The organism is Luteipulveratus flavus, from assembly GCF_029439465.1.
In the GTDB taxonomy this organism is placed as follows: domain Bacteria; phylum Actinomycetota; class Actinomycetes; order Actinomycetales; family Dermatophilaceae; genus Luteipulveratus; species Luteipulveratus flavus.
The window spans coordinates 1-112,164 of sequence record NZ_JAROAV010000023.1; the positions used below are offsets into that span (position 1 = coordinate 1).

The following is a 112,164-nucleotide window of genomic DNA, read 5'->3' on the forward strand; positions in this document are numbered from 1 at the left end:
TGGTTGAGCCGGGCGAGCGCCCCAGCGCGAGCCCGAGTCGAAACCACCGCAGCCGCGCCCGCTCGAGTCTCCCTGCGTCTCACCGGGTTTCGACACGTCCCTGCGCTAGCGCTCCGGGCCGGCTCAACCAGCGGAAGGGCGCTCCGGGCCGGCTCAACCAGCGGGGAGGCGCTCCCGGCCGGCTCGACCAGCGGGGAGGCGCTCCGCCGGATCAACGAGGGGTGAGGCGTTCGCGGAGGCCGGCGGCAAGTCCGAGAATCGTCAGCAGGTCGACCAGCTCCCCGAGCGTGCGGGCCAGCAGCACCCGGCGGACCGGGGCCATCCGCAGGCGCAGCAGCACCCGGGTCCGCGGGTCCGGCCCGTCGACCGGGCGCAGCGTGATCGACCACGTGATCTCGGTGCGGCTGCGTCGCGAGACGTACACCAGGTGTCGGGGCGTGAGCAGGTCGGCGACGGTGAACGTCTCGTCGCGTCCGCCGTAGTCGGGAATCACGTCCCCGACCTCCAGCGACTGCCACCGCGGGTCGAGCACCCGCGCCGCGCGCCGACGACGCGGGATCAGCAGCTCCACGCCCGTCGGCAGGTACCAACCGGCCCGCCGCTTGCCCAGCTGCACCAGCCATGGCCAGACCGCCGTCGGCGCACCGGGCACCGTGAACGCCCGGTCCATGACGACGTCCGGCGCAGCGACGATCTCGTCTCCGGCCCGCGCCTCCTCCCTCTCCTGCAGCGTCGCGCCGACCGCTTTCACTGCTCGGCCGCCGAGGTCAGCGCGTGGGCAGACGACTGATCGAGTACGTCGCGGTGTCCGAGCTCGGGACGCCGAACCGCGCGTTGACCGCCCAGAGCGCCCCGACGGCGTACGTCGCGGTCGAGGGGACGTCCAGCGTGGGCGCCGTGACGGCACTGACCCAGGTCGCCCGCCAGCCGTCGGCGCCGCAGGCGAGCCGCATCACGGCGACCTGGTTCGGCCCGGAGCCGCGGACGTTCCACAGCGTCGCGCCGCGTCGTTCGAGGCCGTCCCCGGAGACGATGCCGGGACCACCGGACACCGGGATCCGCCGGGCGACACCGGTCGTCGGATCGACCTCCCAGAGCCCGCCGACCCGGGAGTTGTTGAGCACGAGCGAGCCGCCCGGCAGGTCGCGAATGCCGTTGGCGTTGATGTTCACCCCGTCGCCCGCCGGCCAGACGCCGCCGAGCGGGACGAAGGCCGCTGCCGCCCCGAGCGGACGTCCTCCGCGGCCGAGCGGGACGACCGTGAGCCGGTCCACCTGCGAGTCGGTGACGTACACCGCGCGCCGCGTGACCACCAGGTCGTTGAGGAACACCGCGCCCGGGATCACCGTGTCGGACACGACGGCGCCGGTGCGGTCGTCGACCGCCCAGACGTGGCCGACCGTCCCAACGTTGCCGACGGCCCAGACCAGACCGGTGCGCGGGTCGTGGAACAGGCCACGGATCGAGCGGCCGGTCGCGCCGGGCAGGAGCGTGCGTACGGATCCCGTGCGCAGGCTGCCGGTGACGATCCGGCCGTCGGAGAGTGAGCCGACGTAGAAGGTGGCGCCCGGACCGGAGGTGATGCCCTCGGGACGGATGCCGTTCGGCAGGGCGATGGTGGCGGGGAGGCGACTCGCCTGAGCGGTCGTCGAAGACGCACCGGCGAGGAGGGCGCCGGTCGCCGCAGAGGTCAGCAGGGTTCTTCGGGTGAGGGACGGCAGCTGGAGACTCATGGTCCAGTCTGCGCACGCGGTCCGCCCGGTGTCGACCGTCACCGGTGGACTCGGAGCGGGCTCAGGTGATGCCGGCGACCCGGTCCAGCTCCTGCAGCAGGTCGTGCGCCGCGACCTCGACCTTCTTGTGCCGCCACTCGCTGGCCCGGTAGACGCAGGCGATCAGCCCGGTGCGGTGGATGCGCCGGAAGTCGCCGACGACGAACGCGTACCGCGCCTTCGTCTCGTCGCTCGCCCCCACGGTCAGGCCGAGGTGCCAGCGGGCGTACTCGTCCCACGAGTGATTCTTCAGGTAGGTGTTCTGCGCCTCGGCGTTCGGCTGCGAGTCGCCCCAGTCGCTGTCCAGGGCGTACTGCTTCTTCCGGATCTGCTCGCGGATCCAGGCCGCGGCGTCCTTGTTGAGCTCGTACTCAGCCATACGCCATCTTGGCGCTACGGCGCGCTGGTGCGCACGGCGTCGCGGTGCATCCACCAGAAGCCGCGCGGCACGTCCTCCCTCATCCGCGCGAAGCCGCCCACGCGGCCGCGGTCGACGAGCTCCTCCACCGCGGCGTCCCTGTCGGTGCCGGGACCTAGGTTCGCTCCCATGGAGACCCTGCGCTACTGGGTCGTGGTCGTCTCGCGCGAGCACGCGCTGGGTGGGGTCCGCGGCGGGTTCGTGATGGCCAACCACGGCAAGCGCGCATCCGTCGCGCGAATGTCGCCCGGCGACCGGGTGATCATCTACTCGCCGAGGATGACCTATCCGGACGGGGAGCCGTTGCGCGCCGTCACCGTGGTGGGTGAGGTGACCGGCGAGCAGCCGGAGCCCAGTGACATGGCCCCGGGCGCCTTCAAACGCGCGGCGCGGCTGCGAGAGGTGATTCCGGTGCCGCTGGCCGAGATCCGCGACCACCTGCCGCTGGGCCGACTCCGGTTCGGCTTCTTCGAGCTCGATCAGGAGGACGCCGAGGCGATCTGGTCACTTGCGTCCCCTGACGGCTGACGCACGAACGCTCGCCGTCCGTGTCGTGTCGCGTCCGTGCAAGACAGCGACATGCGCGCGGTCCTAGATTCGGGCTACACCGCAACGGCACGGAGGAGCAGTCATGAAGGGTCACGTCGCCAGGAGCACCGTCCAGATCGATGCGCCGCCGGAGCGGGTCTGGCAGGCGCTGACCGACCCGGACCTGGTGGAGACGTACATGATGGGCGCCCGGGTCGAGAGCGACTGGCAGCCGGGCAGCCCGATCACCTGGACCGGGGAGTTCCAGGGCAAGAAGTACACCGACAAGGGCGAGATCCTCGCCGTCGAGCCGAACCGGCGGCTGGAGCTGACGCACTTCAGCCCGCTCAGCGGCCAGGAGGACGTCCCGGACAACTACCACACGCTCGTCTACACGCTGTCCGAGCAGGGCGGCGGCACGCAGCTGGACCTGGACCAGGACAACAACGCCAGCGCCGAGGCCGCCGCGGAGTCCCAGCAGAACTGGGACCAGATGATGCAGGGGCTCAAGCAGGCCGCCGAGGGCAGCTGACCCTCAGGCTCGGCCACCCTGCTGCGCGAGCACGGTCGTCATCTGCCGCACCGTCTTCTTCGCGAGGTACTGCAGCAATAGCCGGGTCCCGAGGTCGCCGACCGCGCCGCCCTTGGTCAGGGTGATCGTCGCCCGGTAGGTGATCTCGGCGCGGTCACCGGCCGCGGGTCGCGCGGTCAGGTCGTCCTGCGTGGTCGACCCGTCGTTGCGCCCCTCGAGGACGACGCGCTCACCCTCCACCGTGGTCAGCGTGTACTCGAGCTCGGTCGTGCGCCCGAGCACCTTGCTGGTGTTGTGCCAGCGCGACCCCACCCGTACGGGCGGCTCGGTCAGCGGCTCGCACGCGACCGTGCCGGGGTCCCACTCGGTGGCGTTCGCGAAGTCGGCGAGGTACGCCAGGGCTCGCGGGGCCGGACAGTCGACCAGGAACGTGCGGCTCACCTGGGCCATGGGCCACCCTCTCGTCGCGTACGTCGAAGCAGGAACACTAACCCGACGAGCGCGGCCCCAAACCCGGCGAGGATCACCAGCTCGCCGACCCAGGTGCGGTCGACGTCGACGTAGCGGACCTCGTGGACCTCCGCGTCGGACGGCGCCTGCCGCAGGACGTAGTCGGCGTGGATCGAGCTCGGTTCGAGGGACTGCACCATCTTGGTGAGGTAGAGGTGCTGGCCTTCCGTCCCGCCGACGACCGACCCGTCGACCCGACCCGCGAACCGCACCCGGGTGGCGGTACCTGTCGGCGCCGTCGAGGGTTCCAGCTCCATCCGGTGCAGCGCCGCGACGTACAGCACGACGGACTGCCGGCTGCGGGCGCTGCGGGACAGCCGGATCGGGTAGACGGGCTCCTCGGTGGCGAACGTCAGCCGGAGCGGTGACAGCTCCCCGCGGAGCGCGGCGCCCCGGGGCGTGAGTCGTACGGCGTAGAGGCGCCAGCCGCGGTCGAGGTAGGACTGCATGGTCGGCGCCAGATCGGTGCGCGCCGGGTAGCCGTGGGTGGTCAGCCATCGCGTCACCGCGCCGCCGTCGGTACCGCCGATCGTCGTCACCTCGAACGGACCGACCGTCGTCCGCCCCTCGACGACCACGGCCGGCGAACCGCCCGCCGCTCCACCCGGAGCGCCCGCACCGTCGGAGCCACCCGACCAGTCAGGCCAGTAGTCGTACCGCTTCTCCACCCGAGGACGGGTCGCCTTCGCCAGGCGGTCGAACAGGCCCTCCTCGCCGAGGGTGACGCCGGCGCCGGCGGGAGCGGGCATGATCCACGCCGCCGAGCTCGTCTCGCCGCGCACCACCATGGACAGGGTGAGGGTCTCGGTGCTGCCGTACCAACGGACCAGCCCGATCTCACCGGCGGAGCGCGCTGTCGCGTCGGACGGGATCATCGCCCCGCACGCACACGCGTACGACGCCGCCGGTCCGACCACCTGCGCCCCCAGACTCAGGGCCAGCGCCATCAGCAGGACCACGACCCGTCGCAGCGTCACCATGTCCGCACTCCTCCTCGTCATGCCGACGCTCGCCGGCTCACGCCGCCTGGGACGCACCGCGCGGCCGCGGCGATCCGGTGGCGGTCCGGTGGCGGTCCGCCGGGCGCCCCCGACCCGGCAGGCGACCGGCGGACCGAGGAGGGTGGTCCGCCGGCCGTCGAGGCAGCTCAGCTCAGGCTGGTGACCCAGATGCCCGAAGGATAGGACGTGCCGCGTTCGTAGGTGTTCGCCGGACCGATCGCCCGCAGGCTCGAGCAGTCGACGATGTCGAAGTGCAGGTGCGGCCCGGTGGTGTCGCCGGTGTTGCCCGACCGCGCGATCACCTCACCCCGGGCGACCCGCTCGCCGTCGTACACCTCGTACGCGCTCAGGTGGGCGTACACCTGGCAGCGGCCCGAGTCGTCCCGGATCATGATCTGCTTCCCGGCGCCGTACGAGGTCCATCCGACGCGCTGGACCGTGCCGGCGCGGGCGGCGGTGACCGTCGAGCCCGAGGGCATGCCGATGTCGATCGCGGTGCGGTTGTAGACGGTGTTGTGGCTCGTCGACCCGCCCGGGCCCTGCGTGATCTGGTGCCTGACCCCGTCGGGGTACGGCATCCGGTACGGCGCGTCCGGCGATCCGATCGGTGCGTCCCCGGGCTCGCCGGAGGTGCCGCACGGGTACCCACCGAGCGCTGCCCACGTCTGCGGCCCCACCACGCCGTCCGCGGCCAGGCCGTGGCTGCCCTGGAACACCTTGACCGCGGCCAGCGTGGCCGGACCGAACACGCCGTCGACCTTCAGCTCGAGCGAGCGCTGCAGGGCCGACACCGCGGTGCCCTCCCAGCCGTACCGCAGCACCGTCACCGGTTCGCAGCGTGGCTTCGGCGTCGGCGGTGCTGGGTCGGAGCCCGGGAAGCCGCCGAGCGCCTGCCAGGTGGCGGTGCCCACGTACCCGTCCGGGGTCAGGCCCTTGCTGCGCTGGTACGCCTTCACGCGCGCCAGCGTGAGCGGGCCGAAGCTGCCGTCCACCGACAGCCCGCCGACCCGGTTCTGCAGCACCCTGACCAGGTCGCCGCTGGAGCCGTAGCGCAGCACGACCACCGTTGGCTGGGTCGGCACCGCCGTCGGGGCCGCAGCAGGTGGACGGGCCGCGGCGATGGGCGCACCGCCGAGCTCCGGGGTGGCCGCCGCCGCGGGCGACGCGGCCGCCACCGCCCCGAGACCGGCCGGCACGGTGATCGCCGCACCGGTCGCCACGACGGCACCGCCTCTGCCGAGCACCACCGGCCTCACGTTCGCCAGCCGGGACGGCTGCGGTCGCAGGTGGCGGGGGGTCGGCTGTGCAGTCCGCATCGTGCTCCTCTCGGGCGCGCCGTCCGGCGCACGGTGGTCGTGGCGTCGGCGGGTCTCAGAGCAGGCGGATCGCCTTCACCGGTTCGGTGTACATGCGGTGGATCGAGATGTTCGTCCCCGGCCTCGATGCGTCGATGATCGTGCCGTCGCCGGCGTAGATCCCGACGTGGTGGACCGGACTGTAGAAGAAGACGAGGTCGCCGATGTGCAGGTCGTCCAGGTCGACGCCGGGCCGGAACCGCGACTGCTCCAGCGACGTGCGCGGGATGTAGATGCCGACCTGCCGGTACACGTACTGGGTGAGGCCCGAGCAGTCGAAGCTGGTCTCCGGCGTCTCGCCGCCCCAGCTGTACGGGTAGCCGATGTAGCGCTTGGCGATGTCGAGGACGTCCTGGCCGGTGGCGCCGCTGGGACGGCTGGGCGGCTCCTCGCTGCACGGGTAGCCGCCGAGGGCCCGCCAGGTGTTCGGCCCGACGATGCCGTCGACCGTCAGGTCGTGGCTGCGCTGGTACGCCTTGACCGCGTCGAGCGTCCACGGCCCGAAGTCGCCGTCCACCTGGATGCCGAGCCGCCGCTGCAGCACCTCGACCACGTCGCCCTTGGCGCCGTACCGCACGACGTAGGACGTGCACGAGGGCGCCGGGTCTTCGCCGCCGCCGGAGGGAAGACCGCCGAGCGCCGCCCAGGTGTACGGGCCCACGACGCCGTCCACCTGGAGGTCCTTCGTCCGCTGGAAGGCCTTGACCGCGGTCAGCGTCTGGGGGCCGAAGCTGCCGTCGACGGAGATGCGCAGGCGCTGCTGCACGACCTCCACGAGGTCTCCGCGCGAGCCGTAGCGCAGCACCGTGACCGGCGCGGTCGGGGCCGCCGGGAGTGCCGCACGCCCGACCGACGGAGCGGCACCGGGGAGTGCGGCGGTCGGCGCAGCGGTCTGGAGGGGCGCGGCCTGGGCGGGGGCGGCGGAGAGCACGCTGCCGAGCGAGGTCGGCACCGCCAGCGCGGTGCCGGTGGCGAGCAGGGTGCCGCGGCGAACCTGCAGTGCGGGCCGGACCGCCGAACGGGGAGGACGCGGACGCAGGTGCTGCGGTTCGTGCGAGGCCATCCGGTGCCCTTTCGATCAGCGACGACACCCCTGTGCGCTCACCGGTGGAAAGCCCGACCACCGTCGTCGAGGGCGGCAGAAAGCACTATGCCTCCCGCGGGGCCGATGTGGAAGGTGGGGGCCGTGTGACTGACGGGGCTGGAGACGCCGTCGCCGCCGCGGCTGGACGAACTACGCCGGTGTGGTTCCGAGCACCGGCGCGGGCGGAGCCATGCGTCGCGGTCGGCATCCCGTTCCGGGTGGGGAAGCGTCCCCGGACCTGCGGTTTCTCACATGATGAGACAGATGCAACCTGCGGGGCCGGGGCCGGTCTGCACGCGACGACGCGCCCCCGGGAAAACCCGGGGGCGCGTCGTGTGATGCCAGTCGTCGCTCAGACGCGACCGTAGCTGGACACCTCGGGCTGGTAGACCGCGCGCTGGTTGACGCGCATGCCCGGCTTCGGGGCGTCGATCATCTGGCCGTTGCCGACGTAGATGCCGACGTGGTGCGCCGGGTAGCCGTAGAACACCAGGTCGCCGACGCGCGGGCTGGACACCCGGGTCACCGCGGCCTGCTGGGCGCGGGCCGAGCGCGGCAGCTCCTTGCCGATCTGGCGGAACACGTAGCTGGTCAGACCGGAGCAGTCGAAGCCGCTCGGGGTCGAGCCACCGTAGACGTACGGGACGCCCAGGTAGCGCTGCGCGATGCGCACGACGCTGGAGTTGCTGCTCGTGGAGATGGAGGCCGACCGGCTGGCGCGAGCGGTGGTGGCCGTGGCGGTGCCGCCGGGGTAGCCGCCGAGGGCGCGCCAGGTCTTCGGGCCGACGTAGCCGTCGGCCGCCAGGCCCTTGCGCGCCTGGAAGCCCTTGACCGCACGACGGGTCTGCGGGCCGAACGAGCCGTCACGGCTGATGTGCAGGCGACCCTGCACGACCTTGACGAGCGAGCCGCGGTCGCCGTAGCTGAGGACGGTGACGCCCCCGGCCCGGTACGCGGTCGGCAGAGCGGCGGCGGCGGAGGTGGCCGACACTGCGGCGGGCGTGGACACGGCGGCAGTCGCGGCGACCTGCTGCGCGGCGGCCTGCGGGGTGCCGACGACCGGCGCGGCCTGGGCGGCGTCGGCCATGCCGATACCGCCGATGGCGGTGGGGATGGCGAGGGCGACACCGGTGAGAGCCTTGCTGTGCCGACCGGCCATGGACGACACGACGGCGGACGCGAGCGTGGGCTCGGCCTTGCGGTGGCGAGGGGCGTAAGTCATCAGGGACCTTCCAAGTGGTACTCGAACATCAGCATGCGCCCGCATTCACGAGCGCATGATGCCGCCGAGGTCCCCCGACGAAGCGGCACGGTCAACGACTATGGCCGACGCCCAACCCATCTCCAACTCGAGTCGGAAAAGTGGTCGACCGGATTTGTCGGAGCCCCTCGGCGCGCCTGCCCTGCGGTCGGGCGTGTCACCCCGGCGATTACCCCGCCATGACGCGGAATTTACGGTTTCGTGACCTGTCGCAACACGCCGGACGGCCTCCGGTGTGATTAAGCACCCTCATGTGTCTCGCATCGTGAGACCGATGCAACCTGTGACTACCGTGACCGTCATGTATCGCACGTCGGCGCAGCGGGAGATCTTGCGACTGGCGGTTCCCGCCTTCCTCGCGCTGGTCGCCGAACCGCTCTTCCTGCTCGCCGACTCCGCCATCGTCGGCCACCTCGGCACCGCTCCCCTGGCCGGACTGGGCGTCGCCAGCGCCGCTCTGCTGACCGCCGCCAACATCTACGTCTTCCTCGCGTACGGCACGACCTCGCTGGTGGCGCGGCGGCTGGGCGCCGGCGACGAGCGCTCCGCGGTGTCCGCCGGCTTGGACGGGGTCTGGCTCTCGATCGCGCTCGGCGCCGTGACCGCGCTGGCCACGGCGATCTGGGCCGGCCCGCTGTGCGAGCTGTTCGGGGCGTCCGCGGACGCGCTGGCCCAGGCGACGACGTACCTGCGGATCAGCGCGCTCGGCGTCCCCGCGATGCTGGTCGTCCTCGCCGCCACCGGGGTGCTGCGCGGGTTCCAGGACACCCGGACGCCGCTGGTCGCGGCCGTGACCGGGTTCGGCGCCAACATCGTGCTCAACCTGAGCCTGGTGTACGGCCTGGACCTGGGCATCGCCGGCTCCGCCTGGGGCACGGTGCTCGCCCAGACCGGCATGGCGGCGGGGCTGCTGCTGGTCGTCACCCGGCGGGCCCGGGCGCTGCACGCGCGGCTGCGACCCCACCCCACCGGCGTGCTGCGAGCGGCGCTCGGGGGCGTACCCCTCCTCATCCGTACTCTCGCGCTGCGCGGGGCCATGCTCCTGACCACCTGGGTGGCCGCGGGTCTGGGCGACGTGCCGCTGGCCGCGCACCAGGTGGCGATGACGGTCTTCGGGTTCCTCGCGTTCGCGCTGGACGCCCTCGCGATCGCGGCGCAGGCGCTGACCGGTAAGGCGCTCGGGGCCGGCGACGTCGAGGGCACGCGCGCCGCGACCCGGCTGATGCTGTGGTGGGGACTCGGCGCGGGCGTCCTGCTCGGGGCCGTCGTGCTGGCCGTGCACCAGGTGCTGCCGCTGCTGTTCACCTCCGACCAGGCCGTACGCGACGCGCTCGCCGCCGCTCTGCTGGTCGTGGCCCTGGTCCAACCGGTGTCGGGGCTGGTCTTCGTGCTGGACGGCGTCCTGATCGGAGCCGGCGACGGGGTGGCGCTGGCGGTCGTCCAGGTGGCCGTGCTGGCGGCGTACGTCCCCGTCCTGCTGCTGGTGCGGGCGCACGTGTCCGGGGCGGCCGTCCACACCCTCACCGTGCTGTGGTGGTCGTTCGCGGCGTTCATGGCGTTCCGGCTGCTGGCACTCGCCGTACGGGCGCGGTCCGACCGCTGGCTGGTGACCGGCGCCGTCCGCTGACGTCGCGGCCCCAGGGCCGACCTCGGCTGCTCATACTGCGTTCGGTGCTCCTGACGCGGTTCGAGCTGAGTCAGGAGCACCGAACGCAGTATGAGCACGGGATGCCGGGCGGCGCCGGGGACGACGAACGCCCGGTCCCGCGGGTGCGGGACCGGGCGTCGGTGTCGTACGAGGCAGCCTTACTTGGCGGCGACGACGTCCAGCTTCAGCGTGGCGGCGACCTCGGGGTGCAGGCGGACCTGCACCGTGTGGGAACCGGTGCTGCGGATCGGCTGGGCGATCTCGACCTTGCGGCGGTCGATCGTGCCGACACCGGCAGCCTTGACCGCGTCGGCGATCTCGGCGGTGGTGACGGCGCCGAACAGGCGACCGGACTGGCCGGCGCGGGCCTGCACCTTCACCGTGGTGTGCTCGAGGTTGCCCTTGATCGACTGGGCCTCCTCCAGCGACTGCACGGCGCGGATCTCGCGACCCTTGGTGATCGCGTCGACCTGCTTCTGGCCGCCCTTCGTCCACGGGGTGGCGAGGTGGCGGGGCAGCAGGTAGTTGCGGGCGTAGCCGTCCTTGACGTCGACGACGTCGCCGGCGGTGCCGAGCGTGGAGACCTCGTGGGTCAGAATCACCTTCATGACTCGCTCCTAACGGTCAGGGCTCAGCGAGCCGAGCTGGAGTACGGCAGCAGCGCCATCTCGCGGGCGTTCTTGACCGCGGTGGCGATGAGCCGCTGCTCCTGGACGGACACACCGGTCACCCGACGCGCGCGGATCTTGCCGCGGTCGGAGATGAACTTGCGCAGCAGCGCGGTGTCCTTGTAATCGATGCTCTCGACCTTCGCCGCCTTCAGCGGGTTGGCCTTCTTCTTGGGCTTGCGCACAACGGGCTTGGCCATCGTGGTGCTCTCCTTCCGAGAGCCCGAGCGGTGCTCGGGATGGGGTGTTTCTGGGAGTGCAGTCCTTCACGGACCTGACGCCGTTCGGCGACGATGCCGGCTGGGCGAGCCTGCGAGCTCAGCCGGCAGGAGGAGCCGAACGAAAAGTTAGAAGGGGGGCTCGTCGTAGGACGGGCCGGTGCTCCAGCCGCCCTGACCGCCCTGCGGGCTGCCGGACTGCTGACCGCCGCCGGAACCACCACTGGGCTGGGTCGCCCACGGGTCGTCCTGCTGGCCGCCGGACTGGTTGCCGCCGCCCTGACCGCCACCCTGGTTGCCTCCGCCGAAGCCACCCTGGCTGCCGCCCTGGTTGCCTCCGCCGAAGCCACCCTGGCCGCCGCCCCGCTGGGTCTTGTTGACCTTGGCAGTGGCGTAGCGCAGCGACGGGCCGACCTCGTCGACCTGCATCTCCATCACCGTGCGCTTCTCACCTTCCTTGGTCTCGAATGAGCGCGAGACCAGGCGGCCGGTGACGACGACACGCGCACCGCGACCGAGCGACTCGGCGACGTTCTCCGCCGCTTCGCGCCAGACCGAGCAGCGCATGAACAGCGTCTCGCCGTCCTTCCACTCGTTGGTCTGGCGGTCGAACTGACGCGGCGTCGACGCAACGGTGAAGTTGGCCACCGCGGCCCCGGACGGCGTGAACCGCAGCTCCGGGTCCTGGGTGAGGTTTCCGACGAGGGTGATGACGGTGTCGCCTGCAGCCATGGGGCTCCCCTTCTGAGGGTCGTGGAGTTGCGAGGACTACGCGTCGGCGCGCAGCAGCTTGGTCCGCAGGATGGACTCGTTGAGCCCCAGCTGACGGTCCAGCTCCTTGGCGGTGGCCGACTCGGCCGTCATGGTGACGACCGCGTAGATGCCCTCGGACTTCTTCTTGATGTCGTAGGCCAGGCGGCGACGACCCCAGATGTCGAGGTTGTCGACCGTGCCGCCGTCCTTGGTGACGACGGTGAGGAACTTGTCCAGCGACGGCTGGACAGTGCGCTCGTCGAGCTCGGGGTCGAGGATGATCATGAGTTCGTACTGACGCATGCGTGAACCCACCTCCTTTGGTCTAGGCGGTCACGGTCTCTCCGTGACAGGAGGGTTGCAGCGTGCTCCCTGGCGCACCGCCCGTCGCAGCGACGAGCAGGAGCCACCGGCGTGGACCTACGCCGCTCACGATGCCAGGCGGCACCGACGTGCGGGCGTCATCCACAGGAAGAGGCTCCCGAGTACACCGGGAACCGCACGAGGATATCGGCGCAGCGCGGCGCGCGCCTAATCGGCGACGCCCGCGAACCGCGTACGAGCAGCACCGGGCGATGCGGCCGGGCCCTCCGCTCGCGCGTCGTCGAGCTCGCGCTGCCCCGCCAGGCAGCGCCACGCCAGACCCACGTACGCGAGCAGCCGGACCGAGGTCAGCAGCGCGTACGCCGGGGCGGGCAGCGCACGGTCGGCGTTGAAGGAGGTGCCGGCGTACATCCACACCCCGGCGAAGTAGGTGACCTCGACCGCCGCCCAGATCAGGTGGTCCCGCCAGCGCAGACCGCACAGCGCGATCAGCGGCAGCACCCACAGCGCCGCCTGGACGGGGATCGTCTTCCCGGTGACCATCACGATCACGAGCATCACCAGGGACAGCTGCGGGATGCCGAACGCCCGCTCCCGGTCGGTGGCGAGGTAGACGCCGACGACGAGAGCGAGCAGCCAGCCGATGACGGCCAGCGCGGTGAGGGCAGCGGCCGGGATGCTGACGTGGGCGATCTGCGCGACGAGCCACGGCGAGCCGTAGCCGGCGCCCTGATCGGTCCACAGCTGGTACGACGCCAGCGGGTCGCCACCCATCGACCAGGCGAGGACGAGCGAGAGCACGACGGCGAGCGCGGCACCGGCGAGCACGTGCCGCAGCTCGCGCCGCCGGTCGTCGCGCCAGGCCACGAGCGCGACCGCGACCAGCACCACCGCAGGGAACGTGCGGGCCATCGTCGCCGCGCCCAGCAGCACCCCCGCCGAGGTCGAGTGCCGGCGGGACCACGCGAGCAGACCGAGCGCCATCAGGGCGACGCCGAACATGTCGAACGACACGAGAGCCGCGGTCACCAGCACGGGGCTGAGAGCGACGTGCGCCGCGAGCCACGGGGTCGACCGCGCGACACCGGCCGTGGCGACGACGGTCACCGCGACCAGCAGGGCGATCACCACGGCGCCGAGGGCGAAGTACCACCGCTGCTCGGCGAGGCCCGAGCCCGACGGCGTGAGCCAGCGCAGCACCCAGGTGAGGAACGCGGTCAGGACCGGCTGGCTGTGGCCGGGGCCACCACCCGACCACGGTGTCGCGCCGTGCTCGGGCGTCACCGCCGCGGGCAGGTCGGAGTAGCAGGCACGCCACAGCGAGCCCGGCGTGCTCCAGCCCGACCGCACGCAGTGGTTCTTCTGCAGCACACCCAGCGCGACGACCACGCTCGCGAGTGCCGACAGCAGCGCGCCGGCGTACGTCCACGGACGGCGGCCGATCGCGGCGTACCGGCCGACGGGGCCGCCGACGACCTCACTGGCCTGGGCGACGACGTCGTCACCGCGGCTGGGCGCGGCGAGACGAGCGGGCGGACGAGGCATGGCCGCGAGTCTAAGGACGCTCGTCTACGGCTGGGCGGGGAACGTGGGGATCGTCGGTCTGCCGCCGCCGGGCTTGTCCGTGGTGGTCGTCGTCGTGGGCTCGGGCGACTTCGTCCGGGTCCGGGTCGGCGACGGCTCCTTCGTCCGCGTGCGGGTCGGGCTCGGCTCCTGCGTGCGCGTCCGCGTCGGCTCGGAGGTCCGCGTCGGCTCCGGCGTGCTGGTCGGCGTCTCCGGCCCCGGCGTCGCAGTCGGCTCCTCGGTCGGAGCCGTGCTGGTGGGCTCGTCGGTCGGTGGCGCCGTCATGCCGTCCGGCAGCGGGAACGCCGTCGGCGGCTGGCCCTGCAGCGCCGCCTCCATGAACGCCCGCCAGATCGCGGTGGGGTACTTGCCACCGGTCGCCGGGTCACCCTCCGGCCCCGTCATCTGTACGGGAGCAGACTTGCCGGGCGCTGTCTGGAACATCCCGACCGACGTCGTCAGCTGGGGGGTGAAACCGCTGAACCAGACCGACTTGTTCTCGTTGGCCGTGCCGGTCTTGCCGGCCGCAGCTCGATCGAAGCCCTTGAGCGCGTTCTTGGCGCTTCCGTTCTTGACCACGCCCTCCATCGCGTTGACAGCCGTCAGGGCCACGTTCTTGTCGAACGCTCGCGCGGTCTTCGGCTTCGCGGTGTAGGAGTATCCGCCCGTCGTGCTGCTGACGCTCTTGATGAAGTGGGCATCCGCGCGCACGCCCTGGTTGTTGATCGTGTTGTAGGCGGTCGCCATGTCGATCACGTGGACGGAGGGCGTGCCGAGGATGTTGGACAACGAGGTCTCACCGTTGTTGGCGCGTACCAGGGTGTCCGGGATTCCGGCAGCCTCCGCCACCGCAGCGGTCTTCTTCGGACCGATGTCCTGGTTGAGCTGCAGGAAGACGGTGTTGACGGAGTTCGCAGTGGCCTTGCGCAGAGTGATCTTGCCCCACGGCTTGCCGGCGAAGTTGGTCACCTCGCCCTTGGGGTTGGCCTCGGTGACGTACTGCTTGAACTTCATGGGCGAGTCGCCGTCGTAGGTCTTGTCGAGGGTCATGCCGTCCTGCAGCCCGCCGATCAGGCCGAACACCTTGAAGTTGGAGGCGCCCTGCATCACCTGGTACGTCGCGTTGTCCGCCTCGTTGAGCGGATCGCGTCCGCCGTACATGGCCACGACCTCGCCGGTGCCGGGGCGCTGGGCGACGAGACCGACGTGCAGGCTCGTCGACTGGGAGGGCATGTGCTGCTCGACCGCCTTGACCGCGGCCTCCTGCGACGCCTTGTTGATGGTGGTCGTGATCTTCAGGCCGCCCTTGTCGACATCGACGTCGGACAGGCCGATCTTGGCGGTGAGCTCCTCGCGGACCTGGTCCCGGACGTACCCGAGCGGGCCGGGGATCGTCTGCTTCTTGCGCGGCTGGACCACCGGGAAGCGGGCCTGGGCGTACTGCTCCTGGCTCAGCCAGCCCTTGTCGACCATGCCGCCCAGCACGTAGACCATGCGGGCGTTGACCCTCGCCTCGGAGTTCTTGCCGTTGGAGGGGTCGAGGCGGTTGGGCGAGTTGACGATCGAGGCCAGGAACGCGCCCTCGCTGGGGTTCAGCTGGCTGACGTCCTTGCCGAAGTACGCCTTCGACGCGGCCTGGACCCCGTACGCGCCGCGGCCGAAGTAGATGGTGTTGAGGTAGTCGCCCAGGATCTGGTCCTTGGACATCCGCTGGTCGATCTTCAGCGAGATCATGACCTCTTTGAACTTACGGCTGACCGTGCGGTCCTGGGTCAGGAAGTAGTTCTTGACGTACTGCTGGGTGATCGTCGAGCCACCGGCCTTGGACCCGCCGCGCAGGTTGGTCCAGAACGCGCGGACGATACCGGTCGGCGAGATGCCGCGGTTGCTGTAGAAGTCCCGGTCCTCGGCGGACAGGAACGCGTTGCGCACGTGCGCGGGGACCTGCTCGATCGGCACGCTCTCGCGGTTGGTGCTGTTGAAGCGCGCGAGCTCGGTCTTGCCGTCGTCGTAGTAGAGGATCGACTGCTGCTTGGTCGCGTCGGCGTTCGGCTTCGGGATGTCGGTGCGCTGGTAGATCACGAAGAGCGCGATCACGCCCAGGACGAGCAGACCGAACAGGGCCAGCAGCGTGCGGGTGACGATCTTGTACGCGAGCCCGCGGCTGCGACGACCGCCGCCGGCGCCACCGGGGCGCCCGGCCGGCCGAGAGCCGCCCGAACCGTTGCCGCCGGAGCCGCTCCCGCGGCCAGGTCCACTGCCGCTGCCACGGCCGTTGCCGTTGCCGTTGCCGGCGAAGCCGTCCGGGCGAGGGCGGTCGTCGTCCATCCGCTCGACGCGCCGACGCGCGCGCGGACCGGGGGTGTCCGTCACTGAGATTCCTCTTCGTACGTCATGGTCAACGAATGGCCCGTCAGGGCAGGGCTCGTGGTGCCCTCGAAGGGGCGACCCTGGGCCAGTGGAACAACGGCGTACGACGGCCCGACCGCACAGGGTAACCCCGACTACTGGACGCCTGTCTCAGATTCGGCGTTGTCACACCCGCCCGACGATCGTTCCGCCGTCTCGCGGACGAGCACGCCCGTGACGACAGGTCGATCGACCTGGAGCGATCGAAGCGAGATGTCGCAAAGATGTATCGCGCCGATATATCCATGCTACGGTTCGACTGACAAACGCGAAGTTTGTCATCCCGTACGGCCGTCCGCCCGCTGTGGCGCGAATCACCCGGCCGGCCCGCCGCGAGAGGAGCCGTCATGGCAGGGACGTCCCGCCGCGCCGCCGTGCTCGAGCTCGCCGTGCTGGGCCTGCTGCACGAGTCGCCGCTGCACGGGTACGAGCTGCGCAAGCAGCTGTCCGGGGTCCTGGGTGCGTTCCGTGCGGTGTCGTACGGCTCGCTCTACCCCTGCCTGCGCTCGCTGGTGGAGCGGGGCTGGATCACCGAGGTCCACTCCGCCGGCACCGGCTCGCTGAGCAGTCGCCGCGCGCGGATCACCTACGAGCTGACCGCCGAGGGCAAGGAGCAGTTCCAGACCCTCCTCGGTCACGCCGGTCCGGCCGCGTGGGAGGACGACACCTTCGACGTCCACTTCGCCTTCTTCGGCCGCGCGTCCTCCGACGTACGGCTGCGCATCCTCGAGGGCCGGCGGTCCCGCCTCGAGGAGCGCCTGGACGCCGCCCGTGAGGCCAGCCGCGAGCGCCGCGAGCGTCTGGACGCCTACACCGCCGAGCTGCACCGCCACGGCCTGGAGTCGACCGAGCGGGAGGTGCGCTGGCTCAACGAGCTGATCGAGACCGAGCGCACCGCGTACGGATCGCCCCGGACGTCACCCGCACCCGACGCGGGATCGGCCGGCAGCGCCACTGACATCTCTACGAGAACCACTGACCAGCAAGGAAACTGAGGAGAAACCCATGGGAAACGTGCGCGTCGCCATCGTCGGCGTCGGCAACTGCGCGAGCTCGCTCGTTCAGGGTGTTGAGTACTACAAGGACGCCGACGCGTCCGGCACCGTGCCGGGCCTGATGCACGTCCAGTTCGGTGACTACCACGTCAACGACGTGGAGTTCGTCGCGGCGTTCGACGTCGACGACAAGAAGGTCGGCAAGGACCTCGCCGAGGCGATCAACTCCTCGGAGAACAACACCATCAAGATCTGCGACGTCCCCACCACGGGCGTCGAGGTGCAGCGCGGCCACACCCTGGACGGCCTCGGCAAGTACTACCGCCTCACCATCGAGGAGTCGGGCGCCGCGCCGGTCGACGTCGTGCAGGCGCTGAAGGACGCGAAGGTCGACGTCCTCGTCTCCTACCTGCCCGTGGGCTCGGAGGAGGCCGACAAGTTCTACGCGCAGTGCGCGATCGACGCGGGTGTCGCCTTCGTCAACGCGCTGCCCGTCTTCATCGCCTCCGACCCGGAGTGGGCCAAGAAGTTCGAGGACGCCGGCGTCCCGATCATCGGTGACGACATCAAGTCCCAGGTCGGCGCGACCATCACCCACCGCGTGATGGCCAAGCTGTTCGAGGACCGCGGCGTCGTGCTCGACCGCACATACCAGCTGAACGTCGGCGGCAACATGGACTTCAAGAACATGCTCGAGCGCGAGCGCCTGGAGTCCAAGAAGGTCTCCAAGACCCAGGCCGTCACGTCCAACCTGACCGGCCCGCTGGCCGGCGTCGGCGCCGACGACCGCAACGTCCACATCGGCCCGTCGGACTACGTCGCGTGGCTGGACGACCGCAAGTGGGCGTACGTCCGCCTCGAGGGTCGCGCGTTCGGTGACGTGCCGCTGAACCTGGAGTACAAGCTCGAGGTCTGGGACTCCCCCAACTCGGCCGGCATCATCATCGACGCGATCCGTGCGGCGAAGATCGCCAAGGACCGCGGCATCGGCGGCGCGCTGCTGTCCGCGTCCTCGTACCTGATGAAGTCCCCGCCGGAGCAGCGCGAGGACACCCTCGGCCGCGCCAAGCTCGAGGCGTTCATCAAGGGCGACGAGCCCCGCTGATCGAGCTCGGCTGACGTCGAGTCGTACGACGAGGCCCGGCTCTCCCTTCGTGGGAGGCCGGGCCTCGTCATGCCGAGTGCGCGTGTCCTGCGCCGATCCGCCGGGTCGAGTGCGCGTGTCCTGCGCCGTTCACGGCGGAACACTCGCAGGACTCGCGCACTCGGCCCGGCGGCGGGCGGGGCCGTACGCGTAGGGGCGGGCGGGGGTCAGCTGCCACCGGTCACGTGCACGTAGTCGACGACCAGCTGCTGCGGGAGCTGGGTGCTGCCGTCGGGGTCGCCGGGCCAGTAGCCGCCCACCGCGAGGTTGAGGATCAGGTAGAAGGGGTGCTCGAACACCCACGGGTTGCCGCCGGGGTCCGCGTCTCGTAGACGTTGCCGTCGACCGACCAGGTGATCTGGTTCGGCGACCAGTCGACCGCGAAGGTGTGGAAGTCGTCGGAGAACGTGCCGCCGGCCAGGGTGTACGCCGCGCCGAGGCCGCCCGAGCCGGAGTAGCCCGGGCCGTGGATGGTGCCGTGCACGGCGCTGGGCTCGAAGCCGACGTTCTCCATGACGTCGATCTCGCCGGACTGTGGCCAGCCGACACTGCCGATGTCCTCCCCCAGCATCCAGAACGCGGGCCACATGCCCTGCCCGCGCGGCAGCTTCATCCGGGCTTCCACGTGGCCGTGCGTCGTCGTGAACTTCTGCGCGGTGTTCAGCCGGGCCGACGTGTACTCGCAGGAGCCGTACCAGCAGGAGTAGCCGGCGGGGTTCTCCTTCTTTGCGGTGATGACCAGGTTGCCGTTGCCGTCGAGCGCGGCGTTGTCCGTGCCGCCCGTGTAGTACTGCCGCTCGTGGTTGTCGACGTTGTCGCCGGTCTGGGACGTCCACCGGGAGCCGTCGACGCCGCTGCCGGCCGGGCCGTCGAAGTCCTCGGTGAAGGTCTGCGCCAACGCAGCGGAGCGCGCGGTGGTGCTGTCGCGCATGGTCGTTGCGGATGCCGGGAGCCAGGTCGCGCCGGCCAGCAGAGCAGCCGCCGTACCGCCAACGAGGGTGGTGCGTGTGGTCTTTCGCATCGGATCGCCGTCCTGGTAGGTGTTCGGTCGGATATCTCTCCACCGTGGCCACCCGGGCGGCGCATCGGGCTCCCGACGTCCGGCGAGCGAGGCCAATTTGTGTCGAGGGCGTACGAACGGTCCGGCGACTCGCGGGCGCCGGCGTGCCCGCGGTGGGCCCCGCGGCGGCCTCGAGGTGCGTTCACTCCGGCCGAGTGCGCGCGTCCTGCCACTTTCGGACGCCGGAACCCGCACGACGCGCGCGCTCGGCGGCCTGGACGGGGCAGAACGTGGGGCGTCGGTCAGAAATGCGTCAAGAAGGGCCCGAGATGCGTTGCGGCCTGCCAGTATTCGCGCGGAAGGCGAGTCGGGGTCCGGCAGCCCGGGCGATGTACAGGAGACAGATGAAGACCGTTCGTACGGTGGGCGCAGCGCTGGCGCTCACTGCTCCGTTGGCCGTGCTGGGGATGTCCACGGCGAGCGCCCAGGCGCCGGCGTCCGGGTCGAGCACGGCCTCGCAGACCGCCACGACGGCGGTCACGGTCCCGATGTCCACCGCCGGCCGGGCGACCGGCGGTGGCACTCGGCCGGTCGAGGCGGCGTCGGGTCCGCCCGTGCAGACCGACCGGCTCGGCACGGCCCCGTCGACCACCGTGCCCCTGACCGCGGCCGGGACGCTCACCGTCATCGGCGTGGCCGGCATCGTGATCGCCCGTCGCCGCGCGGACCTCTGAGCCCGACCGCGGTCGGGATGACGGTCGCGTACGCGGCCTCCGGGCCGTTGCGTCAGGCGAAGACGCACTCCATCTCGACCTCGGCCCGCCCGTCGGGCAAGGTGTCTCGAGTGCCGTTCAGCACGAATCCGACTCGCTCGTACAGCGCCCGCGCTCGGTGGTTGTCGTCGATGACGCGCAGCCGTACGCCGCGCTCACCCTCCGCCCGGGCCCAGCTCAGGACGCGGCCGACGAGGTCGGCGGCCGTCGAGGTGCCGCGCGCCTGTGGTGCCACCCACATCGAGATGAGCTCGGGAAGGTCGTGCGCGTCCTGGGAGCCGACGCGAACCATCCCGACCGGCTCCTCGCCCTCGAAGGCGAACCACGACGGCTGGGCGCACCAGTCGCGCCAGGTCTGTTCGGGGTAGGCGGCGGCGTTGGCGTACGTCCCCCCGAACGCGGCGGGCGCGTCCGCCAGCGCGGCCAGCCGTATCGCCCGGTAGGTCTGCCACTCCCGCCGCTCCAACCGACGGATCCGCGGGCTCATCGGCCGTCGGCCCAGGCCGCGTGCGTGATGACTGCGAGCATCAGCAGCCCCGCGGCGACGGCCACCGCTGCCGCCGCGACCGCTCCGCCGGCCCATCCCCACAGCAGACCGACCACGCCCAGCGTGGCGACGCCACAGCCCAGCCACCTGAACACCGGGGCGTGGAACGCGGCCGCGAACGGCAGGAAGTGGAGTCCGACGGCCAGGACCACGACAGCCGGCATGAGCTCGGTGCGGTCGAGGGCTGCGAGCAGCGCGTGGCCCACGACGGTGCCGACCAGCATGCCGGCCACGCAGGCGAGATAGACCAGTCCCGCGAACCGGCTCGGCGGCTCGGGATCGGCGAGCACGCGCGGCCGGAGCAGGACCGTCCACACCGCGGCCGCGACCAGCACGATCCAGAGCAGGAGGGCGACCGCCGGCCACGCCCCCGGCAGCGAAGAGCGGTTGACGAGGACGAACACCGTCGCGCCGGCGCCGCCGATGATGCTGCCCAGAACGCTGGGGTGCATCGGGTCGGCCAGTCCTGCGCGACGCCGGGTCGTCGTCGGTGGGGCGGTGGTGTCCAACTCCGCTACCTCCTCGTGGCGGGCCGGTCCTGCCACGCCTGCTGTGATGACGTCCAGCGGTCGGTGCCGAGGGGCGCCCGGCGGGATGGTCGAGGTCATCATGCCCCAGGCCAGGGTCACCACAGCCCGCTGACGACTCTGCACTGACGTCGACTCGTACGAGGCCCGGTTCTCCCGTCATGGGAGTGCCGGGCCTCGTCGCGTTCTCGGACTGGACGTCGTGCCAGGAGTGAGAGCGTGATGAGGCCGGAGTTAGACCCGCCCGGCACCGTTCCCTCTGCGACGTCCGGGACCGCCTGGTCCCGCGCACATGTTGGAGGTATCACCAGATGAACGTTGTCCAGCGCTTTGCGGGGGTCGGCGCGGCCGCTCTCATGCTCACCGGTGTCGGCGCCGTGGCGGCGCCCGGCGCGCACGCGTCGACGGCACCGTCGGCGGTCGTGGCGGGGCCGTGGAACGACGACAACTGCCGGTTCGACTACTCGAACCCGACGATCTGGATCAACCACGGCTACCCGGCGAGTGCCGTCAAGCAGGCGCAGTGCCTGCTCAACTACGCCGGCTACAACCTCGCCATCGACGGATCGTTCGGCACGCGCACCCGGGATGCAGTCATCTCATTCCAGGGTCGACAGCGCATCGACAACAACGGTGTCGTTGGCCCGATCACGTGGGGTCGCCTCTACAGCTACCAGTGACCTGGTCCGATCGTGCCGGGGTGGTGCTGCAGGGGGCACCATCCCGGCGCGGCTGTTGAAGTGACCTGAGTCACGCCGACAACGAGCGCGCATCGAATCGGCAAAGAGATCGTCTGCGGGGCTGACTCGGTCGGCCGACCCTCGGTACACAGGCAGACGTGCACCTGCAGATCTTGGGGGAAGTCTCAGTCGTCACCGGCGCTGGCACGACGCGTGTCACCAGCGCACGCCATCAGCTCGTGCTGGCCCGGCTCGTGCTGGCGGACGGTCGGGTCGTGCCAGCCGACGCGTTGGTCGACGCGCTGTGGGACGACCCGCCGCCCACCGCTCGCCAGCAGCTCTACAACGCGGTGGCACAGCTGCGCCGGGCGCTCGCCGACGCGTCCGACGCGCTGGTCCGGCGCGGTCCGGGCTACGCACTGTCGCTCCACGGCCACCGCGTCGACCTGCACGACTTCCGCTCGGCCGTCGCGACAGCGCGCGCGGGTGGCCGCGGCGCCGAGCGGCACCTGCGCGACGGTCTGGCGCTCTGGCGGGGCCGCCCACTCGAGGGCGTGCCCGACCACCTCGCGGAACCGATCCGTCGCCCTTTGGAGCAGGAGCAGACCGACGCGCGCGAGCTCCTGTGCCGGCTGACGCTGGAGTCGGGCAACCCCGAGGACGCCCTCGCCCAGGCGGGCGAGCTGGTGGGGGCGTGCCCGTTCCAGGAGTCTGCGCACGAGCTGCGGCTGCGGGCGCTCGCCGCGACCGGGCGGCGTACCCAGGCCCTCCAGGAGTACCTCGCATTCCGCAACCGGCTGGTCGACGAGCTCGGCGTCGACCCGGGAGCGGCGCTCCAGGCGTTGCACGCCGACCTGCTCGACGGGACGACCGGCGACGTCGGACGGAGCACCAGCCTGGTGCCCGTCCCGCAGCAGCTACCGCCGGCCACGGCCGCACTCGTGGGTCGAGACAAGCTGATCGCGGGCATCGCGGACCGCATCGACGAGGCGGCGGGGTCGCCCGCAGCGGCGACACCGCTCGTGCTGTTCACCGGTCCGGGCGGAGTCGGGAAGACCTCGGTGGCGATCGCTGCGGCGCGTCGCGTCGGTAGCGGCTTCGCCGACGGCGTGCTCTTCGCCGAGCTGCGAGCCGGCTCCGGACGCCCGACCGACCCGTACGACGTGCACGGGCGGTTCCTGCGCGCGCTCGGCCACGCCGTCGAGGACGTCCCGGACGACCGCGACGAACGACTCGCGTCGTACCGGTCGGCGCTGGCCGACCGGTCGGTGCTCGTGGTGCTCGACGACGCAGGAACCGAGGCCCAGGTCCGCGCCCTGCTCCCACCGTCGCCCGCCAGCGCGGTCATCGTCACCTCCAGGGCAAGGCTCGCCGGGCTGGAGGTCACGGCACGCGTCCGCGTCCCCACGCTCGAGCCGGACGCGTCCGAGGAGCTGCTCGGACTTCTCAGCCCGCACCGCAGCCCAGCCCTCGTCCGGCTGGCCGAGCTGTGCGGACACCTCCCGCTCGCGCTCCGGGTGGCCGGCTCGCGGTTGGCGGTCGACGAGCACCTCAGCGTCGACGACCTGATCTCACGGTTGACCCGCGAACGAGCGCGGCTGGAGGAGCTCACGGCCGGCGACCTCGACGTCCGCGCGACCATCGCCATCAGCCACGAGGCCGTGCGCCCGCAGGTGCAGCATCTGTTCCGCTGCCTGGGCGCCGTCGACTACGAGAGCTGGCCCGACTGGGTCGCCGACCTCGTCGTCACGAACGGTGCGTCGCTCGGTGAGCTCGTCGACGTCCATCTCGTGGAGGATCTCGGCCTGGACGCCGCGGGCCAGCGGCGCTTCCGGATGCACGACCTGGTGCGAGACTTCGCGCGCTCACTGGCATCCGAGGCGCCGGCGCCCGTCGCGCAAGCGCAGTGGTGCGTGCTCCTCGACACCTGGCACGACCGCGCCGAGGCGGCCGTCGGCGACCTCACCGGCTCAGCCGGCCCCACCTCCTCCGACGGGCTGGAAGCATCGGACTGGCTCGAGACCGAGCGCGCGAACCTGTGCGCCGCCGTCGACCAGGCGGCCGCTGCGGGTCTACCCGACCTGTGCGGTCGCCTCGCCCTGACGATCTGCGAGTTCTTCATGACGCGGGGGTACGACGACGACCGCGAACGAGCGCTGCGGGCCGCGCTGGGGTCGGTGGGGACCGGGAGCCACCCCGAGCTGCGGTCCGATCTCCTGCGCGCGCTGTTCGCCACACTCGCCCAGCAGGGGCGCCTGGATGAGCTCGACGAGGTGGCGGAGGCGAACCTGGCGACCACGAGTGACCTCCCTGCGTCCGACCGTGCGGTCCGGGCCATCTTCCAGAGCGCCTGGCTTGCCGAGACGACGTACGCGCTCCCGCGGGCCGCGCGGCTGTACGAACGTGCGGCCGACCTGGCTCGCTCCATCGGTAGTGCCGAGGGGGTGGCCTCGGCGCAGGGCAATCTCGGGAGCGTCCATCTGCGTGCGGGCGACTGGGACGTCGCCCTGCCCCTGCTCGTCGAAGGTGTGCAGCACGAACGAGCCGGCGACCGGCCACGCCATCTCGCCATCCGCCTCGCGCTGCTCGGCGAGTGCCGCCTCTGGCTCGGGGACGCGCACGCCGCACGCGCCCACTTCGACGAGGCGCGCGACATCACCTGGACGATCTCGGACCAGGTCGGTGAGGCGTTGTGCCAGATCCATCTCGCCACTGTGCACCTGCACCTCGGCGAGCTGGCCGATGCGATCCGCCTGCTGCAGCCGGCCAGGGCCGCGGCGATGGAGCACACCGGGTTCCAGGGAGACCTGCTGGCCTGGGAGACCAGCGTCGACCTGTCGATCATCCAGCGGCGTTGGGATCACGCCGAGCGGGAGATCGCCCAGGTACTCGACGGGATGCAGGGCGATCCTCACCGGGGTATCGAGCTCGCCCGGTTCGCAGCGCGGTCCGCCGTCGTGCAGGACGCGCTGAACCGTCCCCGGGAGGCAGCGACTCAGCGCGAGTGCTGTGTGAGGCACCTACGCGCGCTCGACCTCCCCGCTCGTTGCCTCCGGCTTCCCCCGCAGATGGCCGGCGTCGCAGCGAGCCTCGACTGATCCGCGGGTCCAGGCCATCGGACGGGACGGGTGAGCCGGCCTGGCGACACCGATCCGGGATGACACGGATCTTGTCCCGTGCCCGCTGTACTACGCGCGCGTAACCGGGTGCGGAAGGCAGGATGAGCTCATGCCCGTCACGCAGCCCCAGGAGATCGCCTCCGACCTGGTCGCCAACGTCGCCCAGATCCACGTCACCGTCGGTCAGCAGGTCGAGGCCGGCGAGGAGGTCGCTCTGCTGGAGTCGATGAAGATGGAGATCCCCGTCGTCGCCGAGCTGCCCGGGACGGTCACGGACGTACGGGTGCACCCGGGCGACGTCGTCCAGGAGGGCGACGTCCTCGTCGTCCTCGCCTAGGCCGAGGCCCGCGCGGACCGACCCCCGCCCGTGCGCCGACCACTCCACGCCGGCGCACGAGCAGGGAGATCAGGAGACGGTCACCTCGAAGGTGGTCGTCGAGCCGGACACCTCGTTGGCGACGATCACCATCGGCCGACCGGTCGGTGACTGCGCCGCCGGCACGAACTCCACGCCCTCCGCTCCGAGGTCGCCCATGCCGGGTACGGGCTCACCGTCGAACACCGCGTCCCAGCTCCGCGCGTTGGCGTACGTCACGTACGTGGGCGCGGTCGGGTCGGTGATGTCGTACACCATGACGCCGCCCACCCGCTCGAGGCCGATGAACGCGTACGTCCGCGCCCCGACCCGACCGACGGTGACGCCCTCCGGCTCCGGGCCCTTGTCGTCGCTGCGGGTGTCGAACGAGGGGTTGGCGGTGTGGTTGGCGTTGAACGCCTGCCGCGGGAGGACGCCCTCGGCGACGAGGCGTGCGATCTGCTGCTCGATCTGCCCACCGGACTCGAAGACCTGGGTGCCGTCCGGCGTGAGGATCGAGAACGACCGGCCGCCGAACGCCTCGATCCGCTCGTAGCAGCCCGCACCGGCGCGCAGCCCGGTCGCCCGGCTGACGTTGAGCCGGCCCAGCGCGGCGTCCTTCTTCAGGTCCGCGGCGTTCGGGAAGACGTCCGGGCACAGCTGGTACGCCTTGTCCTTCACCCGGATCGGCTCGGCGTAGCTGCCCCACTCGCGGGCGTCCCCCTCGTTGGCCGTCACGAGGTACGTCTTCCCCTTGGTCTCGTACGACGCGATGGTGTCGGGCATCGCGAGACCGTGGACCGGCCAGTGCTGCAGCGCGATCGCGTCGTCCTTGTCGGAGGCGTCCAGCACGTTGTCGCCGGCCGACCAGTCCTTGTCCGGCATCGGCCAGACGTCGGTGATCGTCGCGGTCCGCAGATCGAGGACACCGACGGCGTTCGCCTCCTGCAGCGTCACGTACGCACGGTCACCGGAGACGGCGAGGTACTCCGGCTCCAGGTTGCGTGCGACCCGCCCTGCTGCCGGCTGCCCCGCGGGGACGGGCACGTCCGGACCGAAGACGCGCACGCCGGCGGGGAGAGAACGTCCGTTGTCCCAGGCGCCGAATCCCGCTGTGCGGACGTCGGACTGGGCCAGCCGGCCGCTCTCGCCGCGCAGTCGGACGACGCTGATGGACCCCTCGGGGTCGGCACTGAAGTCGTCGGCGGGCTCGGCCTCGTTGGCCGTCAACAGGTTCCGGCCGTCGTCGGTGATCGTGATCATGTCCGGCTGCGCACCGACCCGGACACCCGCGACGTACGCGGGATGCCGGCCGGTGGCGTACAGCAGCGCCCAGCCCCGGTCGGTCTTCGTCGCGGACTCGACCGCGACCGCCAGCGAACCACCGTGCAGGTGAACGGAGTTCACCTGCGAGCCGTCCGGAACAGTGCTGCCGTCGGCGGCGCGTACGCCGGCCACGTCGATCTCGCCCACCTTGCGCGGCGCTCTGGGGTCTGCGGCGTCGAGCACGTCGACCGCGCCCGACTCGGCGTTGACGGCATAGATCAGCCGGTGACGGGCGTCGTACGCGGTGATCTCGGCGGCCGACCTGTCGAACACGCCCGTCTCGTGCGACCCGAGGCGCTGCAGCATGAGCGCGGGAGCCTGCTGGTCCGCGAGGGCCGACGGTGCGCACAGACCGGCGGCCAGGGCGAGGGACAGGGCGACGGAGCTGGGGGCGACGGTGCGCAGACGCACGGGGTACCTCCGGGGTGCGGGGGGGATGAACCCCCGCACCTCACCAGCCGTGAGTGACGACCGCGTGTCGGTCCGGCGAACGGTCCGCGGCGGGCGGACGACCCTCAGGCGCGGGACGGCGCGCCATAGCGCAGGCCGTCGAACACCAGGTCGACGAGGGTGCGCGTGGCGTCGGACGAGGAGGGGTTGGGACCCGCCAGGCAGATGCCGCCGAGCGCGCGCAGGACCTCCTCGGCACCGACGTCACTGCGGATGGCACCCGCCTCCGCCGCCGGACGCAGCACCCGCTCGGCCGACTCGCGCATGCTCGCGCGGGCCTCGGCGAACGCGTCCGGGCTGGCCTGCATCATCGAGCGCAGCAGGGTCACCATGCCGTTCTTGACGGCGTAGAAGTCGACGAACCCGAGCATCCATTGGTGCAGCGCCTCGGCCGGCTCGTACTCGGCGAGCAGCTGCTGGGAGCGCTCGCGCAACGAGTCGATCTGGCGGGCGTAGACCGCCATCACCAGGTCCTCGCGGGTCGGGAAGTGGCGGTACAGGGTCCCGATCCCGACACCGGCGTCGCGGGCGATCTGGTCCAGGGACGCCTCGGCGCCCCGGTCGATGAAGGCCTGCGTCGCGACGCGCAACAGCTTGTCGCGATTGCGTGCGGCGTCGGCGCGCATCGGCTTGATGTCGGTAGTGCTGCCGACAGAGACCACGAGGTCACCACCTTGCGAAACGGAGGAACTCTCCGTACCGTTCTATCCGGAGCCGCCCTCCGGTTCATTGCCGACCGGACCGCGACGCCAGACGGAGACCATCTCCGTTTCACTCCATGGTACATCCCGGACCGGGAAGGACTCCATCCATGAATGTCGCCACTTCAGCGCAGAAGCGCACGTGGCTCCCCCTGGCCGTCGTGCTCGTCACCCAGATGATGATCGTGCTCGACGCGGCCATCGTGAACATCGCCCTGCCCGACATGCAGCGGGCCCTGCACATCGCCCCGCCTGACCTGTCCTGGGTCGTCAACGCCTACACGCTGGCGTTCGGCGGACTGCTCCTGCTCGGCGCCCGCGCCGGTGACCTGTTCGGACGTCGTGCGACGTTCGCCAGCGGCATGGTCCTGTTCACCCTCGCCTCGCTGGCCGGCGGTTTCGCCACCGCACCGGGTCAGCTGTTCGCCGCGCGCGCCGCTCAGGGCGTGGGCGCGGCTCTGGTCGCGCCGTCCGCGCTGGCCATCCTCATGTCCCTCTACTCCGACGCCCGGGCCCGCACCCGCGCGATCGGCTACTACACCGTGGTGTCCGCCAGCGGCGCCGCCATCGGCCTGATCGCCGGCGGTGTCCTCACCTCGTACGTCTCGTGGCGCTGGGTGATGTTCGTGAACGTGCCGATCGGTGCGGTCGTGCTCCTCGCGGCCCGTACCGCACTGCCCCGCGGCCGCTTCACCCGCGGCCGGGTCGACGTCGTCGGCGCGCTGCTGTCGACGGTCGGCATGACCACGCTCGTGTACGGGTTCATCCGGGCCGCTGCCGACGGCTGGTCGGACGCCGGTGCCCGCGCCTCGTTCGCGGTCGCGGTCGTGCTGCTCGCGACGTTCGTCGCGGTCGAGCGGCGGGTTCGCGAGCCGGTGACCCCGCTGCACCTGTTCGCCGACCGTGAGCGGTCCACGGCGTACGTCGCCCGGCTGCTGCTCGTCGCCGGCAGCATGGGGTCGTTCTTCTTCCTCAGCCAGTACTTCCAGATCGTGCTCGGCTGGTCGGCGATGAAGACCGGCATGGCGTTCATCCCCTTCCCGGTGACGATCTTCATCTCGTCCCAGCTCGCGACCCGCGTCCTGGTCGAGCGGTTCTCCCCGAAGCTGGTCATGTCCGTCGGCATGGCGCTGTCGGCCATCGGCCTGCTGATGCTGTCCCGGATGGACGCGGCGAGCACCTACCCGCAGCTGGTCGTCGGGATGGTCGTGTTCGCGCTGGGCAACGGCACCGCGTTCGTGCCGCTGACCGCGGCGGGCATCGCGGGCGTCGACCCCAAGGACGCCGGCATCGCGTCCGGCCTGGTCAACGTCACCCAGCAGCTCGGGGGAGCTGTCGGCCTGGCCGTGCTGGTCACCGTCTTCTCGACCGCCGGTCACGGCGCGGCCACCACGGCCGCCGCGACCTCGGAGGCGAAGGACGTGTTCGTGACGGGCGCGGACCGCGGGCTGGGCGTCGCAGCCGGCCTGCTCGCCGCCGCCCTGGTGCTGGTCCTCGTCGCCATGCGGCCGCGGCGCCCGCGTCCGCAGGAGGTCGTCGAGGACCCGGCCGAGCAGATGGTGCTCGAGCCCGAGCCGGCCTGAGCGGCAACGGGACTCGTACGAAAGCGGTGACGGGTGAGCCTCGACGAGGCTCACCCGTCACTCGCTCGCTCACTCGTCGGCGACGAACAGATGCATCTCCCGGCCGTGGGCGAACCCGTCGGCCGGGGCGGTGGTCTCCTCGGAGGCCGCCTTCACGCGCAGGTCACGCGGACTCGCTCCGTGCCACCGGCGCACCGCCCGGGACAGCGCCGACTGCTCGGTGAAACCGACCATCGAGGCGACCTGGCCGAACGGCAGACCGGTCGTCGTGATGAGCCGGTACGCCGCGTCGCGGCGCACCTCGTCCAGGACCTGCCCGTACGACGTCCCCTCTTCGGCGAGCCGCCGCTGCAGCGTGCGCGGGTTCAGCCCGAGGAGGCGGGCGGTGCTGGTGATGGCGACCGAGCTCGCGCCGAGGACCTCCCCGAGCGCCAGCCGCACCTGGTCGGCGGCGCCCGGCGCCGGCTCCGGGTGCAGGCTCTCCAGGTAGCCCATCGCGACGGAGCGGATCGCCGGACCGGCGCTGTGGAACTGCGCGGCCAGCGTCCACCGCTCGACCCGCAGGCAGGCGGTCGGTCCGCCGAAGTGCACGGGCACGCCGAAGAAGGCGTTGTACCGCTCCGGGTCGGAGATCGGGTCGTGCGGGATCTCGACGGAGTCCAGGCCGAGGTCGTCGCGCAGGAGCGAACGAGCGACCCGGTCGAAGATGCCGAGTCCGAGCTCCGTCGCCTGCGGCGAGTACGGCACCCCGGGGATGTCCTTGTGGTACGCGAGCGCTGCGACGTCGGGGTGCCCACGCGGATCGACCTCCGCCGCCACGCTCAGCGCCGGGCTGTGGACGAACATGAACTCCGAGGCCCGGGCGACCGCGTCCGCCACGGACGCCGCCGACTCGATCGCGAGGGCGAGCGGTCCGATGACGCACAGGTCCTGGGCGTCGGCGAGCTGCAGGCCCAGATCCGGGCAACCCAGCTCGCAGGCGGTCGCGTCGAGCAGGCGGTCGTGGGCCGCGACCGAGATCAACCCGTCGTCAGCGGCGAGTGCGCTGGTGGGGATCGCGAACCGCTCCAGCAGCTGTTCCGGGTGTCCCCCCAGCCGTTCCACGAGCGGAACGAACCCTCTGAGGCTCGCCGCCCGGACCATCGGCGCCACAGTTCAAACGTACGCCGCGTTCCGCCGTGAACGAACCCCTGTGCCCTGGAATTTCTGCTCCTCGCCCGGCTCCGCGACGGCGCCGATCGGAGGAAGTGTCGGTCGCCGGCGTCCGTCCGGATGCCGGGCGGACGGACTCAGGCAGGGAGTCGCGAGGGCTCCCGGATCCCGGGGCCGCGACGTACCCACCAGTCGACCGAGGCCCGGACGGTGGCGGGGCCGTGCGTGCGGACGTCCATGAGGTCCGGATGACCTGAGATGCCGGCGGCGTACAGCGCCGTCGGGGCGAGACCGGGAGTGCGCATCAGCTCGCGCAGGTCTACCTCCGGCGGCAGTCCCGGCCCGTGCGCCAGCCCGAGGAGGGCGACCGACCTCAGCTGCTGCTCAGGTCGCGCGAGCAGCGCCAGTAGACCGGACCGCTGCTCCTCGCCGGCGAGGTAGCTGAGCATGTGGCCCGCCGCGTCCCGAGCCGTGGCCGACGACGTCGTCGCGGCGATCCGCAGGGCGGTGGCGGCGAGCACGCGCCGGTACGGGCTCACCATCAGCACGAGGTGCGCGTGGTGCCGGCGCTCCTCGAAGTCCTCGGACAACGCCTCGCGCAGCAGGCGTTCGAGCATCTGGTCGCCGTCCAGGTCCGACTCCTCTGTCGCCGCGGCGAGGTAGGTCCGCAGCTCGGCAGGCTCCTCGATGTGCGACCCGGGTCGGGGCCCGAGCGGATCCTTCCCGACGATCTGGGCGATCTCGCGAGCCAGCAGCGGCGACGCGCGGCGCGCGACCCGGAACGCCACCTCGCCGCCGTACTCGGGGTCCTGGTGGGCGAGCGTGCGGAGCGCGGCGAAGACCGTCTCTACGCCGTGGCGGTCCATCGTCGCGTTGATGACCCGCTGCAGCAGGGCGTGACCCGCGCCGATGCGCGGCCCGTCCTCGGTGGTGAGCAGGACCCGGACGGCAGCCTCGAGCGAGGCAGGGTCGATGCCGTCGCCCCAGACCGACACCGCGTCCGCGGTCGCCTGGGCACCGGGCTCGGCGATCTGCTCGGTCACGACCCGGACGATGGAGGCCATCGTGTGCTGCTCGCGCATCAGCCTCGACAGCGCCTCGACCCGGGCGACGTACGCTCCACCGACCGAACGGGACATCTGGTCGACCAGCTCGTAGGTCCACTCGTCCTGCAGGTACGTCGGGAGGACCACACCGCCGGGCTGGGTGATCAGCTGCGCCATCCGCAGCCAGTCCGCACCTCGAGCGGAACCGTCGCGCACGCGGGTGCTCACGTCGTCCAGCTCGGCGCGCAGATTCTCGCGGGCCACGATCCGGGTGGGCCGGATCCGCCGGCTGTCGAGCGTCCGGCTCAACGCGTCGCACACCCCGAGCAGGTGCCCGTCGGGCAGGAACAAGAGGGTCTCGTACCCGGAGATCAGCTCGGCGGTGACCTCGGCGTCCCCGACCTCACGCCGCGTCAGCCCGGCCTGGTCCATCTTGATGCCGATCACGCCGAGCCTGCGGCAGAAGTCGGCACCCGTGCCCCCGACCGGCGAGGCCATCCGGCTGATCCGCAGCAGCCAGGCGATGCGGGCGCGGACGTCCACGCGGGCGCTGCGCAGCGCGTTGTGGTCGTACGGCAGCTGTTTCGGCGCACCACGGCTGTTCGCCCAGGACATGGCCCCCACCCCTTGCTCGACCGCGTCAGTGCACAGAATTGCGTATGGAATGGCGAGCGCGCCAGACCTCCGCCCGAACTCCGAACGCGGGCCGCGGCGGTGCGCCGTCGCCATCGTGAGCGACTTCGCAGCGGCATCACCATCACCCCGGACGGCGGCTGCTGGCCCGGTTGGCGGGCCGTGCAGCGCGATCAGGCCGGCGACGGTCTCCCCCACAGCGCCGGCACGTCCCGTCAGGCCTCGGCCGACTCCGGCTGGTCGGCCCACCAGCGCAGCAGCTCCGCCCGGGCGGCGTCCTCGCCGATCGGCCCCTGGTCGAGCCGAACCCCGAGCAGGTGCTTGTACGCCCGCCCGAGCACCGGACCCGGCTCGATGCCGAGGGTCTGCGCGATCTGGTTGCCGTCCAGCTCCGGGCGTACGGCGGCGAGCTCCTCGGCGTCCTGCAGCTTCACGATGCGGGCCTCGAGGTCGTCGTACGTCCGCGACAGGCGTTCGGCCTTGCGGCGGTTGCGCGTGGTCGTGTCCGAACGGGTGAGCAGGTGGAGCCGCGACAGCAGCGGCCCGGCGTCGGTGACGTACCGGCGGACGGCGGAGTCGGTCCACTCGCCCCCGCCGTAGCCGTGGAACCTCAGGTGCAGCTCGACCAGCCGGGACACCTGCTTGACCGTGTCCTTGTCGAAGCGCAGCGCCCGCAGCCGGTGGCGCGTCATCTTGGCGCCGACCATCTCGTGGTGATGGAACGAGACACCGCCGCCCGGCTCGAACCTGCGGGTCGCGGGCTTGCCGATGTCGTGCAGCAGCGCCGCGAGGCGCAGGACGAGGTCAGGACCCTGGACCGGGTCGACCGGCCCGAGACCGGCCACGCTGCGCGGTCCCTCCAGCGCGATCGCCTGCTCCAGCACCGTCAGCGAGTGCTCGTACACGTCCTTGTGCCGGTGGTGCTCGTCGACCTCGAGCCGCAGGGCGGGCAGCTCCGGAAGGATGTGGTCGGCCAGGCCGGTGTCGACCAGCAGCGCGAGCCCTTCTCGGGGGTTGGGCGCGAGCAGCAGCTTGACCAGCTCGTCGCGGACCCGCTCGGCGGAGACGATCGAGATGCGGTCGGCCATGTCCGTCATCGCCGCCTCGGCCGACGGTTCCACGTGGAACCCCAGCTGGGCCGCGAACCGCGCCGCTCGCATCATCCGCAGCGGGTCGTCGGAGAAGGAGATCTCGGGAGCTGAGGGGGTCCGCAGCCGGCGCCCGGCGAGGTCGTCCAGACCGTCGTACGGATCGACGAACTCCAGCGACGGCAGCCGCAGCGCCATCGCGTTGACCGCGAAGTCGCGCCGTACGAGGTCCTCGTCCAGCGAGTCGCCGAACGCGACGACCGGCTTGCGCGACCCCGGCTCGTACGCGTCCGCCCGGTAGGTGGTGATCTCGACGACCGTGGCGCCGCGGCGGGTGCCGATGGTGCCGAACGCGCGGCCCATGTCCCAGGTCGGCCCGCCCCACTTCTTGAGCAGCGCCTCGGTCTGGTCCGGGGACGCCGATGTGGTCAGGTCGATGTCGGGCGAGGTGCGGCCGAGGAAGGCGTCCCGGACCGGCCCGCCGACGAGCGCGATCTCGTGGCCGGCGGCGGTGAACATCTCGCCGATCTCGGTGAGCAGCGGCAGGTCCGGGGCCAGGTGCGCCAGCGCGCGTTCCAGCAGGGGGGTGATGGACCCTTCGACGAGCTCGGGACGGTACGGCGTGGACACCGGTCAAGGGTAGGGGACGTGCGGCGGACGCCCGCGCCGCTCACGAGGTGCCCGCCACCGGGCGAGCGACGGGCGCGCACACCGCAGCCCGGATGGTTACAGTGACGCAATGAGCCTCTACCCGCCCCGGCGCCGCAGCCAGCGGCGGCTGACGGCGGTGGAGGAGACCTCGGCAGGGGGCGTGGTGATCGACGTGCGCGACGGCGCGGCGTACATCGCACTCATCGCCCGGTTCAACCGCGCCGGCCGGCTCGAGTGGTGCCTGCCGAAGGGCCACGTGGAGCCCGGCGAGACCTTGGTCGAGACGGCCGTCCGCGAGGTCGCGGAGGAGACCGGCATCCTCGGGCGCGCCCTGATCACCCTCGGCACCATCGACTACTGGTTCAGCACCCCCAACCACCGCATCCACAAGATGGTGCACCACTACCTGCTGGAGGCGCTCGGCGGCGAGATCACCGTGGAGGGCGACCCCGACCACGAGGCGGTCGAGGCCCGGTGGTTCCGGCTGGAGCGGGTGCACGAGCAGCTGACCTTCCCGAACGAGCGACGCATCGCCCAGATGGCCTGGCTGCGTCTCGCCGGCACCGCCTGAGTCGTGCGAGCGCAGCCGAGCGCGGCGCGGTCCAGCCACCGCACGCCGAGCAGCATCCTGGGTGCCCGCGGACCGGTCGTCGCCCTGCTCGCCGTCCTACTGGCGGTCCTTCCCGTGCTGGCCGTCGGTCCGCGACCGGCAGGCGCCCTCGCGCAGACCGCCACGGCAGCACCGGCCCAGAATCGCTCCGCGACGATCGCCCTCGCGGACCCGACCCCCCGCGTCCTGCGCCAGGGCAGCTCCCTGGTGCTGCGCGGCACCGTCCGCAACACCGGGACCACCACCATCGCCAGGCCGGTGGTCCATCTCGGCATCGTCGACGGCCCGCTGGACACCCGCGACCAGGTCGACCGCTGGGCCCGCTCGAGCGAGGGTTTCGACGAACCCACGCGGGTCGGTACGGGCACGGTGACCGAGCTCGCCCCGGGAGCGCAGGCTCCGTTCACCATCACCGTGCCTGCCGACCGGCTGCGGTACCGCTACTACATCGCGTCACTGCCGGCGACGCTGACCGTGACCGAGGGCACGACCCTCACCGCGGCCGCCACCCGCGGCGTCGCCCGGACGTACCTGGAGTGGACGGCGGCCACCATCCCCCAGCCCGTCCGGACCGGCTGGATCGTGCCGCTCACGCTGCCGGCGGACCCGGACCTGTTCGGGCCCACCGGCGACACGCGGACCGCCGCCTGGAACCGCGCGATCGGCCCCGGCTCCGCGGTCGCGCGCACGCTCGACGCACTCCAGGGCCAGCCGGTCACCTGGCTGGTCGACCCGACGATGCTGGAGCCGCCGGGCGCCGTCGACCCGGCCGTCCCCGCGCCGGAGTCCACACCGTCGACCACGACCACGACGACGCCGTCGAGTACGAGCACGACGTCCTCGCCGACCCCCACCCCCACGCCGAGCGCCACGGCTTCGAGCAGCACCGGTTCGTCGTCGCGTCCGGCCAGCACGCCGTCGGCCACGCCGGGTGCCGGCACGCCGACCGGGACCGCGCCCTCCGAGTCGGCCCCGACGAGCAGCTCCACCACCTCGAGCTCCTCGAGCCAGAGCCCGCAGCCCTCGACGCCCGCCACCGTGGAGAGCCTCGCCGCCGACCTGCGGACCCGGCTGCAGCAGGTCCGCGCCGGCCAGCCCGTCTGGTTCCTGCCGTACGGCGACCCCGACCTGACCGCCCTGGCGTCGGCGGGCGGGGCCGAGGCGGTCCGCGAGCACCTGGACCGTCCGCTGTCCGCGGACCTGCGCCAGATCGGGACCACCATGCCGATGTGGGCGGCCTCGGAGGTCACGCCCAGCAGCCTCGCCGGGCTGTCCCGTACCTGGCGGCAGACGACCGGTTCGCTGCCCGTCACCTTCCTGAGCACCCGCGAGCTGACCGGCGACCAGCACCGCCCGACCACGTCGGCCGGCCGTCGGCTCGTCAACGGCGCGCCGGTCCTCGTCTACGACGAACCGCTGTCGTTCTTCGCCGGCGCCGGTGGAGGTGACCCGGGGCTGCGGACCCAGCGTTTCCTCGCGGAGACGCTCGCCATCTACCAGCAGCAGCCACAGGCCCAGCGCTCGCTCCTGATGCTGGCGCCGCGAACCGGTCAGGCGAGTCCCGCCCAGCTCGCGCGGGTGATCACCGCCGCCCGGTCGGTGCCGTGGCTCCGCCCGATCACCTCGACCGCGCTGGTCCAGCAGGCGCGGACGGCCCAGCCGTCGGCCCGGCTGGCCCGCCGTACGACGCCGTTCCCCGCCACGCCGCCGGCATCACCGGTCGATCCGGCCGCCCTCACCCTCGTGGGCCGCAACCGGGAGATCGCGGGAGCGCTCGACACGATCCTGGTGGACTCCGCCGACGTCATCGCCGGCTGGGACAGGTCCCTCAGCGAGATGGGCTCGACCCGCTGGCGCGGTCGGGGCGCGGCGTACGGCACCACCCTGCGGACCACCAGCGATGCGCTCGACTCGCTGACGACCCAGGTCGCGGTACGGCCCTCCACCGTCAACTTCTTCGCCAACTCCGGGATGCTCAGCATCACCGTGGTCAACAACCTCGCCCGCCCGGTCCGTGACGTCCAGCTCGTGGTCACGCCGCGCAAGGGTCTGCTCTGGGTCAAGCGCCAGCCGGCTCCGCTGTCCCTGCCGGCGGGCGGCCGGACGACGGTCCGCGTCCCCGTACAGGCCGTCGCCGCGGGGACGGCCCCGGTCGACGTCGCCCTCAGCACACCGGGTGGCGAGCCGCTCGGGCTGGTGCGGGGCGAGCCGGTCAAGCTCAAGGTCAACGTGCGCCCCACCGCGACGTGGATCTACTGGGTGCTGGGTATCGTTGCGGGACTGATCTTCGTCGTCGGCCTCTTCCGCAGCGTGCGGAAGGGGCCGCGCGCCGAGACCGCCATGCCACTGCCGGACGACGTTCCGGAGCCGATCGAGGGGGACGATGACTGACGGGACGCCCGTGCCGGACCGAGGGGGCAAGCGACCTCGGCCGGAGGAGGAGTCTCGTCGCCGGCGTGCGGGTGACCGCCCCAGCCTGGGCGAGATGTACGCCCGTGAGGTCAACCGGCCCGCGGTGCTGCCCGACATGCTCGGCAGCATCGGCGACCAGTACACCTCGTGGATCGCCGAGGACGCCGCCGAGCGCGAGCGCAACCCGTGGGACGGCAACGTCGCGTACGACGACGGTCACCCCGGAGGCGCCGGCTTCGATGAGCTGCGCGACGACCCGACGACCTTCATGCCGTCGCGCAAGGCGCTGCGTGAGGTCAAGGAGGGCTACACCCGGCCCGACTCGCTCAGTCCGGCCGACGCCGAGATCAGCGTCCCCATCCCGGTCCCGCGGCCCGCCGAGCGGCCGGCGCTGGAGGACCTCCCGCCCGAGGACGTCACCCGCGCCGACCTCCGCCGCGCCCAGGACCCGGAGCCGGAGGCCCCGGCAGCCCCGCGCCCGTCCACCTCGACGGCGACCCTGGGTCGAGCCAGTGCGCTGATGGCCGCCGGCACGCTGGTCTCCCGCGTGCTCGGCATGCTGCGCGCCTCCTTGCAGGTCGCCGCCATCGGCACGGGCCTTTCGGCCAACGTCTGGAGCACCGCGAACACGCTGCCGAACATCATCTACCTGCTGCTGGCCGGCGGCGTCATCAACGCGGTGCTCGTCCCGCAGATCACCAAGTCGCTACGGCACGCGGACGGCGGAAAGGCATACACCGACCGGTTGCTGACCCTGGCCATGACGCTGCTGGTCGGCGTGACGGTGGTCTTCGTCGCCGCTGCGCCGATCGTCTACCGCCTGTACGACTCCAGTGCCTCCGGCGCGCGGCTCGAGCTCGGTACGACGTTCGCGCTCATCTGCCTGCCGCAGATCCTGTTCTACGGCCTGTACGCGCTCTTCGGCCAGGTGCTGAACGCTCGCGGTCGGTTCGGCTGGTTCATGTGGTCCCCCGCCCTGGCGAACGTCATCGCCATCGCCGGTCTGGTCGCCTTCCTCGCCTCCACGGACGGCTTCGGTCGCGACGGGCCGACCCCGGAGGTCTGGGACAGCAGCATGGTGTGGATGTTGGCCGGCTCGGCGACCCTCGGCATCGTCGTCCAGGCGGTGTGCCTGATCATCCCGCTGTGGCGGGACGGCTATCGCTACAGCCCGAGCTTCCAGTGGCGCGGCGTCGGCCTGGGGTCGGCGTCCAAGGTCGCGATGTGGGCGTTCGCCGCGGTGATCCTGCAGCAGATCGGCCTGCTCATCACGACGAACGTTCTGAACACCCAGGGCAACAACGACCCGGGTAAGAACGCGCAGGAGCAAGGGTTCCTGCTGTTCATGCTGCCGCACTCCCTGGTCACGGTGAGCCTGGTGACCGCACTCTTCACGGCCATGGCGCGAGCGGCGAACGTCCGCAACCACGCGCTGGTGCGGCGCGACCTGCGACAGGGTCTGCGTCTCACCGCGGTAGCGACCGTGCCGTGCACGGTCGGTGCCTTCGTCCTCGGCTACCCGCTCGTCGGCACGCTGTTCGGCCAGGAGCAGCAGTGGAAGATCGGGTCGTTCATGATTCCGATGATGCTGGGCCTGTCGGCGTTCGGCCTGTGCGTGCTCGTCCAGCGGGTGTTCTACGCGTACGAGGACGCGCGCACGCCGTTCCGGATGCAGGTCTGGTGCACCGCGGTCGCCGCCGTCATCACGCTCGGCTGCCTGTTCATCCCGGACCACTACGTCGGCATCGGCATCGGCCTCTCCCTCACCATCAGCAACCTGGTCCAGGGCCTGCTCGGCTTCCGGTGGTTGCAGAAGACCGTCGGCCGGGTCATGATCCACGACGTCGTCCGGACGTACGTCCGCCTGCTGGTGGCCTCGCTGTTCGCCGCGGCCGTGACGCTGCCGCTGGTCATCGGCGTCGACGTGGTCCTGGACGGCAGGCTGGAGTCGATGGTGGCGCTCGTCCTGGGCTCCCCGCTCTTCCTGCTCGTGTACGTCTACCTCTCCCGCCGGCTGCACGTGCGCGAGATCGACGACCTGGTCAACCCGATCACCCGACGCCTGGGCAGGTTGGCACGCCGCTGACGCGCCATCCGCTGATGCGGGTTCGGCTCACCTAAGATGGCGCGGACAGAACTGTGCGAGCGACGACCGGCGTCGCCGACACGACGCCGGCACCGCCCCGTCCGGGGCTGACGACGAGGAGCATGTGTGGAGGGGATCAGCCGCGGCGTGACCCTGGGTGGCCGGTACGAGCTGGGTCGCGCGCTCTCCAGCCGGGACGACGTCGAGCAGTGGATCGCCACCGACTCCACCCTCGGCCGTGAGGTCACGGTCACCTGCTTCGCGGCCGACCATCCGCACGGTGCTGGCGCCCTGGACTCCGCCCGCCGGGTGGCGGGCGTCGAGGACCACCGCCTGGTACGCGTCCTGGACGTCGGTTCCGACGAGGACGTCTCGTACGTCGTCGAGGAGGCCGTGCACCACGCCTCCTCGGTGGCCGCGCTGCTGCGCGAGGACAACCTCCCCTCCGAGGAGGTACGCCGGGTCATCGGCGAGGCCGCCTCCGGGTTGGAAGCGGCCCGGGCGCGCGGTCTGCACCACCTGATCCTCAGCCCCCACCACGTGCTGCGCGCGCGGGACGGCTCCATCCAGGTGTCCGGTGTCGCCATCGGCGCCGCGCTGGAGGGCCGCGACGACGAGCAGGCCTCCAACGCCTCGCGCGACGACGTGGTGGCGCTGGTCAAGGTCGCGTACGCCGGTCTCACCGGTCAGTGGCCCGGGCCCGACGAGGCACCGGGCGTCCCGACCGCGGAGCGGCGCGCCGACGGCCTGCTGCCCGGGCCGGCGGAGCTGGTGACCGGCGTCCCCGGCGACCTGGACACCCTGTGCCGGACCACGCTGAACGACGACGAAGGTCCTCTCACCCCGGGTGAGCTCGCCCGCCAGCTGTCGCCATGGTCGTCCGAACAGGTGTTCGGTGCAGGCGGCCGCGACCAGGTGGAGCAGAGGTCGGCCTCGGCCGCCCAGCAGAGCCGCCCGGCGGCGAAGGTCGCGGTCGGCAGTGCCGCCGCCACGGCCACCGCGACGGGTGCCGCGAGCCGGGCTGCGTCGTACGGCGAGGAGCAGGCGTCGCGCGCCCCGGCCCGCGAGGACGAGCCCACCATGGTGCGGGCGTTCGCCGGCGCCGACCCGGACGCCACGGCGGTCGGCCGTCCGCCCGCTCTCGACCACGACTTGACGACCACCTACCGGCCGATGTCGGTGCCGGCGCGGATCGACGAGGACGACGACTACGACGACGAGCTCGAGCCGCCGCTGCCGATGCTCAGCTACGGCCGCGAGGAGCCCGACCGCGACAGCAGCCGGCTGGCGCTCGGCATCGTCGCCGGCGTCGTGGTGCTGGCGCTCGTGCTCGGCTTCCTCGGCCTGCGCAGTCTGTTCAGCTCCGACTCGAACGAGGACACCACCGCCCAGCCCGGACCGTCCGTCTCGGCCAGCGCGTCCGCGACCGGTCCGACCGCGCGGCCGTCCACCCCGGCACCCGCACCGGCCGCCGGCCCGATCGCCGTCCAGTCGGTGAGCAGCTTCGACCCTGAGGGCGGCGGCAACGAGAAGGACGAGCTCGCCCGCTTCGCGATCGACGGCAAGCCGGACACCAAGTGGCGCACGTACATCTACACCAGCGACACCTTCGGGCGGATGAAGTCGGGCGTGGGGCTGATGCTCGACCTCGGCAGCGCCAAGGACGTCCGCAGCGTCGCGGTGTCGATCGACGGCGCACCGTCCAACCTGACCGTGTACGTCACCGACGTGAAGCGCCTCCGTGGGGCGAAGACCCTCGGCACCATCAGCGGCTCCGGGGAGCAGACAGCGGCTGCTTCCCAGCCGATCAAGGGCCGCTACGTGATCGTGTGGATCACCAAGCTCTCCCAGGAGCAGCGCTCCGCCTTCCGTGACCAGATCGCCGAGATCAAGGTGTCTTCATGACGCACCCGGACGCGCTCGCCGAGCGCTCTGACCGCGACTTGCTCGCTCAGCACTGCGCAGGGGACCCGAACGCGTTCGGTGAGCTCTTCCGCCGCCACAAGGACCGGATGTGGGCGGTGGCGCTGCGGACCTGCCGTGACCCCGAGCTCGCGGCCGACGCCGTGCAGGACGGCTTCATCTCCGCCTTCCGCCGGGCCGACTCCTTCCGTGGCGACGCCCAGGTGACCACCTGGCTGCACCGGATCGTCGTCAACGCCTGCCTGGACCGGCTGCGGCGCATCAAGCCGACCAGCGAGCTGCCCGAGTACGAGATGGCCGACCGGCACGATCATCACGGCTCGGTGGACGTCCGGCTGGACGTGCAGGAGGCGCTGGCCAAGATCCCGGAGGGTCAGCGCATGGCGCTCACCCTGGTGGACATGCACGGGCTGAGCGTGGCGGAGGCGGCACAGGTGCTGGACGTCGCCGAGGGCACCATCAAGTCGCGCTGTGCTCGTGGGCGGTCCGCGCTGGCCGTCCTCCTGCAGGACCGACGTGGTGACGGCTATCCGCTGCCGCGCTGACCGCCCGGCGATCGGCGCCCGTACGACGGACCACGCGCGCGTCCTCCTCGCGGGAACCCGATCCCGGGGCTCCTCGTCACAGGCGCGATTGATGTTGGCCCACCTCCGAGCACCGACCCCTCCGGTCACGGTCACCTGCAGCGCCTCCGGGTGCGTGCGGGTGGTCCGCGTCCGGTCCTTCGAAGTTTTTGGGATCGGGACGGAACCCCCACTCGACATCCGTCGTCCTAACCATGTCCTGGCTCGACTGTGCCCAGCGCGCTGCGCTGTGCGACGGCCGTGTCAGACGTCGAGAGCCACCGCTCTCGTCGACGGAGATTTCGGAGGTTGCCAGTGAATGCACCCCAGTCCACTGGGGGGCCGACGTCGCACGACGACGACCAGGACCCCACCGGTGTGCGTGCTCTGCTGTCCTCGTTGCCGGACCCGGGACCGATGCCTGACGACGTCATGGCTCGTATCCAGTCCGCGCTGCAGCGGGAGCAGGACGACAGAGCCGGCTCGTCCGAGAACGTCACCCCCCTGGTCGGCCGCCCCACCGCGCCCTCGGCGGACGGTGCCAGCGCGGTGCCCGGCGGTCGTCGCCATGGTCGTGCCCGCTGGCTCGCCCCCGTGGCAGGACTGGGCGCCGCGGCCGCGATCGCGGTCGGCGCGCTCGGAGTCACGAAGGCGATGAACAACGACGAGGCCCCGCCCGCAGCCGCGCCGACGGCGTCGGCGACGGCTCCGGACGGCTCCGGCAGCGTCAACCCGATGGACAAGGTCAGCATCCAGAACTCCGGCCGCGACTACACGGCGGCGGGGCTCACCACGGAGGCTGCCGCCCTCAAGACGCAGTCGGGCAGCATCGACCCGATTCGCGCCGAGGCGATCGGCCTCGGCCCGGCGGCGACGGCCCGCGGCCTGCTGGACTGCCTCAAGGGTCTCGGCCCCCAGCTCGTCACCGCCGACCGCATCGCTGCGGACTTCGGGATGTACGAGGGCAAGCCGGCGATCGTCGTCGTCATCACCGACAACGGCAAGAGCAACGTGTGGGTCTTCTCCCGGCAGTGCTCGCAGGGCAGCGGCAAGATCGCCGGTCCCACCCAGCTGACCTAGCCGCCTCCGGCTGAGCCGGATCGGGCGCCGGCCGCGTGACGCGCGGCCGGCGCCTCCCGTTGGCCGGCGTCGCGTGCCCGTGGGGTCCGGGAATGGCCACCGCCTACGATTCGTTGAGGCCAGTACGCATCCCGCGTCCTTCCGCCATGACCCGAGATAACCGGAGGCTCCCTGTGACCACAGACCGTGTCGACGATGCCGGCCAGGTGCGCAACCTGATCATCATCGGCTCAGGCCCGGCCGGGTACACCGCGGCGGTCTATGCGGCCCGCGCGAACCTCGAGCCCCTGGTCTTCGAGGGTTCCGTGACCGCCGGTGGTGCGCTGATGAACACCACGGAGGTCGAGAACTTTCCCGGTTTCTCCGACGGCATCATGGGCCCGGACCTGATGGAGCAGATGCGTGCCCAGGCCGAGCGGTTCGGCGCCGACCTGGTCCGCGACGACGTCGAGTCGGTCGACCTGACCGGGCCGGTCAAGGTCGTCACCGACGGTTCCGGCACCACCCACCGGGCGCGCGCCGTCATCCTGGCGATGGGCTCGGCGTACCGGGAGCTCGGCCTGCCGGACGAGCAGCGGCTCTCGGGCCACGGCGTCTCGTGGTGCGCGACCTGTGACGGGGCGTTCTTCCGCAACCAGGACATCGCGGTCGTCGGCGGCGGTGACTCGGCGGTCGAGGAGGCCACGTTCCTCTCGCGCTTCGCCAGCTCGGTGACCATGGTGCACCGCCGCGACGAGCTGCGCGCGTCCAAGATCATGGCCGAGCGCGCGGAGAAGGACGACAAGATCTCCTTCGCCTGGAACAGCGAGGTGTCCGCCATTCACGGCGATGCCAAGGTGTCGGGCTTGACCCTGCGCGACACGGTGACCGGCGACGAGCGTGACCTCGCGGCGACCGGTCTGTTCGTCGCCATCGGTCACCTGCCCCGCAACGAGCTGGTCCGCGGCCAGATCGACCTGGACGACGAGGGCTACGTCCTGGTCGACGGCCGCTCCACGCGGACGAACCTGCCCGGCGTCTTCGCCTGTGGTGACCTGGTCGACCACACCTACCGCCAGGCCATCACGGCCGCCGGCTCCGGTTGTGCGGCCAGCCTGGACGCCGAGCGGTACCTTGCCGCGCTCGACCCCGAGGCCGAGCGCGAGCGTGGCGGCGCGGCCGAGGAAGCCGTACCCGCGACCCTCTGAGACCTGAAGACCTTCCAGACCCCAGCCCAACCCGGAGAGAGGACACCCATGGGTGCTACCAAGTCCACGACCGACGCAACGTTCGAGGCCGACGTCCTGCAGAACCCCAAGCCCGTGCTGGTCGACTTCTGGGCGGAGTGGTGCGGGCCGTGCCGCGCGGTCGCGCCCATCCTGGAGGAGATCGCCGCTGAGCACGCCGACAAGATCGAGGTCGTCAAGCTCAACACCGACGAGAACCCCGCCACCTCCGCGAAGTACGGCATCACGGGCATCCCGACGATGAACGTCTACGTCAACGGCGAGGTCGTCAAGACCCTGGTCGGCGCTCTCCCGAAGCCGAAGCTGGTGCGCGAGCTGGACCAGTTCATCGGCTGATCCATCGCTTGCACGACGAAGGGCCTCACCGCGGCGGTGAGGCCCTTCGTCATGATCGGTGCAGCCGAGATCTGTTGTGCCCCAGCCAGATCCAGGAGCCGTCGTCCGATCTCTTGTCGGTCAGGAGCGCTCGAGGCCGAGCTGCTGGACGATGCGGTCGAGGTCGTCCACCGAGGCGAACTCGACAGTCAGCTTGCCCTTGCGCTTACCGAGCGCGATGGCGACGCGGGTGTCGAGCCGGTCCGACAGCTTCGCAGCGATGTCCTCCAGGTGCGGGTGCCGGCCACCCATCCGCGGCGAGCTGCGACGAGCCTTCGACTGGTCGCCGCCGAGCGCCACAATCTCCTCGACGGTGCGCACCGAGAGTCCCTCGGCCACGATCCGCTGCGCGAGGCGCTCCATCGCCGCACCGTCGCCGAGACCCAGCAGGGCCCGCGCATGCCCGGCGGACAGGACACCGGCGGCCACGCGACGCTGGACCAGCGGCGGCAGCTTCAGGAGCCGGAGCGTGTTGGAGATCTGCGGACGCGACCGGCCGATGCGACCAGCCAGCACGTCGTGCGTGCAGCCGAAGTCGTCGAGCAGCTGCTGATAGGCGGCGGCCTCTTCCAGCGGGTTCAGCTGGGCGCGGTGCAGATTCTCCAGCAGCGCGTCGCGCAGCAGATCGTCATCGGTCGTGCTCCGGATGATGGCCGGAACCGTCGTCTTGTCCGCCTCCTTGCTCGCTCGCCAGCGACGCTCCCCCATGATGAGCTCGTACGCCGGGCCCGAGCCGTCCTCGCCGCGCTCGGCCGCCGGGATGGGCCGGACCACGATCGGCTGCAGGACGCCGATCTCCCGGATGCTGTGCACGAGCTCGGCCATGTCGTCCTCGTCGAAGACCTGGCGCGGCTGCTTCGGGTTGGGTCGGATGGCACCGATCTCGATCTCGGCGAACTCCGCACCCGGCACCGGCGCGAGCGACTCCCCCGTAGGCACGACCGGCGCGGTGGAAGCCGCCGGAGAGGCGGTCGCCACACTGTCGCCGCTTGCGCTCGACTCGGACGGAGAGCGCTCAGCGGCGTCGTCCGGACGAGGGCTCTCGATCACGGCGGTGGTGGTGCCGCCCGCTGCGTTCGTCGAGCTGTTTCCCGTGGAACCTTGGCCGCTGCGGTCATTGAAGAACACATCGCTCGGGCGGGTGGTCCCTGCAGGTGCACTCGGTATGAGCGCGCCCAGCCCTCGCCCCAGCCCTCGCCGCTTGTCGCTCACTCTGCCTCCAGTTCGGTCCGGGGCACCGGACTCCCGATGCCGGTCGACGTACGCCGTCCGGCGACAGCCAAGACTACTGGCCGACCATCGCTGAACCGGACAGACTCGCGGTTCTCGCCCGGCGCGCATCGCGCGGCAGGTCACGTCGTGTGGCCGGTCGAGCACCGGGATCCGAGGATGACGTCGCCCGCAGGCACCGTCTGCTGCCGACATCCCGCGATCCGGGGTCGTGGGCCGTGCGCAGCGCCACTCGGTCCAGCGAATGGCGTGCCCGACGCGACGTTCGCAGTTTCGTCGTTTCACGGGAAACGGGACGCCCGCGACGGTGAGGTCGCGATCGATGTGCACGACTGACGTCGTCCACCCCTTCGGTTGGCCGAGTCTCGCATCGAGGTGGTGGCAGAGCGTCGTTTCACGGGAAACGACGCCGGGTCCAGCATCAGAGCTGTTCCCCGTCGGATCCGCCAATTCACCATGAGTGCACCCCCGTCGACTGCCTCGGTCGTCGGACAGCTCTGAGCACAACTCGTCATCAGAGCCGAGGTCGACACGCGCTCGGTCAGCTGACCCAGAAACCCCCTCCCAGTGCACGAGGAGAAGCTGCATCGTGTGGTTTCCCGTGAAACACACACCAGCAGCAGGCGAGACAGGCGTCGCAGGGGTAGCGACGCCCACCCGACCACCACATGTTTCCCGTGAAACGTCGTTCAGCGTGCTGACGAGGAGACCGGCCGGGTCGAGCTACTGGCCGGAGGGCTCTCCGCGCAGCGCGAGCTCGGTCGCGGCCTCGGCGTAGGACAACGCACCGCTGCTGGCGGGGTCGTAGGTCATCACCGTGAGGCCGTGGCTCGGAGCCTCGGAGATTCGTACCGATCGCGGCACGCTGCTGCGCAGCACCGTGTCCGGGAAGTGGGTGCGAACCTCCTCCGCGACCTGGGCGGACAGCCGCGTCCGAGCGTCGTACATCGTCAACAGGATGGTCGAGATGGCGAGAGCCGGATTGAGGTGCTTGCGGATCAGCTCGATGTTGTTGAGGAGCTGACTCAGGCCCTCGAGCGCGTAGTACTCGCACTGGATCGGGATGAACACCTCGCGCGCCGCCACGAACGCGTTGACGGTCAGCAGGCCGAGGCTCGGCGGGCAGTCGATCAGGACGTAGTCGTACGCCTCCTCGCCGAGCTCGTCCACGTGAGCGGTCAACGCACGGTTCAGCCGCTGCTCCCGAGCGACCAGCGAGACCAGCTCGATCTCGGCGCCGGCCAGGTCGATCGTCGCGGGCGCGCACCACAGTCCCTTGATGTCGGGGCACTCCTGGACGATGTCGCGCATGGGCTTGCCCTCGACGACCACGTCGTAGACGGACGGCACCTCGGCGTGATGCTCGATGCCGAGCGCCGTGCTCGCATTGCCCTGCGGGTCGATGTCGATCACCAGGACTCGCAGGCCGGCCTGAGCGAGGGCAGCAGCGACGTTGACCGTCGTCGTCGTCTTGCCCACGCCCCCCTTCTGGTTCGCAACCGTCATGACGCGCGTGCGTTCCGGCTTCGGGACCTTCGTCTGGGCGATCCTGGTCCGCCGCCGAACCTGATCCTCGAGCTCGCGGGCGATGGGGGTGTCTGCGTCCTGCATCGTCTCCACAGCGGCCGTTGAGAACTCCGAGCCCAGCGTCGCCGCCCGGGGCGCATCCGAGGTAGTGGTTTCACGGGAAACCGGCGCAACCGACTGAGCGGCATGCGGGGTCACGCCCGCGGACGCGGGGGTCTCACTCCGAGAGCGGTCCGTCGACAGATCGGACGAACTCCTCCCGCCTCTCGACCACTGCGGGTCGGACGGTCCGGTTTCACGGGAAACATCGACAATGGCGTCGACGTCAGGCGGCTCGGTGCGGTCGCCCACGGGCATCTTCGGGTTCCGTTCGTGAGGTCCTCCCGCCGGCGCGGGACGAAGGTCGTCATCAGCTCGCTGCACCGCAGCGAGCTCTTCCAGTGCGTTCGAGGCCTGCTGACCGGCACGCCGTGCCTGGTCCACGCCGCTGACCCGGATCGTCGGCTCGGCACGCCGATCGATGTCCTGAGTCACGAGGACGAGATCGGGTGGCCATCCGACCGGTGTCGGCGAAGGTTGCGGTGCTGCGCCTGCCCATCCCACGGGCGTCGTCGTCCCTACGTGCACCTCGCCGCTCCGTTCTGCTCGAGTCAGTAACCTGCCTCACTGGCGGCGTTGCCGACGCTTGGCCCGCTTCTTCTCCGCGCTCTGGGCCGGTCCTGCGCCCACGGGCGTCCGCAGCCGAGGAGCAGTCCCATCGACATGCAGGACCACAACTCGGCTCGGCGGATCCACCAGGCCTTCACCGTAGGTGGCAACCGACGAGTCCGCGACCCGGAGACGCTCGAGAACGGACGCGTCCTCGGTGAGCTCGATCGACGCCCGCTCGCCCTTGAGGGCCACCATCATTCCACCCGGACGGAGCAGAGGCAGGGACAGACGCGCCAGCTCGCCCAGACGAGCCACCGCACGCGACGTGGTCGCGTCGGCGTCGAGGCTCCCCCACAGCTGCTCGGCCTTCGCTCGCCTGACCTCGACGTTCGTCAGGCCCAGGTCGTCCGCGACCTGCTCGAGCCACCGGGTGCGCCGCTCGAGGGGCTCGACGAGGACGAGGCGCAGATCCGGCCTCGCGATGGCCAGCACCATCCCGGGGAGGCCGGCCCCCGCCCCGACGTCCGCCACCCGGATCGATTCAGGGAACGCCGGATGAATCGCGGCGCAGTTGAGGACGTGGCGGTCCCAGAGCCGGGGCACCTCGCGCGGCCCGATCAGACCGTGCGAGACACCGGTGTCAGCGAGATGGGCGACGTACGCCTCCGCCACAGCCAGCCGGTCGCCGAACAACGGCTCCGCAGCGGGCGGAGCGGGTGGCGCCGGCGACGCGGCACCCTCAGGTTCCACGTGAAACGCGACCTCAGTCGGCGGGCAGGACCACGACGTAACGCCGCGGCTCGGACCCCTCGGACTCCGAGGACAGGCCAGCGGCGAGGACGGCGTCGTGCACGACCTTGCGCTCGAACGCCGACATCGGCGTCAGCGCCGCACGCTCGCCCGTGGAGCGGACCTGCTCGACGACCGACTCCGCCTCCTTCACCAGCGCGGCGCGGCGGTCGGCGCGGTAGCCCGCGACGTCCAGCATGAGGCGGCTGCGATCGCCGGTCTCCGCCTGAACGGCCAGCCGCGTCAGCTCCTGGAGTGCCTCGAGAACCTTGCCGTCGGTACCCACCAGGCGGCGCGGGACCCGGCCGTCCTCGCTGTCCACGATAGAGATGGCGGCGCGGTCACCCTCGATGTCGACGTCGATGTCGCCGTCAAGGTCTGCGATGTCCAGCAACGTCTCCAGGAAGTCCGCCGCGATCTCGCCCTCGTGCTCCAGGTCGGACGCCGAGCGCTCCCGGGATCGCGTGCGTCCGGTGTCGCCGTCCTGGGTAGCGTCGTCGACCGTCTCGACCGTGGTCGCGGTCTGCGCGGCGTGGTCCTCCGTCTGCGTCTCGAGGTCCGCCTCGTCGAGGCCGGAGGTCTGCGAGATGTTCTGATCCGTCATAGGGGTCGCTCCAGGTGAGAGGTACGGGGAAGAGTCGGGTGGGCGAGCGCGTCAGCGCTTGCGGCGTTGGCTGTTGCGCTTGGGCTGGACGCGCTGGCCGCCGCCCTTACCTGCCTGCTGACCGCCGGAGTTGCTCCGGCCGGGCGTACCGGAGGGCTTCGCCTCCGCGGTCGGCTCATCCTCGTCGCGCGCGCCCAGTCCGGGGACCGTGAGCTTCTTGGTGATTTTGCCCTTGGCGCGGTTCCGCTCCTCGAGAGCCTTCTCCGCCGCCGAACCCGGTGCCGGCATGCGGCGGATGACGTAGAACTGCTGGCCCATCGACCACAGGTTCGTCACCAGCCAGTAGATGAGGACGCCGATCGGGAAGTTCGGGCCGGTGATGAAGAAGATCAGCGGCATCAGGTACATGATGTACTTCTGCTGCTTGGCCATCGGGTTGTCCAGGGCCGACGCCGGCATGTTCTTGGTCATCAGCTGACGCTGCGTCGTGAACGTGGTCAGCGACATCAGCACGATGAGGACCATCGTCACGATCTTGGCCGCGGCACCGTGGGAGTTCAGGAACGTCGAGGACAGCTGCGCACCGAACAGCGTGGAGTTCTCGGCCTGCCCCGCCAGCTGCTTGGTCAGCGGGCCGATCGGGTCCTTGCGGCCGTCCGCCATCTGCGGGAGGCCGTGCAGCACCCGGAACAGCGCGAAGAAGAACGGGCTCTGCAGCAGGATCGGAAGGCAGGAGCCGAACGGGTTGGTGCCCGTCCGCTTGTACAGCTCCATCGTCTCCTCGGTCATCTTCTGCCGAGACTCTTGATCCTTCTTGCCCTTGTACTTGGCCTGGATCTTCTGCATCTCCGGCTGGATCAGCTGGAGGCGGCGCGAGGACTTGATCTGCTTGACGAACAGCGGGATCAGCAGGATCCGCAGCACGATCACGAGACCGACGATGGACAGCGCCCACGTCCAGCCGTTGTCCTCGGGAAGCCCGAGGAAGGTGAACGCCTTGTGGAAGCCGACCATGATGGTCGCGACGAACCACTCGAGGGGGAACAGGATGGTGTCGAGCATGAAGATCCTCAGTGCGGGTGGTGCAAGGGCGAGGGACGGGTGGTGCCGGACGCCGGACGGTCACCACGCTGCGGAACGTGGTCGACACCTCCCGGGTTCCACGGGTTGCACCGCAGCAGGCGACGAACCGCGAGCCAGGTGCCCTTGATCGGACCGAAGCGACGGAGCGCGGTGACGGCGTACGCCGAGCAGCTCGGCGTGAACCGGCAGCTCGGCGGGGTCAGCGGGGAGATCAGTCGCTGGTAGATCTGGACCAGCCAGATCAAGGGCAGTGCGGCGATGCCGGCCGCACGAGATCCGCGCGGCTCACTCATCGCAACCGCCCCAGCGTCTGGTCGAGCAGCCGGTCGTACTCCGCGGCGAGCTCGCCGGTCGACGCACCGGCCGCGGCCGGCTGCGCGCGGACGACGACGCCGACGCCTCCTGGTACGCGGTCCAGCCGGGCCCGCGCGATGTGTCGCAGGACACGCTTCGTGCGGTTGCGGACCACGCTGCCACCGACGGCCTTGGAGACGACGAAGCCGACGCGCGGGAGGGAACCCTCACCGGCGTCGGCGTGGTCGTGCCCGGCACCGAGCCGGGCCACGTGCAGGACGAGGAGCCGGCCACCGCTGCGCGCGGACGGCAGACGGACGTCGTCACGACGGCCACGCAGCACCGACCGGTAGTCGGCGGCGACCCGGAGTCGGTGACTCGCCGGCAGCACAGCCAGTCCCGACCTGGTCAGCCATGACCGCGCGAGGTCGCGATCAGGCCGACAGGCGAGCGCGGCCCTTGGAACGGCGCGACGCCAGGACGGCGCGGCCGGCGCGGGTCCGCATGCGCAGGCGGAAGCCGTGCTTCTTGGCGCGGCGGCGGTTGTTGGGCTGGAAGGTGCGCTTGCTCACGGCGGTCTCCGTCGGTCCATTTCGGGCGGGCGGGCGAAGCCCACCAGCATCTGTGGTCGTGGTGACGCCCTCAGGGCGTCGGCGTGCCAGGTCACGGCCGCTGTCGGAAGCTCAAGGTGTGGACCCGGGGCCGCTCACCGGAGAGCGATACGGGACGATCACCATGAGCATGCGAAAACGGCCATGGCAAGGCACGGTCTCGACAACGATACGGGTCGCGGAGAACGCCGGTCAAACCGGCGCGAACCCACAAACACTCCATCCAACCGCCGCCCGACCCCGGGATCGAGACGACACGCCGGACGGATGGCCATGGCACGCCGTCCGGCACCGATCCGGTGTTGCTCTGCGCTTCGGAGTCTTGTTAGCGTCAGGCCTTCCGAATCGCTCCACCTCTTCATGCACAGCCTGTGGATAAGCCTGTGGATCGCGCTGCCTAGTCTCTAGGTTCGCTGGAGCAGCAGTCCCTGACACAGCGGAGAGGAGCGGCACCCGTTGAGCGAGCAGCAGCCGGATCTCGCGCACATCTGGCACTCCACCGTGGTCGCCCTCGAGAGCGCCGCCATCCCGGCCCGGGACCGCGCGTTCCTGCGCCTGACCCGGCTGGTGGGCCTCGTCGACCAGACCGCCCTGCTGGCCGTGCCGTACGAGCTGACCAAGGACTCGCTGGAGTCGACGCTGCGCGAGCCCGTGTGCCGCGAGCTGAGCAGCCACCTGCACCGTGAGATCCGTCTCGCCGTCACGGTGGATCCGCAGCTGCGGGCCTCGGTGGACGCCGCCCACGACGCTCGCGAGAGCGCGGAGCGTGACGCCCAGCCCGTCGAGGCCGACGAGGACCGGCACACGCCGCACCTGGTCCGGGTGCCCCCGCCGCCGAGCCGTCAGGCCGAGCCCGTCGCCGACGCGCGACTGAACCCCAAGTACACGTTCGACACCTTCGTCATCGGGGCCAGCAACCGGTTCGCGCACGCAGCGGCGTTCGCGGTCGCGGAGGCGCCGGCGAAGTCGTACAACCCGCTGTTCGTGTACGGGGACTCCGGGCTCGGCAAGACGCACCTGCTGCACGCGATCGGTCACTACGTGCGCAACCTCTACCCGAGCATGCGGGTGCGGTACGTGAACTCCGAGGAGTTCACCAACGACTTCATCAACTCCATCCGCGACGACAAGGCGAGCAGCTTCCAGAAGCGCTACCGCGACGACGTCGACGTACTGCTCATCGACGACGTGCAGTTCCTGCAGGGCAAGGATGGGACTCAGGAGGAGTTCTTCCACACCTTCAACGCCCTGCACGACAGCGAGAAGCAGATCGTCCTCACCAGCGATCAGCCGCCGAAGCGACTCAGCGGGTTCGCCGACCGGATGCGGTCGCGGTTCGAGTGGGGTCTGCAGACGGACGTCACGCCGCCCGACCTCGAGACGCGCATCGCGATCCTGCGCAAGAAGGCCATCGCCGAGCGGATGAACGTCCCCGACGACGTCCTGGAGCTGATCGCCAGCAAGTTCTCGACCAACATCCGGGAGCTCGAGGGCGCGCTCATCCGCGTGATGGCGTTCGCCTCCCTGTCGCAGCAGCCGGTCGACCAGCAGGTCGCGGGCTACGTGCTGAAGGACCTGGTGCCGAGCGCGAGCACCGGTCAGATCACGGCAACGCTGATCATGACCAAGACGGCCGACTACTTCCACGTCTCGGTGGAGGAGCTGTGCGGCTCGTCGCGGTCGCGGACCCTGGTGAACGCCCGGCAGATCGCGATGTACCTCTGCCGTGAGCTGACCGAGCTGTCCCTGCCGAAGATCGGGCAGCAGTTCGGCGGCCGGGACCACACCACCGTGATGCACGCCGATCGCAAGATCCGTCAGCTGATCGGCGAGCGACGGCCGATCTACGACCAGATCACCGAGCTGACCGGCCAGATCACCCGCGCCGCCGCGGGCTGACCCCGTTCTCCGCAGGTCGGACACCGTCCGGCCGGCCGACACCGCACCTTCATGCGGACGCCCGTCAGGGCGTCCGCATCGACGTCTCCCCCGCCCGCGCCCGCGAGCCCGTGACGTCGCACGCCGGCCGGACGTGCGGCCCTGTCCCGTCCTGACCGTCCGGTATGGCTCGCGGACGTCCCACCTCCACCGCAGCCTGCGACCTCCTCGCCGCCGACCGGCCGACGCCGACCTCGACCTCGCCTTGACCCTCAGACGACGAAAGTTGTCCACAGGCTGGGGACAAGCATGGGGATAAGCCTGGGGACCTTGATGTGGACACCGTTGTGGAGAACGCCGCGGGCCGTTCTGGGGCGCGTCTGGACGCCACACGGCTCAAGACCGGAATTCCGCGGGATCACAGGGAGATCGCCGGTGAACGAGCATGCTGCACCCGGTGTGCACGCTCGTTGTCCACAGGCTGGGGACAAGGCTGTGGGAAAGAGCACAGGAGTGGTCGACCGTCTCGTTCATCACACCTGCACCGCTCGTCACAGCGCTGCCGCCTCCCCAGACATGCGCACAACCTGTGGATGACCGGTCGACAATGTGGGGACGACGCCGGCGTACGCCCGGTTATCCCCAACCGCAGTGAGATATCCACAGGGTGGATCAACCGCCTGTGCACAACCCGGTCGCTCGGAATGACAGGTTCTGAGCCGCTTCTCCACAGAATCCACAACCGCTACGACGACGATCACCCTTCTCGACCTGCTCCGCTCCGCCCCGCGTACCTGGGGATGGACGGTCAGCACGCCGCCCCACCACCCGCACGATGTCTCCGGTCCCGTGAATGTTGGAAAGCACCCCGGACCCGACTAGGGTCGGCTCGCACCCGCTCATCGACGCGGGTGCTCTTCGTCCGGGGCGCTCGTGTGCCGTGCACCCCGGCACCACAGATGACGAACGTCGGCGCGGCCGGGCGACTCCGGCTCACCCGCAGGGCAAGGACGGTGGACGTGAAGTTCCGGGTCGATCGCGATGTACTGGCCGAAGCCGTCACCTGGGTCGTGCGCGGGCTGTCCCCGCGGCCGCCGGTCCCCGTCCTCGCGGGTGTGCTGCTGCAGGCCACGCCGGAGGGCCTCACCCTGAGTGCGTTCGACTACGAGGTGTCGGCCAAGGTCACCGTGGCCGCCGAGGTCGACGAGCCCGGCACCGTCCTGGTCCTCGGGCGCCTGCTCGCGGAGATCTCCCGGAGCCTGCCCAGCAAGCCGGTCGAGATCTCCACCGATGGCGCGAAGGTCCAGGTCACCTGCGGGTCGAGCCGCTTCAGCCTCCAGCAGATGCCGACCGACGACTACCCGACGCTGCCGGCGTCCCCCGACGCCAGCGGCAGCATCGCCGGCGACGTCTTCACCCAGGCCGTCGGCCAGGTGTCCATCGCGGCCGACCGCGGCGACACCCTGCCGATCCTCACCGGCGTCCGGGTCGAGATCGAGGGCGAGAAGCTCACCCTCCTGGCGACTGACCGGTACCGGCTGGCCATGCGGGAGCTCTCCTGGAACCCCGGCGCACCCGACGCCAGCCACGTCGCCCTGATCCCGGCGCGCACCCTCTCCGACACCGCCAAGGCCCTCGGGGCCTCCGGCTCGGTCGAGATCGCCCTCGGCACCGCGGCCGGGGGCGACGGACTGGTCGGGTTCGAGGCCGGCCAGCGCCGCGCGACCACCCGCCTGCTCGACGGCGAGTACCCCAAGGTGACCTCGATCTTCCCGACGAGCGTCGACACGACGGCGGTCATCGGCACCGCCTCGCTCACCGAGGCCGTCAAGCGCGTCTCCCTCGTGGCCGAGCGCAACACCCCGGTCCGGCTCCGCTTCAGCGAGGGCCAGGTCGCGATCGAGGCCGGTACGGGCGATGACGCACAGGCCAGCGAGGCGGTCGAGGCCACGCTGACCGGTCCCGAGCTGGAGATCGCGTTCAACCCCCAGTTCCTGCTCGACGGCCTGAACGCTCTCGGTACGGCGTACGCGCGGCTGTCGTTCACCCAGCCCAGCCGTCCGGCCGTCCTGTCCGGCCAGAGCGAGGCGGACGGCGACGCGGACGAGAGCTACCGCTACGTCCTCATGCCGGTTCGCTTCGCCAGCTGAGCAGCCTCACCGCGGGCAGGCGCGGCCCGACCTGCAACCCTCCGGTCGGGAAGACCCGGGCGTAGCGTCAGCGGTAACCATGACGGCACTCTTGACCGCGAGCACGAAGGAGCACGAGCGATGCAGCTGGGACTGATCGGCCTGGGCAAGATGGGCGGCAACATGCGCGAGCGGATCCGCCGCGCCGGCCACGAGGTCGTCGGGTACGACCGCAACCCCGACGTCAGTGACGTCGCCTCCGTCGAGGAGCTCGTCAGCACGCTCGCCGCGCCGCGCGTCGTCTGGGTGATGGTCCCGGCCGGCGGTCCCACCCGCGACACGGTCAAGCAGCTCGGCGACCTGCTGTCCGAGGGCGACATGGTCATCGACGGTGGCAACAGCAAGTTCACCGACGACCAGGTCAACGCCGACCTGCTGGCGCCGAAGGGCATCGGGTACGTCGACTGCGGCGTCTCCGGCGGCGTCTGGGGCCTGGACAACGGCTACGGCCTGATGTGCGGTGGCGACACCGCCCACGTCGAGCGCGCCATGCCGATCTTCGACGCGCTCCGGCCTGAGGGCCCCCGCGAGGAGGGCTTCGTCCACGCCGGCAAGGTCGGCGCCGGCCACTACGCCAAGATGGTCCACAACGGCATCGAGTACGGGCTGATGCACGCCTACGCCGAGGGCTTCGAGCTCCTGGAGGCCAAGGACATCGTCGAGGACGTCCACGGCTGCTTCAAGGCGTGGACCCGCGGCACCGTCGTCCGCTCCTGGCTGCTCGACCTGCTGGTCAAGGCCCTCGAGGAGACGCCCGAGCTGAAGGGCGTGAGCGAGTACTCCACCGACTCCGGCGAGGGCCGCTGGACCCTCGAGGAGGGCATCAACCTCGCGGTGCCGATGCCCGTCCTCGCCGCCGCGCTGTTCGCCCGCTTCACCTCCCGCCAGGAGAACTCCCCGCAGATGCAGGCCGTCGCCGCGCTGCGCGGTGAGTTCGGCGGCCACGAGGTGATGAAGTTCGGCGAGGAGCCCTGGCGCCAGGGTGGCAAGGAAGGGCAGGCGGAGGTCAGCCCGGCCGCCGAGGCCAAGAAGGACGACCGTCCCCGACCCGGCGCCAAGACCAGCGAGCACTGACCCGCGACCGGCGGGGCCGACAGCAGCACCCATAAGCCGAGCGCTGTACGCCGTCGCCTCCGGCTCCGGCGGGAGGGGCCTTGCGTCGCATCCATCCGCGCTCGCAAGCTCGCGCTCCCGCCAGACCCGACCACGCTCCTCCGGGCCCCTCCCGACTCCGCCTCCGCGGAAATGTCACCGGCGTAGTCGGCGGTGAGGTTCGTACCCAGGGTGCGGAGCGGAATGCCCTCGGTAGGCGGGTGGGTGGGGCTGGCGGGAGGCCGAGCGACCGGCGTACGGGTGCGATGTGTGCGCGTACCGGGTCGCTCGGCCGGATGGTTGCCCGCCGAAGAGGGCATCCCGCGCAGCACTCGACCTGGCGCTCAGCGCGCGAGGCCTGCGCTGCGCCGGTCGGAAGCGCGGCAGACTGTGCGCGATAGTCGGGCGGTACGGCGCCTGAGGAAGGGAGCGAGATGTTTCTGCGGCACCTGTCGCTGGTCGACTTCCGCTCCTACCCGAGTGCCGAGGTCGAGCTCGAGCCGGGCATCACGACGTTCGTCGGACTGAACGGGCAGGGCAAGACCAACCTGGTGGAGGCGGTGGGCTACGTCGCCGGGCTGTCCTCCCACCGGGTCTCGCAGGACGCGCCACTGGTCCGCGCGGGGGCGCAGCAGGCGATCATCCGGGCGGCGGTCGTGCGCGACGGGCGCGAGCAGCTGGTCGAGCTGGAGATCAACCCCGGGCGCGCGAACCGGGCGCGGCTCGGACGCTCGCCGCTCACCCGGCCGCGAGACGTGCTCGGCACGGTGCGCACGGTCCTGTTCGCGCCGGAGGACCTGGCGCTGGTGAAGGGAGACCCGTCCGAGCGGCGGCGGTTCCTGGACGAGCTGCTGATCGCCCGGCAGCCGCGGTGGGCGGCCGCGCGGTCGGACTACGACAAGATCCTCAAGCAGCGCAACGCTCTGCTGAAGTCGGCGATGCCGGTGCTGCGCAAGGGATCTCGGCGGCGTACCGACCGGGACCCGGAGGAGCTCGAGCGAGCCCTGCACACGCTCGACGTGTGGAACGGGCACCTCGCCGAGGTCGGGTCGTCCCTGCTGTACGCGCGGCTGCGGCTGCTGCGGGACCTGCTGCCCTACCTGGCCAAGGCGTACGACGAGGTGAGCGCGGGCCGCGGGGCGGCGCAGGCGACGTACCGGTCCTCCCTGCACGAGGAGGTGGCGACGCAGATCGCGGGCGGTGACGTCCCGGAGCAGGACGCGTTGCGGCAGGCGATGCACGCGTCGTTCGAGCAGGTCCGCGAGCAGGAGGTCGAGCGGGGCGTGACGCTGGTCGGCCCGCACCGGGACGACCTGGTGCTGCAGCTCGGGGACCTGCCGGCGAAGGGGTACGCCAGCCACGGGGAGTCGTGGTCGTTCGCGCTCGGGCTGCGGCTGGCGGCGTTCCAGCTGCTGCGGTCCGATCTCGGGACGGATCCGGTGCTGGTGCTGGACGACGTGTTCGCCGAGCTGGACGCCGGTCGTCGGGAGCGGCTGGCGGCGATGGTCGGCGACGCCGAGCAGGTGCTGGTGACCGCGGCGGTGGCCGACGACGTACCCGCCACGCTCACCGGCCGAACCTTCCACGTCACGCTCGGCGAGGTTTCACGTGAACCCGACTGACAGCACACGGGACTCGGCTGGAGATGACCCGACGGTCGAGGCCGCCGGCGGCGAGGAGCCGGCGGGCACACCCGCCGCGCCGGGGCGTGACGGGTCGCCGAACGAGACCGACGAGCAGCGGGTCGAGGCGGCGACCGCGGCGCTCGCCCGGGTCCGGCGGGCCGCTCGGGACAAGGGGCTGCGACCGGGCAGCCCCGCGATCCGACGCCGCAAGGCCGGGGACCTCGGCCGGTACGAGCGCGGCTCGAGTCCCGGCGGCCGCGACCCGCTGGCTCTGGGCGACCAGGTCGACCGGCTGCTGCGCGACCGGGACTGGCGGGTGGACGTGGCCGCCGGCGCGGTGATGGGCCGGTGGGTCGACATCGTGGGTCCGGACGTCGCACAGCACACGACGCCGGTCAGCTTCCAGGACGGGATCCTCACGGTGCGCGCCGAGTCGACCGCCTGGGCGACCCAGCTGCGCCTGCTGGGCTCGACCATCCTCGGACGGATGGAGGCGGCCGTGGGGTCGGGCGTGGTCGAGGAGCTCAAGGTGGTCGGCCCGTCGGCGCCCTCGTGGTCGCGCGGACTGCGGCGCGCGTCCGGTGGACGCGGGCCGCGGGACACCTACGGATGAGGCGGGGTTCTGGCCGCCGGATTGTCGCCACCGATGTGCCTGACAGGCCGGATGCACGTACGGTGGCACGTTGGGGAGAGGACCGACCGACCATCAGCTCAGGAAAAGAGACAGCCACGTGAGCCGACCCGAGGGCCCGGGCTCCGACGACGCCCGGGGCATCGACAAGCTGTTCCCGACCGACGATCCGGACGCGACGCACACCGACCTGCCGCGCGTGGCGAAGATGCCCGCGGCACCCAGCCAGCCCACCGAGCCCGGCGGATACGCCCGCGGCGCTGGCGGCCAGTGGCCGGAGCCGCCGGCGGACTCCACGGAGCCGTTCCGGCCGGTGCGCCAGCACGAGCCGGCCGCGCACGCCGCGCGGACCCAGACGGCTCCGCACGCCTACGACGTGAGCGGCGCTCCGACGTACGACGGCCACGTCGAGCAGCCGGGGTACGCCGACGAGCGCCCCGCGCAGCAGACCCGACCGGCGTACGTCGGCGGCGGGTACGACGGGCGGCAGTACGACGGCCCTGAGTACGTCGAGGACGAGACACCGCGCGGTCGTGGTGGTCTGCTCGGACCCATCGCCGTGATCGCGCTGTCGGTGATCGCGCTCGGCGCCGCGTTCCTGTTCACCCGCGGCGGTGGCGACGAGAACGCCCAGACCCCTCCGCCGCTGCCGAGTGCCACCGCGCCCGCGAACCAGCAGTCGCCGACCACCGACAGCGGACAGGCTGGACCCGTACCGACCTCGCCGTCGCCGACGCCGTGGACGCAGTCGAGCACCCCGCCGCCCGCGACGTCGAGCACGGCGCCGTCGCCGTCCAGCACCGCCGCCGGCCAGCTGCCGCGCGGGGTCAAGGTGTGCGGCCCGAACGTCGGTGCCTCGCGCTCGACGACCTGCCCGTTCGCCCAGAACGTCGCGGCTGCCGTCGCCGGCCACCCCAGGACCGGGTCGTTCACCGTCAACGCGCACAGCGAGGCGACGAAGAAGGACTACGTCATGCACTGCAACGGTGGCCAGGTCACGGTCTGCCGCGGCGGGAAGCGTGCCGTCGTCTACATCGTCTGACGGGTCGGCCGCCCGGTCGGGCGGCCGACAAGAGCCCCGCGCGCGCAGACGGCGCGCAGGCTCGCTGAGGCCCCCGGGCGCGATTCCCCCATCGCGTGCGGGTGCGTTCGGCGGCGACACGCGTCCCCAGAGGCCTCCAGGCACCGTTCTTCCATAAGTGGACAGGTAGACTGGTGGTCAGGTCCGCGTCTTCCGGTCGCCGAGCACCACGACCAGGTCACGTGGACCCATCCACGCCACCTGCGTGGCTCGGCCTGCGCCCGCGGGTCCGAGGCTGCGTGCGAGAAGGAGCACCGTGTCTGACGCGCCCGACGAGACGCCCGAGTCCACCCCCGCCGGCGACGCCGACACCCCACAGATCCCCTCGAGCGCAGCGACCGGTCCGACGGCGTACGACGCCGACGCCATCACGGTCCTCGAGGGCCTGGAGGCGGTCCGCAAGCGGCCGGGCATGTACATCGGCTCGACCGGCGCCCGCGGTCTGCACCACCTGGTGCAGGAGATCGTGGACAACGCCGTCGACGAGGCCATGGCCGGCTACGGCGAGTCCATCGAGGTCACGCTGCTTGCCGACGGCGGCGTCCGGGTCGTCGACCACGCCCGTGGGATCCCGGTGGGCATCAACAAGTCGTACGGCATCTCCACGGTCGAGCTGGTCCTCACCCAGCTGCACGCCGGCGGCAAGTTCGGCGGCGGCGGGTACAAGGTGTCCGGCGGCCTGCACGGTGTCGGCTCCTCCGTCGTCAACGCCCTCTCGACCCGCCTGATCGCCGAGGTCCGCGTCGACGGCGAGATCCACCGGATGGAGTTCGAGCACGGCAACCGCGTCGCGCCCCTGGAGGTGGTCGGCCGGACCGAGTCGCCCGACGACACCGGGACCACGATCACGTTCTGGGCCAACGACGAGATCTTCGAGACCACCGACTACGACTTCGACACCCTGCGGGCGCGCTTCCAGCAGATGGCGTTCCTCAACAAGGGCCTGTCGATCACGCTCACCGACGAGCGTCCGCACGAGGTGGAGGCCGGCGAGGTCGAGGAGGCCGACGCCGAGGGCCACGAGGTCGACACCAAGCCGCGGACGATCACCTACCGCTACGACGACGGGCTGATCGACTACGTCAAGCACCTGAACGCGTCCAAGCGCAGCGAGCCGGTCCACGAGGACGTCATCGCCTTCGAGGCCGAGGACACCGGGCGGCTGCTGTCGGTCGAGATCGCGATGCAGTGGACGACCGCGTTCAGCGAGTCCGTGCACACCTACGCCAACGCGATCAACACCCACGAGGGCGGTACGCACGAGGAGGGCTTCCGGACGGCGCTCACCTCGCTGATCAACGCCTTCGCCCGCCAGCAGAAGCTCCTGAAGGACAAGGACGACAACCTCACCGGCGAGGACATCCGCGAGGGCCTGACCGCCGTCGTGTCCGTCAAGATCGGCGAGCCGCAGTTCGAGGGCCAGACCAAGACCAAGCTCGGCAACTCCAACGTACGCGGGTTCGTCGCCTCCGCCGTCCGGGACGAGCTCGGCCACTGGCTGGAGGCGCACCCCAACGAGGGTCGCTCGATCGTCCGCAAGGCGACCCAGGCGGCCGCCGCCCGGATGGCGGCCCGCAAGGCGCGCGAGGCGACCCGCCGCAAGGGCCTGCTGGAGACCGGTGGTCTGCCGGGCAAGCTCAAGGACTGCCAGTCCAACGACCCGACCATCTCCGAGGTGTTCATCGTCGAGGGTGATTCCGCAGGCGGCTCGGCGGTGCAGGGGCGCAACCCGCACAACCAGGCCATCCTGCCGATCCGCGGCAAGATCCTGAACGTCGAGAAGGCCCGCATCGACAAGGTGCTCGCCAACAACGAGGTCCAGGCGCTGATCTCCGGCTTCGGCACGGGCATCGGCGAGGACTTCGACATCACCAAGGCGCGGTACCACAAGATCGTGCTGATGGCCGACGCCGACGTCGACGGCATGCACATCCGCACGCTGCTGCTGACGCTGCTCTTCCGGTTCATGCGCCCGCTCATCGAGGCCGGCTACGTCTACCTCGCGCAGCCGCCGCTGTACCGCCTGAAGTGGTCCAACCACGAGCACGAGTTCGCCTTCTCCGACCGGGAGCGGGACGCCCTGATGAGGGAGGGGCAGTCCAAGGGCTGGCGCCTGCCGAAGGACAACGCGGTCCAGCGCTACAAGGGCCTGGGCGAGATGAACTACGAGGAGCTGTGGGAGACCACGATGGACCCGGACCACCGGGTGCTGCTCCAGGTCACGCTCGACGACGCGGCCGCCGCGGACGAGATCTTCTCGATCCTGATGGGCGAGGACGTCGAGTCCCGCCGCGGGTTCATCCAGAAGAACGCCAAGGACGTGCGTTTCCTTGACATCTGACAGCCGCTGCTGTGTACGAATCTGTTTGAACGAGAAGGACTTTCGATGACTGACGACATGCCACCCACTGAGGACGAGGGCCCCGTCGTCGACGAGAACGGCGTCGTCGTCGGCAACCGGGTCGACCCGATCGACCTGAACACCGAGATGCAGCGCAGCTACATCGACTACGCGATGGCCGTCATCGTGAGCCGGGCGCTGCCCGACGTGCGCGACGGCCTCAAGCCCGTGCACCGCCGCATCGTGTACGCGATGTACGACGGCGGCTACCGGCCCGACCGCGGCTACAACAAGTGCAGCCGGGTCGTCGGCGACGTGATGGGTCAGTACCACCCGCACGGCGACACCGCGATCTACGACGCGATGGTGCGGCTGGTGCAGCCGTGGTCGATGCGCTACCCGCTCATCGACGGGCAGGGCAACTTCGGCAGCCCGGGCAACGACGGTGCGGCCGCGCCGCGGTACACCGAGTGCCGGATGGCGCCGCTGGCCCTGGAGCTGGTGCGCGACATCGAGAAGGACACCGTCGACTTCGAGCCGAACTACGACGGCAAGACGATGCAGCCGTCGGTCCTGCCGGCCCGCTTCCCGAACCTGCTGGTGAACGGCTCGGCCGGTATCGCGGTCGGCATGGCGACGCAGATCCCGCCGCACAACCTGCGCGAGGTGGCGGCGACGGCGCAGTGGTTCCTGGACCACCCGGACGTCACTCGGGAGGAGCTGCTGGAGAAGGCGATCGAGATGATTCCCGGCCCGGACTTCCCGACCGGGGCGCTGATCATGGGCCACAAGGGCATCGAGCAGGCGTACCGCACCGGTCGCGGCTCGATCACCATGCGGGCGGTCGTCGAGGTCGAGGAGATCCAGGGTCGTACCTGCCTGGTCGTCTCCGAGCTGCCGTACCAGGTCAACCCGGACACCCTCGCGGAGAAGATCGCCCTGCTGGTCAAGGAGGGCCGGGTCGCCGGCATCGCCGACCTGCGCGACGAGACCTCCGGGCGTACGGGTCAGCGGCTCGTCGTCGTCCTCAAGCGGGACGCGGTTGCCAAGGTCGTCCTGAACAACCTCTACAAGCACACCCAGCTGCAGCAGACCTTCGGCGCGAACATGCTGGCGCTGGTCGACGGCGTCCCGCGCACCCTGCCGATCTCGGCGTTCATCCGCTACTGGGTGGAGCACCAGATCGACGTCATCGTGCGGCGGACGACGTACCTGCTGAACAAGTACGAGTCCGAGATCCACATCCTGCGCGGGTACCTCAAGGCGCTGGACATGCTGGACGAGGTCATCGCCCTGATCCGCCGCTCCCCCAGCGCCGAGGAGGCGCGCGGCGGGCTGATGGAGCTGCTCGGCGTCGACGAGATCCAGGCGCGCGCGATCCTGGACCTGCAGCTGCGCCGCCTCGCGGCCCTGGAGCGGCAGAAGATCATCGACGACCACGACGAGTACGAGCGCCTGATCGAGGACTGCAAGGACATCCTCGCCAAGCCCGAGCGGCAGCGGCAGATCGTCAAGGACGAGCTGGCCGCGATCACGGACAAGTACGGCGACGCCCGGCGGACCCGGATCGTCCCGTTCGACGGCGACATGAACATGGAGGACCTGATCCCGCAGGAGCAGGTCGTCGTCACGATCACCCGGGGCGGGTACGCCAAGCGCGTCAAGACCTCGGAGTACCGCTCGCAGCGGCGCGGCGGCAAGGGCGTGCGCGGTGCCCAGCTGCGCGGCGACGACGTGGTCGAGCACTTCTTCACCAGCTCCACCCACAACTGGCTGCTCTTCTTCACCAACCTCGGCCGGGTCTACCGGATCAAGGCGTACGAGCTGCCGGAGAGCTCGCGCGACGCCAAGGGCCAGCACGTCGCGAACATGCTGGCGTTCCAGCCGGGTGAACGCATCGCCCAGGTGCGGTCGCTGAACAGCTACGACCAGGCGCCGTACCTCCTGCTCGCGACCCGCAGGGGTCTGGTCAAGAAGAGCCGACTGGTCGAGTACGACTCGACCCGCTCGGGCGGTCTGATCGCGGTCAACCTGCGCGACGGCGACGAGCTGGTCGGCGCTTCCCTGGCGAGCTCGTCCGATGACGTGCTGCTGGTGTCGCGCAAGGGCCAGTCGGTGCGCTTCCACGCCTCGGACGAGACGCTGCGGCCGATGGGCCGGGCGACCTCCGGTGTGACCGGGATGAAGTTCCGGGCCGGGGACGAGCTGCTGTCGATGAACGTGGTCCATGAGGACGAGGACCCCGACGTCTTCGTGGTGTTCGAGAACGGCCTGGCGAAGCGGACCAAGTCCTCGGACTACCCGGTCAAGGGCCGCGCGACGCTCGGCGTGAAGGTCGCCCAGCTGTCCGACCGAGGCGGCGACCTGGTCGGCGCACTCACCGTCGGCGAGGACGACGAGGTCATGGTCGTCATGGAGAAGGGCAAGATCGTCCGATCCCGTGTGGACGAGGTCCGGCGTACCGGTCGGTCCACGATGGGCGTGCAGTTCGCGACTCCCGGCTCGGGCGACGCGATCGTCGCGGTCGCCCGCAACACCGAGCGCGAGGTCGAGGAAGAGGTCGACGATGGCGTACCGTCGGAGCCGACAACGACCTCGGACGTGCCTCCGACGCCGGTGGAGCCGGAGGCCGCTGAGGGGTCCAGCGAGTCAGGAGACGATGAGTGAGCCCGTCAGAAGGCACGGAAGCAGCCACGGCTGCCAAGGCTGACGCGTCGGCGGCCCGTCGGCCCGACTCACCGGAGTCCTCCGCAGCAGCGGATGCGCCCGCGGCGGCTTCGACGCCCCAGGCCACGGCGACGCCGCCGTCCGCTCCGGCCCCGGCACCCGCGGCGGTTCCCACGCCGGCGGCGGCTCCGACGGCTCCTGGGGCTCCGGCCCAGAACGGCACACCGCCCAAGGGTGCCGTGCAGGGCGCGCCCCGTCCCGCCGGCACGGGCAACGGTCCGCGGCCGCAGGCCCCGGGCAAGGGTGCGCGGCAGCAGGCTCCCCTGCCGACCCAGCCGAGCCGTCCCTCCGCGGGTGCGCGACCGCCCCGCCCGGGCCGCGCCACCCCGCGACGCGTTCGTCTCACCATGTCCCGGGTCGACCCGTGGTCGGTCATGAAGATCGCGTTCCTGCTGTCCGTGGGCGCCGCGATCGCCGGTGTGGTGATGGTCGCGGTCATGTGGACCGTGCTGTCGGGGATGGGTGTCTTCTCCGACATCCAGGACCTGCTCCGGTCGCTGGACAAGGAGGGCTCGACCTTCAACCTGATGGACTACATCGGGTTCGGCCGGATGATCTCCCTGTCCGTGGTGATCGGCGTGATCGACATCGTCCTGCTGACGGCGATCGCCACGCTCGGTGCGTTCCTCTACAACATCTGCGCGTCGCTGGTGGGTGGCATCCAGCTCACCCTGTCCGACGAGTAGCCAGCAGCAGCCGTACGACGGCCCGGTGACCTCCAGTGGTCACCGGGCCGTTCGCCTGTCCGGGCACGCCGCGCGGCAGCGCCGCCGTCGTTAGGTTGGTGGCCATGTCGGAGCAGAGCGCTTCCTCCCACCTCGCGGTCGAGGTCGCCAGCCAGCCGGACCTGTGGGCCGACGCCGCGGCCAGGGCCCCTGGGCTCGCCGACCGCCTGCCACCGCGCGGCGCCCGGTTGGCCGTCGTCGGCTGCGGGACCTCATGGTTCGTCGCGCAGGCGTACGCCTCCCAGCGCGAGGAGCGCGGTCACGGCGAGACCGACGCCTTCACCGCCACCGAGCTGCCCCTCGACCGCCCGTACGACGCGGTGCTGCACATCTCGCGGTCCGGCACCACGACCGAGGTCATCGCGGTGGCGGAGGCGCTGCGCGGGCGGACGCCGACGTACGCCGTCGTCGCGACCCCCGAGACTCCCCTCCTGGACCTCGTCGACCACGCCGTCGTCCTGCCGGACATGGACGAGCGGTCCGTCGTCCAGACCCGGTTCGCAACCTCCGTGCTGGCGCTGCTGCGCGCCTCCGTCGGCGACGACCTCCGGCCGGCGATCGAGCAGGCCCGGGCGGTCCTCGCCGAGGACGAGTCCACGGCGGTCGCTCCCCTGGTGGGCCTGGAGCAGATCACCTTCCTCGGCACCGGGTGGACCATCGGGCCGGCCCACGAGGCGGCACTGAAGCTGCGGGAGTCGACTCAGTCCTGGACCGAGTCGTACTCGGCGATGGAGTACCGGCACGGCCCGATCAGCATCGCGACCACCGGACGCGCGGTCTGGGTGCTCGGGGACGCCCCGGCCGGTCTCGCCGCCGACGTCGCGGCCACCGGTGCCCGGCTGGAGCACCGCCCGGTCGACGCGCTCGCCGAGCTGGTCCGCGTCCACCGCCTGTGCCTGGCGCGGGCGGCCGCGCTGGGGCTGGACCCCGACCGGCCGCGCCACCTGACCCGGTCGGTGATCCTGGACGCCACCGGTGGCTGACGTCGGAGCGCGGCCCGTGGTCGCTGCGTTCGACGTGGGCGGGACGCGGGTCAAGGCCGCCCTGGTCGACCGCGACCTGGACGTGATCGCGACCGTCACCGTGCCGACACCGGCCGACATCGCCGTCGATGCCGGTGCCGCCCTGCGTCCGGTGCTCGACACGCTGCGCGCGCGGGCCGCGGGCACGACGGTCGTCGGGGCTGGCCTCGCCGTGCCCGGACTCGTCGACGACGCCACCGGGACGGGCATCCTGTCGGTCAACCTCGGCTGGCGGGACCAGCCGCTGGGCGACGAGCTGACCGCGGCGTTCGGGCTGCCGTGCGCGGTCGGGCACGACGTCCGGGCCGGCCTGCTCGCCGAGCAGCGGGTCGGCGCCGCCGCGGGTGCCGCGAACGTGCTGTTCGTCCCCGTCGGGACGGGCATCGCCGCGGCGCTGATGGTCGACGGCCGGGTGCTGCGGGCCGGGGGCTGGGCAGGGGAGATCGGCCACGCCGTCGTCGACCCGGACGGCCACCCGTGCCCGTGCGGGGCACGCGGTTGCCTCGAGACCATCGCCTCGGCGTCCGCGGTGGCGCGCCGGTACGCCGAGCGCACCGGTCGCCCGGTCGACGCGGCGGATGTGGCGGCGCTCGTCCGCGACGGCGACGAGACCGCGGACGAGGTCTGGCACACCGCCGTCGACGCGCTGGCCGCCGTCCTGTGCACGACCCTGACCGCCACCGGGATCGACCGGGTCATCGTCGGCGGCGGGCTGGTGCTCAGCGGGGACCTGCTGCTGGTGCCGCTGCGCCGCGCGGTGGAGCAGCGCATGACGCTCGGCCGTCGTCCGCAGATCGTCGCCTCCCGGCTGCTGGACCAGGCCGGCTGTCTCGGAGCCGCCGTGCTCGCCTGGGACGCCGCATGATCGTCACTGTCACCCCGAACCCCGCGCTGGACGTGACCTACACGCTCGACAGGCTGACGCCTGGCCGCTCGCACCGGGTACAGCAGGTCGTGCAGCGCGCGGGCGGCAAAGGCGTCAACGTCGCCTCGGTCCTGACCCAGCTGGGTTACGCGGCGACGGTCCTCGGACCCTGCGGTGGGACGACCGGCGCCGAGCTGCGCCACGACCTGCGCGACCGCGGCGTCCTGACCGCGCTGACCGACGTCGAGCCACCCACCCGCCGTACGGTCACCGTCGTCGAGGCGGACTCCACCGCGACCGTCCTCAACGAGCCGGGCCGGCTGTCGGCGCACGAGTGGGACGAGGTGGCGGCGCGGGTCCGGACGGTCCTGCGCGAGCCCGTCGAGGTGCTCGTCGCCTCAGGCAGCCTGCCGCGCGGGGCGCCGGAGGACGCGTACGCCGACCTGGTCGCGGAGGCGCGCTCCGCCGGTGTGCCCTGCATCGTCGACACCAGCGGGCCGCCGCTGCTGGCCGCGGTCGCCGCCGGCCCGGACGTGGTCAAGCCGAACCAGCACGAGCTCGCCGAGGTCACCGGCACCGACGACCCCGCGGCCGGCGCGCGCGAGCTGCAAGGTCTCGGGGCGCGTACGGTCGTCGTCTCCCGCGGCCGAGACGGCGTGCTCGTCGTCACGCCCGACGGTGCCTCGTACGCCGCTCGCCCGCGAGAACCGTTGCAGGGCAACCCGACCGGTGCAGGTGACGCCGCCGTGGCTGCCCTCGCCGCGGGCCTCCTCGAGCAGCCGTGGCCTGACCTCGTCCGGACGGTCGTCGGCTGGTCGTCCGCCGCCGTGCTGGCACCCGTGGCGGGAATGGTCGACCGCGCCGCCGTCCACGACCTCACCGTCTCGGCCCTCGGAGGAGAGGCATGACCCTTGCATCCCTGGACGCGGTCCTGATGCGGGCGCGCGCCGACGGTCGCGGCGTCGGGGCGTTCAACGTCATCCAGCTCGAGCACGCCCACGGTCTCGTCGCGGCGGCCGAGCGGACCGGGCTGTCCGTCGTGCTCCAGATCAGCGAGAACGCCGTGCGCTACCACGGGTCGCTGGTCGGCATCGGCACCGCGACGCGCGCGCTGGCCGAGGCGTCGACCGCCACCTGCGTGGTGCACCTGGACCACGCGACCGACCCCGAGCTGGTGAGGCAGGCGATCGACCTCGGGCTCACCTCGGTGATGTTCGACGGCTCGACGATGCCGGACGCGCAGAATCGCGACCTCACCGCCGAGGTCGTGTCGCGCTGCCACCGGGCCGGCGTCTCCGTCGAGGCCGAGCTCGGGGAGGTCGGCGGCAAGGACGGCGTCCACGCGCCGGGTGCCCGCACCGACCCGGACGACGCAGCGGCGTTCGTGGCCGACACCGGGGTGGACGCGCTCGCGGTCGCGGTGGGTTCGTCGCACGCGATGACCGAGCGCAGCGCCTCGCTCGACCTGGAGCTGATCGCCCGGCTGCGCGCCGCCGTCCCGGTGCCGCTGGTCCTGCACGGCTCGTCCGGCGTCCCCGACGCGGAAATCGTGCGCGGCCTGCGGGCCGGGTTGACCAAGATCAACGTCGCCACCCACCTGAACGCGGTCTTCACCGACGCGGTGCGGAGCGCGCTGGCGGCCGACGAGCGGCTGGTCGACACCCGCCGGTACCTCGGGCCCGGACGCGACGCGCTGCGCGACGAGGCCGCCCGGCTGCTGCAGCTGCTGGCGCTGCTGGCGAGGAATTGAACAGCGTTCAGGAGTTGGGGCAGAATCTCCGGCGTGACAGCGACCACACCCGTCCTGCAGTCGGTGATCGCGCGCGACCGGGGGTTGCTGTGGCATCCGTACGCCCCGTTGCACGGCGCGCTGCCGTACGAGGTCGTCGGCGCGGATGGCCCGCGGCTCCACCTCGCTGACTCCGACGGCGTACGTCGCCCGGTCCTGGACGCCATGAGCTCGTGGTGGTCGGTGGTGCACGGCTACCGCAACCCCGCCCTGGACGCCGCCGCGCGCGGTCAGCTGGAGCGGTTCAGCCACGCGATGTTCGGCGGGCTCACCCACGAGCCGGCCGTCGCCCTCGCCGAGCGGCTGGTCGCACTGACCCCGGACGGGCTCGACCACGTCTTCCTCGCCGACTCGGGCTCGGTGTCGGTCGAGGTCGCGCTCAAGCTCGCGCTGCAGTACCAGGTGGCGACCGGGCGCCCGGAGCGGCAGCGGTTCCTCACGGTGCGGGGCGGGTACCACGGCGACACGTTCGCGGCGATGAGCGTGTGCGACCCGGTGGACGGGATGCACGCGACGTTCCCCGGGCTGCTGGCGCCGCAGGTCTTCGGACCGCGGCCGCCGATCGCGCGCTCGGCCGACGAGGTGGGCTCGCTGACGCGTGAGTCGTCAGAGGAGGTCCGCGCGTGGGCGGCCGCGATGACCGACCTCGCCGAGCGGCGTGCCGGTGAGTGCGCGGCGATCATCGTCGAGCCGGTCCTCCAGGGCGCCGGCGGCATGTACCCCTACCCCGCCGACTGCCTGCGCGTGCTGCGCGAGATCGCCGACGCGCACGAGATGCTGCTGATCTTCGACGAGATCGCGACCGGATTCGGCCGTACGGGAACGCTGTTCGCGACGGAGTGGTGCGGCGCCGACGCTCTGCCGGACATCCTCTGCGTCGGCAAGGCGCTCACCGGCGGGTACCTCACGCTGGCCGCGATGCTGTGCACCACGCACGTCGCGGAGACGGTCGAGCGCAGCGAGATGGGTGCGATCCTGCACGGGCCGACGTTCATGGGCAACCCGCTCGCCTGCGCGGTGGCCGCCGCGAGCGTGGACCTGCTGCTCGAGCGCGGCTGGCAGGACGACGTCCGGCGGCTCGAGGTCGGGCTTACCGATCTGGTTGCTGCTGAACGGCTTTCGTCGGTCGACGAGGTACGGGTGCTCGGCGGCGTCGGCGTGATCGCGCTGCACGAGCCGGTGCGGGTGGTCGAGGTGACCCGCGCGGCGATCGAGCACGGCGTGTGGGTACGCCCGTTCCGCAACCTCGTCTACACGATGCCCCCGTACGTCTGCTCGGCCGACGACATCGCCCACATCACCGGCGCGATGGTCGCCGCCGTCGAGGAGGTCCACGGATGACGACCGGGGGTCCGGCGCCGTCGGTGTACGGACGGGTCGCCGAGCTCGCGGCGGAGCGGGAGCGCACCGGCCTGATCCGCAGCGCCGACCCGGCGGCGCGTCCGGTCCGCATCGACCTGGCCAGCAACGACTACCTCGGACTGTCCCGGGACCGGCAGGTCGTCGGTGCCGGGCGGACGGCCCTCATCCGGGCGGGCACGGGGGCCCGCGCCTCCCGGGTGGCCCGCGGCACGCACGACGAGCACGCGGACGCCGAGCGCGCCCTGACCGCGCTGACCGGCCAGGAGTCCGCACTGCTGCTGTCATCGGGATACCTCGCCAACCTCGCTGCCGTCACCGCACTGGCCGACGCCGACACGTTGATCGTCTCCGACCAGCACGTGCACGCCTCCCTCATCGACGCGGCCCGCCTCGCGCGCGGGACGGTGGCGGTCTTCCCGCACCAGGACGTCGACGCGGCGACCGCCCTGCTCCGCGACCGGACCCAGCCGCGCGCCGTGCTGCTGGTCGAGTCGGTGTACTCGGTGCTCGGCGACGCCGCACCTCTGCGGGAGCTCGCCGACGCGTGCCGCGCGTACGACGCGTTGCTCCTCGTGGACGAGGCGCACGGCATCGGCGTGGTCGGTGAGGGGCGAGGCCTGGTCCACGAGAGCGGGCTCGCCGGCGACCCGTACGTCGTCGTCACCGCCACGCTGTCCAAGGCGCTCGGCGCGCAGGGTGGTGCCGTCCTCGGGCCGGCGCGGCTGCGTGAGCACCTGGTCAACACCGCGCGGCCGTTCATCTTCGACACGGGGCTCGCACCGGTCGCCGCTGCCGCAGCCGGTCGCGCCGCCCGCCTCGTCGCCGCGGACCCGACGCTGGCCGCCGGCGTCGCGCTGGTGGCGAGCCGACTGTGCGAGCGGCTGCGCGAGCACGGCCGGGGCATCCCGGCCCTCGAGGCGATGCGGCCGTCCACCGGAGCCGTCCAGTCGGTGCCGATGCCGTCCGCCGCCGTCGCGGCCGAGGTCGCCGCGCGTCTCGTGGAGGACGGGATCGACGTGGGCTGCTTCCGGCCGCCGTCGGTGCCGGACGGCATCTCCCGGCTGCGGCTCACCGCTCGCGCCACGCTGACCGACGACCAGATCGACGAGGCCGCCGCTCGGCTGGCCGAGCATCTGCGCCCCCACTCCTTGGCCGAGTGCGCGTGTCCTGCTGGTTCCAACGCTGAAAAGTTGCACGACGCGCGCAGTCGGCCGGAGCAGCCGGACGCGTCGGGCGGGGCGGATCGATGACGCGCCCCGGACGGGTGCTGGTGGTGACCGGTACCGACACCGAGGTCGGCAAGACGGTCGCGACGGCGGCCCTGGCCGCGGCTCTCACCGCCGCCGGGGAACGGGTGGTCGCGTACAAGCCGGTCCAGACCGGTGTCGTGGACGACGAGGACGGCGACATGCCGTTCGTCCGCGGCGCGACCGGCGTACCGGCGTACGACGGGGTCCGGCTGCGTGAACCGATGGCGCCGGTGCAGGCCGCGACCCTGGAGGGACGGCCATTGCCCGCGCTCGAGGAGCACGTCGCCGCCGTACGGCGGTACGCGGCTGCGGCGGACACGGTGCTCGTCGAGGGGGCCGGCGGCCTGCTGGTCGAGCTGGACGAGCACGGCCGTACCCTTGCCGACCTCACGGCCGCGCTGGCCTCCGCGGGGTCGGCCGCGTCCGTGGTCGTGGTCGCCCGATCCGGGCTCGGCACGCTGAACCACACGATGCTGACCCTCGAGGCGCTGCACCGCCGCGACCTCACGGTGGCCGGTGTCGTCGTCGGCTCGCTGGGTCCAGTCCCGTCGGCGATCGAGCTCGCCAACCTCGACCACCTCCGCACCCGTGCCGGCGTGCCGTTGCTCGGGGTGGTGCCGGCCGGATCGGGCACCCTGGACCCCGAGGCGTTCCGGTCGGCGGCCCCCGGGTGGCTGCCTGGCGGTCACGCTTTGGCCGGACAGCGGGACGTGGGGTAAAGTCTGGCCTCGCGCGCCGTCCGGCTTCGGCCGAGCGGCGCCTGACGGTGTAGGGGCCTATAGCTCAGTCGGTTAGAGCGCTGTCCTGATAAGACAGAGGTCACTGGTTCAAGTCCAGTTAGGCCCACCACCACCGCCAGTCCGCACAATCGCAGTGACGAGGAGTCCTGAGATGAAGAAGGCCCTTCTGGTGCTCGCGGCGGCTGGCGCCGCTGCTTTCGCCAACACGAAGATCAAGCAGCGCAAGACCGGCAAGGAGCTGTGGGCGCAGGCCAGCGACAAGCCGGGCGAGAAGGTCATCAGCGGCAACACCTCGACGGCGAGCTGACCCTCACCGTCACCTCCGGGCCACCGCCCGGCAGCACACCTGGCGCCCGCGAGCCGTTTCGGCCGTGGGCGTTCGGGGGGCGTGGCGCAATTGGTAGCGCACCTGCTTTGCAAGCAGGGGGTTAGGGGTTCGAGTCCCCTCGCCTCCACCGGTACGAAGGCCCGGTTCCCTCGCGGGAGCCGGGCCTTCGTGGTGCGTGGAGCTAGCGCGTCGCAGTGCCGGTGATCGCCGCTCGCAGGTCGGCGGGCAGCCGGTCACCACCCGTCGCAGCCGCGCTCTTGCGCAGCGACGTGGTCGGCGCCGGGTCCGGAGCCGGGACGGGGTTGCACTTCACGTCCGACACGTTCTGCTTGGCGGACCGCCGCGGCACCTGGCCGGTCAGCAGGTAGGTCGCGATGGTGGTGTCCGTGCAGGCAACACCCGACAGCGAACCCGAGTGCGTCGTACCGCCGACACCCTCGACGAGTCGGGCGTTCGGGAAACGCTTGCGCACCTCGAGCGCGCCCGCGAACGGCGTCGCCGCGTCGTGGGTCTCGGCGATCAGCAGGATCGGCGGGATGGTCCGTCCCTTGACGTCGACCGCCTTCTTCGCGGGCTTCGCGTGCCAGGTCAGGCAAGGCGCATTGAACCAGGCGTTGGCCCACGTCTCGAACGGCGCGCGGTTGTAGGTGCGCCAGTTGTCGGCACGCCACTTGTTCCATGACGTCGGCCACTGCACGTCGGTGCACTGGACGCCGAGGTAGACCGCGTAGCCGTTGTCGGAGCCGGGGCCTGAGCCGTTGGCGCCGTCGTACAGCTCCTTGGTCGGGGCGAAGTCGCCGTTGAACGCCGCGGCGAGCGCCTGGGCGTCCTCCTCCCAGCCGTAGACGTAGTAGCCGGCGTTGAGGAAGGCGTCGGTCCACTCGTCCGGACCGATGATGCCCAGGGCCGGCGACTTCGCGAGCTGGTTGAGGACCCGGTAGTACTTCTTCTTGATCGCGTCACCACTGGTGCCGAGGTGGTAGGTCGCGTCGTGGCGAGCCACCCAGTCGAAGAAGATGCCGATGTTCTTGTCGAACGCGACGTCCTGGTTGAGGTTGGCCTTGTACCAGACGTCCTTGGGGTTCACGACCCCGTCGAGCACCATCCGGCCGACGCGGTTCGGGAAGAGCGTGGAGTACACCTGGCCGAGGTAGGTGCCGTAGCTGAACCCGTAGAAGTTGATCTTCGGAGCACCCAGCGCCTTGCGGATGCTGTCCATGTCCTGGACCGAGTCGGTCGTCTTCAGGTGCGGCAGCAGGACGGCGCCCGGGGACTTCGCGCAGGCGTCGGAGTAGCCCTTCGCCTTGGCCAGCCACACCTTCTCGGTGTCGGCCCGGAACGGGCGGTAGTCGGGACGGTTGTACCCGAAGTAGTTGCCGTCGCAGGCCAACGAGGGCTGGCTGGAGCCGACGCCGCGCGGGTCGAACCCGATCCAGTCGTACGGGTCGCCGCCGCCGTTGGGGACGAACGCCCCCAGCCGGGACAGGGTCAGTCCGGAACCACCGGGACCGCCCGGGTTGACCAGCATCGGGCCCTGAGCCTTATCGTCGCTGGTCTTGTGCTTGATGCGGCTGACGGCGAGCTTGATCGTGGTGCCGCCGGGGTTGCCGTAGTCCAGCGGCACGGTGACGAAGCCGCACTGTGCACCGGCGGCGTCGAGTCGTGGGTTCGTGCACTTCTCCCAGGTGACGGGAGGCGGCTGGTAGCCCTGCGGCGTGGCTCGTTGGGTCGTGACCGGGGCGGCGGATGTCGCCGCCTGGGCCGTGGTGGCGCCGACCAGACTCCCGCCGACGAGGGCGGTCGCTGCCAGGCTGGTGAAGAGCTTCTTCATGAAATCCCCTGATTCATGCGGGCGTGACGTGACCTACGTCACGCCATCCTCCCGGACCAGCGAGCCCCGTGGGACGTTGGCGACCGGCCGCTCTCACCCGGCCTCCCCCGGACGCGGGATGTCACACCCCATCGCCCTCTGGTGGTCTCACCTGCCGAAAGCACTTCGAGACATCACCGGAGGTACACCATGAGAGTCGCCGTCGCCGGAGCCACCGGGAAGGTCGGCGCGCACGTCGTCCACCAGCTGACGCGGACCGGGCACGAGGTCGTCCGCCTGTCACGCACCGACGGGGTCGACCTGACCACCGGGGACGGGCTCGCCGACCGGCTGGCGGGGGCCGACGCGGTCATCGACTGCCTCAGCGTCGTCACCACGCGCCGGCGGGCCGCGGTGTCCTTCTTCGAGACCACCACGCGCACGCTGCTCGACGCCGAGCGCGCGGCCGGCGTCGGCCACCACGTCGTGCTGTCGATCGTCGGCGCCGACCGCGTGCAGTACGGCTACTACGAGGGCAAGCTCGCCCAGGAGCGGCTCGTGCGCGAGTCCGGCCGCCCGTACACGATCCTGCGCGCGACCCAGTTCCACGAGTTCGCCGAGCAGCTGCTGGAGCGGTTCGTCCTCGGGCGACTGGCGCTCGTCCCGCGCGGGAGGTCGGCTCCGGTCGCCGCCACCGAGGTGGCCACCGCGCTCGTCGAGCTCGCCGCCGACACGCCCCACGCCGAGCACCTGGAGCTCACCGGTCCGGGCGAGCACGACCTGGCGGACATGGTGCAGCAGCTCGTCGCCGTCCGCGGTCTGCCGACCCGGGCGTACGGCCTGCGGCTCCCGGGCGCCGGTGCCCGGGCGATGCGGGAGGGCGCGCTGCTGTCGGAGAACCCCTGGCGGGTCGGCACGCAGACGTACGAGGAGTGGCTGCGCGAACGAGCCGTCGAACCCGCCTGACGCGGTCGTCCGTCAGGACCGGCTGATCCAGCCGCTCGTCGCGCCGAGCACCCGGCTGCCGTCCAGGTCGGCCAGCGACAGACCGGCGAACGACCGCGCGCCGTCGGAGGTGTGCCAGCGGAACCGGTACTCCGGTGCGGTCGCCGCCTCCGCGATCGCCCGCGCGGCGTCGGCGGCGGGCTGCGCGGCGGCGAACGCCTGCTCGGTCCGCGCGAGGTACGCCTCCAGCTGGTCCGCGTACGGTCCGGGCTCGATCCGGGCCCCGTTGGTCACGAAGTCGCTGGCGACCGCGGCGGGTTCGACGACGCTGACCCACACGCCGAACGGGTGCGCCACGACCGCGAGGGACTGCATGAATCCCTCGACGGCGAACTTCGACCCGCAGTACGCGTCGGCGAACGGCTGGCCGACCGATCCGCCGACGCTCGTCACCGTCAGGATCCGCCCGCGGCCTGCCTCGCGCATGCCGGGAAGCACCGCGCGGGTCAGGTTGACCGGGCCCAGGTAGTTCACCTCGAGCTGGTCGCGCACGTCCGACGCGGTGAGCTGCTCGGCCGTCCCGACCATGCCGCGCCCGGCGTTGTTGACCAGCACGTCGATCTGCCCGTGGTCGGCGCGGACCTGCTGGATGCACGCGGTCGCGGCGGCGTGGTCGGTGACGTCGAGGGCACGAACGTCCAGCGTTACGCCCGCCTCGTCCGCAGCCGCCCGCAGCCGGTCGGCCCGGCCCGGATCACGCATGGTCGCCACGACCGTGAGCCCGCGACGGGCCAGCGCGACGGCGGTGTGCAGCCCCATGCCCGAGGAGGTACCCGTCACCACGGCGACATCGCTCATACCGGCACCGTACGCGCGGAGCCCGGTCGAGGGGAGGGTCCGGCCGCCGCGGTCAGACCCGCCGCGAGCCGTGCGGGCGGATCGGCTTGCCCGGGCGCAGCGGCCGCAGGCTCTTGGCCACCAGCTCGTCCAGTCCGTGCCTGGTCGTCCACGCCGCGGTGGTCTCGACCGGGTGGTCCAGGTCGAGCTGGCGCAGGATCTGGTCCAAGGCGGCCAGCACCGACGCCTGCAGCATCCACACGTCACGGTCGCGGCGCGGGTCCACGTCGATCATCGCCAGCTCGGCGAGCACGGCGCGCGACTCCTCGACCACGTCGAGCATCCGTTCGCGGGCCTCGTCGGCGGACTCGATCAGGTCCGCGCCGATGCGGTCACCGAACGCGCGCAGGCCGCCGGCGATGTCGTCCAGGACGACCGCGAACGCCTTCGCCAGCTCACCCGCCCGTTCCCGGCGCTCGTCGTCCTCGGCCTCGGCGACCTGCTGCCCGACCATGACGACTAAGGCTCGCTCGGCGGACAGGCACCGGTCCAGCCGGGCCAGGGAGTCGCGCAGCTCGGGGTGGATGGTGGTGGCGGCCAGGGCCCGCGGGTTGAGCCGGCGCCGCTCCTGGATGGTGTCGACCTCCTGGGTGGCCTCGCTCAGCTCCCGGCCGGTGCTGTTGACCCAGTCCAGCCAGGCCCGGGCCTCCTCGGGGTGCGGAGGTCGGTCGCCGACCGTCTGGGCGACCTCGTTCAGCAGCGCGGCGAGCTCCCGCGGGACGCGGGCGACCGCGTCCCGCGCGGTGGTGTTCGGGATCTGCACCGGGAAGAGCAGGCTGAACGCGATCCCGACCAGCGCACCGACCAACGTGTTGACGACGCGGACCTCGGCGGCGAGCCCGGTCCCGCTGGAGACGGCGAGGATCAGCATCGCGCTGATGGCCGTCTCCAGCGACTGCGGTCCCAGGCGGAACAGCTTGGCGAGCACGAGGGACGTCGCGACGACGATGGCCAGGCTCCACCAGGACAGGCCGATCCAGGTGGTGATGCCGACGGCCACGAGCACGCCGGTGAGCACCGCTCCCACCCGGACCAGCGCCATCAGCAGGGTGCTCACCGTGGAGGCCTGCACGACCAGCAGGGCGGTCAGCGGGGCGGTCAGGTCCAGGATGCCCGGCGAGATCCAGTCGGCGATGACGTAGGAGATGACCGCCGCGGAGGTGAGCCGGGCGACGCCGAGCGCCTCGGGACGCAGCCGCCGCGGCACCTCCGACCAGGTGGCCGGCGCGGACGGCCAGACCCGCCACACCAGCCGGCGCAGCGCGTTGCGCGCCCTCGGCCGCAGCTCCCCGAACCGCATCGCCCGGTCCCGTCAGAGACGCTGCTCGGAACGGTCGCCGGACCACAGCGTGTGGAACGTCCCCTCACGGTCGACCCGCTGGTAGGTGTGCGCGCCGAAGAAGTCGCGCTGCGCCTGGATCAGCGCCGCGGGCAGCCGTTCCGAGGCCAGCGAGTCGTAGTACGCCAGGGCGGAGGAGAACCCCGGCGCCGGGATCGCCGACGCCGCCGCCAGCCCGACGATGCGGCGCCAGGCCGCGTCACCGTCCGCGACGACCTGCGCGAAGTACGGGTCCGCCAGCAGGGTCACCAGGTCCGGGTTCTTCTCGTACGCCTCGGCGATGCGGTTGAGGAAGCGGGCCCGGATGATGCAGCCGCCCCGCCAGATGCGCGCCATCGCGGACAGGTCGATGTCCCAGTCGAACTCGGCGGCACCGGCCCGGATCAGGTCGAACCCCTGGGCGTACGCGACGACCTTGGAGGCGTACAGCGCGGCGCGGACGTCGTCCTCGAACGTCTCGGGTACGGGCGGGGGCTCCGGTCGGTTGGTCGTCGACCGGCGGACGGCGTCGCGCTGGTCGGCCTTCGAGGAGACCGCGCGCGCGAAGACCGCCTCACCGATGCCGGAGACGGGGACGCCGAGGCCGACGGCGTTCTGGACCGTCCAGACGCCGGTGCCCTTGGAACCGGCGTGGTCGAGGATGGCGTCGACGAGCGGCTTGCCCGTGTCGGCGTCGGTGTGGCCGAGGACCTCGGCCGTGATCTCGATGAGGTAGGACTCCAGGTCGCCCTCGTTCCACTGCTGGAAGACCTGGACGAGCTCCTCGGTGCTGTGGCCGCCGGCGCGCCGCAGCAGGTCGTACGCCTCGGAGATCAGCTGCATGTCGGCGTACTCGATGCCGTTGTGGACCATCTTCACGAAGTGCCCGGCGCCGTCGTGGCCGACGTGGGTGACGCACGGCTCGCCCTCGGCGACCGCCGCGATCGACTCCAGGATCGGGCGCAGCGTCTCCCACGACTCGTCCGAGCCGCCGGGCATGATCGACGGACCGTTCAGCGCGCCCTCCTCGCCGCCGGAGATGCCGGTGCCGACGAAGTGAATTCCCTTGTCCCGCAACGCTTTCTCGCGAGCGATGGTGTCCTGGAAGTTGGCGTTGCCGCCGTCCACGATGATGTCGCCCGGCTCGAACCGCTCGGCCAGCTGGTCGATCACCGCGTCGGTGCCCGGGCCGGCCTGGACCATCACGATCGCGGTCCGCGGCGTACGGAGGGACGCGACGAACTCGTCCATCGACTCCGACCCGACGAAGCCCAGGTCGCCGTGCTCGCGCAGCAGGTCGTCGGTGCGGGCCTGTGTCCGGTTGTGGACGGCGACGGTGTTGCCCTCGCGGGAGGCGAGGTTGCGGGCGAGGTTGGACCCCATCACCGCCAGCCCGACGACGCCGATGTTCGCGGTGGCTCTCGACTCGGCCATGGCAGCTGCCTCTCCGATCGTTCGTCTCGTCCTCCGTAGTCTCCACCCGGCGGGCGTTGTCAGGCCGACGGCCTGCGGGCGATAGTGAGCAGATGGCGCAGGACATCGACATCCAGCAGCACATCAAGGACCTCATCGCCGAGGAGCACGGGCTGCGTGACGAACGTGGCGCCGGCGAGATCTCGGCTCAGGACGAGCGCAAGCGACTGAAGAGCATCGAGGTCGAGCTGGACCAGTGCTGGGACCTGCTGCGGCAGCGCCGGGCCCGGCGCGAGTTCGGCGAGGACGCCTCCGACGCGACGGTGCGCGACCCCGGCACCGTCGAGGGCTACCGCGGCTGAGCGCCCCCGCATCGACCGTAGGAACCGATCCGAGGAGGACGCATGACTCGCATCACCGTGCTCGGCGGCACCGGGTACGCCGGTGGCCACGTCGTCCGCGAGGCCGCCTCGCGCGGTCACCAGGTGACCTCGTACAGCAGGAACGAGCCGCAGGAGAAGGTCGACGGCGTGAGCTACCGGACCGTCGACGTGCTGCAGCAACCGCAGGCGCTGGAGGAGGTGTTCGCCGACACCGACGTCGTGCTCGACACCCTCTCGCCGCGCGGCGACCTGGAGGGAAAGCTCGAGGACGTCGTCCGGTCGCTCATCGAGGTGGCCCGGCGGACCGGTGTCCGGCTGGGCGTGCTCGGCGGCGCCGGCTCGCTGTACGTCGCCGAGGGCGGGCCGCGGCTGATCGACACCCCGGAGTTCCCCGAGCAGGCCAAGGGCGAGGCGCGCACCGGACTGACCGCGTTGCAGGACCTGGAGGCGTCTCCGCCGGAGGTGGACTGGTTCCTGGTGAGCCCGGCCGCGGAGTTCGGCGCCTGGGACCCGGGCGAGGCCACCGGGAAGTACCGCGTGGGCGGTGACGTGCTGCTGGTCGACGAGAACGGACGCTCGTACGTCTCGGGCGCCGACCTGGCCGCGGCGATCGTCGACGAGATCGAGACGCCGAGGTACCGCCGGAAGCGCCTCGGCGTCGCCTACTGACCCACCCACCCACCCCCCCGCCGGTCGAGTAGGGCCGGAGCGTGCGGAGGCCCGTATCGAGACCTGGTGAGTCGTGGGGAGACCGGGCGTTCGCGGTGGCGGTGGTCTCGATACGGGGCATCACTTCGTTCGCCCCTACTCGACCGGCGGAATCCCCGCCGGTCGAGCCGGCACCTCCGCTGGTTGAGCCGGCACCTCCGCTGGTTGAGCCGGCCCGGAGCGTTAGCGGAGGGCCGAGTCGAAACCCGGTGAGCAGCAGGGAGACTCGACTGCTCGCCGTACGGGGTTTCGGCACGGCTCGCCCAGCGGCTCGCCGGCTAACCAGCGGGCGAGCCGGGGGGTCAGCGTTCGGTGATGCCGGTGGTGCTCTGGCGGGTCTCCAGGACGAACGGCGCCTGGACGTCCTCGTACCCGGCGCCGTCCCGCCGGCTGACGCGCTCACTGATCAGCCGTACGGCACTGGTCGCGATGGCGCCCTTGTCCGGCGCGACGGTGCTCAGCGGCGGAAGGCTGTAGCGGGCCTCGTCCGAGCCGTCGAAGCCCACCACGGCGATGTCCTCCGGCACGCGCAGCCCGGACACGACCGCCTCGTGCAGGGCGCCCACGGCCAGCAGGTCGTTGCAGCAGAAGACCGCGTCGGGCCGCTCCCCGTCCAGCCGGTCGAGCAGCCCGCGCATCGCGAGGACGCCGTCGCGGCGGTGGAAGCTGTCGGCAGGAGCGACCAGGTCGTCCAGGACGGGCAGGCCGGCCTCGGTCAGCGCCTGCCGGTACCCCTGGAGCCGCAGCTGGGCGGTGGCGCGGCGGGGGTTGTCACCGATCATCGCGATGCGGGTGCGGCCGAGATCGATCAGGTGCTGCGTGGCGGCGCGGGCGGCCGCGACGTTGTCGATCCCGACGCGGTCCAGGTCGAAGCCGGCGGTCTGCTCACCGAGGAGCACCACCGGGAACCCGGCCGGCACCTGACCGACGTCCTCGGCGACCAGGGCCTCCGGGCTCACGATGGCGCCGTCGACGAAGTGCGGGCCGAGCGAGCCGAGGCTCTCCAGCTCGCGGTCGCGCTCGCCCTGCGTCTGCTCGATGAGCACGTTCCAGCCGCTGCTCTGCGCCGCGGTGATGACCAGGCCGGCGAGCTCGCCGAAGTAGGGGATGCCGAGGTCGGGGACGACGAGGGCGAGGAACCCGGTACGACCGCGGCGCAGGTTGCGAGCCCCGATGTTGGGGCGGTAGCCGGTCTGGGCGAGAGCGGCCTCGACCTTGAGCCGGTTCTCGGCGCGCACGAACGCGTACCCGTTGACGACGTTCGACACCGTCTTGACCGAGACGCCGGCCAGCTCGGCGACGTCCTTGAGCGTGGCCGTCATCGGCTCCTCCTGCTCGGGCGGGCGCCCCGAGCCGGGGCGACGCGCGGTGGCCCCCGAAGGACCCCTGATGTCGCGGCAGCGTAACAACGTTCCCGATTGCTTTACAACGTCGTGCCAACGATGTAAAACAGGGCGAGGCCCGAGCGTGTGGCCTGCGTCACAGCATGTCACGCGCTCGGGCATCCACCTCGTGTCCCAAGGAGTGCACATGCTCGGCACCACCACCCCGCCTCGTTCTGCGGGCCTGCGCACTGTCGCAGCGTCCGCCGTCGTCGCGCTCGCCTGCACCCTGTCCGCGTGCTCCAAGAGCGAGTCCGACTCCAGCTCCTCCGGTACCGGGGGCGGCTCCGCGGCCGCGGCTGCGACGTCCTCGGCCCCGGCCGCCTCGGCGTCCAGCAGCTCCAGCAGCGGCATGACCAGCGGCACCGGCATGGCCGAGGCCGGCTGCACCATCGCCACGACCGGCTACCCGAAGGTCGACCTGAAGACCGCGAAGGTCGGCTTCTCCCAGTCGGAGAAGGAGGGCAACCCGTTCCGGATCGCCGAGACCAAGTCGATCCGCGACGAGGCCGCCAAGCTGGGCATCCCCAAGAGCAACCTGCTCACCACCAACGCCCAGAGCGACCTCAACAAGCAGATCAGCGACATCAAGTCGCTGCTCTCCCAGGGCGTGCAGCTGCTCATCGTGGCGCCGCTGAACTCCGACGGCCTGCAGCCGGCGCTCGACGCCGCCAAGGCCAAGAAGGTCCCGGTCGTCACGGTCGACCGCAAGGTCACCTCGAAGCCGTGCACCGACTTCCTCACCTTCATCGGCTCCAACTTCGTCGACCAGGGCAAGCGTGCGGCCGACGCGATGATCAAGGAGACCGGCGGCAAGGGCAAGGTCGCGATCCTGCTCGGCGCGTCCGGCAACAACGTCACCACCGACCGGACGAAGGGGTTCAAGGACCAGCTCGCGGCGCAGGGCCAGGGCCTGCAGATCGTCGCCGAGCAGACCGGTGACTTCGAGCGGGCCAAGGGTCAGTCGGTCATGGAGCAGCTGATCCAGTCCCACCCGGACATCACCGCGGTCTACGCCGAGAACGACGAGATGGGCGTGGGCGCCGTCAACGCGCTGCGCTCCGCCGGCAAGAACCCTGGCAAGGACGTCAAGATCGTCTCCATCGACGGCACCCACAATGCCGTCCAGCTGCTGGTCGACGGCAAGTACAACGGCGTGATCGAGTCCAACCCGCGCTTCGGCCCGCTGGCGTTCCAGACGCTGCAGCAGTTCGAGGGCGGCAAGGCGGTCCCGCCGAGCATCGTCATCACCGACGACGCGTACACCCCGGACAACGCCAAGCAGAAGATCAACAACTCCTACTGAGTCCCGACCACGCTCCCGGACGGCCCGTGCGGTCGTCCGGGAGCACCAACGAGGAGCCGCCGTGGTGGAGCAGCGCGAGCAGCACGCACCCGTCCTGGAGACCGTCGCAGGAACGAAACGGTTCGTCGGGACCCTGGCGCTGGATGACGTGTCGTTCCAGCTGCGGCCGGGCGAGGTGCACGCGCTCGTCGGCGAGAACGGCGCCGGCAAGTCCACGCTGATCAAGGTGCTGACGGGCGTCTACCAGCTGGACGGCGGCGAGCTGCGGCACCGCGGCGAGCCGGTGTCGTTCGGCCGGCCGGTCGACGCGCAGCGGGCGGGGATCTCCACGATCTACCAGGAGGTCAACCTCATCCCGTTGCGCAGCATCGCGGCCAACGTCTTCCTCGGCCGCGAACCCACCCGGTTCGGACTGGTCGACCGGGCGCGGATGCACCGCGAGGCCGCCGAGCTGCTGCGCGAGTACGGCATCCACAGCGACGTACGCCAGCCGCTGGGCTCCCTCGGCGTCGGCGCGCAGCAGATGGTGGCGCTCGCCCGGGCGGTCCACACCAACGAGACCACGATGTCAGGCGAGGGTGCGGGGGCCGCGCAGGTCGTGATCATGGACGAGCCGACCTCGTCCCTGGAGCCGCGCGAGGTCGAGACGCTGTTCGAGGTCATCGAGCGGTTGCACCGCAAGGGCATCGCGATCCTGTACGTCAGCCACCGCCTGGACGAGCTGTACCGGATCTGCGACCGGGTGACCGTGCTGCGCGACGGTCGGCTGGTCCACACCGGCGACCTCGCCGACCTGCGCCGGATCGAGCTGGTGTCGATGATGCTCGGCCGCGACGTGAGCGACATCCGTCGGCACGGGTCGACCACGTTCGGCGACACCGACCACGCCGTCGTGGAGGAGGGGCGCAGCGAGCCGGTGCTCCAGGCGCAGAACCTCGTCAGCACGCCCAAGGTCCGCGACGTCTCGATCGACATCCACCCGGGCGAGGTCGTCGGCCTGGCCGGGCTGCTCGGCGCCGGTCGCAGCGAGACCGCCCGCGCGATCCTCGGCGCGCTCCCGCTGGACTCCGGGACGGTCGTCCTCGGCGGCCGGAAGCTGCCGTCCGGCAACGTCGGCGCGGCCACCCGCGCCGGCATCAGCATGCTCGCCGAGGACCGCAAGCTCGACGGCATCGTCCCCCACCTGTCGATCCGCGAGAACATCGTGCTCGCCTCGCTGCCCCGGCTGTCGCGGTTCGGGGTGGTGAGCCGGACGCGCCAGGACGAGGTCGTGAAGACCTTCATGGAGCGGCTGCGCATCAAGGCGTCCAGCCCCGACCAGAAGGTCGTCGAGCTCTCCGGCGGCAACCAGCAGAAGGTCCTGCTCGCGCGCTGGCTGTGCACGCAGCCCAAGGTGCTGCTGCTGGACGAACCCACCCGAGGCATCGACATCGGCGCGAAGGCGGAGGTGCAGGCGCTCATCGACGAGCTCGCCTCCGACGGCCTGGGCGTCCTGCTCGTCTCCTCCGAGCTGGACGAGCTCGTGGACGGCTCGGACCGCGTCGTCGTCCTGCGCGACGGCGAGGTGGCCGGCGAGCTGAGCGGTGACGAGGTCACCCGGGACGCCATCCTCGACGCGATCGCCGGCGACCAGCAGGAGGCCAGCGCATGACCGACCTCACCCTCCGAGGACGCTCGCTCGACAAGGGCGCGGTGTCCCGGTGGCTCCAGGACTACGGCGTGTTCGCGGCGGTCGCCGCGCTGCTCGTCTTCAACATCCTGTTCACCGACAACTTCCTGTCGGCCGCGAACTTCCGCACCCAGCTGGTCCAGGCCGCCCCGATCTGCATCGTGGCGCTCGGGATGGCGCTGGTCATCGGCACCGAGGGCGTCGACCTGTCGGTCGGGTCGGTGATGGCGCTGTCCGCCGCGCTGGTCCCGCTCTACCTCGGGTACGGCGTCGTCCCGGCGATCCTCGCCGCGCTCGTCGCCGGCCTGGCGGTCGGTCTGCTCAACGGCGTGCTCGTCGCGTACATCGGCATCCAACCCATCGTCGCGACGTTGGCCCTGCTGGTCGGCGGACGAGGGCTCGCGCTGGTCATCGCGCACGGGCAGCTGGTCGACATCCGCGACCCGGACATGCTCACGCTGGGGTCCGGGGAGATCCTCGGTATCCCGATCATGGTCGTCGTCGCGGCCGTCCTGTCGCTGCTGATCTGGTTGCTGGTCGGGCGGACGACGTTCGGCCGCCGGCTCGTCGCGATCGGTGACAACCGGACCGCCAGCACGCTCGCCGGCCTGCCCGTACGCCGCGTCCTCGTCGGCGTGTACGTCATCTGCGGGGTCCTCGCCGCAGCCGCCGGCGTGCTCGCGACGGCGCGTCTCGGGGCGGGCGACCCGGCCAACACCGGTCTGCTGATGGAGCTGTCGGCGATCACCGCGGTCGTCGTCGGCGGCACCCCGCTGAGCGGCGGCAAGGTGCGCATCCTCGGCACGATCTTCGGCGCGCTGCTGATGCAGCTGCTGCGCGCGACCCTGATCAAGAACGACCTGCCCGACTCCACGGCGCAGATGGTGCAGGCCGCGGTGATCATCCTCGCGGTCTACGTCGCCCGAGAGCGAGGGACCCGATGAGCGCGCCCACCCCGGCGTCCAGCCCGGCCACCGACCCCGAGTCGGGGTCCACCCCGCGCCCCGACGCGGACCCGGTGGACGGCGCCACGCCCGCGCCGACCGAGCCCGCTGAGCCGACCGGTCCGGCCAGCTCGCCGCAGGTACGCCAGCAGCTGTTCGCCAGCCTGCTCCAGCGGCAGGGCGCGGCCGCCGCGCTGATCCTCGTCCTCGCGATCTCGTGGGTCACGCTGCCGCGGTTCGGGTCGACCGAGAACATGCGCGACATCGCGCTGCAGAGCTCGTTCCTGGCGATCATCGCGCTGGGCATGACGTTCGTGATCATCACCGGCGGGATCGACCTGTCCGTCGGGTCGGTGTACGCGCTCGGCGGGGTGCTCGCGGCGTACGGCGCGCAGTCCGGCGTCCTGATGGCGCTGCTGCTGCCGCTCGCGGTGTGTGGCGCGATCGGCCTGGTCAACGGGCTACTGGTCGCCAGGCTCGGGTTACCCCCGTTCATCGTCACGCTGGCGTCGTTGCTGTTCGCCCGCGGGTTGCTGCTGGCGATCACCAGCGAGGGCTCCAAGACCCGGACGATCTCCGATTCCTCGTTCCTGTCGCTGGGCCGGGACTCCTTCCTCGGGCTCGGGCTGCCGGTGTGGTTCGCGATCGTGCTGTGCCTCATCGGCGGGCTCGTGCTGCGACGGACCCGGTTCGGTGAGTCGGTCTTCGCGACCGGGGGCGCCGAGCAGTCGGCGCTGCTGATGGGTCTGCCCGTCGTGCGGGTCAAGGTCACGGTGTACGCCCTCAGCGGCCTGCTGGCCGGGTTCGCCGGCGCGCTCACCGCGGCGTACCTGCAGTCGGGCGTGACGGTGATCGGCGTCGGCGTCGAGCTGGACGCGATCGCCGCGGTCGTCATCGGCGGCACGCTGCTCAGCGGTGGCGCCGGCACGGTGCTCGGCACGGTCGTCGGCGTGCTGCTGCGCAACGTGATCTCGAACGTCATCAACCAGATCGGTGGGCTCGACAGCAACTACCAGTCCGTCATCAGCGGCGCCTTCCTGCTGCTCGTCGTCGTCGTGCAGCGCCTGCTCTCGCAGGCGCGGCCCCGGCGCCGTCGATGACCCGAGGCGGGCGCGGCCCGCGACGAGGAGCCGCCCCGTGCTGCGCTTCAGCCTGATCCACCCGCAGATCCTGTCCGCGCTCGCGGCGGCCGGTCACGGCAGCACGGTCCTGGTCGCCGACGCGAACTACGCGCACAGCACGGGGACGAACCCGGCCGCGCCCGTCGTCCAGCTCAACCTCTCGCCGGGGCTGGTCAGCGTCGCGCAGGTGCTCAGCGCGCTCGTCGGCGCGGCGCCGTTCGAGCGAGCGCGGTTGATGGCGCCGGACGACGGGTCGGCCTCGCCGTGCGCGCACGAGTACGGCGCGATGCTCGGCCCGCAGGTACCGGTCGAGGTGCTGCCCCGGGTGGCCTTCCGGGACGCGTGCCGGGGCGTGGACCACGCGCTCACCATCGCGACCGGGGACGACCGCTACTACGCGAACGTGCTGCTGACCATCGGCGCGGTGCCCCCGCGTTCGACCCGCCCCGACTGATTCGTCTAGCGGACCGGGGTGGCGAGACCGACGGGGTCGGCGAAGACCAGCCGGTTCTGGTCGTAGTGGCCGGTGCTGTGGTCGAACGTCCCGGTGCAGGTGATCAGCACCAGCCGCCCAGGGCCCGACTGGGTGAAGGTGTCGGACCGACCGGACAGGCTCGCCTTGACGATGTCGTGCACCGCGGTGACCCGATAGCGCTGCGCCAGGCCGTCGCCCTCCAGGCGGATCTCGTCACCTGGCCTGCTGCGCAGCAGGTCGGCGAAGAAGCCCACGCCGCCGGTCGGGGTGTCGATGTGGCCGGCCACCACGACCGTGCCGAACTCCTCGCCGGCGAGCGCGCCGCTGCGCCACCAGCCGACCTGGCCGGACCGGGTCGGGAGGTCGAGGTCGCCGGCGGATGTGGTGTCCGCCTGCTCGATGGTCGCCTCGTGCGCGCCGCGCAGCACGATGTGCGTCGGGACGAAGGTCAGCCGCTGGCTCGCGGCGGGCCGGGCGGTGCGGGCCGCCGACGCGCTCGCGGTCGAGCCCTGCGGCGCGCCGGGCGACGACTGCTCCTGGGCGGCCTGCGGCACCGACACCGACAGGCTGCGTCGCGGCGTGGGCGTCGGGCTCGGCGCGGCACCGCCGGTCGTCGTGGCGCTCGTCGACGTCGGGCCCGCGGCGGGCGAGCCGGACGACCCGCCCGACGCGCAGCCGGTCAGCGCGGGGGTCAGCGTGATCGCCAGCGCGAGGCCGACGGCGTACGCGCGGACGCGCCGGCGAGCCATGGTCGTACTCCGCGGAGTCAGCGGGACGCGCGCCGACGCCGTACGGCGAAGGCGGCGCCTCCCACCGCGAGAACGCCCGCGTACCAGGCGATCTGGGGCGTACGTCCGTTGTCACGCGAGGCGTCGATCAGCCCCTGGGCCTGGCCGCCGGTGCCGGCGTTGACATGGCTGGGGGCCTTGCCGGAGCCGCGGGTCGGGACCGGGATCTCCTGCACGACGGCGTCCATCGAGCCGGTCGCCGCGACCCCGATCGCGAACACCCGGGTGAGCTTGCCCGCCGACACCTTCAGGTCGACCGGACCGAGGACCGCGGGGCCTGTCGTCGCGACCGGCACGATGTCGACCGGGTACGTCCCGGCGGGCACCGTCAGCGTCAGCGCCTCACCGTTGGCGATGTTGGAGAAGAGCACCTTGCCCTTGACCCGCACGTCGGCCGGCCCGACGGCGGCGGTGTGGGCCACGACGAGCCGGCTGCTGCCGCCCGCGACGGCGCTCACGTCGTTGGCGTACGTGGTGACGACCGGCGCGGCCTTCGGGTCGACCTGCCGGTGCACGATGGCGTCGAGGCTGCCGGTGCGCGGCACCTGGATCCGGGCGGTGATCGGCGCGGCCGTCCCCGGCACGGTCACGCCGAGGGTGTGCTCCCCGGGTGCCAGCCGCAGCGGTCCGACGATCGACTTGGCGGCGGCGTCCTTGGCGACGACCTGCCCGTCGACCGTCATGGACGCGCTGGTGCCGGCGACGCCCTGGACGAGATAGACCGTCCCGGCCGGCGCGGCCGCGTCGGCCGGCCCGACGATGAGCAGCGGTCCCCCGATCACGCCCGTCCCGACGACTGCTGCCAGCAGAAACCTGCCCCGTGCTGTGACCATGACGTCCCTCCCCGGTCGTGGCGCCCACGCGCTCCCTTGCGAATGTAGCCACCCGCATTCCCCAGCGGAACCGATTCGGCTGATATCACGCGACGGCCCGTTCCGGGGTCTAGCCTGCAGACGAGCGGAGGAGGGGCCGTGAAGCGACGTGCTGTCGCTCGACGCGTGGTCGGCGTGGTGGCCGCGGTCGGGCTGGGGTGTGCAGCGGTCGCTGCCGCGCGCTCGGACGCACCGACGCCGCCTCAGGCTGCTGCCCGGCCGGCTGCCACGTCCGTCCCGTCGGCGTCCGCCACGTCCGAGGGCACACCGCTGGGACCTGGCCCGCTCCCGGTCCCCGCGCCCACCGCCACCGCTTCTCCCCTCGTCCCACCTCCGACCTTCAGCCTCCCGGGTGGAGGGTCCTCGGGCGGCGGCGCGACCCGCGGTCCCGGCCTGACGACGTACGGCGTCCACCTGCGGGCCCAGCCCGACGCGCTCGGCGAGCTCGAGGTGGTGGAGCACGTCTTCCTGCGCGAACCGGTCACCCGGTTGGTGGTCGACCCACGGCCGGTGCCGGAGCTGTCCGGCGTGGAGGGCGCTCGTCCGGCGGTCGACGGGTTGCAGGCGCAGGCCGCCGAGCAGCCGGTCGTCGTCCCGTCCGCGGAGGGGGCGTCGCGTCGGGCACGCACGCTGACGCTGCCCGCGCCGACCCGGCAGATCGTGCTGCGCTACCACCTCGCGTCGGCCACGGTACGCAGCAACCCGGCGCCCGTCGGCCGCGTGCTGTCGGTCCTGCAGCCGCTCGTCAGCACGGGCGAGGCCAACCTGCCGGTCGTGGTCGACCTGACCGGCACCGGGATCCGCAACCTCACCTGTCCGAGGCTCCCGCAGGCGCGTCAGGTGTGCGGCCACCAGGCGCGCAAGGTCTGGAGCGCCGGCCCCCTGCCGTACCGCTCCGCGACGGTCATCGCGCAGATCGACCTGCCGACCCCGGGAGCGTCATGATCGCGGCGGCGACGGCGGCGACGGCGGCGGGCGACGACGGGCTGCGGACCGCGCTGGTCGGCCTGTTCCGGGTCGTCGGCTACCTCGGCTTCGTCCTGCTGGTCGGGACGATGTTCGTGCTGTCCTGGCTGTGGCCGGAGCGACGTCCGGTGCCCATGATCGACCGGCTGTACGACCTCGGCGTGCTGCTCGTCGCGGTCAGTGCAGCGGCGGTGCCGGTCATCGCGTTCTCCCAGGGCTGGGCCAGCTTCGGCGGGCGGGAGGGCGCACTGGCTCTGGCCCGGATGGCGCTGGCGGCGGTCGCGTTCGCCTTCCGGCAGGACGTCCTCAGCTCGGCGCGTCAGCTGCGCGTGCCGATCCTGGTCTGGCAGCTGCTGATCATCGAGACGTACGTGCTGGCCTCCGACGCCTGGGGCGGACCGTGGGCGTGGGTCAAGATCATCGCGACCACCGGCCATCTCGCGGCGACCGCCGCCTGGCTCGGTGGTCTGGCGGTGCTCGCCGTCGTGCTCGTGCCGGGCACGGCGCTGGACGTGCTGCACGCGGTGCTGCCGAAGTTCTCACCGGTCGCGATCGGCAGTGTCATCACCCTGGTCGTCTCGGGTGTGCTGCACGCTCTGGCCGTCGCGGGTGGGGTGGGCCAGCTGGTCGACAGCAGCTACGGCACCGTGCTCGGCATCAAGGTGCTCGTCTTCGCGGTGCTGCTCCTGCTGGGCAACGTCGGACGTCGGCACACCGAGCGGGTCGCGCACCGCAAGCTGGAGAACATCGACGGGTCCTCCTCCCCGGCGGGCATCCAGGCGTTCGCGGTCGCGGTCGGAGCCGAGCTGGCGGTCGCCGCCTGCGTGCTCGCGACGACCGCCGTCCTGGTGCACCTGGTCCCGGTGCGCTGACCCGGCGGGCGGCTCAGGAGCCGTGTGCCGCCGGCTCGACCTCCGGGCGGGTGGCGTCCGGGACGCCGGCCCCCCACAGCGCCGCGGCGATCAGCGCGGGCTGGAAGAACAGCCGGACCAGGCGCTTGGTGTCGGTGTCCAGCCCGAACGCCACCGTGCGCTCGGCGTACTGCCCGATGTTGCCCGGGAAGATCGCCGCGTAGAACCCGGCCAGCGCGATGCCGATCGGCCGGCGGTACTGCGGCAGCGCGGCGTACGACGCCCCGAACAGCAGCTCCACGACCCCGGAACCCAGCACGACCGCGTCCTTGTCCACCGGGACCCAGTCCGGCACCTGCGCCTGGAAGTCCTGGCGCGCGAAGGTGAGGTGACTGGCCCCGGCGAGCACCATCCCGGTGCCGAGCGCCAGGCGCGCGACCTGCTGGGACGTCGGGGTCCGCTGGGACCGGAACCGTGTGCGCATCGCTGTGTCTCCTTGGTCGGGGCCCTGACCTCAGCCGGTGGCCGGGTAGCGGGCCGCCTTGAGCAGCCTGGCCAGGTGGACGGCGTTGGCGGCGGCGGTCCTGGTCATACCGTCCGTCGCCTCGGGCGTGCTGTCCAGGTCCTTGTAGTCGCGGGCCTGGGACAGATCGTCGTTCCAGTACGTGACGCCCTGCGCCGGCACCGTGAACCCGGTGTCGGTCAGCGACTGGAACAGGATGCCGCTGATGTGGTGCGCGCCGTCCTCGTTGCCCACGACCGCGGCGACGGCGACCTTGCCGAGAGTCAGCATCCGGCCGCTGTCGTCGGTCTCGGACAGCTCGGCGTCCAGCCGCTCCAGCACCCGCTGGCAGACACTGCTGTGCTGGCCGAGCCAGGTCGGTGTCGCGACCACCAGGATGTCCGCGGCGACGATCTGGGAGCGGATCTGCGGCCACGCGTCGCCGTCGCCCATGTCGAGCTCGACCCCCGGCCGGACGTCGTGGTCGACGACGCGGACGACCGTACTGTCCACGTCGGGCATGGCCTCCAGGACCTGCCGCGCCAGCAGCTCCGAGCTGGACTCGGCCGGGCTGGGCTTGAGACTGCAGACCAGCGCGAGGGCGCGCAGCGGGTCAGCCATGGAGGACTCCTTCGTCGACGGGGCGCCAGGTCATGCGGACGGCTTGAGCAGGACCTTCGTCCAGCCCTGGTCGCGTTGGTCGAAGTGCTGGTAGGCGTCGGGCGCCTCATCGAGCGGGATCTCGTGCGACACGATGAACGACGGCCGCGCGACGCCCGCCAGGATGAGGTCGAGCTGCTGGCGGTTGTACCGCTTGACCGGTGCCTGGCCGGTGCCCATCTGCTGGCCCTTGGTGAAGAACGTGCCGTAGTCCCAGCCGATCCGGCCCTCGGAGGCCTTACCGGGAGACTTCGGGTCCTGCGGGACGAACACGCCGACGACGCCGATACCGCCGCGGGCCTTGACCACCTGGACGAGGTTGTCCAGCGTCAGCTCCGGGTGCTCGTCACCGCCGGTATCGTGGGCCTGCCAGCCGACCGCCTCGACGCCGCGGTCGACGCCCTCGCCGTCGGTGGCGTCCAAGATCTGCTGGACCGGATCGCCCTTGCTGAAGTCGATCGGCGTGCAGTCGATCTCGCTCGCGAGCTTCAGCCGGTCCGGGTGCTGGTCCACGACGAAGACGTCGCGGGCGCCGCGGATGCGGGCGGTGTGCGCGGCCATCAGGCCGACCGGGCCGGCGCCCATGATCGCCACCCGGTCGCCCGGGCGGAACCCGGACAGCTCCACACCGTGCCAGCCCGTCGGGAAGATGTCCGACAGCATGGTGAAGTCGGACTCGTGCTCGTCGCCGGGAGGCAGCGTCAGCAGGTTGAAGTCGGCGTACGGCACCCGTAGGTACTCGGCCTGACCGCCGCGGTAGGGACCCATGTTGGCGTAGCCGTACGCCGCGCCCTGCATGCCCTCGGTGGGGTTGGTGCGCTCGCAGAACGACGTCCAGCCCTCGTTGCACGAGCGGCAGGTGCCGCAGGCGATGTTGAACGGGACGGAGACGCGGTCGCCCTTCTTGACGCGCGTCGTACCGGGTCCGACCTCCTCGACGATGCCCATGTTCTCGTGGCCGATGACGGTGCCCTCCTCGACACCGGCGCGACCCTCGTACATGTGCAGGTCCGAGCCGCAGATGTTGGTGGTGGTGATCCGGATGACGGCGTCCGTCGGCTCCTCGATGGTGGCGTCGGGCACCTCCTTCACCGAGACGTCGCGTGCGCCGTTGTAGACCAGTGCTCTCATGCTCTCGCTCCTTCGGCATAGGCCGCGGGCCGGCCACCGGTCGGTGGGCCGGCCCGCGGATGGGGTGCTGCTGTGCCGGGATCAGCCGCGGACGGCCCCCAGCAGGGTCTTGGTGAAGGCGGGGATGTCGTCCGGGTTGCGGCTGGTGATGAGGTTGCCGTCGACGACGACCTCCTCGTCGACCCACTCGCCGCCGGAGTTGCGGATGTCGGTCTGCAGGCTCGGCCACGACGTCAGCCGCTTGCCCTCGAGCACGCCCGCCTCGACGAGCGTCCACGGTGCGTGGCAGATCGCGGCGACGGGCTTGCCGGACGCCACGAAGTCCTTGATGAACCGCACGGCGTCGTCGTCCAGGCGCAGCGCGTCGGGGTTGGCGACGCCGCCGGGCAGGACGAGCGCGGCGTAGTCGTCGACCTTCGCGCCCTTGACGGTGTGGTCGACGGGTCGCGTCTCGGCCTTATCGAGGTGGTCGAACGTCTGCACCTCACCCTCCTTCGGCGCGAGCAGCTCAGGCTGCAGGCCGGCGTCCTGGACGGACTTCCACGGCTCGGTCAGCTCCACGCGCTCGATGCCCTCGTTGGCGGTGAGGAAGGCGATCTTGGTCCCGGTCTGGTCCGACACGGTCGGCTCCTTTCGTCGGTGGGAGTGCGGGTACGGCGGTGCTCAGCGGGCGTCGGCGGCGGCACCGGACTCGGTGCTCTTGTCACCGCCGGCGACGGCACCCGACTGGTCCTCCAGGTGGGCCCGGACGAACCACTGGAACTTCTCCAGCTCGGCGGTCTGGCCGATGATCAGGTCCTGGGAGACCGGTTCGCTCTCGAACGTCTCGATGGCCTTGCGGTTGCTGGTGATCACGCCGTCGTAGACCTTGTTCAGCGCGGCCAGGTGCGCGGCGCTGGTGTCCCGCAGCAGCGAGTAGTCGTCCCAGTCGCGCACCTCCTCGATGTCGCCGACGCGACCGCGGGGCTCGCCACCCATCGCCGCGATGCGCTCGGCGACGGCGTCGGCGTACCCGCGCACCAGCTCGACCTGCGGGTCGAGCATCTCGTGGACGGCGATGAAGTTGCGGCCGACGACGTTCCAGTGCACGTGCTTCAGCGTCAGGTGCAGGTCGTTGTACGCGGCGAGCCGGTGCTGGAGGACGTCGATGACCTGGGCCGCGGTCTTGTCGTCCAGCCCGGGAACGGTGTACTGAGCCATGGAGAACCTTCCCTCGCGGATGGTGTTCTCCTGTTGCCTACCCGTCCTCGCGAGGATGAATCGCCGCCGCCCGGGGGCCCGAGGCCGGCTACGCGTCCTGCCGGGGGCGGCGGATGCGCAGCACGGAGTCGGTGCGGTTGCCCTCGCGGCCGTCGGTCCAGCTGAACCGGCTGGTGACCTCCTCGTCGAGCTCGACCTGCCAGGAGTCGGGCAGCGCGAGCTGCTCCAGCATCTGCGCGGTGGTCGGGAACTCGTAGTCGTCATGGGCGTGGTCGTCCTCGTCGCCGTCCAGCTTCGCCGCCGCCGCGTGGCTGCCGATCAGCAGGACGCCGCCCGCTGCGACCGCCTGGGCAGCCCGGCGCAGGATGCGGGCGCGCTCGCCTTCCTGCTCCAGCGGCGAGTGCAGGAACTGCGCGGACACCAGGTCGAACTCGCCCTCGGGGAAGTCGGTCGCCAGGTCGTGCTGCGCCCACTCGACCCGGTCGGCGACGCCCGCCTCGGCCACGTGGCCGGCTGCCCGCGCGATCGCGGTCGCGGAGACGTCCACGCCCAGCACCTGCCAGCCCTGCTGGGCAAGCCAGATGACGTCCCCGCCCTCGCCGCTGCCCAGCTCCAGCGCGCGCCCCGGCGTCAGGTCCTGTGCGCCGCGGACGAGCAGCGGGTTGGCCCGGCCGCTCCAGACGGCGTCGCGCTCGCCGTACAGCTCGTCCCAGAACTCGGACGCGGTCTGGCCGGGGGTGGGCTGCTTCATGGGTGCCTCCAGGTGGGTGGGTCGTCGGGGCCGCGGTGCGACCGGTCTCGTCCGAGAATCCGCTCAGCCGCAACGTCCGGGCAAGTTCCGTTGCCGAACCCGCAAAATCGCTCGGACGTCGGCCGCTGGTGCTACCTTGTGACGCATGGAACCCCGTGTGGCAAGGGTCGTGACCCAGCTACGCCGCGGCACGTTGGAGTACTGCGTGCTGGCGGTGCTGCGGCACGAGCAGCGCTACGCGTTCGACCTCGTCCAGGACCTCGGGCGGACGGGCCTGGTCACCAGCGAGGGCACGATCTACCCGCTGCTCTCGCGGTTGCGGCGGGACGGTCTGGTCGAGTCGACGTGGGAGGAGTCGCCGAGCGGTCCGCCCCGCCGGTACTACCAGCTGACGGCCGACGGCCGGGCTGCGCTCACCGCGTTCGTGCAGGAGTGGACGACCTTCCGCAGCTCGGTGGACGCCGTGCTGCCAGACCTGGAGGACAGGGGATGAAGACGTACGACGACCCGCAGGTGAGCGAGTACCTCGCCCGGCTGCGGACGACGATGGGCGCACTGCCGGCGGACGAGCGCGAGGACCTGTGGATGTCGGTGACCGCGCACATCGACGAGGGCATCGCGCGCGGTGAGTCGGTCGACGCGGTGCTGGCCCGGCTCGGCAGCCCCGAGGAGATCACGGCGGCAGCCGCGGGCGAACCGGTGGACGGGCCGCGCCCGGTCGTCGTGCAGGCAGCGCGGCCGGAGCCTCGGCTGCGCTGGCGCGAGGTCGCCGCGCTGATCCTGCTGCAGATCGGGATCGTGGCGTGGGTCGTCGGCTGGGTCGCGGGCGTCGTGCTGCTGTGGACCTCCAACCGATGGCGCTGGTGGGAGAAGGTGCTCGGCACGCTCGTCTGGCCCGGCGGGTTCGCAGGGGTGGCGTTCTCCTACGGTTCAGGGATCGAGCATCAGGGTGAGACCTGCACGAGCCGTCCGGGCCAGCCGGAGGTGTGTACGGGCTCCGGATCAGGAGTCCTGTCGGCGGTCGGGTGGATCGTCGTCCTGGCTCTGCCCATCGCCGTCACGATCTACCTGGCGAAGGTCGCGCGCCCGGGCCGCGGCGAGGCCGGCTCGTGATCAGCGCGGAGCGAACCGTCGGCGGGCTGGCCGCGGTAGTCGTGCTGGCCGGCGGCGCCCTGCTGATGTCCGGCGCGGGCAACGGCCTGCTGCCCGCGCGGTCGACCCTTCCGCCGTGCGAGCAGCAGCCGTCGTACGCCGACGCGCAGCGAGCGCTCGGTCAGCACCCCGACGACGTCCGGGCCCTGCGCGCCGTGGGCTCCGGCGTCGACGTCGCCGCCACCCGGACGTGCGGGGCAGCGGCGCGCGGGGTGATCACGGTCCGGTACGGCACGGACGAGGAGAAGGCCGCGATCGAGCGGGTCGTCAACACCCACGACGGCTTCGGCGTGCCGATCGACGTGGCCCGCCGGTGACGCATCCGGGCTGAGCGCCCGCGTACGGCCGTCAGAGGAAGTCGGCCGGGTTGAACTCCTCGATCGGGATGATGCGGATGCGCTTGAGGTTGGTGTTGAACGCGCCCACGTCGTACTCGAGGTCGAAGAACTCCAGCCCCTGATCGGCGAGCGCGACGAACCCGGCGTTGCGGAACTCGCGGAACGCCACGAGCCCGACCCGGCGGCCGTCGCACAGCTCCTCCAGCTGCGGGAGGAAGTCGCCGTCGTGGCTGACCAGCATCAGGTCGTCCTCGCGGTCCTGCAGCGCCTCGATGGTGCGCTGGATCGCGATGTCCACGACCTTCTCGTGCGGGCCGCCGGACAGCGGGATCGGCTTGTACCCCAGGGCCATCAGCGCCTGGATGAACGACATCGGCAGCTCGCTGTTGGTCGCGAGGAAGAACAGGCCCTTGGCCGGCTGGGCCCACTCGGCCTCGGCGAACTTCAGCAGACGGTCCCACCGCGGTCGTTCTTCCGGCTGCGGCCGGCGCCCGAGGATGGACGTGCCGAGGGTGGCGTCGATGTTCTCGCCGTCGACGAGGACGTACGTCGTCCGCCCGGCTTCCTGATCCATGGCCCGACCCTACGCCGAGAGGCCGTCTGTCGTGCCTAACCTGGCGTTCATGGCCTCCTGGAGCATCGCCGGATCGCTGACCCCCGAACCGGCCGACCGGCGCGACGACCTCCTCGCGCCGCCGGTGTCGCGGGCGCTCGCGTCGTCGGACGGCGACCAGCCGGTCGCGGTGGTCGAGATCGACCCCGGCCTGGCGGACACGGCCGAGTTCTGCGCGGCGTACGGCTCGCCGATGGACGCTTCCGCGAACTGCGTCGTGGTCGCCGGCAAGCGCGCGGGCGAGGTCAGGTACGCCGCGGTGATGGTCCTCGCCTCGACGCGCGCCGACGTGAACGGCGTGGTCAAGCGGCTCCTGGACGTCCGCAAGGCGTCCTTCGCGCCGATGGGCGACGCGGTGTCGCTGACGGGCATGGAGTACGGCGGCATCACGCCGGTCGGGCTGCCGGAGGACTGGCCGGTGTACGTCGACCGCGCCGTCGCGGACGCGCCCGAGCTGGTGATCGGCAGCGGCATCCGTGGCAGCAAGCTGCTGGTGACGGGCAGGTTCCTGTCGTCCCTCCCGACCGCCCAGATCATCGAAGACCTCGCCCACTGACCACCCCTGCCGGTCGAGTCGCTGGTTGAGCCGCACCTCCGCTGGTTGAGCCGGCCCGGAGCGTTAGCGGAGGGCCGAGTCGAAACCCGGTGACGCACAGGGAGACTCGGCGTCCGCGGCGGTGGAGGTTTCGACACGGGCTCGCGCTGGGGCGCTCGCCCGGCTCAACCAGCGGGACGGCTCAACCAGCGGAGCGGTCTCCCGTCATCGGCAGCAGGGCCGGACGCTTGGCCACCCGGCCGTCGGCGGACGACCGCCCGTGCACCCGTCGTGCGACCCACGGCGCGAGGAACGTTGCGAGCCAACGTGATTCATTGATCGCGCGGCTCAGCACCGGCGGCCGACCCAGCGGCGGCAGCGCGGTCGTCCACGCGTCGTCGAACCCGGGCACCCCGAGCGCCTGCGCCATGCCGGCGGCGATCCGTTCGTGACCGAGCGGACTCGCGTGCAGCCGGTCGACCGCCCAGATGCGCGGGTCGGTGGTCACCGGGTGCAGGTCGGGGCGAACCACCCGGACGTCGTACGTCTGCGCGAGACGCAGGATGCGCTCGTTGAGGTCGACCACCCGTGCCCGCAGCGGCCGCGCGGCCGGTGCAATCATACCGATGTCGGGGAACGTGCAGGTGGCGACGGTGGCGCCCGCGCTGGTGAGGGCCGCGAACATCGCCTCAAGGTCCGTGCTCACCGCGTCGGCGTCGTACGAGGGGCGGATGAGGTCGTTCATCCCCGCCATCACGGTCGCGACGTCGGGTCGGAGCGCGAGGGCGACGTCCAGCTGGGTCTCGCGGATCTGGCGGGTACGAAGTCCGCGGACGGCGAGGTTGCCGTACGTGAGCCCTGGGTTCGCGGCGGCGAGGTGCTCGGCGAGCCGGTCGGCCCAGCCCCGCAGCCCGGTCAGGTCGTCGCCGTCTCCGACGCCTTCGGTCTGGCTGTCGCCGATTGCGACGTAGCGGGAGTAGTCAGACATGAATCGTGCTCCTGCTCCTCAGGATCGCGGCGGTGCGCTCGCACCACGCGACGTTCTCCTTCTCGAAGGTTCGGCCGCGCAGACACGTGAGGTACGGGCCGATCCGGTCGCTCTCGGCGAGGAAGGCCTCCTCGCTGCGGTCGCCGCGCATCCGGGCGAGCAGACCGTCGAACAGCTCGACTTTGGCGGCGGCGAACCGGGCGCGCTCGTCCAGCTGGGCGATCACGGTGTCGGGATCGACGCCGTCGACGGCGTGCACCATCACCACCAGGTCGTCGCGCATGAACGACGGCTTGGTGCTCGCCTCGGTGAAGCGCTGCAGCTCCGCGTGCCCCGGGTCGGTGACGGTGAACAGGCGCTTGGTCGGCCGGGTGTCCTGGACGACGTCTCGGCCGCTGATGAGTCCGTCGCGCTCGAGACAAGTCAGCTCGGCGTACAGCTGTTGCGGGAGCGCGTGCCAGAAGTTCGCGACGCCGACGTCGAAGGCCTTGGCCAGCTGGTACCCGCTGAGCTCGCCGGTCAGGAGAGCAGCCAGGACCGCGTGCTTGAGGGCCATTCGCGTCACCTCTTCCGCTTCGGTGCTGAGCCCAGCATACTCAAGAACATGACTAATCACGGATATGACCCGTCAGCCGCGTTCCGGGCCGGGGTCGAGGCGGGCGACCTGGACGCGATGGCCGCCTCCCTCGCGGACGACGTACGGCTGTTCAGCCCGGTCAAGTTCCGCCCGTTCGAGGGCAAGGCCGCCGTCGTCGAGCTGCTCGGCGTGCTGCTGCGGACCTTCGAGACCTTCCGCTACGTCGGTGCGCTGGCCGGCGACGTCGAGCCCGCCGTGCCCGAGGACGCGCGTGAGGCGCACATCCTGGTGTTCCGAGCGACCGTGCAGGGCAAAGAGATTCACGGCCTGGACCTGCTGCACGTCGGTTCGTCGGGCCTGATCGAGGAGATCACCGTGATGGTCCGGCCGCTCTCGGCAGCCCACACGCTCTCCGAAGCCGTCGTCCGCAACTTCGAGCAGCCCGCCCCGACCGCCTGAGCCGGCCCTCCCGCCGCGGTTGAGCCGCCCCTCCCGCCGGTTGAGCCGGTCCGAGGCGCAAGCCGAGGGCCGAGTCGAAACCAGGTGACGTCCAGGGAGACTCGCCAACCGCAGTCGCCGACCCAGCCACCGGCGTACCGTCGAGCCATGGACCCGCAGCGGGCGCGCAAGATCTGGCGGAAAGCCAACCCGCGCAACCTCAAGGTCGCGCCGTGGATGCCGACGATGGTCGTGCTGGAGACGACCGGACGGCGCAGCGGTCAGCCTCGCCGGGTGCCGCTCGCGAAGGGTCCGCTCGACGGCGACGTCGCCTGGCTGATCTGCGTGCACGGCGAGCAGGCCGACTACGCCCGCAACATCGCCGCCGACCCGCGCGTACGCCTCCAGCTCGGCCGCACCTGGCGCACCGGCGTCGCGACGCTGCGGCCGATGGACCCGGACATCCGGGCCCGGTTCAGCACGTTCGCCAAGATGGGCACCAAGGTCGCCGAGCACGACCCGCGCCTGCTCCGCATCGACCTCGACCCCGCCCCTTGAGCGCCCTGGTGGTCAAAGGGTGAGCCATGCCTCACTCCCTGACCACCACGTCCCGCCGCTGCGTCGCCCGAACTGCGTTTGGTGTTCCTGACGCAGCTCGAACCACGTCAGGAACACCAATCGCAGTTCGATCGCGAGCGCGACGGCTTCGGGGCCTCGGAACTCGATGGCCGCCCCGAGCCCGCTCTCGTACGGTCGCCTCGTGACGACGTACACGCGCCCGGACGTGGGCGCCCAGGTCTACCGGGACGCCGACGGCTCGGTGATCCCCTACGGCTCGCGGTGGGACACGGAGCCGCCCGTGGACGCCTACAGCGTGATCGAGCACGAAGAGCGGTTCGAGCCGATCGGCATGGTCGCTCGCGCGCTCGTCGATCACCTGGCCGCGACGGACGACGTGCCCGTGGTCCGCGAGCCGGTCGAGCCAGCGGGCCACGGGTTCCAGCACGACGAGGTGGTGCGGTTCACGCCCGCGCCGGAATCGGCGCCGCTGACCGTGTCGTTCGGACGCCTGTCGGCGGAGGTGCGCGCCGGGGCCTTCTACGAGAACCGGTACCCCGTGTGCGGATGCGATGCGTGCGACGACGACGTGGACTACCTGATCAGCGAGCTCGAGGCGGTGGCGCTGGCGGTCGCGAGTGGCACGTTCGGGGAGTGGGTGTCCGAGCAGGACGGTCTCTGGGCGATGCACCGGTTCGCGCTGCTCGAGGGTGAGGCCGTGGAGGGCGGCGTCGGCAAGGTGAACCCCTTCGAGCGCGCCGACCTCCGGGCACGGGCCGCGACCAAGCCCGACACCTGGCTCCCCTGGTCACTCCGGGAAGACCGACCGGGGGCCATCACTCGCGACTAGCTTCTCGCCCAGGACGGTGCCAAGCTGCGCGAATGCCCGTCCTCCACGCGTCCTTCGAACGCCATCTGTTGGAGGCTTTCGAACGGGAAGAGGTCACCGAGGTGTCAATGATCGCCGACGCGCTGCGGGCGCGTTTGGACGAACTCGAGGACGATGTCAGATCCGCGCACGTGTATCGAGCGAAGAGCGCCGCGATCCAGTCGATCGTCTCTCGCATACTCACGAACGACTTGGACTTTCGCGAGGAGGTGGTCATCACTCCCCAGGACGGTCTCGTCAGTAGAGCTCGTCCGGATTTCGTGCACCAGATTCGCCCGGGTCGAGGGGTGATCGCCGAGGTCGAGCGTGGCGGAACCGTCACTAACAATCACGATCTGAAGGACATGTGGAAGACGCACTTCGCGCCGGATGTCCAACACTTGATCCTCGTCGTGCCGCAGGCGAACTGGAACGAACGAGGCGTCGCTCGCGAGAAGCCATTCCACCGCGTGACACAGCGCATGCGCTCGTTCTTCGGCGATGCGAGACGAGAGGTGGACGTCTTGTCATGTCACGTCCTGGGCTACGGATCGGACGTGCTGTCCTAGCTGCGATTCAGCTACGACAGCTGACAGCCGTGACACCACTGCATACGACTGACGCATGGCACTCAGACTCATCGGCACTGAACTGACCAGCTACCGCACGACCGATCACAGCGAGGAGATCGCCCAACTGCGGACATCTGCGCGGTTCCCGGAGCACACCCTCCTCGAACGACGCGCACGCCGGGCCGCCGCAGAACTCCTCCTGTGCCATGACGACACCGGCATCAGCCTGGACGACTGGGACGGGCCGCGCGATCTGATCGAGTACTTGCTCGGCCACCCCATCCTGAAGAACCAGGTCTGACCCGAGGACAGCCCTTTAGCGGGTGCCCTCGGCCTCAGTCGCCTACCGCTCGACGCGGTGCCACCTCACGCTGCCCTCGCATGCGTGAACGACGAAGGTGGCAAGAGCCTTGAAGTCCTGGGCGCGAGACGTCGGGCTGAATGCGCCGGACTCGGTGCTCGGGAACAGGCCCGTCGCGAACCAGGTATCGGCGGGGTCCGCGAGCACTGGTGCGGACATGTGAGGCGACATCTCACCGAACGCCTTGCCGATCTCCTGGGACGTCCATCCGCGCTGCGTCAGCTCGAACCAGGCGCGAGCGAACCCACGCAACATGACGTTCGAACCGATCAGACTGCGCCCACGCAACTCGGACGGAGTGAGGTCTTCGGCCTGGACGGCTGCGAGGTCGGGAAAGGCGTCGACCAGCGCGGTGGCGAAGTCGTCGAATGTGTCCACGACGTCCTGTTCGTTGACCTCGTTCTCGATGCGGGGGGTGATGTTGCCTCCACCGACGACCAGGGCCTTCAGGATGTCCTGCACATGCTTCGCGCCGAGCAGGTACGGCGTCGCGCCTGTGATCCGGTCCTGCTCCAGGTTGACTCTGCCTTCCAGCAGTTCACTGTGCTGAAGCACCAGATTGAGGGCGCGCGACAGTACCTTCCGGTCGTCGAAGCGGCTCTTCACAGCGCCGGTGATGCCCTTGGCGTTATCGTTGATGTCGACAAAGATCCGGCGAGCGACCTCGGGCGTCTCGACGATGATGATCTGAATCGCTACCCGTTCGTTCGCGAGCGAGTCGCGTCGGTGAATCAGGTCGTGCAGGCGACGTTCCTCGCGCTGAGCCACGAGCGAGTCGCCGATCTCCTTGGCTCGCGCTACCGAGACCCGCGCGTTCTCGATGTCCGACCGCAGGCTCTCCCACGCCAGGTGGAACCCGAGGGTGCGGTGCTGACCGTCAACGATTTGGATCTCGTCCCGCGCGTCCTTGGGCACCGCCAGTTGACCGAACATCGTGGTGCCGGTCTCGACCTCGATGGACCGATCGAACTGGAAGATGTTCGGCGCTCGCAGCAGGAGCGCCGGAGAGACCCATCCTGAGTCGGAACGAACGTACTCGCCGAAGTCCTTGGCGTGCTTGGGCGAGATCTGCCGCTGCGTCGCGGACACGTCCAACGGCTTGTCGGCGTTCGGACGCGGAAGGTAGGTGACGATCTCCCGCACGGAGAAGTCGACCGAATAGACGACTCGGCCCCCCTGCCGGAACTTGCTGGCGAAGAAGTACTCGTTCGGGTCGTACCCGGACGGTCGGAACTGACTGCTGCTCAAAGCTTTCCCCTCCACAGTGCCGAGCGTGATCCCCTAGGCCCGGTTGGCTTGGCTCGGCTGCGCGGAAGCTTAGAAGCCACCACCGACAGGCGTCCCGTTATCACTCGTAGTAGTACTTCTGGGGGCCGGGGAAGATCCAGGAGAGGCCGTCGCGGAGGCGGTCGCGCCAGTTCTCCCAGGAGTGGCCGTCGCGCGCCTCGACGTACCGGACCTCCATGCCGGCACCCTCGAACACGGGCACCATCGAGCGGTTCGGCACGATCAGCGGCTCGTACACGCCGCACGACTGGTAGATGCGGTCGGCGACGCGGCGCGGGCGGGCGCGGAACCGGTTCATGAACTTGACGACCGGATCGAACACCTGACCGCCGCCGTGGTCGAACCCGATGTCGGTGAACACGAACGAACCCGACTGCAGCAGAAGGGAACCGAAGACGCCCGGGTTCCGGTACGCCACCGACAGTGAGGCCACTCCGCCGAACGACGCGCCCGTCAGGCAGCGCGCCGATGGGCGGTCCAGCAGCGGCAGCGACGACGCCAGAGCCGGCAGCAGGTCAGACACCACGAACCGGGCGTGCGCCGCGTTGTTCGGGTACTCCACCTCGCGCGACCCCGGATCGGTGAACACCACCACCGTCTCGGCCATGTCCAGCCGGTGGATCAGGTTGTCCAGCACCGTCTTCATCGCCGCGTACTGCAGGTAGTCCGACCCGTCGTGCACGACGAGCAACGGGTAGGAGTGCGTACGGCGGAAGCGGGCGGGCAGGTACACCTGGCAGCGCGCGTCCCGGCGCAGCGCCCGCGACGGCAGGACGAGCTCCTCCAGCGACCCCGGCCTCGCCTCCGGATCCGGCGTCACCCACGGCGGCACCACGTAACCCGACGCCGCGCACACCGACGACGAACCCACCGGCGAGTGCGCCACGCGCGGGTTCAACGGGTCGTTCCCCGACACGACGTCGGAGCCGCGACGCACCTCCAGCTGGTACTCCACCCGCGAACCCGCCGGCAGCTCCAGCACCGCGAACCACAGCGACGTCTCACCCACGCGCTGCATGGGCACCCGCTGCGGCAGTCCGACGATCCGGTGGATGACGAACACCTCGTCCGCTGCGCCGCGGTACAGGAACGTGCACCGCGCGCCTTCCACGACCGGCACCTGGTGCCGCGCCAGGAAACGGTCAACAGCACTCTCGTCCAACGGCTTTCGCGCGAGCAGCCGCTCGATGGCCGGCCGCCGGCGCTTCGTCCCCGCCCAGCCCACGGGCGTGGTGTCAGTCATCCGAACCCCCACTCGGACCGACCACGCCGTCCTCCCGCACCACGAGTGTCCCGGCCGGCAGCGACCGGTCGGACGACAACGACACGACGGCGCCCGGGTCGAGCGGCACGCACGCCGACGGAGCGAACCGCCGCGCCAGCGTCGCCATCCGCGGTCCGTTCGCCACCAGCAACCGTTTCCGTGCCGACGGCAGAGCCACGACACCGGGTACGAGCCCGAGCCCCGCGTCGTACACCTCCGGTACGGCCGGCCCGTGCGGCGCGCGGTCGTTGAACAGCACGACGCGCTCGGTCAGCGCCATCGCCCCCGCGGACCAGGCGATGACCGGGCGCGACCCCAGCAGGGGCGCGACGTTGAACAGGTGCATCGCGTCCAGCAGAGCGGCTACGTGCCCGCCGGCCACCACGGCCGCGGACGCGCCCGACAGCGCCACCGTCACCTCGTCGCGGTGCTGCCGGACCAGCGGTCGTTCGTGCGGCACGACCCGGTCGTAGAACGCCCCGTGCACCGAGGCGATCCGCCGCCGGTGCCGGTCGTCGAGGTCGCGCAGCACCTCTTCGGCATCGGTGATGGCCCGCGACACCAATGACGCTGTGGCAGAACGCCGTTCGTACAACGAGAGCAACGCATCCATCGCATGCCCGACGCCCATCAGGTAGAGGTCCTGCATCTCGTCCAGCATCGCGCGCCGCGCCCGGAACGCCTCGGCGAACTCCGGGTCGCGGTCCAGCACGTCCTGCAACCGGTGCCACAAGGCGAGATTGACGGACTCACCCCCGAGGTAGGAGGACAGCTCGGCGTCGTCCTTCTCGCGCTCCTGCCAACCAGCGGTGACGATCGCGAAAAGCCCTGTGAGACTGAGGGATTCGACAACGCCCGGAAGTGTCGGCCGGCGCTGTGGACCCAGCAGCGTGACCGGCGGCGTACCGCTCAAGAGGCGTGCACCTGCATCGTCCGACCCACGTCGTCCATGATGCCGCGCAGCTCGTCGTAGTCCGGGTGCGAGAGCCGCACCCACGCGTTCGCCATGTACCCCGCCTCGACCGGCTGCGTCGGCGTACCGGGTGAGGGCAGGTTCGCGTCGATGATCTCCGCGCCGTATGTCGCGTGCAGCCAGTCGACGCCCTCGATGTCGCTGATCATGCCGTCGGCCGAGGGCCGCAGCGCGATGATCCCGGTCGCGAGCCGGCGGGACAGCTGGTGCCACACCTGGCCGTGCACGATCGCGTCCGCCCACGCGCGGTAGAGGTCGATGTCGTTGCCGACGCTGTACAGGTCCCAGCAGCCGACGCCGGGCGGCCGGGCGCCGATCTCGCTGAACCGCAACCCTTTCGGGCCGTGGAACCACTCCATGTGCGTCGCGGAAGTCTTGATGCCGAGGGCCTCGTGGACCCGCTCGCCCATCTCGCGCAGCTCGCCGTAGAACGGCGCCTCGTCCACCCGGTTCGTGGAGATGTACTGCGGGCTGACCCACCTGGTCCGCATCGCCTCCAGCACGTTCGGGTAGTAGTGGCAGGCGAAGTCCAGCGCCGCGTGCCCGTTCACGGCGAGGGTGTCGTAGAAGCCCTCGTGGCCCTCCACGAACTCCTCGACGGCGATCGAGTCCGCGTCGCCGAACGACTCCAGCGCCGCCGCGAGCTCGTCCGTCGAGGACACCTTGACCGTGGCCGCCGCGCCCGCGCCGTCCCGCGGCTTGAGGATGATCGGGTACCCCACCTCGTCCACGAACGCGCGTACCTCGTCGGCCGTCCTCGCCGCCGTGGACGCGGCCGTCGGCACACCCACCGCGCGCAGCGCCTCCTTCATCGACGGCTTGTCCCGGCACAGCCAGGTCGTGTGCACCGACGTCCCCGGGATGCCCGTCGCCTCCCGGACGTACGCCGCCGGCAGCGTGTGCGACTCGATCGTCGCCTCCAGCGCATCGATCCACGTCGAGGCCTGGAAGTGCTCGACCACCGCCCGCAGCTGGTCGACGTCCGTGACCGACCCGACCTGCTCGTACCGATGGATCCAGCCCTGCAGCTCCTCGTCGAGCCACTCCCACGGCGTCTCGCCGACGGCGTACACCGACGCGCCGACCTGGGCGAGCGCCCGGACGAACTCGCGTTGGTTGCGCGGGAAGTTCGGCTCGACGAAGACGACGTTCATGGATCACGAGGGTACGGCGATCGCGGTCCGGCGTCCGTGCAACGATCGATGGCCGACGCGATCGCTGGGAGAAGGAGAGTCGATGAGGGCCGTGGTCCTGATGTTCGGCACGCTCAGCTGGGACACCCTCAGCCTTGCCGAGCAGACCACCTACTACGAGCAGCACCGCGTCTTCGTGCGCACGGTGACCGCCCGGCCCGGCTGCCGGCTGCTCGCCGGTGAGGCGCTGCAGGCCGGCGACTCCGCCACGGTGATCCGCTTCCCCGGTGACCACCAGGTCCCGACCGACGGGCCGTTCGCGGAGGCCACCGAGCAGCTCGGCGGGTTCTACGAGCTCGAGGCGCCCTCGATGGACGTTGTGCTCGAGCTCGTCCGGCTCCTCCCCTCCAGCTACACCCTGGAGATCCGCCCGGTGCTGAGCACGCCCGCCTGACGCAGGCTGACGTCCGCCCGCGGCACGTATCAGCGCCGCGGCTGCCGCCTCCTGTCGGGTATGAGTGAGTCGCAGTTCACCGGGTCGGTGCCCCGGCTGTACGACGCGTGCTACGCGCCCGCGGTGTTCGTCCCGTTCGCGCCGGTCACCGCTCGGGCGGTGGCCGCCGGCGATCCGACGCACGTCCTGGAGGTCGCCGCCGGCACCGGTCGCGCGACCGTCGCCATCGCCGCAGCGCTGCCCTGCTCGCGCATCGTCGCCACCGACATCAGCGACGACATGCTCACCTACGCCGCCGGTCACCGCTGCGCCCCCAACATCACCTGGCGACCCGCCGACGCCCAGGACCTGCCCTTCCCCGACGCCTCGTTCGAGGCGGTCGCCTGCCAGTTCGGAGCGATGTTCTTCCCCGACCGCCCGCGGGCGTACGCCGAGGCCCGGCGCGTCCTGCGACCCGGCGGTCGGCTCGTCCTCACCATCTGGGACGCCGTCGAGCACCACGCGTACGCCCGCCTCACCACCGTCGTGCTCCGGCGCCTCTTCCCGGACGACCCGCCTCGGTTCGCCGAGCAGGTGCCGCACGGGTACCACGACACCGCCCGGATCGAGCGCGACCTACGCGCGGGCGGGTTCGACCGGGTGCAGGTGGCCCGCGAGACCGTCGTCGGCCGGAGCCGGTCCGCGCGTGACGTGGCGACGGGACAGGTCACGGGTACGCCGCTGGGGGCTCACATCAGTGCGCGCGATCCGGCGCTGATCCCCCGCGTCGTGGACGAGGTGACCGACGCCTTCCGGGCCGAGCTCGCCGACCCCGAGCGCGGCCCTGACGCCGTCGCCGGCGAGCTCACCGCGTACGTCGTCACCGCCCACTGACCCGGCCGGTTCTCCACGGGTCTCGCCGTACGCCGGTCGAGCCCGGGTCCCTGCCCTCCCTCTCCGGCAAAAGGTGGTGACCAGCACAGCCATGCGTGTGCTCTCCATCAAATTTTGCCGAAGGGGGCGGGCTCGAACGGGCGTCGGTGTGCTCGGCGGCTGCGTCGTACTCGTACACGCAGGGCGAAAGTGCCACGACATAACTGTGTGCACCGCAAGCAGTAACTTCTCTTAGAGTGGTCGCCATGCCCGTCCCGCCTCCGACCCCGGACGACCTCCCGCCGCTGCCCCGCTACCTGCAGCTGCTCTGGGACCAGGAGCCGCCCGGCCGCCGCGGGCCTCGCCGGACGCGCACCATCCAGGAGGTCGGTGGCGCTGCCGTCGCGCTCGCGGACCGCTCCGGCCTGGACGCCGTGTCGATGAAGGCGGTCGCCGGTGAGCTGGGCCTCACCACGATGTCGCTCTACCGGTACGTCGACTCCAAGGACGAGCTCAGCGCCGTGATGCTGGACCTCGCCTTCGGGGAGCCCGACCTCGCCGCCGTCACGACCGGCCCGTGGCGGACGCGGCTGGAGGCGTGGGCGCGCGGGCTCGTCGCGTCCTGCCGGCGCCACCCCTGGTCGGTCGACGTCGTGCTGACCGCGCCGCCCCTCACCCCGAACGCCCTCGCCTGGACCGACGCCGGCCTGCGCGCCCTCGCGGACACCCGGCTCACCACCCAGCAGCGGCTCTCGGGTCTGCTCGCGCTGGACGGGTACGTCCGCAACTTCGTCCGCAGCACCCGCCAGCTCGGGCTGCTGCCCGGCGAGGGCGAGACCGTCAGCGACGAGGCGCGACGGTACAGCGTCCGCCTCGCCGAGGTCGTCGACGCCGATCGGCTGCCGGCGCTCGCCGCCGCTCAGAGCGGGTTCGAGGACGACGAGGGCGAGGACTTCTTCGAGACCGAGCTGGCGTTCGGGCTCTCGGTCTTTCTCGACGGATTGGAGCAGCTGGAGCGGTCGGCGCCCGAGAATGTCGAGAACGCCTGACGGGCTCCGACGCTGCGGTGGAGGGCCCGCCCGGGTTCGCCACCGGTCGAAGCGAGGAGAGCACCGTGAAGTACGTCATCCTGATCCACTCCAACCCGCAGCCGTGGGGTCACCCGACCGGCGACTACATCGCCGAGCAGCAGGCGCTCCCGCAGGCCGAGCGCGAGAAGGGCATGGCCGAGTTCGACCAGATCCTCGAGGAGATGAGCAAGAGCGGCGAGCTGCAGGGCGGGACCGCGCTCGGCGACCCGGCCTCCGCCCGGCTGTACCGCTGGGAGGGCGGCAAGCCCATCGCCACCGACGGCCCGTACGCCGAGGCGAAGGAGCACCTGGCCGGGTTCTTCCTGATCGACGTGGCGAGCCCCGAGCGCGCGGAGGAGATCGTCGCCACGTTCTCCGGGCCCGGCGAGACGGTCGAGCTCCGGCCCGTCTGGGAGGGCTGAGCGGGGCGCTGTCCTAGCGTGGGCGCCATGCCCGATGCTCCGGTCGTCGCCCGCATCGACCTGCTCGCGTCCGTTCTCGCCCGTACGGCCGACGTCGTGGCGGGTGTACGGCCCGAGCAGCTCGATCGGCCGACGCCGTGCGAGGCGTACGACGTCCGCGGCCTCCTGCAGCACCTGATCGGCTGGCAGCAGGTGATGGCGGCAGCGCTCGCGGATGCGCCGTTGCCGTTCGCGGACGGGTCTCCGACGTACGTCGCCTCCGCAGACCTCGAAGGTGATCTGCGCGCGGGTTCGGCGTCGTTGCTGGCGGCGCTGCGGTCGTACGGCCCGGACGAGGTGGTCCTGCCCTATCGCGGGGTGACGCCGGTCGACGTGATGCTGCTGGAGCAGATCGCCGAGGCCGCCCTGCACACCTGGGACCTCGCGCGCGGACTGGGGAGGCCGTTCGACCTGGCCGCCGACGAGCTGGCCGCAGCGCACGAGGGGCTCGACCTGATGCTGCAGGAGTCGTTCGCGGCGGCCGGGTTCAAGGACGCGCCGTCGATGGTCCCGGGCGACGGCGGGCTCGCTCGTCTGCTCGCCCGCAGCGGCCGCAACCCTGCCTGGTACCCACAGACCGAGTAGCCCGATTGCCGGTCGAGTCGGGCCGGAGCTCGCGGAGGCCCGTGTCGAGACCAGGTGACCGTGTGCGGCTTGTCTCGATACGGGCATCACTGCGTTCGCCTCTACTCGACCGGCGGTCGTGTGGCAGGCCCGTCGCGCTGGTTGAGCCGGACCGGAGCGCTAGCGGAGGTCCGAGTCGAAACCCGTTGAGGCGCAGGGAGACTCGGGTGTCGCGGCACAGGTGGTTTCGACTCGGACTCGCCTAGCGGCTCGCCCGGCTCAACCAGCGATCATGGTGGGTCTCAGGTGCCGAACTCGCGCTCGCGGTGCTCTCGCCAGCGGTCGAGCATGGCGGGCATCTCCTCGGCCAGGAACTCGAAGAAGTCGGCCATCACCGCCATGCGCACTCCCGCGGGCGAGGCCGGTCCAAGGCGCTCGACGCCCTCGGTCGCTCGGAGCTTGCGGAGGCCCGTATCGAGACCAGGTGCGCGCGGTCACCGGGTCTCGATACGGGCATCACTGCGTTCGCCCTACTCGACCGGCGGGGTGTGGCGGGGCAGCGCACAGCAGTGGTCGGACCTGACATTCGCCGGTCGAGTAGGGCCAGAGCTTGCACATTCGCCGGTCGAGTAGGGCCGGAGTTCGCGCATTCGCCGGTCGAGTAGGGCCGGAGCTTGCACATTCGCCGGTCGAGTAGGGCCGGAGCTCGCGGAGGCCCGTATCGAGACCAGGTGCACGCGGTCACCGGGTCTCGATACGGACATCACTGCGTTCGCCCTACTCGACCGGCGAAATGTCGGCCTGCTCGACCGGCGCCGGGGGGTGAGGTCGTGTCGTTTCATTTCGTCTGGACGCAAGCGCCAAAGGGGACGGTTCGGTGCGGTTGGCTTGGTACGTATGGAGACTCACGACTTCTGCTTCCGGGTGCTGGGTCAGATCTCGGTCGAGGAGAAGGGGCAGGAGCTGCAGCTCGGTGGCCCGATGCGCCGTGCTCTGCTGGCAGGTCTGCTCCTCAACGCGAACCGCGACGTCAGCACCGCACGTCTGCAGCAGCTGCTGTGGGACACCGCTCCCGGTTCGGCCCTCGCCAACCTGCGCAACTACATGAGCGGTCTGCGTCGCGTGGTGGGGCCGAGGCTGAGCTCGTCGGCGCGCGGCTACCGGCTGCGGGTCCTTCCCGGGGAGCTCGACCTCGAACGGTTCAATGCGCATATCGAGGCCGGTCGGGCGAGCTGGGCCATGGGCGAGGCCGATCGCGCACTCACGCACTACGAGCAGGCGACCGCGCTCTGGAGCGGGACGGCGGGCTCCGACCTCCCTGCCGGGTGCGCCGTACGCCGGCACCTGGAGGCGTTGGAGCAGTCGGCGCTGACCGCCGCCGAGGAGACCATCGCGATCCGGCTCGCCCAGGGTGTCTGGTCGTTCGTGATCGACCGGGCGCGGGCGGTGCTCGCCGATCACCCGACGCGAGAACGGTTGTGGGGCCAGCTCATGGTGGCGTTGTACGAGAGCGGAGACGTGAGCGGCGCCCTTGCCTCGTACCGGTCCGCGGTGCGCGAGCTGACGACCCACCTGGGCCTGGACCCCGGCAGCGAGCTGACCGAGCTGCATCGTCGGATCCTGAACCGCGAGCGGATGCCGTCCGCCACCGAAGGCGCCGTACCGACCGCGCCGAGCCGGTCGTCCGGCGTCTCGCCCCGCCAGCTGCCACACCGGCACCGGGGATTCGTCGGCCGTACGGCGGAGCTGGAGTCCCTGGCAACCGCACTGCGGTCCGACGGCGGGGTGCTCGTGGTGCATGGCCCCAGCAGCGTGGGGAAGACCGCGCTCGCCGTCGAGTGGGCGGTCCGCCACGACGAGTGGTTCCCCGACGGTCAGCTCTTCGCCGACCTCGGCGCGTTCGCTCCTGGCGTCACCGGGACGAGCGCGGTGCTGCGAGCGTTCGTCCGGGCCCTCGGGGTCGGGGTCGACCTCAGCGAGCAGCCGGACGCGGAGGTCGCGGCGTTGTACCGCTCACTGCTCGCCGACCGCGCCATCCTCGTCCTTCTCGACCACGTCGGGAGCTTCGAGCAGGTGCGCCATCTGCTGCCCGGCGTCGGCGCATCGCGGGTGCTCATCACGAGCAGGCAGCGACTGCTGGGGGCGCGCCTCGAGGTCGGTGCGGACGAGCTGGCGCTGGAGGAGTGCCCGCTCGTCCTGGCCCGGCGACGGGCGGCCGGCGCGCCGCCCTCGAACCCGGCGTGACGATGCGGTCGGAGCGACACTCGTGGCCCCGACCGCATCGTCACCGGCTCAGCAGCTCTGGCCGGTGTACGTCCAGGCGCCACAGTTCCAGGTGCAGTTCAGCTCCAGCTTGCAGGTGCGCTTCTGCCGCTCGCGGGTGTTGAAGTTGCACCGGTACTCGGTGCGGTACTCCGCTGCACACCCGGCGGACGCGGTGGCGTGGGGGACGAGGCGCTCGAGCGTGCTGTCCAGGACGCGCTTCAAGGAA

General features: G+C 71.4%; 114 protein-coding genes and 2 tRNA genes (2 of these 116 cut by a window edge). 62 read left to right on the plus strand and 54 right to left on the minus strand.

Going from position 1 to position 112,164, the window contains the following annotated elements:
- Positions 1-211: 211 nt before the first annotated feature.
- The 4 genes from P4R38_RS06210 to P4R38_RS06225 form a co-directional block, all read right to left on the minus strand.
- A complete protein-coding gene (locus P4R38_RS06210; protein WP_277191478.1) occupies positions 212-751 on the minus strand; it encodes a hypothetical protein in 540 nt (179 codons plus the stop codon).
- A 16-nt stretch (positions 752-767) separates the two neighbouring features.
- The gene (locus P4R38_RS06215) at positions 768-1,733 is read right to left on the minus strand and encodes an NHL repeat-containing protein (RefSeq protein WP_277191479.1); all 966 of its coding nucleotides are present in this window, start codon (positions 1,731-1,733) and stop codon (positions 768-770) included.
- A gap of 61 nt (positions 1,734-1,794) precedes the next feature.
- Positions 1,795-2,151 (minus strand): hypothetical protein, encoded by a 357-nt coding sequence (locus tag P4R38_RS06220; RefSeq protein WP_277191480.1) that lies wholly within the window; start codon positions 2,149-2,151, stop codon positions 1,795-1,797.
- A gap of 14 nt (positions 2,152-2,165) precedes the next feature.
- Positions 2,166-2,321, minus strand: a complete 156-nt coding sequence (locus tag P4R38_RS06225; protein ID WP_277191481.1) for a hypothetical protein — start codon at positions 2,319-2,321, stop codon at positions 2,166-2,168.
- Between P4R38_RS06225 and P4R38_RS06230 the strand changes: the two genes are divergently transcribed.
- Entirely contained in the window at positions 2,320-2,718 is a 399-nt protein-coding gene (locus P4R38_RS06230; protein ID WP_277191482.1) for an EVE domain-containing protein, read from the plus strand. The genes P4R38_RS06225 and P4R38_RS06230 overlap by 2 nt on opposite strands.
- A gap of 103 nt (positions 2,719-2,821) precedes the next feature.
- Complete coding sequence (locus P4R38_RS06235) at positions 2,822-3,250, plus strand: SRPBCC family protein (RefSeq protein WP_277191483.1); 429 nt, start codon at positions 2,822-2,824, stop codon at positions 3,248-3,250.
- A 3-nt stretch (positions 3,251-3,253) separates the two neighbouring features.
- Here P4R38_RS06235 and P4R38_RS06240 read toward each other — a convergent pair whose 3' ends face one another.
- The 5 genes from P4R38_RS06240 to P4R38_RS06260 form a co-directional block, all read right to left on the minus strand.
- Positions 3,254-3,700, minus strand: coding sequence for an SRPBCC family protein (locus tag P4R38_RS06240; RefSeq protein ID WP_277191484.1), 447 nt, complete (start codon positions 3,698-3,700; stop codon positions 3,254-3,256).
- Positions 3,688-4,740, minus strand: coding sequence for a DUF2330 domain-containing protein (locus P4R38_RS06245; protein WP_277191485.1), 1,053 nt, complete (start codon positions 4,738-4,740; stop codon positions 3,688-3,690). The genes P4R38_RS06240 and P4R38_RS06245 overlap by 13 nt, the downstream gene beginning before the upstream one ends.
- A gap of 167 nt (positions 4,741-4,907) precedes the next feature.
- Positions 4,908-6,008: a peptidoglycan-binding protein gene (locus P4R38_RS06250; protein ID WP_277191486.1), complete on the minus strand. Its 1,101-nt coding sequence runs from the start codon at positions 6,006-6,008 to the stop codon at positions 4,908-4,910.
- Positions 6,009-6,132: 124 nt separating this feature from the next.
- Positions 6,133-7,179 carry a C40 family peptidase gene (locus P4R38_RS06255; RefSeq protein WP_277191487.1) on the minus strand — a complete coding sequence of 349 codons (1,047 nt, stop codon included), beginning with the start codon at positions 7,177-7,179 and terminating at the stop codon, positions 6,133-6,135.
- A gap of 373 nt (positions 7,180-7,552) precedes the next feature.
- Positions 7,553-8,422, minus strand: coding sequence for a C40 family peptidase (locus P4R38_RS06260; RefSeq protein ID WP_277191488.1), 870 nt, complete (start codon positions 8,420-8,422; stop codon positions 7,553-7,555).
- 340 nt (positions 8,423-8,762) lie between these two features.
- Here P4R38_RS06260 and P4R38_RS06265 point away from each other — a divergent pair, with 340 nt between their 5' ends.
- The gene (locus P4R38_RS06265) at positions 8,763-10,088 is read left to right on the plus strand and encodes an MATE family efflux transporter (RefSeq protein WP_342803869.1); all 1,326 of its coding nucleotides are present in this window, start codon (positions 8,763-8,765) and stop codon (positions 10,086-10,088) included.
- A gap of 179 nt (positions 10,089-10,267) precedes the next feature.
- On the opposite strand, the gene rplI is transcribed toward P4R38_RS06265, so the two are convergent.
- The 6 genes from rplI to P4R38_RS06295 form a co-directional block, all read right to left on the minus strand.
- Positions 10,268-10,717: a 50S ribosomal protein L9 gene (gene rplI, locus P4R38_RS06270; protein WP_275237825.1), complete on the minus strand. Its 450-nt coding sequence runs from the start codon at positions 10,715-10,717 to the stop codon at positions 10,268-10,270.
- A 23-nt stretch (positions 10,718-10,740) separates the two neighbouring features.
- Positions 10,741-10,977, minus strand: a complete 237-nt coding sequence (gene rpsR / locus P4R38_RS06275; protein ID WP_275237826.1) for a 30S ribosomal protein S18 — start codon at positions 10,975-10,977, stop codon at positions 10,741-10,743.
- 147 nt (positions 10,978-11,124) lie between these two features.
- Entirely contained in the window at positions 11,125-11,727 is a 603-nt protein-coding gene (locus P4R38_RS06280) for a single-stranded DNA-binding protein (protein ID WP_275237827.1), read from the minus strand.
- Between the two features lie 36 nt (positions 11,728-11,763).
- On the minus strand, positions 11,764-12,051 hold the full coding sequence (gene rpsF, locus P4R38_RS06285) for a 30S ribosomal protein S6 (protein WP_275237828.1): 288 nt from the start codon (positions 12,049-12,051) through the stop codon (positions 11,764-11,766).
- A gap of 228 nt (positions 12,052-12,279) precedes the next feature.
- Positions 12,280-13,617, minus strand: a complete 1,338-nt coding sequence (locus tag P4R38_RS06290; protein WP_275237829.1) for a glycosyltransferase 87 family protein — start codon at positions 13,615-13,617, stop codon at positions 12,280-12,282.
- Positions 13,618-13,641: 24 nt separating this feature from the next.
- Positions 13,642-16,008 (minus strand): transglycosylase domain-containing protein, encoded by a 2,367-nt coding sequence (locus tag P4R38_RS06295; RefSeq protein WP_277191490.1) that lies wholly within the window; start codon positions 16,006-16,008, stop codon positions 13,642-13,644.
- A gap of 383 nt (positions 16,009-16,391) precedes the next feature.
- Between P4R38_RS06295 and P4R38_RS06300 the strand changes: the two genes are divergently transcribed.
- Both P4R38_RS06300 and P4R38_RS06305 read left to right on the plus strand, forming a co-directional pair.
- The gene (locus P4R38_RS06300; protein WP_275237831.1) at positions 16,392-17,039 is read left to right on the plus strand and encodes a PadR family transcriptional regulator; all 648 of its coding nucleotides are present in this window, start codon (positions 16,392-16,394) and stop codon (positions 17,037-17,039) included.
- A gap of 10 nt (positions 17,040-17,049) precedes the next feature.
- A complete protein-coding gene (locus tag P4R38_RS06305; protein ID WP_275237832.1) occupies positions 17,050-18,144 on the plus strand; it encodes an inositol-3-phosphate synthase in 1,095 nt (364 codons plus the stop codon).
- A 206-nt stretch (positions 18,145-18,350) separates the two neighbouring features.
- Here P4R38_RS06305 and P4R38_RS06310 read toward each other — a convergent pair whose 3' ends face one another.
- A complete protein-coding gene (locus P4R38_RS06310; protein ID WP_277191491.1) occupies positions 18,351-18,482 on the minus strand; it encodes a hypothetical protein in 132 nt (43 codons plus the stop codon).
- Positions 18,458-19,204, minus strand: coding sequence for a glycoside hydrolase family 16 protein (locus P4R38_RS06315; RefSeq protein WP_277191492.1), 747 nt, complete (start codon positions 19,202-19,204; stop codon positions 18,458-18,460). The genes P4R38_RS06310 and P4R38_RS06315 overlap by 25 nt, the downstream gene beginning before the upstream one ends.
- Before the next feature lie 383 nt (positions 19,205-19,587).
- On the opposite strand from P4R38_RS06315, the gene P4R38_RS06320 reads away from it, so the two are divergent.
- Positions 19,588-19,917: a hypothetical protein gene (locus P4R38_RS06320; RefSeq protein ID WP_277191493.1), complete on the plus strand. Its 330-nt coding sequence runs from the start codon at positions 19,588-19,590 to the stop codon at positions 19,915-19,917.
- Between the two features lie 52 nt (positions 19,918-19,969).
- On the opposite strand, the gene P4R38_RS06325 is transcribed toward P4R38_RS06320, so the two are convergent.
- Complete coding sequence (locus P4R38_RS06325) at positions 19,970-20,443, minus strand: GNAT family N-acetyltransferase (protein ID WP_277191494.1); 474 nt, start codon at positions 20,441-20,443, stop codon at positions 19,970-19,972.
- On the minus strand, positions 20,440-21,114 hold the full coding sequence (locus tag P4R38_RS06330; RefSeq protein ID WP_277191495.1) for a hypothetical protein: 675 nt from the start codon (positions 21,112-21,114) through the stop codon (positions 20,440-20,442). Before P4R38_RS06330 ends, P4R38_RS06325 begins: the two co-directional genes overlap by 4 nt.
- Before the next feature lie 227 nt (positions 21,115-21,341).
- On the opposite strand from P4R38_RS06330, the gene P4R38_RS06335 reads away from it, so the two are divergent.
- From P4R38_RS06335 to P4R38_RS06345, 3 genes are all read left to right on the plus strand, one after another.
- On the plus strand, positions 21,342-21,710 hold the full coding sequence (locus P4R38_RS06335; protein ID WP_275237836.1) for a peptidoglycan-binding domain-containing protein: 369 nt from the start codon (positions 21,342-21,344) through the stop codon (positions 21,708-21,710).
- Between the two features lie 239 nt (positions 21,711-21,949).
- Positions 21,950-24,808 (plus strand): AfsR/SARP family transcriptional regulator, encoded by a 2,859-nt coding sequence (locus P4R38_RS06340; RefSeq protein WP_277191586.1) that lies wholly within the window; start codon positions 21,950-21,952, stop codon positions 24,806-24,808.
- Positions 24,809-24,938: 130 nt separating this feature from the next.
- Positions 24,939-25,166: a biotin/lipoyl-binding carrier protein gene (locus P4R38_RS06345; protein WP_275237838.1), complete on the plus strand. Its 228-nt coding sequence runs from the start codon at positions 24,939-24,941 to the stop codon at positions 25,164-25,166.
- Between the two features lie 69 nt (positions 25,167-25,235).
- Here the strand turns inward: P4R38_RS06345 and P4R38_RS06350 are convergent, their stop codons facing one another.
- Positions 25,236-26,921 (minus strand): choice-of-anchor I family protein, encoded by a 1,686-nt coding sequence (locus P4R38_RS06350; RefSeq protein WP_277191496.1) that lies wholly within the window; start codon positions 26,919-26,921, stop codon positions 25,236-25,238.
- A 104-nt stretch (positions 26,922-27,025) separates the two neighbouring features.
- Positions 27,026-27,622, minus strand: coding sequence for a TetR/AcrR family transcriptional regulator (locus P4R38_RS06355; protein WP_275237840.1), 597 nt, complete (start codon positions 27,620-27,622; stop codon positions 27,026-27,028).
- Positions 27,623-27,771: 149 nt separating this feature from the next.
- Between P4R38_RS06355 and P4R38_RS06360 the strand changes: the two genes are divergently transcribed.
- Positions 27,772-29,244 (plus strand): MFS transporter, encoded by a 1,473-nt coding sequence (locus P4R38_RS06360; protein WP_277191497.1) that lies wholly within the window; start codon positions 27,772-27,774, stop codon positions 29,242-29,244.
- 69 nt (positions 29,245-29,313) lie between these two features.
- Here the strand turns inward: P4R38_RS06360 and P4R38_RS06365 are convergent, their stop codons facing one another.
- From P4R38_RS06365 to P4R38_RS06375, 3 genes are all read right to left on the minus strand, one after another.
- Entirely contained in the window at positions 29,314-30,348 is a 1,035-nt protein-coding gene (locus P4R38_RS06365) for an AraC family transcriptional regulator (protein ID WP_277191498.1), read from the minus strand.
- 185 nt (positions 30,349-30,533) lie between these two features.
- Positions 30,534-32,057 carry a hypothetical protein gene (locus tag P4R38_RS06370; protein ID WP_277191499.1) on the minus strand — a complete coding sequence of 508 codons (1,524 nt, stop codon included), beginning with the start codon at positions 32,055-32,057 and terminating at the stop codon, positions 30,534-30,536.
- 233 nt (positions 32,058-32,290) lie between these two features.
- Positions 32,291-33,793, minus strand: a complete 1,503-nt coding sequence (locus P4R38_RS06375; RefSeq protein ID WP_409201239.1) for a CCA tRNA nucleotidyltransferase — start codon at positions 33,791-33,793, stop codon at positions 32,291-32,293.
- Positions 33,794-33,902: 109 nt separating this feature from the next.
- Here P4R38_RS06375 and P4R38_RS06380 point away from each other — a divergent pair, with 109 nt between their 5' ends.
- The 8 genes from P4R38_RS06380 (at position 33,903) to trxA (ending at position 44,050) form a co-directional block, all read left to right on the plus strand.
- The gene (locus tag P4R38_RS06380) at positions 33,903-34,385 is read left to right on the plus strand and encodes an NUDIX hydrolase (protein WP_275237845.1); all 483 of its coding nucleotides are present in this window, start codon (positions 33,903-33,905) and stop codon (positions 34,383-34,385) included.
- A gap of 3 nt (positions 34,386-34,388) precedes the next feature.
- On the plus strand, positions 34,389-36,815 hold the full coding sequence (locus tag P4R38_RS06385; protein ID WP_277191500.1) for a DUF6049 family protein: 2,427 nt from the start codon (positions 34,389-34,391) through the stop codon (positions 36,813-36,815).
- Positions 36,808-38,922: a murein biosynthesis integral membrane protein MurJ gene (murJ, locus tag P4R38_RS06390; protein WP_277191501.1), complete on the plus strand. Its 2,115-nt coding sequence runs from the start codon at positions 36,808-36,810 to the stop codon at positions 38,920-38,922. Before P4R38_RS06385 ends, murJ begins: the two co-directional genes overlap by 8 nt.
- Positions 38,923-39,048: 126 nt before the next feature.
- On the plus strand, positions 39,049-40,827 hold the full coding sequence (locus tag P4R38_RS06395) for a protein kinase family protein (RefSeq protein ID WP_277191502.1): 1,779 nt from the start codon (positions 39,049-39,051) through the stop codon (positions 40,825-40,827).
- Positions 40,824-41,390 carry an RNA polymerase sigma factor SigM gene (gene sigM / locus P4R38_RS06400; protein ID WP_275237849.1) on the plus strand — a complete coding sequence of 189 codons (567 nt, stop codon included), beginning with the start codon at positions 40,824-40,826 and terminating at the stop codon, positions 41,388-41,390. Before P4R38_RS06395 ends, sigM begins: the two co-directional genes overlap by 4 nt.
- 435 nt (positions 41,391-41,825) lie before the next feature.
- Positions 41,826-42,488 carry a hypothetical protein gene (locus P4R38_RS06405; RefSeq protein ID WP_277191503.1) on the plus strand — a complete coding sequence of 221 codons (663 nt, stop codon included), beginning with the start codon at positions 41,826-41,828 and terminating at the stop codon, positions 42,486-42,488.
- Between the two features lie 146 nt (positions 42,489-42,634).
- Positions 42,635-43,675 carry a thioredoxin-disulfide reductase gene (gene trxB / locus P4R38_RS06410; protein ID WP_409201240.1) on the plus strand — a complete coding sequence of 347 codons (1,041 nt, stop codon included), beginning with the start codon at positions 42,635-42,637 and terminating at the stop codon, positions 43,673-43,675.
- 48 nt (positions 43,676-43,723) lie between these two features.
- The gene (trxA, locus tag P4R38_RS06415; RefSeq protein ID WP_409201241.1) at positions 43,724-44,050 is read left to right on the plus strand and encodes a thioredoxin; all 327 of its coding nucleotides are present in this window, start codon (positions 43,724-43,726) and stop codon (positions 44,048-44,050) included.
- 120 nt (positions 44,051-44,170) lie between these two features.
- Here trxA and P4R38_RS06420 read toward each other — a convergent pair whose 3' ends face one another.
- From P4R38_RS06420 to rpmH, 8 genes are all read right to left on the minus strand, one after another.
- A complete protein-coding gene (locus tag P4R38_RS06420; protein ID WP_277191504.1) occupies positions 44,171-45,301 on the minus strand; it encodes a ParB/RepB/Spo0J family partition protein in 1,131 nt (376 codons plus the stop codon).
- A gap of 741 nt (positions 45,302-46,042) precedes the next feature.
- Positions 46,043-46,930 (minus strand): ParA family protein, encoded by an 888-nt coding sequence (locus tag P4R38_RS06425; RefSeq protein ID WP_277191505.1) that lies wholly within the window; start codon positions 46,928-46,930, stop codon positions 46,043-46,045.
- Positions 46,931-47,509: 579 nt separating this feature from the next.
- Complete coding sequence (gene rsmG, locus P4R38_RS06430; protein WP_277191506.1) at positions 47,510-48,247, minus strand: 16S rRNA (guanine(527)-N(7))-methyltransferase RsmG; 738 nt, start codon at positions 48,245-48,247, stop codon at positions 47,510-47,512.
- Between the two features lie 13 nt (positions 48,248-48,260).
- Entirely contained in the window at positions 48,261-48,890 is a 630-nt protein-coding gene (locus P4R38_RS06435; RefSeq protein WP_275237855.1) for a Jag family protein, read from the minus strand.
- Between the two features lie 51 nt (positions 48,891-48,941).
- Complete coding sequence (yidC, locus tag P4R38_RS06440) at positions 48,942-49,952, minus strand: membrane protein insertase YidC (RefSeq protein ID WP_277191507.1); 1,011 nt, start codon at positions 49,950-49,952, stop codon at positions 48,942-48,944.
- An 8-nt stretch (positions 49,953-49,960) separates the two neighbouring features.
- Positions 49,961-50,266, minus strand: a complete 306-nt coding sequence (yidD, locus tag P4R38_RS06445) for a membrane protein insertion efficiency factor YidD (protein ID WP_275237857.1) — start codon at positions 50,264-50,266, stop codon at positions 49,961-49,963.
- Entirely contained in the window at positions 50,263-50,658 is a 396-nt protein-coding gene (gene rnpA / locus P4R38_RS06450; RefSeq protein WP_277191508.1) for a ribonuclease P protein component, read from the minus strand. Before rnpA ends, yidD begins: the two co-directional genes overlap by 4 nt.
- A 43-nt stretch (positions 50,659-50,701) precedes the next feature.
- The gene (gene rpmH, locus P4R38_RS06455) at positions 50,702-50,839 is read right to left on the minus strand and encodes a 50S ribosomal protein L34 (RefSeq protein WP_050671264.1); all 138 of its coding nucleotides are present in this window, start codon (positions 50,837-50,839) and stop codon (positions 50,702-50,704) included.
- Positions 50,840-51,334: 495 nt separating this feature from the next.
- Here rpmH and dnaA point away from each other — a divergent pair, with 495 nt between their 5' ends.
- The 19 genes from dnaA to P4R38_RS06550 all read left to right on the plus strand — a co-directional run bounded on the left by dnaA (position 51,335) and on the right by P4R38_RS06550 (position 72,650).
- Entirely contained in the window at positions 51,335-52,777 is a 1,443-nt protein-coding gene (gene dnaA / locus P4R38_RS06460) for a chromosomal replication initiator protein DnaA (RefSeq protein WP_277191509.1), read from the plus strand.
- A 998-nt stretch (positions 52,778-53,775) separates the two neighbouring features.
- Positions 53,776-54,906, plus strand: coding sequence for a DNA polymerase III subunit beta (dnaN, locus tag P4R38_RS06465; RefSeq protein WP_275237915.1), 1,131 nt, complete (start codon positions 53,776-53,778; stop codon positions 54,904-54,906).
- Positions 54,907-55,026: 120 nt separating this feature from the next.
- Positions 55,027-56,019, plus strand: coding sequence for a phosphogluconate dehydrogenase (NAD(+)-dependent, decarboxylating) (gene gnd / locus P4R38_RS06470; protein ID WP_409201242.1), 993 nt, complete (start codon positions 55,027-55,029; stop codon positions 56,017-56,019).
- 452 nt (positions 56,020-56,471) lie between these two features.
- The gene (gene recF / locus P4R38_RS06475; RefSeq protein ID WP_277191510.1) at positions 56,472-57,659 is read left to right on the plus strand and encodes a DNA replication/repair protein RecF; all 1,188 of its coding nucleotides are present in this window, start codon (positions 56,472-56,474) and stop codon (positions 57,657-57,659) included.
- Entirely contained in the window at positions 57,646-58,275 is a 630-nt protein-coding gene (locus P4R38_RS06480; protein ID WP_277191511.1) for a DUF721 domain-containing protein, read from the plus strand. Before recF ends, P4R38_RS06480 begins: the two co-directional genes overlap by 14 nt.
- Positions 58,276-58,393: 118 nt before the next feature.
- Entirely contained in the window at positions 58,394-59,335 is a 942-nt protein-coding gene (locus P4R38_RS06485) for a chromosomal replication initiator protein DnaA (RefSeq protein WP_277191512.1), read from the plus strand.
- 295 nt (positions 59,336-59,630) lie between these two features.
- Positions 59,631-61,715: a DNA topoisomerase (ATP-hydrolyzing) subunit B gene (gene gyrB, locus P4R38_RS06490; RefSeq protein ID WP_409201243.1), complete on the plus strand. Its 2,085-nt coding sequence runs from the start codon at positions 59,631-59,633 to the stop codon at positions 61,713-61,715.
- A 45-nt stretch (positions 61,716-61,760) separates the two neighbouring features.
- On the plus strand, positions 61,761-64,382 hold the full coding sequence (gene gyrA / locus P4R38_RS06495; RefSeq protein ID WP_277191513.1) for a DNA gyrase subunit A: 2,622 nt from the start codon (positions 61,761-61,763) through the stop codon (positions 64,380-64,382).
- A gap of 407 nt (positions 64,383-64,789) precedes the next feature.
- The gene (locus P4R38_RS06500; RefSeq protein WP_277191514.1) at positions 64,790-65,128 is read left to right on the plus strand and encodes a DUF3566 domain-containing protein; all 339 of its coding nucleotides are present in this window, start codon (positions 64,790-64,792) and stop codon (positions 65,126-65,128) included.
- Between the two features lie 104 nt (positions 65,129-65,232).
- Positions 65,233-66,150 (plus strand): SIS domain-containing protein, encoded by a 918-nt coding sequence (locus tag P4R38_RS06505; RefSeq protein WP_277191516.1) that lies wholly within the window; start codon positions 65,233-65,235, stop codon positions 66,148-66,150.
- A complete protein-coding gene (locus P4R38_RS06510) occupies positions 66,143-67,054 on the plus strand; it encodes an ROK family protein (RefSeq protein ID WP_277191517.1) in 912 nt (303 codons plus the stop codon). The genes P4R38_RS06505 and P4R38_RS06510 overlap by 8 nt, the downstream gene beginning before the upstream one ends.
- Entirely contained in the window at positions 67,051-67,962 is a 912-nt protein-coding gene (locus P4R38_RS06515; RefSeq protein WP_277191518.1) for a 1-phosphofructokinase family hexose kinase, read from the plus strand. Before P4R38_RS06510 ends, P4R38_RS06515 begins: the two co-directional genes overlap by 4 nt.
- Positions 67,959-68,804, plus strand: coding sequence for a class II fructose-bisphosphate aldolase (locus P4R38_RS06520; protein ID WP_277191519.1), 846 nt, complete (start codon positions 67,959-67,961; stop codon positions 68,802-68,804). The genes P4R38_RS06515 and P4R38_RS06520 overlap by 4 nt, the downstream gene beginning before the upstream one ends.
- A gap of 24 nt (positions 68,805-68,828) precedes the next feature.
- Positions 68,829-70,184, plus strand: a complete 1,356-nt coding sequence (gene bioA / locus P4R38_RS06525; protein ID WP_409201244.1) for an adenosylmethionine--8-amino-7-oxononanoate transaminase — start codon at positions 68,829-68,831, stop codon at positions 70,182-70,184.
- A complete protein-coding gene (locus P4R38_RS06530) occupies positions 70,181-71,455 on the plus strand; it encodes an 8-amino-7-oxononanoate synthase (RefSeq protein ID WP_277191521.1) in 1,275 nt (424 codons plus the stop codon). Before bioA ends, P4R38_RS06530 begins: the two co-directional genes overlap by 4 nt.
- On the plus strand, positions 71,452-72,174 hold the full coding sequence (gene bioD / locus P4R38_RS06535; protein ID WP_277191522.1) for a dethiobiotin synthase: 723 nt from the start codon (positions 71,452-71,454) through the stop codon (positions 72,172-72,174). The genes P4R38_RS06530 and bioD overlap by 4 nt, the downstream gene beginning before the upstream one ends.
- A gap of 53 nt (positions 72,175-72,227) precedes the next feature.
- Positions 72,228-72,304: transfer RNA gene (locus P4R38_RS06540), tRNA-Ile, on the plus strand.
- Positions 72,305-72,346: 42 nt separating this feature from the next.
- Positions 72,347-72,502: a DLW-39 family protein gene (locus P4R38_RS06545; RefSeq protein ID WP_275237872.1), complete on the plus strand. Its 156-nt coding sequence runs from the start codon at positions 72,347-72,349 to the stop codon at positions 72,500-72,502.
- Positions 72,503-72,577: 75 nt separating this feature from the next.
- A tRNA-Ala gene (locus P4R38_RS06550) sits at positions 72,578-72,650 on the plus strand.
- 54 nt (positions 72,651-72,704) lie between these two features.
- Here the strand turns inward: P4R38_RS06550 and P4R38_RS06555 are convergent.
- Entirely contained in the window at positions 72,705-74,354 is a 1,650-nt protein-coding gene (locus P4R38_RS06555) for an alpha/beta hydrolase (RefSeq protein WP_277191523.1), read from the minus strand.
- A gap of 189 nt (positions 74,355-74,543) precedes the next feature.
- Between P4R38_RS06555 and P4R38_RS06560 the strand changes: the two genes are divergently transcribed.
- Positions 74,544-75,299 (plus strand): SDR family oxidoreductase, encoded by a 756-nt coding sequence (locus P4R38_RS06560; RefSeq protein WP_277191524.1) that lies wholly within the window; start codon positions 74,544-74,546, stop codon positions 75,297-75,299.
- Positions 75,300-75,311: 12 nt separating this feature from the next.
- On the opposite strand, the gene P4R38_RS06565 is transcribed toward P4R38_RS06560, so the two are convergent.
- Genes P4R38_RS06565 through gndA form a run of 3 tightly spaced genes read right to left on the minus strand, consistent with a single transcriptional unit; the run spans position 75,312 to position 78,927 of the window.
- Positions 75,312-76,136 (minus strand): SDR family oxidoreductase, encoded by an 825-nt coding sequence (locus P4R38_RS06565; protein WP_277191525.1) that lies wholly within the window; start codon positions 76,134-76,136, stop codon positions 75,312-75,314.
- 52 nt (positions 76,137-76,188) lie between these two features.
- Positions 76,189-77,475 (minus strand): FUSC family protein, encoded by a 1,287-nt coding sequence (locus P4R38_RS06570; RefSeq protein WP_277191526.1) that lies wholly within the window; start codon positions 77,473-77,475, stop codon positions 76,189-76,191.
- Positions 77,476-77,487: 12 nt separating this feature from the next.
- A complete protein-coding gene (gene gndA / locus P4R38_RS06575; protein WP_277191527.1) occupies positions 77,488-78,927 on the minus strand; it encodes an NADP-dependent phosphogluconate dehydrogenase in 1,440 nt (479 codons plus the stop codon).
- A gap of 92 nt (positions 78,928-79,019) precedes the next feature.
- Here gndA and P4R38_RS06580 point away from each other — a divergent pair, with 92 nt between their 5' ends.
- Positions 79,020-79,268: a DUF2630 family protein gene (locus tag P4R38_RS06580; protein ID WP_277191528.1), complete on the plus strand. Its 249-nt coding sequence runs from the start codon at positions 79,020-79,022 to the stop codon at positions 79,266-79,268.
- A 42-nt stretch (positions 79,269-79,310) separates the two neighbouring features.
- Complete coding sequence (locus P4R38_RS06585) at positions 79,311-79,958, plus strand: NAD(P)-dependent oxidoreductase (RefSeq protein WP_277191529.1); 648 nt, start codon at positions 79,311-79,313, stop codon at positions 79,956-79,958.
- 341 nt (positions 79,959-80,299) lie between these two features.
- Here P4R38_RS06585 and P4R38_RS06590 read toward each other — a convergent pair whose 3' ends face one another.
- Complete coding sequence (locus P4R38_RS06590; RefSeq protein ID WP_277191530.1) at positions 80,300-81,319, minus strand: LacI family DNA-binding transcriptional regulator; 1,020 nt, start codon at positions 81,317-81,319, stop codon at positions 80,300-80,302.
- A gap of 208 nt (positions 81,320-81,527) precedes the next feature.
- On the opposite strand from P4R38_RS06590, the gene P4R38_RS06595 reads away from it, so the two are divergent.
- The 5 genes from P4R38_RS06595 (at position 81,528) to P4R38_RS06615 (ending at position 86,873) form a co-directional block, all read left to right on the plus strand.
- A complete protein-coding gene (locus tag P4R38_RS06595; protein WP_277191531.1) occupies positions 81,528-82,685 on the plus strand; it encodes an ABC transporter substrate-binding protein in 1,158 nt (385 codons plus the stop codon).
- Positions 82,686-82,746: 61 nt separating this feature from the next.
- Positions 82,747-84,336, plus strand: a complete 1,590-nt coding sequence (locus tag P4R38_RS06600; protein ID WP_277191532.1) for a sugar ABC transporter ATP-binding protein — start codon at positions 82,747-82,749, stop codon at positions 84,334-84,336.
- Complete coding sequence (locus P4R38_RS06605; RefSeq protein WP_277191533.1) at positions 84,333-85,298, plus strand: ABC transporter permease; 966 nt, start codon at positions 84,333-84,335, stop codon at positions 85,296-85,298. The genes P4R38_RS06600 and P4R38_RS06605 overlap by 4 nt, the downstream gene beginning before the upstream one ends.
- Positions 85,295-86,398, plus strand: a complete 1,104-nt coding sequence (locus P4R38_RS06610) for an ABC transporter permease subunit (RefSeq protein ID WP_275237886.1) — start codon at positions 85,295-85,297, stop codon at positions 86,396-86,398. Before P4R38_RS06605 ends, P4R38_RS06610 begins: the two co-directional genes overlap by 4 nt.
- Positions 86,399-86,435: 37 nt before the next feature.
- Positions 86,436-86,873: an RbsD/FucU domain-containing protein gene (locus P4R38_RS06615; protein ID WP_275237887.1), complete on the plus strand. Its 438-nt coding sequence runs from the start codon at positions 86,436-86,438 to the stop codon at positions 86,871-86,873.
- A 5-nt stretch (positions 86,874-86,878) separates the two neighbouring features.
- Here the strand turns inward: P4R38_RS06615 and P4R38_RS06620 are convergent, their stop codons facing one another.
- Positions 86,879-87,643 (minus strand): class F sortase, encoded by a 765-nt coding sequence (locus P4R38_RS06620; protein ID WP_277191534.1) that lies wholly within the window; start codon positions 87,641-87,643, stop codon positions 86,879-86,881.
- A 17-nt stretch (positions 87,644-87,660) separates the two neighbouring features.
- Entirely contained in the window at positions 87,661-88,515 is an 855-nt protein-coding gene (locus P4R38_RS06625; protein WP_277191535.1) for a DUF4397 domain-containing protein, read from the minus strand.
- Between the two features lie 138 nt (positions 88,516-88,653).
- On the opposite strand from P4R38_RS06625, the gene P4R38_RS06630 reads away from it, so the two are divergent.
- Complete coding sequence (locus P4R38_RS06630) at positions 88,654-89,499, plus strand: hypothetical protein (protein ID WP_277191536.1); 846 nt, start codon at positions 88,654-88,656, stop codon at positions 89,497-89,499.
- Entirely contained in the window at positions 89,496-90,392 is an 897-nt protein-coding gene (locus tag P4R38_RS06635; protein ID WP_277191537.1) for a CopD family protein, read from the plus strand. The genes P4R38_RS06630 and P4R38_RS06635 overlap by 4 nt, the downstream gene beginning before the upstream one ends.
- A gap of 13 nt (positions 90,393-90,405) precedes the next feature.
- On the opposite strand, the gene P4R38_RS06640 is transcribed toward P4R38_RS06635, so the two are convergent.
- From P4R38_RS06640 to P4R38_RS06665, 6 genes are all read right to left on the minus strand, one after another.
- Entirely contained in the window at positions 90,406-90,855 is a 450-nt protein-coding gene (locus P4R38_RS06640) for a DoxX family protein (RefSeq protein ID WP_277191538.1), read from the minus strand.
- Positions 90,856-90,885: 30 nt separating this feature from the next.
- Positions 90,886-91,494 (minus strand): flavodoxin family protein, encoded by a 609-nt coding sequence (locus P4R38_RS06645; protein WP_277191539.1) that lies wholly within the window; start codon positions 91,492-91,494, stop codon positions 90,886-90,888.
- Positions 91,495-91,524: 30 nt separating this feature from the next.
- The gene (locus P4R38_RS06650; protein ID WP_277191540.1) at positions 91,525-92,664 is read right to left on the minus strand and encodes a glutathione-independent formaldehyde dehydrogenase; all 1,140 of its coding nucleotides are present in this window, start codon (positions 92,662-92,664) and stop codon (positions 91,525-91,527) included.
- An 81-nt stretch (positions 92,665-92,745) separates the two neighbouring features.
- Entirely contained in the window at positions 92,746-93,285 is a 540-nt protein-coding gene (locus P4R38_RS06655; protein WP_275237895.1) for a type 1 glutamine amidotransferase domain-containing protein, read from the minus strand.
- A gap of 42 nt (positions 93,286-93,327) precedes the next feature.
- Positions 93,328-93,864 carry a Dps family protein gene (locus tag P4R38_RS06660; RefSeq protein WP_277191542.1) on the minus strand — a complete coding sequence of 179 codons (537 nt, stop codon included), beginning with the start codon at positions 93,862-93,864 and terminating at the stop codon, positions 93,328-93,330.
- 88 nt (positions 93,865-93,952) lie between these two features.
- Positions 93,953-94,615 carry a class I SAM-dependent methyltransferase gene (locus P4R38_RS06665; protein WP_277191543.1) on the minus strand — a complete coding sequence of 221 codons (663 nt, stop codon included), beginning with the start codon at positions 94,613-94,615 and terminating at the stop codon, positions 93,953-93,955.
- 145 nt (positions 94,616-94,760) lie between these two features.
- Between P4R38_RS06665 and P4R38_RS06670 the strand changes: the two genes are divergently transcribed.
- From P4R38_RS06670 to P4R38_RS06680, 3 genes are read left to right on the plus strand one after another with little or no spacing between them, the layout of a single operon-like run.
- Entirely contained in the window at positions 94,761-95,108 is a 348-nt protein-coding gene (locus P4R38_RS06670; protein WP_275237898.1) for a PadR family transcriptional regulator, read from the plus strand.
- Complete coding sequence (locus P4R38_RS06675; protein WP_277191544.1) at positions 95,105-95,728, plus strand: HAAS signaling domain-containing protein; 624 nt, start codon at positions 95,105-95,107, stop codon at positions 95,726-95,728. Before P4R38_RS06670 ends, P4R38_RS06675 begins: the two co-directional genes overlap by 4 nt.
- Positions 95,725-96,084, plus strand: coding sequence for a hypothetical protein (locus P4R38_RS06680; protein WP_277191545.1), 360 nt, complete (start codon positions 95,725-95,727; stop codon positions 96,082-96,084). The genes P4R38_RS06675 and P4R38_RS06680 overlap by 4 nt, the downstream gene beginning before the upstream one ends.
- Positions 96,085-96,115: 31 nt before the next feature.
- Here P4R38_RS06680 and P4R38_RS06685 read toward each other — a convergent pair whose 3' ends face one another.
- Positions 96,116-96,679 (minus strand): NYN domain-containing protein, encoded by a 564-nt coding sequence (locus P4R38_RS06685; protein ID WP_277191547.1) that lies wholly within the window; start codon positions 96,677-96,679, stop codon positions 96,116-96,118.
- Between the two features lie 49 nt (positions 96,680-96,728).
- On the opposite strand from P4R38_RS06685, the gene P4R38_RS06690 reads away from it, so the two are divergent.
- Positions 96,729-97,274, plus strand: a complete 546-nt coding sequence (locus tag P4R38_RS06690) for a YbaK/EbsC family protein (RefSeq protein ID WP_277191548.1) — start codon at positions 96,729-96,731, stop codon at positions 97,272-97,274.
- A gap of 181 nt (positions 97,275-97,455) precedes the next feature.
- On the opposite strand, the gene P4R38_RS06695 is transcribed toward P4R38_RS06690, so the two are convergent.
- Together P4R38_RS06695 and P4R38_RS06700 are read right to left on the minus strand one after the other, a co-directional pair.
- Complete coding sequence (locus P4R38_RS06695; RefSeq protein ID WP_277191549.1) at positions 97,456-98,241, minus strand: SGNH/GDSL hydrolase family protein; 786 nt, start codon at positions 98,239-98,241, stop codon at positions 97,456-97,458.
- Positions 98,234-98,797, minus strand: coding sequence for a PadR family transcriptional regulator (locus P4R38_RS06700; RefSeq protein ID WP_277191550.1), 564 nt, complete (start codon positions 98,795-98,797; stop codon positions 98,234-98,236). Before P4R38_RS06700 ends, P4R38_RS06695 begins: the two co-directional genes overlap by 8 nt.
- Positions 98,798-98,845: 48 nt before the next feature.
- Here P4R38_RS06700 and P4R38_RS06705 point away from each other — a divergent pair, with 48 nt between their 5' ends.
- The 5 genes from P4R38_RS06705 (at position 98,846) to P4R38_RS06725 (ending at position 101,555) form a co-directional block, all read left to right on the plus strand.
- The gene (locus tag P4R38_RS06705) at positions 98,846-99,277 is read left to right on the plus strand and encodes a nuclear transport factor 2 family protein (protein WP_277191551.1); all 432 of its coding nucleotides are present in this window, start codon (positions 98,846-98,848) and stop codon (positions 99,275-99,277) included.
- A 147-nt stretch (positions 99,278-99,424) separates the two neighbouring features.
- Positions 99,425-99,814, plus strand: a complete 390-nt coding sequence (locus tag P4R38_RS06710; RefSeq protein ID WP_277191552.1) for a nitroreductase family deazaflavin-dependent oxidoreductase — start codon at positions 99,425-99,427, stop codon at positions 99,812-99,814.
- 202 nt (positions 99,815-100,016) lie between these two features.
- Positions 100,017-100,664, plus strand: coding sequence for a DUF6226 family protein (locus P4R38_RS06715; RefSeq protein ID WP_277191553.1), 648 nt, complete (start codon positions 100,017-100,019; stop codon positions 100,662-100,664).
- Positions 100,665-100,696: 32 nt separating this feature from the next.
- On the plus strand, positions 100,697-101,251 hold the full coding sequence (locus tag P4R38_RS06720; RefSeq protein ID WP_277191554.1) for a hypothetical protein: 555 nt from the start codon (positions 100,697-100,699) through the stop codon (positions 101,249-101,251).
- Between the two features lie 55 nt (positions 101,252-101,306).
- The gene (locus P4R38_RS06725; protein ID WP_277191555.1) at positions 101,307-101,555 is read left to right on the plus strand and encodes a hypothetical protein; all 249 of its coding nucleotides are present in this window, start codon (positions 101,307-101,309) and stop codon (positions 101,553-101,555) included.
- A 42-nt stretch (positions 101,556-101,597) separates the two neighbouring features.
- Here P4R38_RS06725 and P4R38_RS06730 read toward each other — a convergent pair whose 3' ends face one another.
- From P4R38_RS06730 to P4R38_RS06745, 4 genes are all read right to left on the minus strand, one after another.
- Complete coding sequence (locus tag P4R38_RS06730; RefSeq protein ID WP_277191557.1) at positions 101,598-102,863, minus strand: DNA sulfur modification protein DndB; 1,266 nt, start codon at positions 102,861-102,863, stop codon at positions 101,598-101,600.
- A 100-nt stretch (positions 102,864-102,963) separates the two neighbouring features.
- Positions 102,964-104,145, minus strand: coding sequence for an alpha/beta hydrolase-fold protein (locus tag P4R38_RS06735; RefSeq protein ID WP_277191558.1), 1,182 nt, complete (start codon positions 104,143-104,145; stop codon positions 102,964-102,966).
- Positions 104,138-105,079 (minus strand): type 1 glutamine amidotransferase family protein, encoded by a 942-nt coding sequence (locus P4R38_RS06740; protein ID WP_277191559.1) that lies wholly within the window; start codon positions 105,077-105,079, stop codon positions 104,138-104,140. Before P4R38_RS06740 ends, P4R38_RS06735 begins: the two co-directional genes overlap by 8 nt.
- Positions 105,076-106,293, minus strand: a complete 1,218-nt coding sequence (locus P4R38_RS06745; RefSeq protein ID WP_277191560.1) for an ATP-grasp domain-containing protein — start codon at positions 106,291-106,293, stop codon at positions 105,076-105,078. The genes P4R38_RS06740 and P4R38_RS06745 overlap by 4 nt, the downstream gene beginning before the upstream one ends.
- An 82-nt stretch (positions 106,294-106,375) precedes the next feature.
- Here P4R38_RS06745 and P4R38_RS06750 point away from each other — a divergent pair, with 82 nt between their 5' ends.
- The 6 genes from P4R38_RS06750 (at position 106,376) to P4R38_RS06775 (ending at position 111,917) form a co-directional block, all read left to right on the plus strand.
- On the plus strand, positions 106,376-106,726 hold the full coding sequence (locus P4R38_RS06750; protein WP_275237912.1) for a YciI family protein: 351 nt from the start codon (positions 106,376-106,378) through the stop codon (positions 106,724-106,726).
- A gap of 60 nt (positions 106,727-106,786) precedes the next feature.
- Positions 106,787-107,599, plus strand: a complete 813-nt coding sequence (locus P4R38_RS06755; RefSeq protein WP_277191562.1) for a class I SAM-dependent methyltransferase — start codon at positions 106,787-106,789, stop codon at positions 107,597-107,599.
- Positions 107,600-107,844: 245 nt separating this feature from the next.
- The gene (locus P4R38_RS06760; protein ID WP_277191563.1) at positions 107,845-108,627 is read left to right on the plus strand and encodes a TetR/AcrR family transcriptional regulator; all 783 of its coding nucleotides are present in this window, start codon (positions 107,845-107,847) and stop codon (positions 108,625-108,627) included.
- A gap of 65 nt (positions 108,628-108,692) precedes the next feature.
- On the plus strand, positions 108,693-109,070 hold the full coding sequence (locus P4R38_RS06765; RefSeq protein ID WP_277191564.1) for a YciI family protein: 378 nt from the start codon (positions 108,693-108,695) through the stop codon (positions 109,068-109,070).
- Positions 109,071-109,097: 27 nt separating this feature from the next.
- Positions 109,098-109,694 carry a TIGR03086 family metal-binding protein gene (locus tag P4R38_RS06770; RefSeq protein ID WP_277191565.1) on the plus strand — a complete coding sequence of 199 codons (597 nt, stop codon included), beginning with the start codon at positions 109,098-109,100 and terminating at the stop codon, positions 109,692-109,694.
- Positions 109,695-110,570: 876 nt separating this feature from the next.
- Positions 110,571-111,917, plus strand: a complete 1,347-nt coding sequence (locus tag P4R38_RS06775) for an AfsR/SARP family transcriptional regulator (RefSeq protein ID WP_277191566.1) — start codon at positions 110,571-110,573, stop codon at positions 111,915-111,917.
- Positions 111,918-111,965: 48 nt separating this feature from the next.
- On the opposite strand, the gene P4R38_RS06780 is transcribed toward P4R38_RS06775, so the two are convergent.
- On the minus strand, positions 111,966-112,164 hold the 3' portion of the coding sequence (locus P4R38_RS06780; RefSeq protein ID WP_277191568.1) for a hypothetical protein. The gene runs 5 nt beyond the window's last position; the window shows 199 of its 204 coding nt (coding positions 6-204); its start codon lies beyond the right edge, outside the window; it ends in the stop codon at positions 111,966-111,968.
- Positions 112,157-112,164, minus strand: the 3' portion of a protein-coding gene (locus tag P4R38_RS06785; RefSeq protein ID WP_277191569.1) for a S26 family signal peptidase. 550 nt of this gene lie beyond the right edge of the window; only the last 8 of its 558 coding nucleotides appear in the window; its start codon lies off the right edge, out of view; its stop codon occupies positions 112,157-112,159. Before P4R38_RS06785 ends, P4R38_RS06780 begins: the two co-directional genes overlap by 13 nt.

Coding starts and splice junctions, on each gene's coding strand:
- P4R38_RS06215 (WP_277191479.1), bottom strand. CDS start 1,733: ATGAGTCTCCAGCTGCCGTCCCTCACCCGAAGAACCCTGCTGACCTCT.
- P4R38_RS06220 (WP_277191480.1), bottom strand. CDS start 2,151: ATGGCTGAGTACGAGCTCAACAAGGACGCCGCGGCCTGGATCCGCGAG.
- P4R38_RS06230 (WP_277191482.1), top strand. CDS start 2,320: ATGGAGACCCTGCGCTACTGGGTCGTGGTCGTCTCGCGCGAGCACGCG.
- P4R38_RS06225 (WP_277191481.1), bottom strand. CDS start 2,321: ATGGGAGCGAACCTAGGTCCCGGCACCGACAGGGACGCCGCGGTGGAG.
- P4R38_RS06235 (WP_277191483.1), top strand. CDS start 2,822: ATGAAGGGTCACGTCGCCAGGAGCACCGTCCAGATCGATGCGCCGCCG.
- P4R38_RS06240 (WP_277191484.1), bottom strand. CDS start 3,700: ATGGCCCAGGTGAGCCGCACGTTCCTGGTCGACTGTCCGGCCCCGCGA.
- P4R38_RS06245 (WP_277191485.1), bottom strand. CDS start 4,740: ATGGTGACGCTGCGACGGGTCGTGGTCCTGCTGATGGCGCTGGCCCTG.
- P4R38_RS06255 (WP_277191487.1), bottom strand. CDS start 7,179: ATGGCCTCGCACGAACCGCAGCACCTGCGTCCGCGTCCTCCCCGTTCG.
- P4R38_RS06260 (WP_277191488.1), bottom strand. CDS start 8,422: ATGACTTACGCCCCTCGCCACCGCAAGGCCGAGCCCACGCTCGCGTCC.
- P4R38_RS06265 (WP_342803869.1), top strand. CDS start 8,763: ATGTATCGCACGTCGGCGCAGCGGGAGATCTTGCGACTGGCGGTTCCC.
- rplI (WP_275237825.1), bottom strand. CDS start 10,717: ATGAAGGTGATTCTGACCCACGAGGTCTCCACGCTCGGCACCGCCGGC.
- rpsR (WP_275237826.1), bottom strand. CDS start 10,977: ATGGCCAAGCCCGTTGTGCGCAAGCCCAAGAAGAAGGCCAACCCGCTG.
- P4R38_RS06280 (WP_275237827.1), bottom strand. CDS start 11,727: ATGGCTGCAGGCGACACCGTCATCACCCTCGTCGGAAACCTCACCCAG.
- rpsF (WP_275237828.1), bottom strand. CDS start 12,051: ATGCGTCAGTACGAACTCATGATCATCCTCGACCCCGAGCTCGACGAG.
- P4R38_RS06290 (WP_275237829.1), bottom strand. CDS start 13,617: ATGCCTCGTCCGCCCGCTCGTCTCGCCGCGCCCAGCCGCGGTGACGAC.
- P4R38_RS06300 (WP_275237831.1), top strand. CDS start 16,392: ATGGCAGGGACGTCCCGCCGCGCCGCCGTGCTCGAGCTCGCCGTGCTG.
- P4R38_RS06305 (WP_275237832.1), top strand. CDS start 17,050: ATGGGAAACGTGCGCGTCGCCATCGTCGGCGTCGGCAACTGCGCGAGC.
- P4R38_RS06315 (WP_277191492.1), bottom strand. CDS start 19,204: ATGCGAAAGACCACACGCACCACCCTCGTTGGCGGTACGGCGGCTGCT.
- P4R38_RS06320 (WP_277191493.1), top strand. CDS start 19,588: ATGAAGACCGTTCGTACGGTGGGCGCAGCGCTGGCGCTCACTGCTCCG.
- P4R38_RS06325 (WP_277191494.1), bottom strand. CDS start 20,443: ATGAGCCCGCGGATCCGTCGGTTGGAGCGGCGGGAGTGGCAGACCTAC.
- P4R38_RS06330 (WP_277191495.1), bottom strand. CDS start 21,114: ATGATGACCTCGACCATCCCGCCGGGCGCCCCTCGGCACCGACCGCTG.
- P4R38_RS06335 (WP_275237836.1), top strand. CDS start 21,342: ATGAACGTTGTCCAGCGCTTTGCGGGGGTCGGCGCGGCCGCTCTCATG.
- P4R38_RS06345 (WP_275237838.1), top strand. CDS start 24,939: ATGCCCGTCACGCAGCCCCAGGAGATCGCCTCCGACCTGGTCGCCAAC.
- P4R38_RS06360 (WP_277191497.1), top strand. CDS start 27,772: ATGAATGTCGCCACTTCAGCGCAGAAGCGCACGTGGCTCCCCCTGGCC.
- P4R38_RS06370 (WP_277191499.1), bottom strand. CDS start 32,057: ATGTCCTGGGCGAACAGCCGTGGTGCGCCGAAACAGCTGCCGTACGAC.
- P4R38_RS06380 (WP_275237845.1), top strand. CDS start 33,903: ATGAGCCTCTACCCGCCCCGGCGCCGCAGCCAGCGGCGGCTGACGGCG.
- murJ (WP_277191501.1), top strand. CDS start 36,808: ATGACTGACGGGACGCCCGTGCCGGACCGAGGGGGCAAGCGACCTCGG.
- sigM (WP_275237849.1), top strand. CDS start 40,824: ATGACGCACCCGGACGCGCTCGCCGAGCGCTCTGACCGCGACTTGCTC.
- P4R38_RS06405 (WP_277191503.1), top strand. CDS start 41,826: ATGCCTGACGACGTCATGGCTCGTATCCAGTCCGCGCTGCAGCGGGAG.
- trxB (WP_409201240.1), top strand. CDS start 42,635: ATGACCCGAGATAACCGGAGGCTCCCTGTGACCACAGACCGTGTCGAC.
- trxA (WP_409201241.1), top strand. CDS start 43,724: ATGGGTGCTACCAAGTCCACGACCGACGCAACGTTCGAGGCCGACGTC.
- P4R38_RS06425 (WP_277191505.1), bottom strand. CDS start 46,930: ATGCAGGACGCAGACACCCCCATCGCCCGCGAGCTCGAGGATCAGGTT.
- P4R38_RS06435 (WP_275237855.1), bottom strand. CDS start 48,890: ATGACGGATCAGAACATCTCGCAGACCTCCGGCCTCGACGAGGCGGAC.
- yidC (WP_277191507.1), bottom strand. CDS start 49,952: ATGCTCGACACCATCCTGTTCCCCCTCGAGTGGTTCGTCGCGACCATC.
- yidD (WP_275237857.1), bottom strand. CDS start 50,266: ATGAGTGAGCCGCGCGGATCTCGTGCGGCCGGCATCGCCGCACTGCCC.
- gnd (WP_409201242.1), top strand. CDS start 55,027: ATGCAGCTGGGACTGATCGGCCTGGGCAAGATGGGCGGCAACATGCGC.
- recF (WP_277191510.1), top strand. CDS start 56,472: ATGTTTCTGCGGCACCTGTCGCTGGTCGACTTCCGCTCCTACCCGAGT.
- gyrA (WP_277191513.1), top strand. CDS start 61,761: ATGACTGACGACATGCCACCCACTGAGGACGAGGGCCCCGTCGTCGAC.
- P4R38_RS06500 (WP_277191514.1), top strand. CDS start 64,790: ATGTCCCGGGTCGACCCGTGGTCGGTCATGAAGATCGCGTTCCTGCTG.
- P4R38_RS06505 (WP_277191516.1), top strand. CDS start 65,233: ATGTCGGAGCAGAGCGCTTCCTCCCACCTCGCGGTCGAGGTCGCCAGC.
- P4R38_RS06515 (WP_277191518.1), top strand. CDS start 67,051: ATGATCGTCACTGTCACCCCGAACCCCGCGCTGGACGTGACCTACACG.
- P4R38_RS06520 (WP_277191519.1), top strand. CDS start 67,959: ATGACCCTTGCATCCCTGGACGCGGTCCTGATGCGGGCGCGCGCCGAC.
- P4R38_RS06530 (WP_277191521.1), top strand. CDS start 70,181: ATGACGACCGGGGGTCCGGCGCCGTCGGTGTACGGACGGGTCGCCGAG.
- bioD (WP_277191522.1), top strand. CDS start 71,452: ATGACGCGCCCCGGACGGGTGCTGGTGGTGACCGGTACCGACACCGAG.
- P4R38_RS06545 (WP_275237872.1), top strand. CDS start 72,347: ATGAAGAAGGCCCTTCTGGTGCTCGCGGCGGCTGGCGCCGCTGCTTTC.
- P4R38_RS06555 (WP_277191523.1), bottom strand. CDS start 74,354: ATGAAGAAGCTCTTCACCAGCCTGGCAGCGACCGCCCTCGTCGGCGGG.
- P4R38_RS06560 (WP_277191524.1), top strand. CDS start 74,544: ATGAGAGTCGCCGTCGCCGGAGCCACCGGGAAGGTCGGCGCGCACGTC.
- P4R38_RS06565 (WP_277191525.1), bottom strand. CDS start 76,136: ATGAGCGATGTCGCCGTGGTGACGGGTACCTCCTCGGGCATGGGGCTG.
- P4R38_RS06570 (WP_277191526.1), bottom strand. CDS start 77,475: ATGCGGTTCGGGGAGCTGCGGCCGAGGGCGCGCAACGCGCTGCGCCGG.
- gndA (WP_277191527.1), bottom strand. CDS start 78,927: ATGGCCGAGTCGAGAGCCACCGCGAACATCGGCGTCGTCGGGCTGGCG.
- P4R38_RS06580 (WP_277191528.1), top strand. CDS start 79,020: ATGGCGCAGGACATCGACATCCAGCAGCACATCAAGGACCTCATCGCC.
- P4R38_RS06585 (WP_277191529.1), top strand. CDS start 79,311: ATGACTCGCATCACCGTGCTCGGCGGCACCGGGTACGCCGGTGGCCAC.
- P4R38_RS06590 (WP_277191530.1), bottom strand. CDS start 81,319: ATGACGGCCACGCTCAAGGACGTCGCCGAGCTGGCCGGCGTCTCGGTC.
- P4R38_RS06595 (WP_277191531.1), top strand. CDS start 81,528: ATGCTCGGCACCACCACCCCGCCTCGTTCTGCGGGCCTGCGCACTGTC.
- P4R38_RS06605 (WP_277191533.1), top strand. CDS start 84,333: ATGACCGACCTCACCCTCCGAGGACGCTCGCTCGACAAGGGCGCGGTG.
- P4R38_RS06610 (WP_275237886.1), top strand. CDS start 85,295: ATGAGCGCGCCCACCCCGGCGTCCAGCCCGGCCACCGACCCCGAGTCG.
- P4R38_RS06620 (WP_277191534.1), bottom strand. CDS start 87,643: ATGGCTCGCCGGCGCGTCCGCGCGTACGCCGTCGGCCTCGCGCTGGCG.
- P4R38_RS06625 (WP_277191535.1), bottom strand. CDS start 88,515: ATGGTCACAGCACGGGGCAGGTTTCTGCTGGCAGCAGTCGTCGGGACG.
- P4R38_RS06635 (WP_277191537.1), top strand. CDS start 89,496: ATGATCGCGGCGGCGACGGCGGCGACGGCGGCGGGCGACGACGGGCTG.
- P4R38_RS06640 (WP_277191538.1), bottom strand. CDS start 90,855: ATGCGCACACGGTTCCGGTCCCAGCGGACCCCGACGTCCCAGCAGGTC.
- P4R38_RS06645 (WP_277191539.1), bottom strand. CDS start 91,494: ATGGCTGACCCGCTGCGCGCCCTCGCGCTGGTCTGCAGTCTCAAGCCC.
- P4R38_RS06650 (WP_277191540.1), bottom strand. CDS start 92,664: ATGAGAGCACTGGTCTACAACGGCGCACGCGACGTCTCGGTGAAGGAG.
- P4R38_RS06660 (WP_277191542.1), bottom strand. CDS start 93,864: ATGGCTCAGTACACCGTTCCCGGGCTGGACGACAAGACCGCGGCCCAG.
- P4R38_RS06665 (WP_277191543.1), bottom strand. CDS start 94,615: ATGAAGCAGCCCACCCCCGGCCAGACCGCGTCCGAGTTCTGGGACGAG.
- P4R38_RS06670 (WP_275237898.1), top strand. CDS start 94,761: ATGGAACCCCGTGTGGCAAGGGTCGTGACCCAGCTACGCCGCGGCACG.
- P4R38_RS06675 (WP_277191544.1), top strand. CDS start 95,105: ATGAAGACGTACGACGACCCGCAGGTGAGCGAGTACCTCGCCCGGCTG.
- P4R38_RS06685 (WP_277191547.1), bottom strand. CDS start 96,679: ATGGATCAGGAAGCCGGGCGGACGACGTACGTCCTCGTCGACGGCGAG.
- P4R38_RS06690 (WP_277191548.1), top strand. CDS start 96,729: ATGGCCTCCTGGAGCATCGCCGGATCGCTGACCCCCGAACCGGCCGAC.
- P4R38_RS06695 (WP_277191549.1), bottom strand. CDS start 98,241: ATGTCTGACTACTCCCGCTACGTCGCAATCGGCGACAGCCAGACCGAA.
- P4R38_RS06700 (WP_277191550.1), bottom strand. CDS start 98,797: ATGGCCCTCAAGCACGCGGTCCTGGCTGCTCTCCTGACCGGCGAGCTC.
- P4R38_RS06705 (WP_277191551.1), top strand. CDS start 98,846: ATGACTAATCACGGATATGACCCGTCAGCCGCGTTCCGGGCCGGGGTC.
- P4R38_RS06710 (WP_277191552.1), top strand. CDS start 99,425: ATGGACCCGCAGCGGGCGCGCAAGATCTGGCGGAAAGCCAACCCGCGC.
- P4R38_RS06720 (WP_277191554.1), top strand. CDS start 100,697: ATGCCCGTCCTCCACGCGTCCTTCGAACGCCATCTGTTGGAGGCTTTC.
- P4R38_RS06725 (WP_277191555.1), top strand. CDS start 101,307: ATGGCACTCAGACTCATCGGCACTGAACTGACCAGCTACCGCACGACC.
- P4R38_RS06735 (WP_277191558.1), bottom strand. CDS start 104,145: ATGACTGACACCACGCCCGTGGGCTGGGCGGGGACGAAGCGCCGGCGG.
- P4R38_RS06745 (WP_277191560.1), bottom strand. CDS start 106,293: ATGAACGTCGTCTTCGTCGAGCCGAACTTCCCGCGCAACCAACGCGAG.
- P4R38_RS06750 (WP_275237912.1), top strand. CDS start 106,376: ATGAGGGCCGTGGTCCTGATGTTCGGCACGCTCAGCTGGGACACCCTC.
- P4R38_RS06755 (WP_277191562.1), top strand. CDS start 106,787: ATGAGTGAGTCGCAGTTCACCGGGTCGGTGCCCCGGCTGTACGACGCG.
- P4R38_RS06760 (WP_277191563.1), top strand. CDS start 107,845: ATGCCCGTCCCGCCTCCGACCCCGGACGACCTCCCGCCGCTGCCCCGC.
- P4R38_RS06770 (WP_277191565.1), top strand. CDS start 109,098: ATGCCCGATGCTCCGGTCGTCGCCCGCATCGACCTGCTCGCGTCCGTT.
- P4R38_RS06775 (WP_277191566.1), top strand. CDS start 110,571: ATGGAGACTCACGACTTCTGCTTCCGGGTGCTGGGTCAGATCTCGGTC.